Origin of the sequence: Sphingosinicella sp. YJ22, from assembly GCF_011320075.1 — a bacterium.
In the GTDB taxonomy this organism is placed as follows: domain Bacteria; phylum Pseudomonadota; class Alphaproteobacteria; order Sphingomonadales; family Sphingomonadaceae; genus Allosphingosinicella.
The window spans coordinates 1-109337 of sequence record NZ_JAANPA010000001.1 but is presented as its reverse complement, the minus strand read 5'-3'; the positions used below and the strand labels follow the sequence as shown (position 1 = coordinate 109337).

The following is a 109337-nucleotide window of genomic DNA, read 5'->3' as shown; positions in this document are numbered from 1 at the left end:
CGCTGCTCGACCAGGATTTCCGTGCCCGGAACGGCGGCGGCGGCGGGGACATAGGCCATGGCGATCGGCCGCTCGAGCGTCGGCGAGAAGCCGCCGCTCGTCACCTTGCCGACCTCGGAGCCTTCCGCGTCGACGACGAGCGCGCCTTCGCGGACCGGCTGGCGCCCCTCGACGAACAGGCCGACGCGCTTGCGGATCGGACCCTTGTCGAGCTCGGTGAGGATACGCTGGACGCCGGGAAATCCGCCGCTTTCGCGCCGGCGCTTGGACAGGGCGAAGGTAAGGTCGGCCTCGACCGGAGTCGTCGTCTCGTCGAGATCGTGGCCATAAAGCGGGAGCCCGGCCTCGAGCCGCAGCGAATCGCGCGCGCCGAGGCCGATCGGCTTCACTTCGGGCTGCGCGACGAGGAGTGCGGCGACATCCCCGACGTTGCGGGCCTCGACGGATATCTCGAAGCCGTCCTCGCCGGTATAGCCCGAGCGGCTGATCCAGGCGCGCACGCCGCCAATGTCGAAGCCGCCGCCGGTCATGAAGGTCAGTTCCTCGGCGCCCGGCGCGACCCGCGCCATGACGTCCACGGCTTTCGGTCCTTGGAGCGCGAGCAGCGCCTGCTGGGTCATATGGTCGAGCACCACCCCGCTGGGCAGAGTCGTGCGCATATGATCGATGTCGCCATGCTTGGTGGCGCCGTTGACCACCATGTAGAAATGGTCGCCGCGCCGCGTGACCATCAGATCGTCGATGATCCCGGCATCCTCGCGCAGCAGCAGCGAGTAGCGCAGGCGGCCGTCCTTGAGGATGGCGAGGTCGGCGGGGAGCAGGGCCTCGAGGCCCCATTCGGCGTCGCGGCCGGCGATGACCAGCTGGCCCATGTGGCTGACGTCGAACAGACCGGCCGATTCGCGCGTCCAGCGATGCTCGGCGATGATGCCCTCATATTGGATGGGCATCTCGTAGCGGGCGAAGGAGACCATGCGCGCGCCCTGGGCGCGGTGCCATGCGTCGAGGGGAAGCTTGAGGTCGGTTTCGCTCACACCAGGATCTCCGTGACGGCTTCAGGCATCGGGCCGGCTGCCTAGGACAGTCGCGGCCGGTTCGATACCCCCTCTGTCACCGGGACCTGAGAGCTTTCCCCGCCTTCGCCTTGGCGACGGCGGGTTACCCCTTCGGTGGCCCGCTTTCGCGAGCGCTTTCCAGAGCGTCCCGACTGTCCGCGCGGTCCCTTTGCCTGAGAGATTCCGGGGCGGTTGCTCCTTCGGCGCCCGCCATAGCCCCGAAAGGCGACAGCGGGTCTCTCCCGCGCGTCCAGCAGCGGCCAGGCCGCCGAGGACGCGGCTGCTCTGGGCGCAGCCGCCGGCCCTGTCAACGCCTAGCGCGTGGCGTTGTAGCGTAGCTGGTCGGCGGTCAGCTCGAAGCCGACGAGCAGCTCGTAGCGCGCCTGCTCGACGGCGGCGCGCACGGCTGGGTCCGACATCGGGTCGAGCGCGGCGTTCGGATCGCCGGCGCGGCGGCGGCGGGTGATCTGCTGCTGGATGTTCGCCGGCAGGGTCGCGGCCGCGGCCGACACCGACGACTGAGCGGTCGCCGCGGCGCTGGCGCGGTACTGGCCATCGGCGAAGCGGAGCAGAACGTTGCCGGTGCGCTTGGCGACGACATTCTGGCCGCCCTGCACCACCGTGGCGAAATAGGGCAGGACGACGTCGCGGGCGCCGCGATTGTCGCGCCGCTGGGCGAACACCTCGAAGCTGGCGTTGGTCACCAGGCGATCGCCCTGCGCGTTGCAGGAGGCGCGCACGTTGGAAATGGTCGCGACCACGTCGATCGCGGTGGAGTCGCGGCTGTCGGCGGGATTGAACAGGGTGATGTCGCCGGCGGGCGCCGGAATGGCGGCCGGCGGACAGGGCGAATAGGTGGTGAGGATTCCGCCTTCGAAGATGTCGCCGCTCCTCGCGCAGCCGGTCAGGACGAGGGGAAGAACGGCCGTGGCGGCGATTAGCAATCTGGACACAGGTGAAACTTCCTCAGGCAGTGCAAGCGGGCATGACGTCGGCGGGGGCCGAACGGGCCGGCGGACCATAGGAAGCGGCTGGCAAGGTGGCAAGCAATCGAATAGGGCCCATATCAGCCCAGCCAATGACCGACACGAAGCCCCCTCTCCACCTGCTCATCGCCGCGCCTCGCGGATTCTGCGCCGGCGTCGACCGCGCCATCCGAATCGTCGAGCTCGCTCTCGAACGGTGGGGAGCGCCGGTCTATGTCCGCCACGAGATCGTCCACAACAAGTTCGTCGTCGACAGCCTGAAGGCGAAGGGCGCGGTGTTCGTCACCGAGCTGGACGAGGTTCCGGACGACGTGCCGGTGGTGTTCTCCGCCCATGGCGTGCCCAAGGCGGTGCCGGCCAAGGCGGAGGAGCGCGGCCTCACCTATGTCGACGCGACCTGCCCCCTCGTCTCCAAGGTCCACCGCCAGGCCGAGCGGCTCGTCGAGCAGGGCAAGCACATCCTGTTCGTCGGCCATGCCGGCCACCCCGAGGTGATCGGGTCGTTCGGCCAGGTCCCGCAGGGCAGCATGACCCTGATCGAGACCGCCGCGGATGCCGAGGCAGTGGCGCCCGCCGATCCCGAGCGGCTCGCCTTCCTCACCCAGACCACTTTGTCGGTCGACGACACCGCCGAGATCCTCGGCGTTCTCAAGCGCCGCTTTCCGCTGATCCAGGCGCCGCGCAGCGAGGACATCTGCTACGCGACGTCCAACCGCCAGGCGGCGGTCAAGGCGATCGCCGGACAATGCGACGCGGTGATCGTGATCGGCGCCGGCAACAGCTCCAACTCGCTGCGCCTCGTCGAGGTCGCCGAGCGCTCCGGGGCGCGCGCGCGGCTCGTGGCGCGCGCCGCCGACCTCGATTTCGGCTGGCTAGAGGGCGTGCGCACGCTCGGCCTCACCGCCGGCGCGTCGGCGCCCGAGCTTCTGGTGCGCGAGATGGTCGACCGTCTCGCCGAGCATTTTGACGTGACTGAGGAGCAGACCGAAGGCGTCACCGAGCGCATGGTGTTCAAGCTTCCCGCCGGCCTGGCCGCCTGATCCATCCCCTTGTCGAAGGTCGAGATCTTCACGGACGGCGCGTGCAAGGGCAATCCCGGCCCGGGCGGCTGGGGCGCCGTGATCCGCTTCGGCCCGCACGAGAAGGAATTGTCCGGCGGCGAGGCGCTGACCACCAACAACCGCATGGAGCTGACCGCCGCGGTCCGCGCGCTCGAGGCGCTCACCCGCCCCTGCGAGGTGGTGCTCAGCACCGACAGCATCTATGTCCGCGACGGAATCACCAAGTGGGTCCATGGCTGGCAGCGCAACGGCTGGCGGACGGCCGGCAGGAAGCCGGTCAAGAACGAGGATCTGTGGCGCGAGCTGCTCGCCGCCGCGGCGCCGCACAAGATCAGCTGGGAATGGGTGAAGGGCCATGCCGGCCACCCGGAGAATGAGCGCGCCGACGAGCTCGCCTGCGCCGCCGCCGAGCAGTTCCGGGGCCGCTGATCAGCCGGCTTGGCGGCGCATCCGTTCCACCCGCCGGTCCCGGTACAGCTTCGCCAGGATCGGAAAGAAGCTGAGTAGCAGGAGCGCCGCGATCACCGCCGGCGACATGATGCTCGACAGCGACTGGAGGGTCGCAAGCTGAGTCCCGGCATGGGCGTAGATGACGAATGCCGGCATCAGGCCGATCATCGTCAGCGGGACGTAGGTGGACAGCCGCATGTGGGTCAGCCCCATTGACAGGTTGACCAGCCAGTAAGGAACGAACGGGTTGAGGCGCAGGGTCAGCAGATAGACCGCGCCCTGCTCCTCGAACGCGCGCTCGATGCGTTCGAAGCGCGGGCCGAGCTTCGCTTCCACCACCTCTCGGAAGAAGTGGCGGGATCCGAGAAAGGCCATCGTCGAGCCGACCGCCGCTCCGCCCCACGCCAGCAGCAGTCCCGGCCAGAAGCCGAACAGGGCGCCCGCCGAGATGCCGATCACCGGGCCTATTGGGAAGGACACACTGGTCGCCACCACGCAGGTGATGAAGAACAAGGCCGCCCATAGCGCCCACCTTTCCTGGACCGCCGCGTTGAGATCGGCGCAGGCCCGCTGCAGCCCTTCAACCGTCAGCAGGGTCTCGGCGGGCGTCGCGAAGGTGACGGCGAACGTGGCCGCGATAAGCAGCAGGAAAAAGGCAGCGCCGATCGATCGCTTGTTCATGTCAGGACGCGAACCGGTCGGGACGATATCGGCTCGGCTCGATATCCGGCGCCGACATGTCGGCGCGGCCGAGCAAGAGGCCGGCCGCGAGCCGCGCGGCGGCGGGCGCGGTCTGGATTCCGAAGCCGCCCTGGCCGGCGCACCAGAAGAAGCCTCGGCCGCTGTCGGAGAAGCCGTAGACCGGCAGGCGGTCGGGAGCGAAGCTGCGCAGCCCCGCCCAGCGCCGCTCGACGCGCACCACCCGCCAGTCGGTGGCGAGCTCGAGGCCGGCGATCGCGCGGGCCACGTCCAGCTCCTCGGGCGCGCAGTCGCACGGATCGCAGGCGGTCTCGTCATGCGGGCTGAGCCACAGCCGCCCGCCCGCCTCGGGCTTGAAGTAGAAGCGCTCCGCCGCATCGACGACCAACGGCAGGTCCCCCGGCGCGGGCGGATCCACCTCCACTTGCAGCAGGGTGCGGCGATAGGGCTGGATCCCGAGCGGCCGCTCGCCGGCCAGCGCGGCGACCTCGTCGGCCCAGGCGCCGGCCGCGTCGACCAGCACGGCCGCGGCGAAGGTGCCGGCGCGGGTCTCGAGGCGCCACTGCCCCGCTGCCCGCTCCGCCCGCTCGACCCGAGCGTCGGTGACCAGCTCGGCGCCGGCCCTTCGCGCCACGCGCAGATAGGCGGCATGGAGGCCGGCGACGTCGATGTCGGCGCAGCTCGGCTCGTAGACTCCGCGGTCCCAGCCCGGCCGGACCTGCGGCAGCGCCGCCTCCAGCTCGGCTCGGTCGCGCGGCTCGAGCACGACGTCGGACCCGTCGAAATCGGCGAGCAGGCGGTCGAGCGCCACCTCGCCCGAGGCGTCGGCGATGTGGAGGCAGCCACGATGGCTGAGGAACGAGCGGTCGGAGACATGCTCCGGCGGATTGGCGAGGAATTCGCGCGACGCGGTGGTGAGCGGCTGGATACCGGGGCCGCCATAAGTCTCCGACCAGAAAGCGGCCGATCGCCCGGTCGAATGATAGCCAGGATGGTCCTCCGCCTCGAGCAGCAGCACGCGCGCATGCGGCGCGACCTCGGCGGCGAGGCTCGCGCCCGCCATGCCGGCGCCGACGATGGCGACGTCGAAGGCCGTGCTCATCGCACTCGCGCGTCGAGGAAGGCGTCGATGCGGGCGAGCGCCTCGGCGCGGACATGGTCGCGCTCGCGCAGGATCTCGTGGGCGCAATCGTCGAACATGGCGAGCTCGCCGTTCGGCAGCAGTCCCGCGACCCGGCGGATCGCCGCCGGGCTGACCAGCTGGTCCTGGTCGGCGCCGAGCACCAGCACCGGCAGGTCGACCTTGGCCAGCGCCTCGGCGGTGAAGGCCCGCGCCGAATGGTAGGCGGCATTGAGCCAGCCGAAGCTCGGCGGCGCCGGCGACGCGTCGGGCTCGCGGTCCCACCAATAGAGCTCGTCCTCGTAACGGTCGGCGCAGCCGGTGAGGATCCGCTGCCTTACCGATCCCGCGGGCGCGCGTGAGAGCTGCACGCCCCAGATCGGCCAGCGCCCGAAGCCCGTCATCGTCGCCGCGGCGGCAAGCCCCGCCGCCGCCCATTCCGGAAATGCGCCGCTATTCACGACGATCATCGGGGCGACCAGCACCGCGGCCTCGATCTGCGGCCGCCGTGCGATGAGCAGGCGAAGCAGCATGTGCCCCCCCATCGAGTGGGCGACCACGACATGGGGCGCGGGAGTCGAGGCCGTCCAGTCGTCGATCAGGTGGCCAAGATCCTCGACGAGGACATCGAAGCTGTCGAAATGGCCGGCGGCATTGCTGCCCTTGGAGCGCCCCTGCCCGCGCCAGTCGAACGACGACACCGACCAGCCGCGCGCGTGCCAATCGCCCAGCGCCTCGAGATATTTCTCGACGAAGTCCCCGCGGCCGGCGGCGAACAGCAGGCTTCCGCGCGGCGCGACGCCGTGCGGCTGCGGCCAGTCCACCCGCCGGTGGAGCCAGCCGTCCGGCGCCCGCCAATTCCATTGCTTGAGACCGGCCGGATAAGCGCGCCGATCCATCACCGTGGTTCCCATCCCCGTCCGGTTACGGTTTCCTAAGCAACAGCGTCTAGTGACTCTTTTCCATGACGGAGGGGATTTCCTGGATTTTGCTCGCGGCGCTCGCGGCCTTGCTGGTCGCGGCGGCGGTGTGCGACCTCAGGAAACGCGAGATTCCGCACTGGATCGTGATCCCGGTGGCCCTGCTCGCTCCGGCCTTCTGGTGGAACACCGGGCTGGCGATCTGGCCCGATATGGCGATCCAGCTCGGCGTCGCCCTGTTGGTCTTCGGCCTGTTCGCCGGTGCGTTCGCGATGGGCTGGATGGGCGGCGGCGACGTCAAGCTGCTGACCGCCCTGGTCCTGTGGCTGCCGCCCGGCGCGGTTCTGCTCCTCGTCGTCATCATGTCTTTCGCCGGCGGCGTCCTGACGCTCGCCACCGTCGCCTCGCACCGCATCCGCAAGCTCAGCGGCGCGGTCGAGGTTCCTTATGGTGTTGCCATCGCATTCGCTGGAATTTGGCTGATTGGCCAACGGTTCCTTAACCACTTTGGGTGATTGGTAGCGCTGGTTTCGAGCTGCCCTTGGGGAGGCCTTTCGCGTGGACGTTCGCAAGATCATTTTGCTGGTAGGGGCGCTTGCCATCGCCGCTGTCACAGCCCTCCTCGCGAGGAACATGTTCATCGGCGCTTCCGCGCCCGAGGCTTCGGCCCAGGTGCAGGCGCCCCGCGGCCCTGAAGTCCTGGTCGCGACCAAGACGCTTCCGGTCGGCACCATCATCGATGCCGAGGCGCTGCGCTATCAGATGTGGCCGGAAGGTCTCGTCCAGCCGGCCTATTTCATCCGCGGCCAGGGTTCCGCCAACCCGCAGGACCTGATCGGCACCGTCGTGCGCACCGAGATCACGGCCGGCCAGCCGCTCACCCAAGACAGCGTCGTTCGTCCGGGCGACCGCGGCTTCCTCGCCGCCGCGCTCGGACCGGGCATGCGCGCCATCACCGTGGGCGTGTCCGCCACCAGCGGCGTCGCCGGCTTCGTCTTCCCGGGCGACCGCGTCGACCTCGTCCTGACCCACGAAGTCCGTCCCGAGGACGGCAGCCAGAATCCGCTGCGCGTGTCCGAGACGATCATCCGCAACATCCGCGTGCTCGCCACCGACCAGCGCATCAACGCCCGCGACGAGCAGGGCAACCAGGTCGCCGCTCCGATCGCCACCGTGACCCTCGAGGCCACGCCGCGCATCGCCGAGAAGATCGCGGTCGCCCAGACGATCGGGCAACTGTCGCTGTCGCTGCGGAGCCTCGCCGACAACGGCGCCGAGCTGGAGCGCGCCATCGCCTCCGGCGAGGTGCAGGTCCCCGAGAATGGCGATCCCAATGCCGAGCGTCGCATGCTGATCGCCATCGCCGGCCAGCCGGTGGACGTCCATTCGACCTTCACGGTCGGCGCCGACGTCTCGCGCTTCCAGCGCCGCACCGCGCCGACGCGCCCGGCGCCGCGCCCCACGGCGCCGGCGACGGTCTACCAGCCGTCGCGCGGGCCGCAGTCTGATCCTTCCGTGCCGATCGGCCCGACCGTCCGTGTCGCGCGCGGTAACAACGTGACCCTGGTTCCGGTCGGAGGCCGCTAAGATGCTGAAAGTGAAAGTTTCGCGCCGCCTCGGCCTGTCGGTTGCCGCCGCCCTGGCGGTGACCCTCGCCGCCCCGGCGACGCAGGTCGCCGCGCAGCCGACCGTGGCCCCGGCCGAGGACGTGACCCTGTCGGTCGGCGCCGGCCGCCTGGTCCAACTCAACGGCGTCATGGCCGACCTGTTCGTCGCCAACGACGCTGTCGCCGACGTCCAGGTCCGCTCCAACACCTCGATCTATATCTTCGGCAAGGCCGCCGGCCAGACCACCGTCTATGCCACCGACCGCAGCGGCCGGGTGATCTACTCGGCCTCGGTGCGGGTCGGCCAGAACCTCGCCTCGGTCGACGAGATGCTCGATCTCGCCATGCCCGAGGCGGAGATTCGCGCGACCCCGATGAGCGGCATGGTGCTGCTCACCGGCACCGTCTCCGCGCCGGAAGACGCCGAGGAGGCCCAGCGCCTCGTCCAGGCGTTCGTCGGCGAAGGCACCCAGGTGCTCAGCCGCCTGCGCACCGCGACCCCGCAGCAGGTCATGCTGCAGGTCCGCATCGCCGAGGTCAGCCGCTCGCTCGTCCGCGACATCAACGCCAACATCACCAGCCGCGACCAGAGCGGCGGCTTCCTGTTCGGCATCGGCCGCGGCGCCCAGGGTACGATCGAGCCGATCGTCAGCGACACGCTCATCAACCCGGTGACCGGCAATCCGGCGCAGGTCGGCACCAATTTCGCGTTTCCGGCTGCCGCCGGGACCTTGCTCGGCGCGGCCGGCCGCCTTTTCGGCGTCGACCTGATGGGCTCGCTCGACCTCAATGAGTCGAACGGCCTCGTGAACATCCTCGCCGAGCCGACCCTGACGGCGCTGTCGGGCGAGACCGCCAGCTTCCTCGCCGGCGGCGAGTTCCCGATCCCGATCTCGCAGTCGCTCGGCGCGGTCACCGTCGAATATAAGCAATATGGCGTCGGCCTCGCCTTCTCGCCGATCGTCCTCGACAACGGCCGCATCTCGATGCGCGTTCGTCCTGAAGTGTCTGAGCTTTCCAACGAAGGCTCGGTCCGCATCAACGGCTTCCAGGTGCCGGCACTGACCACCCGCCGCACCGAGACGACCGTCGAGCTCGGCTCGGGCCAGAGCATGATGATCAGCGGCCTGCTGCGCAACGTCAGCAACAGCACGATCAACCGGACGCCGTTCCTCGGCAGCCTGCCGATCATCGGCGCCCTGTTCCGCTCGAACGGCTTCCGCCGCGCCGAGACGGAACTTGTGATCGTCGTCACGCCCTACCTGGTCCAGCCGGTCTCTGCGAACCGGATCGCTCTGCCGACCGACGGCTACCGCTCGTCGGGCGACGTCGAGAACGTGCTCCTCGGCCAGGGCCATGCCGGCCGCAGCGGCGAGGCTCGTCCGATGCCGGCCGCAGGCCCGGCGCAGACCGTCCGCCCCGGAATCGTGACCGGCCAGGCCGCGCCGCTGCCCGCGCCGGCTGCCGCTTCCGCACCGGTCCAGACCGCCGCCAACTCAGCCCCCGCCCGCGCCGACAGCGGCGCTCGGCCGGGCTTCGACTTCTGATCATGAGAGGATTGACGATGCGCCGTCTGACCAGCCTCACCGCCATCGGCGTCCTCGCCCTCGGCCTCGGCGCCTGCACGAGCAACTCGCGCGGGCCGCTGACCGCAGCCAACAATCCGAGCCTTTACTCAGTCCATCAGCCGGTCGTTCAGCACACCAATTTCGTGCTCGACCTCGACGCGTCCGGGGACGGCCTGTCCGCCTCCGAGCGCTCGCGCCTAATCGGCTGGTTCGAGGGCATCGAGCTTCGCTACGGCGACCAGATCTTCGTCGAGGAGCCGCGTGACTATCCGTCGCCCGGCGCCCGCGCCGACGTCGGTCGCGTTCTCGGCGAATATGGCATGCTGATGCAGCCGGGCGCGCCGATCACCAACGGCAATGTCGCGCCTGGTACCGTCCGGGTGATCGCCAGCCGCGCCACGGCGTCGGTGCCGAACTGCCCGAACTGGAACGATCCGAGCCTCGCGCCGTCGACCAACACCTCGGCCAATTACGGCTGCGCGGTGAACTCGAACCTCGCCGCGATGGTCGCCGACCCCAACGACCTCGTCCGCGGCCGTCAGGGAAGTGTGGACGGCAGCGGCAGCACCGCCGCCCGCGCGGTCCGCGTCTATCGCGAGCGTCAGCCGACCGGCACCCAGCCGCTGCCGGCGACGTCGACCAGCTCTTCTTCGGGAGGAAGCAACTAAGATGAACGCGCCTTTCTCCGGTAGCCGCGCAGCGGCGCTTCGCGACCCCTTCGCCGCCTTCGTCTGCGACGACGAAACGGCCGAGCAGCTGCGCCCGATCGCGGTCGAGCACGGCTGGTCGCCCGAAAAGGTCAACAAGGGTGGCCTCCGCAACGCCATCCAGACCCTCTCGGTCTCGGCGAGCCCGACCATCCTGTTCGTCGACATGTCGGAATCGGGCGATCCGCTCAACGACATCAACGCCCTTGCCGAGGTGTGCGAGCCGGGCACGGTGGTGATCGCCGCCGGCCAGGTCAACGACGTCCGCCTCTACCGCGACCTCATCGCCAGCGGCATCCAGGAGTATCTCCTCAAGCCGTTCACGCCGGACCATCTGCGCGACGCCTTCGCCAATGCCCAGATGACCATTTCCGGTCCGCGCACGGCAGACGTCGCGACCGACAAGCCAAACGTCATGGCCGCCGTCGTCGGCGCCCGCGGCGGTGTCGGCGCGTCGACCATCGCGACCTCGCTCGCCTGGCTGATGGGCGACAAGGCGAGCCGCTCGACGGCTTTGCTCGACCTCGACGTCCATTTCGGCACCGGCGCGCTCAGCCTCGACCTCGAGCCTGGCCGCGGCCTCACCGACGCGATCGAGAATCCGGGCCGCATCGACGGCCTGTTCATCGAACGCGCCATGGTCCGCGCCAACGACCGGCTGTGCGTGCTGTCGGCCGAGGCGCCGATCAACCAGCCGATGCTCACCGACGGGTCGGCCTATTTTCAGCTTCAGGAAGAGATCCGCCACGCCTTCGAAGGCACGGTGATCGACTTCCCGCGCAACGTCATGGTGCAGTTCCCGCACCTGCTCACCGACGTGCAGGTCGTCGTGCTGGTCGTCGAGTTCACCCTCGCCGCCACCCGCGACACGATCCGCATTCTGTCGTGGCTCAAGGCGAACGCGCCGCAGGCCCGGGTGATCGTCGCCGCCAACCGGATCGTGTCGAACGTCCAGGAAGTCAGTCGCAAGGATTTCGAGCTGTCGATCGAGCGCAAGGTCGACGTGGTCCTGCCTTACGATCCGAAGCCGGCCGCGCAGGCCGCCAAGCTCGGTCAGCCGATGGTCAAGATCGCGAAGAGCTCGCGCCTCGCCCAGGCGATGAACCAGCTGCTCAAGCTCACGCTCGAGCAGGCCGAGGACGAAGGCGGTGAGGCGGCGGAAAGCCAGCCGACCTCGCTGCTCGGCAAGCTCGGCAAGTTCGGCCTTCAGTCGCTCGCCAAGAAAGACACGCAGAAGGTCGCTCTGGCCAAGTCGTGAGCCAAACGGGCGTGATGCGCCCAAGCCGTTTGCAAGCGGGCGCCAGGCGCACGCGTGGGAGTTGAGATGCCGGATACGACCATGCTGATGATCGGTGGCGGCGCGATCGGGCTGCTGCTGGTCCTGGCCAGCCTGTTCTCCGGGCCGTCGGCGACCAAGTCGCAGGGCCGGCGGCTGGAGAGCGTGCGCGAGCGGCACAGCCGCTCGTCCGACGTCGCGACCCAGGCGCAGCTCAAGAAGATCATGGCCAACCGGTCGCAGTCCACCCGCGCCGAAGGTCTCGCCTCCTCGCTCATCCCCAATCCGGAGCTGCTGCGCAAGCGGCTCGAGCAGACCGGCAAGGGCTGGACCCTCCCGCAATATGTCGGTGCGTCCGCCGGTTTGGCCGTGGTGACGTTCGCAGCCTTGTTCTTCCGCGGCGCTCCGGCGCTGCTCGCTTTGTTCGTCGGCCTGCTGCTCGGCGCCGGCCTCCCCCACTTCATCGTCGGCAAGCTCGTCAAGAAGCGCGGCACCCAGTTCACCCAGCGCTTCCCCGACGCGATCGAGCTGATGGTCCGCGGCCTTCGCTCGGGCCTGCCGATCTCCGAGACGGTCGCCGTCGTCGGCCAGGAGATCCAGGGGCCGGTCGGCCTCGAGTTCAAGGAAGTCGCCGACAAGATGCGCATCGGCAAGACCATGGAGGCCGCCCTCCAGGACACCGCCGACCGCCTCAAGACGCCGGAGTTCCAGTTCTTCGTGATCAGCCTCGCCATCCAGCGCGAGACCGGCGGCAACCTCGCCGAGACGCTCGGCAACCTCGCCGACGTGCTCCGCAAGCGCGCCCAGATGAAGCTCAAGATCAAGGCGATGTCGTCGGAAGCCAAGGCTTCGGCGTGGATCGTCGGCTCGCTGCCGTTCATCGTGTTCGGCCTCATCTACTATATGAACGCCGGCTACCTCGCGAACTTCTTCGTCGACGAGCGGCTGATCATGGCCGGCCTCGGCGGCCTCGTGTGGATGGGCATCGGCGTGTTCATCATGGCCAGAATGGTCAATTTCGAGATCTGATGGAGCCGCGCGACCAATGACCACGCCCACCGCCGGCCCCACCCTCCTCGGCATCGACCTGATCCTGGTCGCGACCTTGCTGTCGGCGGTCGCGACCTTCGCCGTGCTCGTCGCGATCTACGCGGTGACGACGGTGCGCGACCCGATGGCCAAGCGAGTGAAGGCGCTCAACGAGCGCCGCGAGCAATTGAAGGCCGGCATCGTCGCGTCGACCAACAAGCGCCGCAAGAGCATCACCAACCAGAACGAGATGGCGGACAAGGTCCGCGGCATCCTGTCGTCGCTGAAGGTGCTTCAGACCGACCAGGTGCTGAAGGCGCAGCAGAAGCTGATGCAGGCCGGCGTCCGTTCCAAGGACTATGCGTTCGTCGTCATCTTCGCCCGGCTGGTGCTTCCGGTGGTGTTCGGAATCGGCATCATCACCGCGGTCTACGGCTTCGGCTGGCTGTCCGACTGGACCCCGCTCAGGCGCTACGGGATCGTCGCAGGCACTCTGATCCTCGCCTACAAGGCGCCCGACCTGTGGCTGAAGAACCGTATCCAGAAGCGCAGCCATGCGATCCGCAAGGGTCTTCCCGACGCGCTCGACCTGCTGGTCATCTGCGCCGAGGCCGGCCTCACCGTCGACGCCTCGTTCGGCCGGGTCGCCCGCGAGCTGGGCAAGGCCTATCCCGAGCTCGGCGACGAGTTCGCTCTGACCTCGATCGAGCTGGGCTTCCTCACCGACCGCCGAATGGCGTTCGAGAATCTCGCGCAGCGCATCGACCTCGACGCGATCCGCGGCGTCGTCACGACCATGGTCCAGACCGAGAAATACGGCACTCCGCTGGCCTCGGCGCTGCGCGTGCTGTCGGCCGAGTTCCGCAACGAGCGCATGATGCGCGCGGAGGAGAAAGCCGCGCGCCTGCCCGCGATCATGACCGTGCCGCTGATCCTGTTCATCCTGCCGACGCTGTTCATCGTGATCCTCGGGCCGGCCGCCTGTTCGATCTCCGACTCGATGCTCACCAAATAGTCACGGCTGCGGAACAAAGTCGGCGCTCCTCCGATTGAGCCTTCAAAAGGCAGACCGGAGGAGTTGCAGATGGGGTTCACCTTCACGCCCAACGAATGGCTGGTGATCGGGCTGGCGATGCTGTTCGCATTGCTGCTCGGCATGGCGCTGGCCGCCGGCGGCGGGCGCAAGCACAAGCTGCGCTACCGCGAGGAGAACAAGCGCGCGACCGAGCTCGAGCGCGAAAACGTCAAGCTTCGCAAGGAGTTGAAGGAGGCGCACGCCCTCCCCGGCTCGACCGCCGCGACCCGCGACGAGCGGCGCCCCGCCTAGTCTTTCGCCCTCAACGCCGCCTGAGCCGCCGCGAGGCGGGCGATGGGCACGCGGTAGGGCGACGCGCTGACATAATCGAGCCCGGCTTCCTCGCAGAAGGCGATGGAGGCCGGGTCGCCGCCATGTTCGCCGCAGATGCCGAGCTTAAGATTTGAGCGGGTGGCCCGGCCACGCTCGGCGGCGATGCGGATCAGCTCGCCGACGCCCTCGACGTCGATGCTGACGAACGGGTCGCGGGCATAGAGGCCCTTCTCGACATAGTGGGTGAGAAAGCGACCGGCGTCGTCGCGACTGACCCCAAGCGTGGTTTGGGTCAGATCGTTGGTGCCGAAGCTGAAGAATTCGGCGTCCTCGGCGATCGCTCCGGCCTGGAGCGCGGCGCGGGGAAGCTCGATCATCGTGCCGATCATATAGTCGACGCGCATCCCCTGTTCCTCGAACACCGTATCAGCGGTGCGCTCGATGAGGTTGCGAATGATCGACAATTCAGGCCGCGTGCCGACCAGCGGCACCATCACTTCGGGGAGCGGCGGCGCTCCTTCCCGAGCCACCTCGACCGCGGCCTCGAAGATGGCGCGGGCCTGCATCTCGTAGATTTCGGGATAGGTGATGCCGAGGCGGCAGCCGCGGTGGCCAAGCATCGGATTGGCCTCGGCAAGCTCGCCGGCGCGGCGGCGAAGGGTCTCGACATCGACCGACGAGGCGCGGGCGACCTCGGCGAACTCCTCTTCCTCATGGGGAAGGAATTCGTGGAGCGGCGGGTCGAGCAGGCGGATCGTCACGGGGAGCCCGGTCATGATCCGGAAGATCTCGGCGAAGTCGCTGCGCTGCTCGGGGAGGAGCTTGTCGAGCGCGGCGCGGCGGCCGGCTTCGTCGTAGGCCAGGATCATCTGGCGGACGTTGGTGATCCGCTCGGGATCGAAGAACATATGCTCGGTTCGGCACAGGCCGATGCCTTCCGCGCCGAACTCGCGCGCGGCGCGGCAGTCGGCCGGGGTCTCGGCATTGGTGCGGACCATGAGGCGGCGGCCGGCGTCGGCCCATTCCATCAGCGTGCCGAAATCGCCGCTGAGCTCGGGCTGGATGGTCGGCACCTGACCGAGCATGACCTCGCCGGTGGTGCCGTCGAGGGTGATGACGTCGCCTTCCCGGATCTCGATTCCGCCGACGCGCATCAGCTTGTTCTTGTAGTCGATTGCGATCGCGCCGGCGCCGGAGACGCACGGCCGGCCCATGCCGCGCGCGACCACGGCGGCGTGGCTGGTCATGCCGCCGCGGGCGGTGAGGATACCCTTGGCGGCGTGCATGCCGTGGATGTCCTCGGGCGAGGTCTCGATGCGCACGAGGATGATCGCCTCGCCACCGGCGGCGCGCTGCTCGGCGGTGTCGGAGTCGAACACCGCCTTGCCGCAGGCGGCGCCCGGAGACGCGGGCAGGCCCTTGGCGATCACGTTGCGCTCGGCGCCGGGATCGAGGGTCGGGTGGAGAAGCTGGTCGAGCGCGGACGGATCGACGCGGAGGACGGCTTCCTCCTCAGAGATGACGCCTTCGCGGGCCATGTCGACGGCGATCTTGAGCGCGGCCTTGGCGGTGCGCTTGCCCGAGCGAGTCTGGAGCATCCACAGATGGCCGCGCTCCACCGTGAACTCGATGTCCTGCATGTCGCGGTAATGGGCTTCGAGCCGGTCGAAGACGGCGGCGAGCTGGCCGTAGACCTCGGGCAGGGTCTCTTCCATCGACGGCGCCTTGGCGCCTGCGCGTTCGCGGGCGGCCCTGGTCAGATATTGCGGAGTGCGGATTCCGGCGACGACGTCCTCGCCCTGGGCGTTGATCAGATATTCGCCGTAATAAGCGCGCTCGCCGGTCGAGGGATCGCGGGTGAAGGCGACCCCGGTGGCCGAGCTGTCGCCCATATTGCCGAATACCATCGCCTGGACGTTGACGGCGGTGCCCCAGTCGGCGGGGATCGAATGGAGTCGGCGATAGACCTTGGCGCGCTCCGACTGCCACGAGCCGAACACCGCGCCGACCGCGCCCCACAATTGCTCATGGACGTCCTGCGGGAACGGGCGGCCCCATTCCTCCTCGACCAGTTCCTTGTAGCGGGCGACGAGACGCTGCCAGTCGGCGGCCTCGAGATCGGTGTCGAGGTGGACGCCCTTGTCCTCCTTGGCGATCTCGAGCGCTTCCTCGAAGGAACCGTGATCGAGGCCGAGGACGACGTCGGAATACATCTGGATGAAGCGGCGGTAGCTGTCCCAGGCGAAGCGCGGGTCGCCCGAGCCGGCGGCGAGGCCCTCGACGGTCGCGTCGTTGAGGCCGAGATTGAGGACGGTGTCCATCATGCCCGGCATCGACACCCGGGCGCCGGAACGGACCGAGACGAGCAAGGGATTGGAGGCGTCGCCGAAGCTTCGGCCGGTGATGCCCTCGATGTGGGCGATGCCGTTCGCGACTTCCGCGCGCAGGCTGTCGGGGAAGCTCTCGCCTTCCTCGTAATAGCGCGCGCACATCTCGGTCGAGATGGTGAAGCCGGGCGGGACCGGAAGGCCGATCGACGCCATCTCGGCGAGATTGGCACCCTTGCCGCCGAGGAGATTGCGGTCACCCGCGCCGCCGTCCGAAACGCCGCCCCCGAAGCGATAGACGGTGCGGGCTTCAGGTTCGCCGTTCAATTCGGGACCCCTTCAAAAGTCACGACTGTCACGAAAGTCACATGGAATCGCGGGGGGCTTCCCACTCGATTCACCCCTCGATCCGCGAGAAATCGGCGACTCGGTGGACCGCGGCGCGCATCCGGGCGAGCAGGTCGAGGCGTGCTTCGCGTTTCGCGGGATCCGGGTCGTTCACGGTCACCTCGTTGAAAAACGCGTCCACGGGACGGCGGAGCGTGGCGAGGGCGCGCATGGCCCCCTCGAAATCCTCGCGCTCAACCGCGGCCGCCGCCTCCGGTTCCGCCGAATCGAGAGCGGCGATCAATACATCTTCCGCATTTTCGGGCGTGTAGGAAAGCGTTTTGTTCTCGTCCTGTTCCGCCGTCCAATTCTCTTTCTTGAGGATGTTGGCGGCGCGCTTGTAGCCGGCGAGGAGGTCGGTGCCGTCGGGCGTCTCGACGAAGGACTGAAGCGCGCGGACGCGGGCGAGCAGGCGGACGAGATCGTCCTCGCCGCCGAGCGCGAAGACCGCGTCGATCAGGTCGTGGCGGACGCCTGCCTCGCGCTGCTGGACCTTCAGGCGGTCAGCGAAGAAGTCGGGCAACGATTTAAACGTCGCCTGCATGGCTTTGCTGTGCGCCTCGAATGCCTGGTCTGGCATCTCCGGGAAAACGCGCAGATCAGTCATGCCCTTAAGACCGTGCGTTATCCCTTCCCACAGGCTCAGCCTCAAACTGTTGTGCGTAAGAAGTTCGAGCACACCCAACGCCGCCCGTCGCAACGCGAACGGATCCTTCGAGCCGGTCGGCGGCATGTCGGCGTAGAAGAATGACACCAACGTATCGAACTTGTCCGCCAGGCTCACCGCCACTGTCACCGGCGCGGTGGGCACTTCGTCCCCCTGCCCGACCGGCTTGTAGTGGTCGCGGATGGCTTCGGCGACTTGGGGGTCTTCGTCCTGGGCGGCGGCGATGTAGCCGCCGATGAGGCCCTGAAGCTCGGGGAACTCGCCGACCATCTGGGTGACGAGGTCGGCCTTGGCGAGGCGGGCGGCGCGTTCGGCGAGGTCGGCCAACTGCCCAACCTCGCTCGTCCCGAGCGTAGTCGAGGGGCGCGGTTCTAAGGCCGGTGCAGGCGCCCCTCGACTACGCTCGGGACGAGCGGTGAGGTTTGCGTCGGTACCGACGATGCCTTCTTCGACCAGCCAGCGGGCGAGCTTGGCGACTCGGTCGACCTTGTCGGCAACGGTGCCGAGCTTTTCGTGGAAGACGATCTGCGACAGCTTCTCCGCCTGCTGCCCCAGCGGCACGGCGAGATCGTGCTCCCAGAAGAATTTGGCGTCCGACAGGCGCGCGGCGAGCACCTTCTGGTTGCCGTGGACGATCGCCTGGCCGCCGTCGGCCGCGTCGATGTTGGCGACGCAGATGAAGGCGGGGGCGAGCGCGCCCTGCCCGTCCGTCGCCGCGAAGTACTTCTGGTTGGTGCGCATGGTGAGCTGGATCACCTCGCGCGGGACCTGGAGGAAGCTCGGGTCGAACTGGCCGAGCAGCGGCACCGGCCATTCGGTGAGGCCGGCATTTTCGAGCACCAGGCCTTCGTCCTCGACCAAAGTCAGGCCGGCGGCGGAGGCGGCCGCGGCGGCGCCGTCGCGGATGATGCGGGCGCGCTCGTCCTGGTCGACGATGACGTGGCAGGCCTTCAATTTCTCGAGATAGTCGGAGGCGCCGCCGAGGGTGATCGGGCCGGGGTGGCGGAAGCGGTGACCGATCGTGGCGGCGCCGGAGCGGACGTCGCCGATCTCGAAATCGACGACCTTCTCGTCGAGCATGGCGACGATGCCCTGCAAGGGGCGGACCCAGCGCAGGCTCTCGGTGGCGAGCGAGGCGGCGCCCCAGCGCATCGACTTGGGCCAGGGGAAGGCGCGGACGATGGCGGGGATCGCCTCGGCGAGCACTTCGACGGTGGCTCGGCCGGGCTTTTCGAGATTGGCGAACCAGATGCCGTCGCGCTCGCTGAGCTGGTCCTGGCTGAGGCCGGTCTTGCGCAGGAAGCCTTCGAGCGCCTGCGGCGGGGCGGAGGTGCGCGGGCCCTTCAGCTCCTCGCTGGTCGCGGCGGTTTCCTGCGGCAGGCCGCGGGCGATGAGGACGAGGCGGCGCGGGGTGACGTAGGTCTCGATCCCCTGCGCCGAGAGGCCGGCGGTGTTGAGCTCGGCTTCGAACAGGCGGGCGAGGTCGGCGCGCGCCTTGGCCTGCATCCGCGCGGGGATTTCCTCCGAGAGGATTTCGAGGAGGAAGTCACTCACGCGCGCGCTCCCTCAAACTCTCCGCTCGTCCTGAGCGGAGGCCGTAGGCCGTAGTCGAAGGGCGCTTGCACGAAGGTCGGTGCGGGCGCCCTTCGACTTCGCTCAGGACGAGCGGAGAGGTTGGCGTTTTGCACTGAATTTTCCCTCACGCCGCCCACCCGTTCTTTTGCATCCAGGCGGCGCAGGCGCCTTTGGCGAGGTCGCGGACCCGGCCGATATAGGCCTGGCGTTCGGCGACGCTGATCACGCCGCGGGCCTGGAGGAGGTTGAAGGTGTGGCTCGCCTTGATCGCCTGCTCATAAGCGGGGATCGGGAGATCGTTGGCGAGGCAGTTCTCGCACTCGGCCGCGGCCTTTCGGAACAGGTCGAACAAGGTCTCGGTGTCGGCGACCTCGAAATTCCACTTCGACATCTGCCGCTCATTCTCGAGGAAGACGTCGCCATAGGTCACGCCCCGGCCGTTGAAGTCGAGGTCGAACAGGCTGTCCTTGTTCTGGACGTACATGGCGAGGCGCTCGAGCCCGTAGGTGAGCTCGCCGGCGACAGGCTTGCAGTCGAAGCCGCCCATCTGCTGGAAATAGGTGAACTGGGTCACCTCCATGCCGTCGCACCACACTTCCCAGCCGAGGCCCCAGGCGCCGAGCGTCGGGCTTTCCCAATCGTCCTCGACGAAGCGGATGTCGTGCTTCTCGAAATCGATTCCGATGGCGGCGAGGCTGCCGAGGTAGAGGTCCTGGAGGTCGGGCGGGCTCGGCTTCAGGATGACCTGATATTGGTAATAATGCTGGAGCCGGTTGGGGTTCTCGCCATAGCGGCCGTCGGTCGGGCGGCGGCAGGGCTGGACGAAGGCGGCGTTCCACGGATCGGGGCCGAGCGCGCGGAGCGTGGTCGCGGTGTGAAAGGTCCCCGCCCCCATCTCCATGTCATAGGGCTGCAGGATGAGGCAGCCGCGGTCGCTCCAATAGTGGTGGAGCGTCAGGATCAGCTGCTGGAAGCTGAGCGAAGTGGGAGCGGAAGCCAAGGCGGCGCCCTTCGATAAGCTGAGAGAGACAAAAGGTGTCGCGAGCCTTTGGCGGATGGTGCACTATGGGTCAAGGAAGCGGCGGGAGCGGATGCGTGGCGGATGTGCGGGCCTTGCTGAAACGGTGCGCGCTGCTCGCCGCAGCCCTGCTCGGATGCTGGCAGCCCGCGGACGCGCTGGCCGAGACCGCGCCGGCCGGCGCGCCGGCACCGCGGCCGGCAATCTGGCTGATCGAGGACGAGGACACCAAGATCTACCTGTTCGGGACGATCCACGTCTTCCCGGCCAGCCTCGACTGGCGCTCGGCGCGGCTCGACGAGGTCATCGCCGAGGCCGACGAGCTGGTCATGGAGACGCCCGACGCCTCCAGCGCGGAAATGTTCTCCGAGGACCGGATGTTCGCGCCGATGATGATGGGCAAGACCGTGCCGATCCTGTCGCGGGTGTCGCCCGAGGCGCGGCCGGCGCTCGAGGCGGCGCTGGCGTCGACCGGGCTGCCGGTCGAGGCCTATGACGAGATGCACATCTGGGCGGTCGCGTTCATGCTCACCGGCTTCCAGATGACCCAGGCCTTCGGCGAGGAAGCTAGCGGCGCGCCGGTGGCGCTGAGCGGCGCCGAGGAAGTGCTCGGGCGGATCTTCCGCAAGTCGCGGCGGCCGATCTACGGAGTCGAGACGATCGAGGAGCAGATCCGCGTGTTCAGCACCATGCCGCTCGACGTGCAGCGCCGCTTCCTCGAGGCGACGGTGACCGGCAACGACTCGCCGCCCGCCGACTCGCCCGGCCCGAGCAGCGACGCGGACTGGGTGAGCGGCAATGTCGACGCGATCGCCGCCGAGATGCGGACGATGCCGGCGGAAATCTACGAACCGCTTCTGACCCGCCGCAACCGCAACTGGACTCAGTGGCTAGAGCGGCGGATGGCGCGGCCCGGGACGGTGCTGTTCGCGGTCGGCGCCGGCCACCTCGCCGGCCCCGATTCGGTGCAGCGCATGCTCGCCGAGCGCGGAATCATGGCGCGGCGGATCGACTGATCGGCGGCGCCCGCTTCAATAATTCCAGCGACTTGAGGGACGCGGCGTCAGCTTCTGGCGACTTTTTGTCATGGTCGCTTGACATGGTAATCCACACGTGACATTTAGTCATGGTCGCTTGACATTGTGTCAGGTGAAGAAGACCAGGAATCGGACCAATGGCGAGGCCGAGATGGTTGAACGGCGACGAAGCGGAGCTGCTCGGCGCGATGGCGCTGGTCGCCTCCGCGGTTGCCCTGCTCACCTGATGCGGGGCGAGCGGACATGGACATCGCGGACATGAAGAACCGGCTGAAGGTGCTGCGCGCCGAGCGGGACTGGAGCCAGGCCGAGCTGGCCGGCCGTCTCGACGTGTCGCGACAGGCAGTGAATGCAATCGAAACAGGCAAATACGACCCGTCGCTGCCGCTCGCCTTCAAGATCGGCCGGCTGTTCGGGATGAGGATCGAGGAGATTTTCGATGACGGCGAGACTGGCAATGGCTGAGCGCGAGGAGACTGTCGTTGCGGCGCGCTTCTGGCGCTGGCTGCGGATCGTCGGGCTGAGCCTGGTGGCGGTCTTCCTCGTCGGCGTCGCCGGCGGGTTCCTCGCGGCCCGGGCCGAGCGCGGCGCCGCCATCGATCTGTTCACGGTCGCCTTCCTCGCCGCGGATGCGCTGCTTCTCGCCGGATGCGTCTGGCTGATCCTTCGCGACGTTCGGCGTCCGACCGGCGAGGAGCCGCTGACCAGGAAGGAGCGGCTCAACCGCAACATCCTGATCGGGTCGGGCGCGCTGGGCGGGGCGATGGGCGTGCTGATGGTGCTGGCGGTGCTGGCGTCGGGCCAGGAGATCACCCCGGGCAGCGTCCTTTCGAGCGCGCCCCTCCCCACCGGCGTGGCCCTGCTGATGATGCTGGTGCTGGGCGTGGTGGTGCCGGCCCTGTCGATCTACTGGCACCGCAGCGCGGTCGATGAGCAGGAGGCGGACGCCTACAAGACCGGCGCGCTGTGGGGAATCTACGTCTTCATGATCGGCGCGCCCTTGTGGTGGTTCGCCTGGCGCGGTGGCTTCGCGCCCGAACCGAACGGCATCGCCATCTACTTCGCCACGGTCCTGACCGTCGGTGTGATCTGGATCTGGAAGAAATATCGTTGAGCCGGCCAAGGCTTGCTGTAACCACCGAATATATCTGGAGAAATGTGATGAAGAAGTTCCTGATCGGCCTGCTCGCCGCGACCACTCTCGCCACCACGGCCCAGGCCCAGGCCCAGCCGCAGGGCCCCGCCGCCGCCGCGCCCGCCGCGCCGACCTGCGCCCAGCGCCATGACGGCGACCCGGCGATGTGGGTGGCGCGCGACGACGACACCACCATCTACCTGTTCGGCACCTTTCACCTGCTCGACGGCTGCATCGACTGGTTCAACGACGAGGTCCGCGAGGCGTTCGACCGCTCCAACGAGCTGGTCATGGAGATCGTCCTCCCCGACAATCCGGCCGAGATCCAGCAGGCGATGATGCCGCTGGTCACCCGCTATGCGGTCGATCCGCAGGGCCGCAAATTGTCCGACCGCCTCAGCCCGGACCAGTATCGGGCGCTCAACGCGGCGCTCGCCTCGGTCGGCGCTCCGGCCGGCGCGTTCGACAATTTCGAGCCCTGGTTCGTCAACATGACCCTGGCCTCGGTGATGGCGCAGCGGCTCGGCATGACCGGCGAGCATGGCGCCGAAGCGGTGCTCAAGCGCGCCGCCGCCGGGCGCAACATGACGATCGGCGCGGTCGAGACGATCGAGGGCCAGATCCAGATGTTCGACGGCCTGTCGGACGAGGCGCAGCTCGCCATGCTCCGCGAGACGCTCGACGACATGGACGAGATGCAGCAGGTGCTGCCGCGGATGACCGCGGTGTGGCGGACCGGCGACGAGGCCGGCCTCGACCGGATGATGAACGAAGGCCTGAGCGGCAATGCCGACCTTCGCCGCGCCCTGCTCGGCGCGCGCAACGAGGCCTGGGCCGAGTGGATCGACGAGCGCATGGACCGGCCGGGCGTGGTGTTCATGGCGGTCGGCGCCGGCCACCTCAGCGGATCGGACAGCGTCCAGTCCTTCCTCGCCCGCCGCGACATCCGCACCGAGCGGGTGCCGAACCAGACGCCGAACCGGTAACACTTGGTTCCTCCCCGTGAGCGGCGCTCACGGGGAGGGGGACCGTCGCCGCGAGGCGATGGTGGAGGGGTAACCCTCACCCGAATACCCCTCCACCATCCACTAAGCGGATGGTCCCCCTCCCCACCGCTGCGCGGCGGGGAGGAACTTTCTTGCTCTCCGCACGCCTCTCCCTTATAGGCGCGCCCTTCCCTGCACATGGTCATCCCTGGAGGCGTGTGCGGGAGAATGATGAAACCCAAGATCTTGGAGACATGCATATGAGCGAGCAGCTTACGCTGTCGGCCGAGGCGCGCGATCGGGCTGGCAAGGGAGCCTCCCGTCACCTGCGCCGCGAAGGCCGCGTCCCCGCCGTCATCTACGGCAACAACGAGGAGCCGACGAGCATCCACCTCGAGGAGAAGGTGCTGGTCAAGCAGCTGCGCACCGGCCACTTCATGAACCAGGTCGTGATGATCGACGTTGGCGGCAAGGCCACCCGCACTCTTCCCAAGGACGTCCAGTTCCATCCGGTCACCGACCGGCCGCTGCATGTCGACTTCCTGCGCATCTCCGAGCACGCCACCGTCACGGTCGCGGTGCCGGTGCGCTTCGTCAACGAAGAGCAGTCCCCGGGTCTCAAGAAGGGCGGCGTGCTCAACGTCGTCCGTCATGACCTCGACCTGGTCGTCGATGCGGCCGAGATTCCGGAGGACGTCGTCATCGACCTGTCGGGCTATGACGTCGGCGACTCCATCCACATCTCCGCCGTGACCCTGCCCAAGGGCGCCAAGTCGGCGATCGAGGACCGCGACTTCACCGTCGCCACCCTGGTCGCGCCGTCGAGCCTCAAGGGCGAAGCTGCTGCCACCGGCGGCGGCGAAGCGGCCGAGGAAGGCGCCGAGGGCGAAGCCGAAGGCGAAGGCGAAGCTGCCGGCGAGACCGAAGGTCAGGCCGAAGGCGGCGAGGCCAGCGAGGGCTAAGGCCCTCCCCTTTCGTCATTGCGAGCATGAGCGAAGCAATCCATCTCACCAAGGTGGATTGCTTCGCCGTCTCCTTCCCCGCAATGACGCTCGCCAATGGCGAACAAATCCCCCTTCTCCTGGCTCACCTCCCTGTTCCTGCCCAGGCCGATCGAGCTTCTCGGGCAGACCGGCGAGGCGGGCGATTTCACTGGATTTGACGCGGTGCAGATCTGGGTCGGCCTCGGTAATCCGGGCGCGCAATATGCGATGCACCGGCACAATGTCGGCTTCATGGCTCTCGACGCCATCGCCAGCATCCACAATTTCGAGCCGCCCAAGAAGGCGTTCCACGGCTGGGCTCAGCAGGGCCGGATCGGCGGGGCGCGAATCCTGCTGCTGAAGCCCGCGACCTTCATGAACGACAGCGGCCGTGCGGTTCGCGCGGCGATGGACTTCTTCAAGCGCGAGCCGGCCGACGTCACCGCCTTCCATGACGAGCTCGACCTCGCTCCGTTCAAGGTCAAGGTGAAGACCGGCGGCGGCACCGCCGGCCATAACGGCCTGCGCTCGCTCGACTCCCATATCGGCAGCGATTTCCGCCGGGTGCGCATCGGCATCGGCCATCCCGGCCACAAGGACCGGGTCACCGGCCATGTTCTCGGCAACTACGCCAAGACGGAGACCGACGACCTCAGCGACATGCTCGCCGCGATCGCCGCGGAAGCCGACTGGCTCGCCAAGGGCGACGATGCGCGCTTCATGAGCGAAGTCGCCCTGCGCCTGCAGGACTGAGCGCCGCAAAAGACGCCACGCCGCTGGAAGGCCGCCGCCGGGACCCTCGAGACGGCGCGAGCTCATGAAGGTGGGACGTCCGCCGCCGAGGCGGAAGCGCTGCCGATGCGCCTGCGCAGATAGTAAGGCTCGCCGAGCGCGCCGCGCAGCGCCAGGGGATGAACGTCCCGCACCCGCAGCCCCGCCGGCAGGCAGACCGCGATCGGCCCGGAAAGCTGCGACAGGGTCCGTGCCGACGATCCGGTGCCGGGCCGGGTCGCCATCACCCTTTCCACTCCGTCCGGATCGCGCTCCATCACACAGCGCCCCATCAGCGCGAGCTGGGCCTGCACGCCTGCGGATTGCGGCACGGGCGGCAGTACGGGGGGCAATTGCCCGGCGCTCCGCCCCCGCTCCCCTTCCCAGCGCCCGAGGGATTCGGCGATCGCCCCGCGCAGGACGAGATTCTCCACCCGCATGCTGCGAAAGCGGGCGCAAACCGTTCGCCGGGTGAAACGGCGGCCGGTCAGCTGGTCGATGATCTCGGACTGCTCCGGCGAATTGAGCGGCGTCGCCAGCAGGGCGAGCGCGCGCGGCCGGTGGATCCGGACGATGCAGTTCGCCCATTCGCGAAGGTACATCGCGGCCAACGGATCCGCCGCGAAATCGTCGATCCGCCGCCCGATTCGCGAGCTGATCGGAACCTCTTCGTGCTCCTCCGACCCGCTCTCGACCACGGTGACCTCGGAGGGGTCGGGCGCCGGCTCCGATGCAGCCGGCGACGCGGGCTGCGCTCCCTGCAGGAGCAGAGCCGCCAGAGCGGCCGGGGCCATCAACTCAATTGTCCTCGTACCCGCAGCTGCTATTGCCGCAACGGCCCGAATTCTGGATATCGCGGCGAAGCTGCTCGCGGTCGGCGTCGAAGATGACCCATTCGGCGGCCGTCTTGCAGACGCGCTGGGTGCGCACGCGCGAGCCGAGGGCCAGCTCCTCGCGCCGGCAGATCGGCCGATCGGGATTGTCGGCGGCGATCGCGACCGCCTCGGCCCGGTTTCCCATCGCGAAGCCGAGCTCGCTGACATACCAGCGCTCGCCCTCGCGATGCTGCGGCCGGAAATCGCCGCGGCGAATCTGGGCGAGCACGATCTGGCCGACGAAGGTCTCGAGCGCCTCGCATCCCGCTTCGTGGACGACGACCGTCTCCGTCGTCCCGTCCGCATTCATCAGGAGCGCAAAGGGCACGACGATGTTGAAGCGGCGGTCGTTCGCGCCGGCGAGGGTGCAGCGGCCGTCCGAGAGCATCTCCTCGACCCTGCCGACCATGACCGCTTCCGGCATCCGCCGTTCGAGCCGGATCGGCTCGGGGAATTCCGAAGCATCGAAACGGCCGACGTCGACCGGGATTTCGGCTGCGGCCGGCGGACCGGGTTGAACGAGCGCAAGAATGAGCGCGGCGAGGATCGACATGGCTGCTCTCCTCCAAGCGGCGCATCGGCGCCTGCCAAGGCCGGCAGTTTAGGTATGAGTGGCGCACGCGGTCAATCGTCCCGGCTGGAATCCAGCGCCCGACATCTCTATCAGCCGCCTGTGCCGCTCCGCTCCCTCTTCGCCACCCGTTTCTATGAAGGCGACCTCGCCTCGCCCGGCCTGCTCGCTGGGCTGGAGCAGTCCTGCCGTGCGCTGGCCGAGGACGACCAGGCGGGGCGGCGGTGGAGCCGCGAGCATGGCTATCGCGGCTACACCTCCTACGCCTCGCTCGACGATTTGCCCCTGCGCGACCCCAATTTCGCCGATCTCGCCAAGGCGCTGAACCGCCATGTCGCGGCGTTCGCGGAGGAATGCGCCTTCGACCTGGGCGGGCGACGGCCGAAACTCGACAGCCTGTGGGTCAACGTCCTCAAGAGCGGCGGCGGGCATAGCGGCCATCTCCACCCGCACAGCGTCGTTTCCGGCACCGTTTATGTGACGGTGCCGCCGGGCGCCGGAGCGCTCAAGCTGGAGGACCCGCGGCTGCCGATGATGATGGCGGCGCCGACCCGGCGGGACGACGCGCCGGAGGATTTGAAGACATTCGTCTATGCCGAGCCCAAGCCCGGCACCGTGTTCCTGTGGGAAAGCTGGCTTCGCCACGAAGTCGTCCCCGGCAACGGCGCTAAACGCTCTGGGGGCGAGCGGATCAGCATCAGCTTCAACTACAGGCTCTGACGCGATGTCGGCGGCGATCCCGGCTCCCTGCGACAGCGCCCGCGCCGCCACCGTCCGAAGCCGTCCCTGCCCCAGCCCGCGGTTGACCCTGGCCGCGTCGATCCTCGCATCCAGCCTGGCCTTCGTCGACGGCTCGGTGGTCAACGTCGCGCTGCCGGCGATCGGCGCCGATCTCGGCGGGGGTGCGTCGGGCCTTCAGTGGATCGTCAACGCCTATCTGCTGCCGCTGTCCGCGCTGCTCCTGCTCGGCGGGGCGCTCGGCGACCGCTACGGGCGGCGACGGATGTTCCTGGTCGGCGTGGCGCTGTTCGGGACCGCTTCGATCCTGTGCTTCCTGGCGCCGTCGCTGCCGTTGCTGCTCGCCGGTCGGGCTTGCCAGGGGATCGCCGCGGCCATGCTCCTGCCCAACAGCCTCGCCTTGCTCGGAGCGGCGTTCGAGGGCGAGAAGCGCGGCCAGGCGATCGGAACCTGGGCCGCGGCGGGCGCGATCGCAGGCGCGGTCGGGCCGCTGCTCGGCGGCTGGCTGGTCGAGACGGTCGGCTGGCGGGCGATCTTCCTGATCAACCTGCCGCTCTCCCTCGGCGCCTTGTGGCTCGGCTGGCGGCACGTGACCGAGAGCAGCAGCGACAACGAGGCGCCGCTAGACTGGGCCGGCGTGGCGGCAGCCACTGTCGGGCTCGGGGCGATCACCTGGGGTCTCACCATCCTGTCCGGCGAGGCCGACGGGGCCGCCACGCAAGGCTGGATCGCGACGGTCGGGGGCGCGGCCGCGCTGATGCTGTTCCTCGTGATCGAAAAGCGCCGCCGCGATCGTGCGATCATGCCGCTCGCGATGTTCGGAACGGCGAGCTTCGTCGGGCTCAGCATCCTCACCTTCTTCCTCTATGCCGCGCTCGGGGCGCTGTTCGTGGTTCTGCCCTATCTGCTGATCGAGCTTCACGGATACGCGCCGGTCGAGGCGGGGGCGGCGCTGCTGCCTTTGCCGATCGTGCTGGGCCTGGGCTCGCGCTTCATGGGCGGGCTTGCGGCGCGGATCGGGCCGCGCCTCCCGCTGACCATCGGGCCGGTCGTCGTCGCGGTCGGCTTCGCGCTGCTGAGCCGCGCCGGTTCCGACCCGTCCTACTGGACCGGGGTCGCGCCGGGCCTGTTCCTGATGGCGATCGGAATGGCGGGCGCGGTCGCGCCGCTGACGACGGCGGTGATGGCGTCGGTCGACGAGTCGCATGTCGGCACCGCCAACGGCTTCAACAGCGCCATTGCGCGAACCGGCGGCCTGATCGCCACCGCCTTGCTCGGATCGGTGCTTGCGGCGCGCGGCGAGGGGCTGGCCGAGGCCTTCGCCATGGCGGCCTGGGTGATGGTTGGGGCGGCCGTGGTCAGCGCGCTGGCGGCTTTACTGCTGCTTCGCCCGCGCGAGATCGAGACCTAGCGCGCGCGGCGTCTCTGCGCTGCTGGGAGTGGCTGCATGACGTTCTGAAGGGCCATCCGTGCAACGCGGCGGCCGATCTCCTCGCCGGCCTCGTTCGAGAAGCGATAGTGGACGCCGCCGAGGGTACGCGACAAGTTCACCTCGCGCACCCAGTCATCCCAGCTCGGCAGGACCTGGACGGCGGCGCTGGGGATGGAGCGCGAGCTGACCCGGACTCCGTAGGCTGGGCGCGCGCCGACCTCGGCGGTCATGAACTCGGCGACGGCGCCGGCGGTGCTGCAGTGGGCGCAGGGATATTCGGGATGGTTGGGCGTGGCGATGAGCGGCTCCCAGGCGGGATCCGGGTGAGTGGCGGGATTGCCGTCCGCCTCGCCGTTGCGGATCGCGGTGACCGGGCGCCAGAAATTGTAGTGAAGCTTGGCCTCGCCGGTCGCCATCGAGGTGTCGTCGAGGACCATCCCCATCAGGGCGAACATGCGGGCATTCTCGACCGGGGCGCGGTCCGAGGCGTCGGCGGCGTAGCGAAGCGACGGCATCATGTCCGGAGTGATGCGGTAGCGCGCCATCAGGGTCTGGTGCGGAGTTCGGGCGGCGCTCTCGCGGCCGCCGAGCCGGCGGACCTCGTCATAATCGCGGGCCCAGCGCTCGCTGGTCAGCGCCGGCGGCGGACCGGGTCGCACCGAATCGGCGCGCGGCAGGATCCAGGGCCGGAAGGCGATTGTGTAGGGCTGGAAGATGGGGAGCTGGGTCGCGACCCATTCGCCGGGCGCGGTCCGCGGGCGATAGGGCGTCTGGGCGACGGCCGGGTCGATGCCGCCGGCGCTGATCGCGGCGCGCGCCGCCGCTTCGCCGATCAGCCGGCCCGCCTCGCGCCGGGCGGGATCGGTCACCGTCTCCATTGCGATCGCATAATTCTCGTCGAGCGCCGCGCGCTGGGCTGGGTAGAAATGGACGAGGACGTGATAGGCGGCCGTGACCGCGGCTGCGTCCTGGGATGCGCTGGCGTCGCCCTGCGGGAAATTGAGGTAGGAACGGTAGCGCCGGTCGATGGCGTTGAGCGCCTCGAACATGGCGAGGGCGACGCGGGTCTGGGCGCGCGAGAGTTCGGGGTTGGTCGGCGCCGGGGTCAGGCCACTGCCCGCGCCGCCTGCGGCGGGGCTTGCGGTCGCGAGGCGCTGGGCGAAATCGATGCACTCGCACACCGTGTCCGCCGAGGCCGGCTGAGCCACGCCAAGAGCCGCGACCGCGCAGGCCGCCGTCAGAAGCCGCTTCATGATCCCCTCCCGACTCGAAAGCCGGGGAGGAGAATATCATCAGTCGGGCTTGGCGGGGATGGTGAGGCCGCGCTGGACCGCGGGGCGGGTGAGGCCCTGTTCGAGCCAGCGGGGGACGTTGACCAGCTCGTCATAGGCGACCAGCTCGCCGGCATCGTAGAAGCCGATCAGGTTCCTCACCCAGCCGAGCGACGCGATGTCGGCGATCGAGAAATCGTCGCCGACCAGCCACTGTCGGTCGGCGAGGCGCGTCTCGAGGACGCGGATCAGCCGGTGGCTTTCCTTGGCGTAGCGGTCGCGCGGCCGCTTGTCCTCATAGTCGCGGCCGGCGAATTTGTGGAAGAATCCGAGCTGGCCGAACATCGGGCCGAGGCCGCCCATCTGCCACATCACCCACTGGATCGCCTCGTAGCGCCGGGCGGGGTCGCTCGGCAGAAGCTTGCCGCTCTTCTCGGCGAGATAGAGAAGGATCGCGCCCGATTCCCACAGAGCGAAGGGCTCGCCGCCGGGGCCGTCGGGATCGAGGATCGCGGGGATCTTGCCGTTGGGATTGAGCGACAGGAACTCGTCGTTCCAGGTCTCATTCTCCATGATGTTCACATAATGGGGCTCATAGGGGATGCCGGTCTCCTCGAGCATGATCGACGCCTTGACGCCGTTGGGCGTGGGCGCGGCGTAGAGCTGCAGCCGGTCGGGATGCTGCGCCGGCCAGCGGCGGGTGATCGGGAAAGCGGAAAGATCGGCCATCGGAAAGCCCTTCGTTTCGGTTGCGCAGTGAAACGCATCTGGGGGCGCCCGGTGCCGCTTTGAAGTTGCGAGACTGGCAATCCGGCGTTGCGGGCGTTAGTGGCGCCCATCCAAGAGCCTCGCTCTAAATCGAGGCAAGATTTCCAGGAGCAACAATGGGTTTCCGCTGCGGTATCGTCGGCCTGCCGAATGTCGGCAAGTCCACCCTGTTCAACGCGCTAACCGAGACGGCAGCAGCGCAGGCGGCGAACTATCCCTTCTGCACGATCGAGCCGAATGTCGGCCGGGTCGCGGTGCCCGATCCGCGCCTCGACAGACTCGCCGAGGTCGCCAAGTCGGCCAGCGAGATCGAGACCCAGCTCGAATTCGTCGACATCGCCGGCCTGGTGCGCGGCGCGTCCAAGGGCGAAGGGCTCGGCAACCAGTTCCTCGGCAACATCCGCGAGGTCGACGCGATCGTCCACGTGCTGCGCTGCTTCGAGGGCGGCGACGTCACCCATGTCGAGAACCGGGTCGATCCGGTCGCCGACGCCGAGACGGTCGAGACCGAGCTGATGCTCGCCGACCTCGAGAGCCTCGAGAAGCGCGTGCCCAACCTGGTGAAGAAGGCGCAGCAGGGCGACAAGGAAGCCAAGGTCCAGGCGAGCGTTCTCGGCCAGGCGCTCGAACTGCTGCGCGACTCCAAGCCCGCGCGGCTCACCGTGCCCAAGGACGCCGAGGAGAAATTGGCGCTGGAGCGGGCGCAGCTGCTGACCTCCAAGCCGGTCCTCTACGTGTGCAACGTCGACGAGGGCGACGCGGCGACCGGCAACGCCCACAGCGCGCGGGTGTTCGAGAAGGCCAAGGCGGAGGATGCGCGCGCGGTGATCATCTCGGCGGCCATCGAGGCCGAGATCGCCACCATGCCGGCTGAGGACCGTGCCGAGTTCCTCGGCGACCTCGGCCTCACCGAGACCGGGCTCAGCCAGATCATCCGCGCCGGCTACGACCTCCTCCACCTCATCACCTTCTTCACCGCCGGGCCGAAGGAAGCGCGCGCCTGGACCGTCGAGAAGGGATCGAAGGCGCCTCAGGCGGCGGGCGTGATCCACACCGATTTCGAGCGCGGCTTCATCCGTGCCGAGACGATCGCCTACGACGATTACATCGCCTGCGGCGGCGAAGCGGGCGCCAAGGAAGCCGGCAAGATGCGCGCCGAGGGCAAGGAATATGTCGTCCAGGACGGCGACGTCCTGCTGTTCCGCTTCAACGTCTGAGGCGGCTCGCCAGCGTCCACCAGTTCGGGTGGGCAGCGCAGATGCGCGCCTGAGCCTCGTCCCGCTCGGCTTCGCTGTCGTAGAGGGCGAAGCAGGTGGCGCCGGAGCCGGACATCTGTGCGAAACGAGCGCCGGCGAGCGCTTCGAGCACGTCGCCGATCACCGGGGCGATGGTGCGGGCCGGCGTTTCGAGGTCGTTGCGGCCGATCAGGTCCGCGTCGAGCGGGCCGCGGTCGACGCCGGCCCACGCCTTGAACACCGGACCGGTCGGGACGGGAACGCCCGGATTGACCAGCAGGACCGGCGTTCCGGCAAGCGCGCTGCCGTCGACGGGAACGAGGTCGTCGCCCCTGCCCTCGCCGCGCACGGTGCGGCTGGCGAGGCAGGCGGGCACGTCGGCGCCGAGGGTGCGGGCGATGGCGTGGAGCACTTCGGGTTCGTTCGGAAGGTTCCAGAAGGGGGTGAGAAGGCGCAGAGCCGCGGCCGCATCGGCTGAGCCACCGCCAATACCGGCGGCGACGGGGAGCCGCTTGTCGAGCGTGAGACGGGCGCCTTTCGTGACGCCGTAATGCTCCCGGAGCGCCTCGGCGGCGCGAATGACGAGGTTATCCGAAAGCCCTCTCTCTCCGGCGGGGAGACGGCTGGGATGAGGGGGATCGATGTCGGTGGTTAGCCTCGCAGTTCGAGCCCCCTCACCCGACCCTCCCCCCGCTGTAAAGAGGGCTTTGGCGAAGGGGCCGGTCACGACCAGTTCGAGTTCTCCGGCGCGCTCCGATTCGGCGACCTCCAGCTCGTCGCCCTCCTCCGCGAAGGCGAAGACGGTCTCCAAGCGGTGGTAGCCATCCGGCTCGCGCCCTCGCACATGAAGCGCGAGGTTGATTTTGGCGAACGCAGTTTCGCGCATCAGCGCTGGACGAGGCGCGGGGGCCCTCGCTCGATCTTGGCGCGCAGGCGCTCGGCAGCGTCGCCTTCGGCATAGACGAGCGCGGCGGTCCAGGCGAAGCGGGCCTCGAAGCGGCGGCCGGCGGCGTAATAGGCGTCGCCGAGATGCTCGTTGATCTCGACGTCGCCCGGCTCGCCGCGAGCGGCCCGCTCCAAGAGGGGAATGGCCTCGTCGACTCGGCCGGTCTTGTAGAGCGCCCAGCCGAGGGAATCGGTGATCGCGGCACTGTCCGGCGCGAGGCGAAGCGCCTCGCGGATCATGCGTTCGGATTCCTCCGGAGACTCGCCGCGGTCGATCTGGGCATAGCCTAGATAGTTGAGGACGACCGGCTCGGCGGGGGCGAGGCGGTAGGCCTCGCGAAGCGCCGCGCGCGCCTCGGGCCAGCGGCCGCCCTGCTCCAGGGCGCCGCCGCGCGCGACGAGCAAGGTCCATTCGGGGATCGCCGGATAGGAGCCCGCCCGCCACAGCTCGTGGGCGCGGGCATAAGCCGCCGCAGCCTCGTCGAAGTTGCGCGCGTCGACGAGCAGGTCGCCGAGCTGGACATGGTCGGTCGGGTCGCGCGAGCCGCGGGCGATGCGCTGGCGGACCTCGGTCATCGCCGTCGCGCGCTGGCCGCTGGACGCGAGCAGGCGCAGGCGAAGCGACGCCGCGGCATCGGCGAAGGGGTCGTCGGCCGGGACCTGGGCGAGCAGGCGCACGGCTTCTGCGGCGCGCGCCTCGCCCATGACCTCGGCGGCGAGGAAGGTCGCCTCGCTGTTGTCGGGGGCGAGGTAGCGCGCGACCTGGGCGAGCATCACCGCCTCGCTGTCCAGCTCCTGCTGGTTGAAGTCGATCGCGACGCGGGCGAACAATTCGGAGACGCCGTCGGCGGCGGTGTCGATGCGGCCCGGGATCGGACGGCCTGCTTCGATCAGCCGGCGCGCGGCGGCAAAGGCGGGCTGGTCGCCGGCGACGAGGCCCAGCGCCTGGTCGCGCTGGCGGCGCGCGGCGAACTCCGCCGCGGCGGCGATGCGCAGGCGCTGGAGGCGAAGGCCCGCGCCGGGATCCAATGCAGCGAAGATTTCGGGCGAGCCCCTGCCCTGCGCCAGCTCGATCAGCGCGCGATGCTCCACCGCATAGCCGGCGCCAGCGCCGCTGCCGAGCGGCGCGAGCAAGGCGATGGGATCGCCTCGGCGCGAGCCGAACGCGATCCAGGCGCGAATGATCGGCGCGAGCGACTCGAACAGCCGGTCCTGCTCGATCCGCGCGGCCTGGCGCTCGGCGGCCGCCCAGTCGCGGCGCTTGAGCGCCTCGGCGAGGAGCAGCGGGCGACGTAGCGCGGGCAGCGCATTCTGGGCCTCGAGCCGGCGCGCCGCGTCGAGCGCCAGCGGCCAGTCGCCTGCGGACAGGCCATGGTCGAGCGCGCGGCGCGCGACGAGCTGGCTGGCCGGGTTCTCCGCGAGCAGCGAACGGAAGCTGCGGCCGGCGCGGTCCGCCGCGCCCTGGTCGGCGGCGACCCGCGCCTGGATATAGGTCGCCGGGTCGGCGGCCGCGGGACTGGCCCAGGCGATCAGGGCGATGCCGGCGAGCAGGCTACATGTTCGGGTAATTGGGGCCTCCACCGCCTTCGGGGGTGACCCAGTTGATGTTCTGGGTCGGGTCCTTGATGTCGCAGGTCTTGCAGTGGACGCAATTCTGCGCGTTGATCTGCAGGCGCGGAGCGCCGCCTTCCTCGACGAATTCGTAGACGCCCGCCGGGCAGTAGCGCGCCTCGGGGCCGGCATAGTCGGGAAGGTTGACCGCGGTCGGGACCGCCGCGTCCTTCAGGGTCAGGTGGATCGGCTGGTCCTCCTCGTGATTGGTGTTCGACAGGAACACCGAGGAGAGGCGGTCGAAGCTAATCACGCCGTCGGGCTTGGGATAGTCGATCGGCTTGGCCTGGTCCTTGCGGAGCAGCATCGTGTTGTCCGGATGGTGCTTCATCGTGAACGGCAGGCCGATGTGAAGCGTGCGCATCCACATGTCGATTCCGGCGAGCAGAGTGCCGAGCGTGCCGCCGAACCTGGCGACCATCGGCTCGACGTTGCGCACCATCTTCAGCTCCTTCGCCACCCAGGAGGCGTGGAGCGCGGTATCGTAATCCTCGAGCGCGTCGTTGCTGCGGTCAGCGGCGATCGCCTCGAAGGCGGCCTCGGCGGCGAGCATTCCGCTCTTCATCGCGGTGTGGGTGCCCTTGATGCGCGGCACGTTCACGAAGCCGGCCGAGCAGCCGATCAGGGCGCCGCCGGGGAAAGCGAGCTTGGGGATGGACTGGTAGCCGCCCTCGTTGATCGCGCGGGCGCCGTAGGAAACGCGCTTGCCGCCCTCCAGGATCGCGCGGATCGAGGGATGCTGCTTCCAGCGCTGGAATTCTTCGAACGGCGACAGGTACGGGTTGCAGTAGGACAGAGCGACGACGAAGCCGAGCGCGACCTGATTGTTGTCCTGGTGGTAGAGGAAGCCGCCGCCCCAGCTGTCGTCGGTGAGCGGCCAGCCCTGGGTGTGGATGACGTGGCCCGGCTTGTGCTTGGCCGGAGCGATGTCCCACAGTTCCTTGATGCCGAGGCCGTAGATCTGCGGCTGGCTGTCCTTTTCCAGCTCGAAGATCCGCTTCACCTCCTTGGTGAGGTGGCCGCGCGCGCCCTCCGCGAAGAAGGTGTAGCGGCCGTGAAGCTCCATTCCGGGCTGGTAGTCGGGCTTGTGGGTGCCGTCGCGGGCAACGCCCATGTCGCCCGTGGCGACGCCCTTCACGCTGCCGTCGTCGTTGAACAGCACTTCGGCGGCGGGGAAGCCCGGGAAGATCTCGACCCCGAGCTCCTCGGCCTTGCCCGCGAGCCAGCGGCAGAGATTGCCGAGGCTGCCGGTGTAGGTGCCCTTGTTGTGCATCCAGGACGGAGTCATCAGGTGCGGCATCGACCTTTTCTTGGTCTTCGACAGCACCCAATGCTCGTTGCGCGTCACCGGCACGGCGCCGAGCGGGCAGTCCTGCTCCTTCCAGTCCGGAATGAGCTCGTCGAGCGCCTTGGGATCGATGACCGCGCCGGACAGGATGTGGGCGCCGACCTCGGACCCCTTCTCGAGGATGCAGACGGACAGCTCGCGCCCGGCCTCGATGGCGAGCTGCTTGAGGCGGATCGCGGCGGAAAGGCCGGCAGGTCCCGCGCCGACGATGACGACGTCGTACTGCATGGACTCGCGTTCGCTCATTGCCTCTCCTCGTCGCGTGACTGACTCATGTGGTCGCAAAGTCGCGACGCGGCGGCAATAAGCAAGTGGTCCACGGTTGACCAGCGCCGCGCCGATAGGCCCTATGGCGCAATGGATCGGGGCGGGAATGATTTTCTTGGGGAGGCGGAGAGCCTGCTCGGCTGGTGGCGCGACGCGGGCGTCGACTGCGCCGTGCAGGAGGAGCCGCGCGACTGGCTGAAGCCGGCACCGGCGCCGGCGCCGACTGACGCCGCGGAATCCGGGGCTGGCGCGCCTCGGGGTCGTTCGGGACGAGCGGAACCTGTGCGCGAGCCGCTGCCCGACCAGCTGCCGCTGTTCCACGATTGGCTGAAGGCGAGCGACGCCCTGCCTTATGCGGCGCCGCATGCGCCGCGGGTCTGTCCGTCCGGCGACCCGGCGTCCGGCCTGATGATCATGGCCGCGATGCCGTCGGTGGAGGATTGCGCGGCGGGGACGATGCTGTCGGGCGACGTCGGTCGCCTGTTCGACCGCATGCTCGCGGCGATCGGGCGGAGCCGCGACACCAGCTACATCGCCGGACTGTCCTGCCTTCGGCCGGCCGGCGGACGCCTCGACCAGGCCGGCGCGACGCGCTGCGGCGAGATCGCGCGCCATCATCTCGGCCTCGTCGCGCCCAAGGCGGTGCTACTGCTCGGCGACGCCTGCTCCAAGGCGCTGCTCGGGATCGGCGCCGCCCAGGCGCGCGGCACGGTCCACCGAATCGCGACACCGGCCGGCGAGGTCGCCGCCATCGTCACGCTGCCGCCCGATTACCTGCTCGGTCAGCCGGCCGCCAAGGCCCTTGCCTGGGCAGACCTCCAGCTGCTGCAGGAGACGCTCGCATGATCCGCAAGCTCGCTCTCGCCGTCGCTCTGGCCGCGCTGTCCGCCCCGGCGCTGGCCGACGACCTCGACACCGTCAGCCAAGCCCGGCGCGCCCGCTCCGCGGCGGTGCCGCCGCAGCTGACGCCCGCCCAGCGCGACGCCTATGCCGCGCTGTTCGCCGATCTCGCCGCGCAGAATTGGGCCGGCGCGCTCGGTCGGCTCGACGCGCTGCCGGAAGGGCCGCTGCACAATGCCGCGCGCGCCATCCTCTACACCGCGCCCGGCTCGCCGCGGGTCGAACTGGAACCCTTGCTCGCGCTGCTGCGCCGCGGCCCCGAGCTGCCGCAGGCCGCCGACCTCGCCCGCCTCGCCCAGCTGCGCGGCGCCGTCCAGCCGCCTTATGTTGCGCCGACTCAGCGCCTGATCGGCCAGCGCGGCCAGCCGCGCCGCCAGCGCCCGCGCACCACCAGCGGCGACCCCGTGGCGCGCGAGCTCGAGCCGCTGATCCAGCCCTTGATCGTCGACGACCAGCCGGCCGCCGCCGAGGCCATCCTGCTGGCGAGCGGCGGCGAGCTGTCGATCGAGAGCCGAACCGAGTTCGAGCAGCGCATCGCCTGGTCCTATTACCTCGTCCGCCAGGACCGCGAGGCGCTGCGCCTCGCCCGGCAGGCGGCGCGCGGCGTCGGCGACTGGGCGGTCCACGCCGAATGGGTCGCCGGGCTCGCCGCGTGGCGGCTCGGCGATTGCGGCGCCGAGCAGAGCTTCCAGACCGTCGCCCGCCGCACCGGCGATCCCGAGATGACCGCCGCGGGCCATTATTGGGCGTCGCGCGCGGCGTTGCGCTGCGGCCATCCCGAGCGGGTCCAGCCGCAGCTGCGCGCCGCCGCCGGTCAGGAGGAGACCTTCTACGGCCTGCTCGCGGAGAGCGCGCTCGGCCTGCGCCGGCTGCCAGGCGGCGAAGCCGAGGTGCTGACCGCGTCCGAATGGGCGTCGATCGCCGGGCGGCCCAACGTCCGCGCTGCCGTCGCCCTCGCCGAGATCGGCCAGGCCGAGTTCGCCGACACCTTCCTTCGCCACCAGGCACGGATCGGCGATCCGCGCGAGCATGAGGCGCTGACCCATCTCGCGGCACGGCTCAACCTCACCGGAACGCAGATGTACCTGGCGCACAATCTGCCGAGCGGCGTGCGGCTCGGCCGCCACGACCGCTATCCCGCGCCCGACATCGCGCCGCGCGGCGGCTGGCGCGTCGACCAGGCGCTCGCCTACGCCCACGCGCTCCAGGAATCGGGCTTCCGCGCCAATGCGGTGAGCAGCGCCGGAGCGCGCGGGCTGATGCAGGTACGCCCCGGGACCGCCGGCGACCTCGTGCGCTGGGGACGCGCCAATGCCGACCCCAATCGCCTCAACGACCCGGCGACCAACGTCGCCTTCGGCCAGGCCTATATGCAATATCTGCGCGATCAGGGCGGCACCGACGCTCTGTTGCCGCGAGTCATCGCCGCCTACAATGCCGGCCCGGCGCCGATCGCGCGGTGGACCGCGGAAGGCCGCGGCGACGGCGATCCCCTGCTCTACATCGAGACGGTGCCCTATTGGGAAACCCGCGGCTACGTGCCGATCGTGCTTCGCAACTATTGGATGTACGAGGAGCGGCCGGCCGACCAGTCGTCCAGCCGCCGCGCGCTCGCACAGGGCCTGTGGCCGCGCTTCCCCGGCACGCCGGGTCCGGAAGCGGTCCGCCTCAACCCCTCGGCCCGAATCGCCGAAGGGAGCGACTGAGCCTCCCCGTCAGCCGCAGCGGACCTGCTCGACGATCTCGGTCTGCTCGTTGAAGAAGATGTTCAGGCGCCGCTCGCTATAGTCCATCGTCACCGGGCAGGTCGTGCAGGTGACCCGCCACGTCTCGCCGGCCGGCTTGGGCGGGATGGTCGAGCGGTGACGGCCGACGAGATATTGATAGTCGCTCGCGCGGCACTGGTCGCCGGACCGGTCCGGCGCGCGCGGCCTCGGCGCAGCGGGCGCCGAGGCGTTGGTCGCGGCGCTGTCGTTGCGGCTCGTGCCGTTCTTGTCGGCCGGCGCTTCACCGTCCGGCCGCCCCTCGGACGGGACCTCGCTGTCCGCGGTCGCCGCCGGCTCGGCGCCATTGGCGTCGACCGATCCGTTGGCCACGTCGTTGCCGCCGTCATTGGCCGCGCCAGGATCGGAGCACGCCGCCAACGCGACGACCAGGCACACCGCATAACCCTTCATGGCCGAAGCCTCCACGCAGCCGATCAAGCTGAGGGAACCCCCGAGGCGACCGATTTCTCCAATCGGGAGCTTCGGCTAGCGCGCCGATCCGAACGGGCTGCCCTGGTTCCAGCGCGGCCGATCGGGCGCATTGGCGACGCGCATCGCCAGCGCGGCGATGAAGTCGTGGAGGCGGATCTCGTCGTCGCGGAAGATCGGCGACGACATGTCGTCCGACGGCGCGTGGTAGCGGACGGCGCGGAAGGCGCGCTCCAGCTCCGCCTCGGGCGTGCCGGCGGCGAAGCCGAACTTGAAGGCGACCGCCGGGATGCCCTGCTCGATGAAGCCGTACTGGTCCGAGCGGATGAACGAGTTGCGGTTCGGGAACGGGTCCGGCGCGAGCGGCAGGCCCATCGTCTCGCCGACCGCGCGGGCATCGTCGCCGATGCTGCTTTCCTCGGCGCCGAGCACCGTCACGCTGCGCAGCGGGAACAGCGGCAGCGCCATGTCGTAGTTGAGGTTGGCGACGATGGAGTCGCGCGCAACGGTCGGACGCCGTGCGAAATAGCGCGAGCCGAGCAGGCCCCGCTCCTCCGCGGTGACGAACACGAACAGGATCGAACGCCTGGGCCGTTGCCGCCGCAGCTCGGCGGCGATGTCGATAAGGGCGGCGACGCCCGCCGCATTGTCGAGCGCGCCACTGTAGATCCTGTCCCCGTTGACGGGATTGCCGACTCCGAGGCCGTCGAGGTGGGCGGTCATCACGACATGCTCGCCGGCCAGGGCCGGGTCGCTGCCGGGAAGCCGCGCGACGACGTTGGGCGAGGCGACGGCGCGGCTGGTCGCGGCGAGGCGGCCGCTGAGCCGAGTCGCCATCGGGAAGCTGCGCAACGGCCGCGACGCGTCGGCATCGGCCGCGACCTGGGCGAAGGTGCGCGGGGCGCCCGCGAACAGCCGCTCGGCCTCGGCCGGGCTCCAGCTCAGCGCAGCGAAGGCCGGCTCGTCGCGAATGCCCGAGTCGGCGAACAGCATGCCGGGCTGAGTCGCGTTGCGCACCGCCGACTCCCACGGCGATTCGGTCTGGCCCGGCGTGGTCAGCGAGATTGCGCCGACCGCGCCCCGCTGGGCGAGCCACCTGTTACGCTGGGCACGGGCATGGGCCTTAAGCGTGCCCGAGACTTCGGCCGGGCCGCCGCTGACGAACACCGCGATCTTGCCGGCGAGGTCGACCCCGGCGAGGTCGTCATGGCCGGCCGACGGCATGTGCAGGCCGTAGCCGATGAACACGAGCGGCGCGTCCAGGCTGGCCGGCAGCTCGTAGCGCGGGCTGACGATCGCGGTGGCGGGCAGAGTGACCGGCGCGCCCGACAGGCTCAGGCTCGAGGCGGCATAATCGGTGCGCTGCTCGGTGAAGGCGATCGGCTGGAGATAGCCCTGGGTGCCGGCAGGCCCGAGGCCGAGGCGCTGCATCTCGTCGGCGACATAGGCGGCGGCGCGCTCATGGCCGGGCGTGCCGGCGGCGCGGCCCTCCATCGCATCGCTCGCCAGCACCGAGACCTGACCGTGCCAGCGCACGGCGCGATCGGCGACACTCGGGGCCGGAGCTGGGACCGGCGCCACCGTGGGCGCGCAGGCGGCGAGAGCGAGGGGAAGCAACCAGGCGCAACGCATCGGACAAAAACTCCTCACACCCACCCGCGCCTGCCCATGGCAGCGACACCGCCGAGGGGCAACATCTCAACGCTTGTTCTTCTTCTGTTCCGATCGTACACTGGCCGCATGTCCGCCCATGTCCCCCGCCCCGACTTGCGCGCCGGCCGCGGCGCACCGGAGAACCGGACGCCGACGCGGTTCAACCTCAACGCGCGCGAGGCCGACGGCGACTGGCTCGACGCGCGCGAGGAGCTGGACGGCGGGCCGCCGCCGCTGCGCACGACGGTGACGGTCGAGCACCCGCGCACCATCATTGCACGCAACCAGTCGCCCGACATCGGCTTCGACCGCTCGATCAACCCGTATCGCGGCTGCGAGCATGGCTGCATCTATTGCTTCGCGCGGCCGACCCACGCCTTCCACGATTTGTCGCCGGGGCTCGATTTCGAGACGAAGCTCTACGCCAAGCCCAACGCCGCGGCGCTTCTGCGCAACGAGCTCGGCAAGCCCGGCTATGTGTGCCGGCCGATGGCGCTCGGAACCAACACCGATCCCTATCAGCCGATCGAAGGCAAGTGGCGGATCACGCGGTCGGTGCTCGAAGTGCTTGCAGAGACTCGCCACGCCTTCACCATCACCACCAAGTCGGACCGGGTGCTTCGCGACGTCGACATCATCTCAGCCATGGCGAAGCAGCGCATGGCGAACGTGGCGCTGTCGGTGACCTCGCTGAGTCCGGACATCTCGCGGACTCTGGAACCCCGCGCCCCCGCGGCGCGCAAGCGGCTGGCGGCGGTCCGCAAGCTGGTCGACGCGGGCGTGCCGTGCACCGTCGCGATCGCTCCGGTGGTGCCGCAGGTCACCGACCATGAGCTCGAGGCCATCGTCGAGGCCGCCGCCGAGGCCGGAGCGAGCGGGGTTTTCTACCTGCCGGTGCGCCTGCCGCATGAAGTCGCGCCGCTGTTCCGCGCCTGGCTCGACGAACATTATCCCGACCGCGCCCGCAAGGTGATGGCGACGATCCAGGCGATGCGCGGCGGCAAGGACAACGATCCCAACTGGTTCAGCCGAATGCGCGGCCAGGGCGCCTGGGCCGAGCTTCTCCGAACCCGCTTCGAGATCGCCGCGAAGAAGCACGGCTTTCCCAAGGACAAGCGCCCCCTGCGCACCGACCTGTTCGAGCCGCCCCAGGGGCCTCAGCTGCGGTTGCTCTAGAAGTTCCTCCCCATGCCGACGGCATGGGGAGGGGGACCATCCGCAGGATGGTGGAGGGGTAAAAGGGAGGAAGATGATGAAAAGGACCGGTAATCCGACGATCATCAAAGCCCGTGAGCTGCGCCGGACCATGAGCCTGCCGGAAGGCCTGCTCTGGGAGGAGTTGCGGAAGCGACCCGGCGGCTACAAATTCCGGCGCCAGCACCCGATCCTGGGCTTCATCGCCGATTTCTACTGTCCCGCCGCCAAGCTGGTCATCGAGGTGGACGGCGAGGCGCATGATCGCGGCGAGCGCGCGACGCGGGATGAGCGGCGCGACTGGCAGGTAGCGCAGCTCGGGCTTCGGACCATGCGCGTGCCTGCAGCAGCGGTGCTTTCGGATCCGGCAGAGGCGATCGCCGGAATCGTGGAGGCGTGTTCGGGCTAACTACCCCTCCACCATCCGCTTTGCGGATGGTCCCCCTCCCCAAGCGCATGCGCTTGGGGAGGCACTATCTCAGTTCGACCCGCACCGTTCGGCAGAGGTTGATCAACGGCCAGGTGCGGCGGTCGCCGTTGGCGTAGGTGGCCCGGACGTCCCAGCGGCACAGCTCGATGTCGCGGGTGTAGGAGACGGCGGCGCGCTCGCCCGACGGCACCACGCGCTGGACGAGGATGTCGGCGCTCCACGGCGAGTCCTCGCCCGAAGGCCTGATGCTGACCGCGGTGATCGTCTCGCCGGTGCGGTTGACCAGGATGAAGTCGAGATTGGCGGCGCCTTCGGGAAGCTCGCTGCCATAGCCGTCGTCGCTCGGAAGCTCGCGCGGCGGCTGAGCGGCGGCGACGCCGGCGAAGCTCGCGGCGACAAGCGCCAGGACCGTCTTGCGCATGACCCCCTCCTCCTTTTCGGAGGAGCAGCCTAGGCCAACAGTCGAAGCGGCGCTTCCAGAATCTTCTTCAGCTCCTGCATGAAGCTCGCCGCGTCCCAGCCGTCGACGACGCGGTGGTCGCAGCTGATCGACAGGTTCATCATCTTGGCGACCTTGATCTGGCCGGATTCGACGATCGGAGTCTCCTTGACCTTGTTGACCGCGATGATCGCGACCTCAGGCCGGTTGATCACCGGGGTCGAGACCACGCCGCCCATCGGGCCGAGGCTCGAGATGGTGATGGTCGAGCCGGACAATTCCTCGCGCGTCGCCTTGCCGGTGCGGGTGGCTTCAGCCAGACGCACGATCTCTGCGGCGAGGCCCCAGACGTCGCGGCCTTCCGCGTTGCGGATCACTGCAACCGAGAGGCCGCTGTCGGTCTGGGTCGCCATGCCCATATGGACGGCGCCGGAGCGATGGATGACGTTGGCGTCGTCGTCGTAGCGGGCGTTGATCATCGGGAAGTCCGGAAGGGTCCGACACATCGCGGTGATCAGGAAGGGCAGCATGGTGAGCTTCGGGTTGGAGCCGCGGTCCTGGTTCATCATCGCGCGGGTCTGCTCCAGCGCGGTGACGTTCACTTCCTCGACATAAGTGAAGTGCGGGATGCGGCGCTTGGCCTCCTGCATGTTCTCGGCGATGCGACGGCGCAGGCCGACGACCTTGACGTCCTCATCCTTGGCCGGGCGGCGCGCGCCGCCCGAGCGGACTCCGCCGCCATTGTACATGAGGTAGGCGTCGAGATCGGCGTGGCGGATGCGGTCGCCGGAGAACTGAACCTGCGAAAGGTCGATTCCGAGATCGCGGGCGCGGGCACGCACCGCGGGGGAGGCCTGAACCTTCCCGGGCGCCTTGGCCTCAGCGGCTTTCGGCTCGGCCTTGGCGGGCGGCTCGGCGCGCCATTCGCCCTGGCGGCGGTCTTCCTGACCACGATCCTCCTCGCGGCGTTCGTCGGCGCCCGTGCGGCGCTCGCCGGTGGTGCGGCGGTCTTCCGGCTCGACATCCGCACTCGGCACGGCCTCGGCCAGCTCCGGCGAGATCTCGGTCGCGCCGTCGCCCATCGGCATCTCTTCCGCCGGGGCCTCGGCCGCGGCGACGCCCTCGGCGGTCTCGAGCACGACCAGGGTCGAGCCGATCGGGATCTGGTCGCCGACCTCGCCGGCTAGCTCGACGACGCGGCCGGAGACGGGGCTCTCTAGCTCCACTGTCGCCTTGTCGGTCATCATGTCGGCAAGCTGCTGGTCTTCCTTGACCTCGTCGCCGATCGCGACGTGCCAGGCGACGATCTCGGCCTCGGCAATGCCCTCGCCAATGTCGGGCAGCCTGAATTCGTAGCGCGCCATGTTGCGGTCAGTCCTCCAGAGCTTTCTTGAATGCGTTGCCGAGCCGGATCGGGCCGGGGAAATAGGCCCATTCGAGGCTGTGCGGATAAGGCGTGTCCCAGCCGGTCGCGCGGACCACCGGAGCCTCGAGATGGTAGAAGCAGCGCTCCTGGACGAGAGCCGCAAGCTCCGCGCCGAAGCCGCTGGTCCGGGTCGCCTCGTGGACGACGACGCAGCGGCCGGTCTTCTTCACCGATTCCTCGATCGTCTCGATGTCGACCGGAACGATGGTTCGAAGGTCGATGACCTCCGCGTCGATGCCGGCCGCCTCGGCCGCGGCGAGCGCGACATGGACCATGGTGCCGTAGGCGAGGATGGTGAGCTCGGGCCCTTCCTTGACCACCCGCGCCTTGCCGATCGGGACGGTGTAATAGCCGTCCGGAACCTCGGCGTCGGGATGCTTGGCCCAAGGCGTCACCGGCCGGTCGAAGAAGCCGTCGAACGGGCCGTTGTAGATGCGCTTGGGCTCGAAGAAGACGACGGGATCGTCATCCTCGATCGCCGAGATGAGCAGGCCCTTGGCGTCATAGGGGTTGGAAGGGATCACCACCTTGAGGCCCGCGACATGGGCGAACAGCGCCTCGGGCGACTGGCTGTGGGTCTGGCCGCCGAAGATGCCTCCGCCATAGGGGCTACGGATCACCATCGGCACGAACCATTCGCCGGCCGTGCGGTAGCGGATCTTGGCCGCTTCCGAGACGATCTGGTCGAAGCCCGGATAGATGTAGTCGGCGAACTGGATCTCGGCGACCGGGCGCAGGCCATAGGTCGCCATTCCGATCGCGGTCGCCATGATGCCGTTCTCGCTGATCGGCGCGTCGAACACGCGGCTGGTGCCGAACTTCTTCTGGAGATGCTCGGTCACCCGGAACACGCCGCCGAAATAGCCGGCGTCCTCGCCCAACACGACGACATTGTCGTCGCGCTCCATCATGACGTGGTGGGCATCGTTCAATGCCTGGATCATGTTGCGGACGGTCATGCCTTCTTGGCCTCCAGCTCGGCGACCATCTCGGCCTGCTGCTCCTTCAGATGCCAGGGAAGCTCGGCATAGACGTCCTCGAACATGGTGCGGACGTCCTGCGGGAAGTCGAGCGAGGCGGCGCGCAGAACGCCGTTGGCTTCCGCTTCCTTCTGGGCGCCGCGGACCTCGCCGTCGATCTCCGCATCGAGCGCGGCCTGGCGGTCATCATCCCACTCGCCGAGCACGGTCAAATGCTGGCGGAGTCGCTCGATGGGATCGCCGAGCGGCCAATTGTCGGGCTCGTCCTTGGGCCGGTAGCCGGTCGGGTCGTCCGACGTCGAATGGCCTTCCTTGCGGTAGGTGAACATCTCAATGAGGGTCGGCCCGAGATTGGCGCGGGCGCGGTCGGCCGCCCATTGCGTCGCGGCATAGACAGCGAGCGGATCGTTGCCGTCGACCCGCAGGCCCGGGATCCCGTAGCCGATCGCGCGCGCCGCGAAGGTGGTGAGCTGGCCGCCGGCGATCCCCGAGAAGCTCGAGATCGCCCACTGGTTGTTGACCACGTTGAGGATCACCGGGGCGCGATAGACTCCTGCGAAGGTGCAGGCGGCGTGGAAGTCGCCCTCGGCGGTCGAGCCGTCGCCGATCCAGGCCGCGGCGATGCGGCTGTCGCCCTTGATCGCGCTGGCCATCGCCCAGCCCACCGCCTGCGGGACCTGCGTCGCGAGGTTGCCGGAGATCGAGAAGAAGCCGTGCTTGCGGTCCGAATACATGATCGGAAGCTGGCGGCCCTGAAGCTTGTCGCCCTTGTTGGAGTAGATCTGGTTCATCATCTCCACGAGCGGATAGCCGCGCGCGACGAGCAGCCCCTGCTGGCGGTAGGTGGGGAAGCACATGTCGTCGAAATCGAGCGCCGCAGCCGCGGCCACCGCGATCGCCTCCTCGCCCTTCGACTTCATGTAGAAGCTGGTCTTGCCCTGGCGCTGGGCGCGGAACATGCGCTCGTCGAACTGGCGGACGACGTTCATGTCGCGGAGCATCTTGCGAAGCAGGTCGGGCGACAGGCGCGGGTCCCACGGGCCGACCGCCTGGCCGGCCTCGTCGATGACCCGGACCAGCGAATAGCAATGCTCGTGGGTCTCCTGCGCGGGCGCGGTGACGTCGGGCCGGCGGATGCTGCCCGCCGCCGGCACCTGGACCCAGCTGAAGTCCGGCTTCTCGCCCGGCCGCGCCGGAGGCTCGGGAACGTGAAGGGAGAGCGCCGGCCGGTTGGGGCGCTCGGAATCGTTCGACATCCTCATCCCTGTTGCTTCGAATGTTGGGGCGCCCCTAATCCATTTTTCAGGACGTTGCACCCCCATCACGTCCGTCGCCGACACGCTTGACGCGGCGGCGCGCGTGCACCGACAAGCGCGGCAAAGGAGTAATGCCGATGCGCCTGTTGCTGATGTCGCTTGTCTTGGCCGTGACCGGCTGCATGACCCCGGCCGCCCCATCCCCGCCGGAGCCGGTCTATCATGTGGTGCGCCACCTCCACACGCCGGAGGGGCAGCGCGATCCGGACTTGCTGCCTGAGGGCCAGGCGGCGGCGCAGCGGCTCGCGGCGATGCTCGCTTCCGAGCCGCCGGCGATCATCTATGTCAGCGACTATAAGCGCACCCGCCAGACCGCGGCGCCGATCGCCGCGCGGCTCGGGTTGACGCCGGTCGTCTACGACCCCGCCGACACCCCTGCCCTCGTCGCCCGAGTCCGCCAGGGACCGTGGCCGGTGCTGATCGTCGGCCACAGCAACACCGTCCCCGACATCGTCGCCGCGCTGGGCGGCACCCGCCCCGCCCCGCTCACCCATCCCGATTTCGGCGACGTCTGGCGGATCGCCGCGGACGGCGCCACGACGCGGACACGCATCCCATAAGAAAACCCCTCCCGCGTGCGGGAGGGGTTGGGGATGGGGTGACCTGGAAGCTTCACCGGGGGCTGTGACTGTTCACCGGCCTCCCCACCCCCGGCCCCTCCCGCGAGCGGGAGGGGAGTTCGTTAGAGATCGACGCAGGCGGCGATGGCCTCAAGCTGCTTCACCCGGGCGCGGAGCTCGGCGATCTCGACGCGCTCCTCGCCCTGGGGCGGCGCGCGGCGGTCGAGCTCGGCGCGCTTGAGGTCGAGCCAGCCCTGCCACATCCGCAACGTCACCATCAAAGTCGCTGCGACCGCGGCGAACCCGAACCCCGCCATGAAGACCGCCGGCGCCATGCTCTCGACCATCGTCCTGCCTCCCTGCTTCTACCGCGGCGTCAGCGCAGCTCGTCAATTTCCTTGGCCAGCATCACGTTCGAGCTGGTCACATGGGTCTCGATCGCCTGCATGCGGGCATCGATGTCGCGCATCCGGGCGCGGGTCTCGGCGACCGACTGGGCGCTGAGCCGCGGCGCGCGACCGTCCTCATCGAAGCGGGCCGAGTATCCGCCGCGGTCGGCGACGAGGCCCATGACCAGATAGGCGAAGCCCGCCACCGGGAATGTGAGGATCAGCGCCAGCACCATGGCCACCCGCACCAGCGTCACGTCGATGTCGAAATGGTCCGACAGGCCGGCGCACACGCCCATGATCTTGCCGTCGTGCCGGTTCAGCCTGAATTTCCCGCGAGACATTTGCATTGCTCCCTCTTGGTCCCTGTTTCCCTATGTCTTCCGTCAGGCGGCCTTACGCGCCGCCTTCATCGCCTCGAGCTCCGCGTCGACCCGTTCGGCGACGCGCAGTTCGGCAATCTCTTCCTCCAGGCTGCGCGGGGCGGCGAGCGCGAGCGCTTCGGCCTGGCCTTCCGCGAAATCAGCCTGCCGCTCGAGCAGGTCGAAGCTGGCGAAAGCCGCTTCGGTGCGCTGCCCGGCATACATTTCCCGCATCCGCACGCGGTGCTGGGCACTCTCCATCCGGCTGGCGATTGCCGCCTGGCGGCTGCGCGCCTCGCGGAGCTTCGCCTCGAGCTTGGCAATGTCCGTTTCCGCCGCCTTCAGGGTTGCGGTGATCGCCGCCATCTCCTCGTTCAGCTCATCGGCCATGCCGGCGAGCTTCTCCTTCTCGACCAGAGCGGCGCGCGCGAGGTCCTCGCGGTCCTTCTCCAGCGCGAGCTCGGCGCGGTCGGTCCAGCTCGCCTGCAAATTGCCGATGACCGCGACCTGGCGCTGCTTCTCCTTGCTGTCGGCAATGGAGCGCGCGGCAGCGGCGCGAACTTCGACGAGCGTCTCTTCCATTTCCATGATGATCACCCGGATCGTCTTCGCCGGGTCGTCGGCACGATCGATGAGATCGGTGACGTTGGCGGCGATGATGTCGCGGGCCCTGGAAAAGATGCTCATTCGTACAAACTCCTGGGTGGTCTGGATGGTCGGCGCCGCCGTTACGCGGCGCGAACCACCGACTGGGTCGACGCGGTCTGGATGGTGGAGGTCGAGATCGCCGGACCGACCGCGGCGCTGATGAAGAAGGCCGAAACGACCAGGGCGGCGGCCGCGGAAGCGGACTTGCGCCGGATGTTCTCAGAGCGGATGTTCACGTTCATTCTCCCAAATTCCTGTCGCACCATTGCGACGCCAGGAACTTTGCAGGAGGCGTGCCAAACGCGGAGGGCCGCGGAAAATCGCGGTTTTTGACTGTGAGGCTGGAATTGGCGGCTCGACGCGTCGCCACCTGTTGGGAATTTACACCAACTTATGGAAGGCGCCCGTCATTCCCGCGGAAGCGGGATGTCGCGGGGATGACTTAAAGGGAGGTGAGCTGCGCCGTGCGGCGCGCTCAGCGAGCGCGGATCGCCGTTCCGAACTGGTCGAAATCTTCCTTGCGGCGACGGTGGCCGGCGTCGGGGCGGGTCGCCTCCATCAGCTTGGCGCCGGCCATGAACACCACGCCAACGGCCGCGGCGACGAACAGGTAGCCGGGCAGTCCGGGATAGATTTCGAGATATTGCATGCCGCGGGTCATCGCCCCGACCGCGAGCGCGTAGATGACCGCGCAGGCCTCGAAGCGGGTCTTGATGACGAACAGGCGGCCGATCTTCTTCAACATGCCCGCACCAGAGCAAGAGCCGGGCCAATGGCGGATTTCCGCGGTTTTCTGGAATCCCTCGTTAGGGTTTTGTAAACCATGCCGACAGGTGGCATGGGATCAGGCGGGTTGCTCCAGCGCGAGCAGGGCGAAGGTGGCCAGCCAATGCTCGCCCATATAATCGCCGGTGACATAGGGCAGGCTCGCCTCGAGATGCGCCTCGGCCGTCGCGCGCGCACGGTCGGCGAGATGCGGCTCGAGCCGGTCGGCGATTCCGCGCCAGCACCAGGCGCGGGTCAGGTTGAAGCCGTCGAGATGGGCGATCTTGCCGTCGCTTCGGTCGGAGACGAAGGCCGGCGTGAACAGGCTCGCCGGCTCGCCCTCCGCGAGCCGCGGAAGGAAGGCATCGAACCAGCCGGCGAACTCGGCCTCGCCGAGGACCTGGCGCATCAGCAGAGCCTCGACCATCGCCGCCGAGAGGAATTCGTCGCCCCCCGGCTCCCAGCCGGAGCAGTCGCGGTCGCCTGAATAATAATCGGAGGCGCGGGCGCGGACCAAAGCGGCGAGATCGGCATCGTTCGTCTCCGCCCAAGCCAGCGCGAGGATCAGTGCGAAGGCGGTGTTGTAATGGGCGCCGACGCGGATCGGGTAGGTCAGCTTGGGCAGATAGGTGAGGAAGCGGTCGGCGAAGGCGCGGGCGAGCGGTTGCAGGATGTCCGCATAAGGCATGTCCGGCCGCTCCTGCGCCTCGCGGTGAAGCGCGATCAGCCACGCCCAGCCATAGGGCCGCTCGAAGCCGCCGGAATAAGCGCGGTCGAGATAGGCGAGCTCGCCGGCGACATTGTCCTCGGTCAGCATCTCCTCGAACAGGCCGTCGATGCGGCGCGCCTGGGCCATGTCGGGGAACAGCCGGCGAAGACGCATCAGCAGCCAGTAGCCGTGGACGCAGCTGTGCCAGTCGAAGCTTCCGAAGAAGATCGGGTGGAGATCGCGCGGCCCGCGCACGTCCTCCGGGCCGTCCATGACATGGTCGAGCTTGTGCGGATATTCGCGGGTGACGTGGCCGAGCGCTGCCTCGGCGAACCGCTCTGCGGCGGCGAGGGTGAGTTCGTGGGTCATGGTGTGCGCCTATCAAATCCTCCCCGGCACGGGGAGGGGGACCGCCGCCGAGGGCGGTGGTGGAGGGGCTGGCACGAACGTCAGCGTAGCCCCTCCGTCAGGCCTTCGGCCTGCCACCTCCCCGTTCCGGGGAGGACTTAGAAGGCAAACCACCAGATGAAGAGGATGTTGACGGCGAGAAGCGGAAGCGCGGTGCCGATCTGCGCCTTGATCACCCCGTTGCGGTCCTTGAGCTCCAGAAGCGCCGCCGGCACGATGTTGAAGTTGGCCGCCATCGGGGTCATCAGCGTCCCGCAGAAGCCGGCGAGCATGCCGATCGCGCCGACCACCGCGGCATCGCCGCCATAGGTCTGGATGAGCAAGGGCACGCCGATCGCCGCCACCATCACCGGGAAGGCGGCGAAGGCGTTGCCCATGATCATCGTGAACAGGGCCATGCCGATGCCGAACACCGCGACGGTAAGGAAGATGCTGCCTTCCGGGATCGCCGCGCGGGTGGCGCCGCCGATGATCTCGCCGACGCCGGCCGCCGCGAACACCACGCCGAGCGCGGCCAGCATCTGCGGCAGCACCGCCGCCCAGCCGATCGCGTCGATGAGGCGCCTGCCTTCCTGCAAAGGCGCCGAGGCGGGCGGCCTCAGCCAGGCGAAAATGACGGCAAGCGCGAGGAGGACGCCGATGACCAGGAACATGTAGGTCTCGCGCTTGGCCTCGAAGTGGCCGGCGTCCTTCAGCGGCGTATAGGTGTAGAGCAAGGTCCCGACGATGGCGGTCACCGGGATGATCAGCGCCGGCAGGAACAGCTTGTTGCCGAGCCGATCGGACCAGGCGGCGCGCTCCTCGTCGCTGGTGGTCGGCGGGTTGGAGCGGCCGATGAAGCCGAAGCCGGCGAGACCCGCGAGGCCGAGCACGAGCAGGCCGTTGGCGAAGTCGCCGAGCCATGAGCCGGCGAGCAGGCTCAGCGCCATCAGCCCCCAGAAAGCGGCGTTGCCGAAGCGCTTGCCGTTGCTGCGGTCGAGGGCGCTCAGCAGCGCGAACGCCGCGAACATGACGCCGACCAGGGTGTAGATCCACTGCATGGTGATCATTTGGGATCCTCCCTGTGAGCCGAAGGCTCATGGGGAGGGGGACCGCCGAAGGCGGTGGAGGGGCTCGGCGCGGGGATGGCCCCTCCACCATGCTTCGCATGGTCCCCCTCCCCATCGCTCCGCGACGGGGAGAATTTGAACCGCCGATCCAGCCACAGCAGCCGGGAACCATGGATGACGAACGCCGCCACCGCGGTCGGGATCGCCCACAAGGCCAGCTGAAGCGGGGTCAGCTCGATCCCGTAGGTCGCCAGGGTCGCCTGGATAAGCACGATCGAGCCGATCGCGAAGAAGATGTCCTCGCCGAAGAACAGGCCGACATTGTCGGTCGCGGCGGCATAGGCCTTGACCTTCTCCTCGCGGGCCTCGTCGACCGGCCCCTGCTTCTCCGCGGCGGCCAGCGCCATCGGCGCGACCAAAGGCCGCACCGTCTGCGGGTGGCCGGCGGTCGAATGGAGGCCGATCGCCGCGGTGATCTGGCGGTAGATGAGGTAGAGGATCAGCAGCCGCCCGACGGTGGCGTTGCGGAAGCCGGCGATCAGTGCCCGTGCCCTTTGCTGGAGGCCATAGCGCTCGAGCAGCCCGATCACCGGCAGCACGATCCACACGATCGCGATGATTCGGTTGTCGTTGAACGCCTTGCCGAGCGTCTCGATGACCTCGCGCAGGTCCATGCCGGCGAGCAGCCCGGTCGCGAGCGCCGACACCGTCACCACGATCATCGGATTGAGCTTCAGAGCGAAGCCGACGACGACGATCAGAATGCCGAGGAGCGGGAAATATTCCAGCATTAAGTTCCTCCCTGTGCAGCGAAGCTGCATGGGGAGGGGGACCGCCGCAGGCGGTGGAGGGGCTTCGGCGCGAGGCTCGAACAGCCCCTCCACCATGCTTCGCATGGTCCCCCTCCCCACCGCTTCGCGGCAGGGAGGATCTTACCCCTCACCATATCCCCCTCCCCCTGGCGTCAGGATGACGAAAGCGTCGCCCTCGGCCATTTCGGCGGAGGCGGTCGCAGTCAGCATTTCCTCGCTTCCGTCCGCCCGCACCACCTTGTTGATCCCGGCCGCGGCGTCGCTTCCGCCCATCAGCCCCTTCGGCGCGACGCGGCGGCGGTTGGACAATATGTTCGCCGTCATGGGCTCCAGGAAGCGCACCACGCGCTCGACCCCGTCGCCGCCGCGGCTCGCGCCCGCGCCCCCCGACCCGCGCCGGATCGCGAATTTCTCGAGAAGCACCGGCAGCCTCGTCTCCAATATCTCGGGGTCGGTGAGGCGGCTGTTGGTCATGTGGGTCTGCACCGCGCTCGCACCGTCGAAGCCCGGGCCGGCGCCGGAACCGCCGGCGATCGTCTCGTAATATTGGTGGGCCGCGTTGCCGAAGGTGAAGTTGTTCATCGTCCCCTGGCTCGGCGCCAGCGCTCCGACCGCGGCGAACAGGCAGTCGGTGACGACTTGGCTGGTCTCGACATTCCCCGCCACCACCGCGGCCGGATAATGCGGGTTGAGCATCGAGCCTTCCGGGACGCGAAGCTCGATCGGCCGCATGCACCCGTCGTTCATGGGGATCGAGTCGTCGACGAGGGTTCGGAACACGTAGAGCGTCGCGGCGCGGCAGATCGAATAAGGCGCGTTGAAATTGTCCGGCAGCTGGCCGCTCGTCCCGGCGAAATCGACCACCGCCGAGCGCGCCTCGCGGTCCACGGTGACCGTCACGGAAACCACCGCGCCGTTGTCCATCTCGTAAGCAAAGCGGCCGTCCTTCAGAGTGCCGATCAGCCGCCGCACCGCCTCCTCGGCATTGGCCATGACGTGGCCCATATAGGCGTCGACGAACGCCCGCCCCTTCTCCGCGGCGATGCGCCTCAGCTCGCTCGCGCCGCGCGCGCAGGCGGCGATCTGGGCCTTGAGGTCGGAGATGTTGCGGTCGGGGTTGCGCGCCGGCCAGCGGCCTTCCGCGAGCAAGGCCCGCATCTCTGCTTCGAGGAATCGGCCGGCATCCACCAGCAGCATATTGTCGATCAGCACGCCTTCTTCGTGCACGTCGCGGCTGTTCGGCGGCATCGACCCCGGCTTGATCCCGCCGATATCGGCATGATGGCCGCGCGCGGCGACGAACCAGGCGGGCTCCGCGTCGCCCTCGTCGGCGAACACCGGCATGATCACGGTGATGTCGGGCAAATGCGTGCCGCCGCGATAGGGCGCGTTGAGGACATAGACGTCGCCCGGCTTCATGCCGCGCCCGTCGCGCCGATCACCGCGCGCCTCGATGATCGTCCGGATGCTGTCGCCCATCGATCCGAGATGGACCGGGATGTGCGGCGCGTTGGCGATCAGGGCGCCGCCGCGGTCGAAGATCGCGCAGGAGAAATCGAGCCGCTCCTTGATGTTCACCGACGAGGCGGTGTTCATCAGCGCGACGCCCATCTCCTCGGCGATCGCCATGAAGAGGTTGCCCATCACCTCGAGGGTGACGGGGTCGACCTCCGTCCCCATCGCCGGCGCGCTCTCGCGCGGCACCGCGCGGGTGAGGATGAGGTTGGCGTGCGCATCGACCTCGGCCTGCCAGCCGGGCTCGATCACGGTGGTCGCGGCCTGATCGATGATGATTGCGGGGCCGGAGATGACGGCGCCGGGGGAGAGCGCATCCCGCTGCAGCACTTCATCCTCCCTGTGAGGCGAAGCCTCATGGGGAGGGGGACCGCCGAAGGCGGTGGAGGGGCGTTGGCGCGGGTCTCGAACAGCCCCTCCACCATGCTGCGCATGGTCCCCCTCCCCATCGCTTCGCGACAGGGAGGATGAGTGCTCACCCTTCCCAACGACTTCGACGATCGCCGTCTCGACCACCACCGGAGCGTCGGAGACGAAACCGAAGCGGGTGCGGTGCGCCTCAACGAAATCCGCTTCCATGCCCTCCCCGACCGGCACCTCCAGCGCGGTGTCGCTGCCCTCGTAGCGAAGCGCGGCGCGGCGCCGGACCTCGGGCGCCTCGACACCTTGCGCCTGGAGCGCCGCCACGGCCTCGCTTTCCAACTCGCCGAGCACGGTCTCCAGCGCCGCGCCGGCGACGGTGCGCTGCCTCAGCTCGACCATGTCCGCCAGACCCATGCCGTAGGCGCTGAGCACTCCGGCGAGCGGATGGATCATCACCCGCTCTATCCCGAGCGCGTCCGCGACGAGGCAGGCATGCTGGCCGCCCGCGCCGCCGAAGCATTGCAGGGTGTAGCGGGTGACGTCGTGACCGCGGGCGATCGAGATCTGCTTGATCGCATTGGCCATGTTGTCGACCGCGATTCGCACGAAGCCCTCCGCCACCGCGCGCGGCTCCATCCCGGCGGGCCCGGCGATCTCGTTCACCCGCGCCAGCGAAGCCTCCGCGTCGATCAGCGCGTCGCCGCCCGGTCCGAACACCGCGGGGAAATGCTCCGGCCGGATCTTGCCGAGCACGACGTTGCAGTCGGTGATGGTGAGCGGCCCGCCGCGCCGGTAGCAGGCCGGGCCCGGCACCGCTCCGGCGCTGTCCGGTCCGACCCGGAAGCGGCTGCCGTCATAGTGGCAGACCGAGCCGCCGCCCGCCGCGACGGTGTGGATCTCGAGCATCGGCGCGCGCACCCGGACGCCCGCCACCGCCCGCTCGCTGGTCCGCTCGTAGGTGCCGGCGAAATGCGACACGTCGGTCGAGGTGCCGCCCATGTCGAAGCCGATGACATGGCCGAAGCCCGCTTCCTCGGCTGTCCGCGCCATTCCGACGATGCCGCCTGCCGGCCCCGACAGGATCGCATCCTTGCCGCGGAAGGCGGCGGCGTCGGTGAGGCCGCCATTCGACTGCATGAAGAACAGGCGCGGTCCCGAACCGATGCCGGCCACCACGCGATCGACATAGCGGCGCAGCACCGGCGACAGATAGGCGTCGACCACGCTGGTGTCGCCGCGACCGACCAGCTTGATCAGCGGCTCGACCTCGTGGCTCGCCGAGACCTGGGTGAAGCCGATCCGCCGCGCCGCCTCGGCCAGCGCCGCCTCGTGAGCGGTCCAGCGCCAGCCATGCACCAGCACGATCGCCAGGGCGCGATAGCCCTCGTCGACGGCCGCCTGCAGCCCTGCCTCCGCCGCCGCGAGATCGAGCGGGCGAAGCACTTCGCCGTCCGCCGTTACGCGCTCGTCGACCTCGATCACATGGCTGTAGAGCGGCTCCGGAAGCACGATCTTACGCGCGAAGATGTCGGGCCGCGACTGGTAGCCGATGCGCAGAGCGTCGCCGAAGCCGGCGGTGATCGCCAGCGCAACCCGCTCGCCCTTGCGCTCGAGCAGCGCGTTCGTCGCGACCGTCGTGCCCATCTTCACCGTCGCGGCGCGGCCGCCGCAATGCTCCGCGAGAATCGCCCGGATGCCCGCGGTGGCGGCGTCGTCATATTGGCCGGGATTGTCCGACAGCAGCTTGCGCACGTGCCGCCGTCCGTCCGGGCCGAGCGCGACGATGTCGGTGAAGGTGCCGCCGCGGTCGATCGAAAAGGTCCAGTCCGCGCCGGTCATTTCGTCAAGCTAACCCCTCTGTCATCCCCGCGGAAGCGGGGATCCAGCTTCTTCTCCGGCGCCGCAAGGGCAGCTGGATTCCCGCTTTCGCGGGAATGACAGGAGATGGGAACCCCTCGCCTTCCTTACGCTTATCGCTCCGGCAGCAGCGAGGAGCGAGCATGGCGCATCGGGCGCGAAAACCGACCGACATCCCAGCGCAAGGCTGGTGGCAGGTGCTGAAGCGCGCCTGGACGGAATCGGGCAAGGATCATCTCGAGATGCTCGGCGCGGCGGTCGCCTTCTACGCGTTCGCGGCGCTGGTGCCGCTGCTCACCGCCCTTGTGCTCACCTACGGCCTCGTCGCCGAGCCGTCGTCGGTCGTTCAGCATATGACCACGCTGACCAGCGTCATGCCGCGCGACAGCGCCGCGATCATCGGCGACCAGCTCCAGAACATGACCGAGAGCGCCGGAACCAAGACCGGCTTCGCGCTGGTCCTCGCCCTCGCCATCGCCCTCTACGGCGCAAGCAAGGGCGCGACCTCGGTGATGACGGCGCTCAACATCGCCTATGACACGGAGGAGACGCGCGGCTTCGTGACCCGCACGCTGATGGCGATCGCGATGGTCGCCGGCGCGGTGGTTGTGATGCTGCTCGCCATCCTCGCTTTCTCGGCGATGGCGCTGGTTGAGGAGCTGCTCCCCGACATGGGCGGCGTCGGCCAATTCCTGGTCCAGGCACTGAGCTTCGCGCTGGCGGCGGCCACGGTGATCGGCCTGCTCGCGGTGGTCTACCGCTACGGCCCCGACCGGCCGAACGCCAAGTGGCGCTGGATCACACCCGGCTCGATCCTGGCGACGATCGTGTGGCTGGCCGCGACCCTGGGCTTCGGCTTCTACGTGTCCAATTTCGGCAATTACAACGCGACCTACGGCTCGCTCGGCGCGGTGATCGTGTTCCTCACCTGGCTCTATCTCAGCGCCTATATCGTGCTTCTGGGCGCCGAGCTGAACGCGGTGCTGGAGCAGGACGTCGCCGCCGCTCCCGCAGCGGCCGATCCCGAGCCCGCGCCGGACGCCGCGGCGCCTTCCGACCTGGCCAAGCGCGGGCCTGAGCCGGCTTCCGCCGGGTCGCTCGCCGCCCGCTTCGCGGCGGCGTCCGTTGTCGTCACATTGCTTGGCGCGCGGCGCGGCGGCAAGCGCGCCGCTTGACCTCGCCCGCCGCGCGGGCCAGCGAGATGCGATGGACGACCAGCCGCCGCCTTATACCAGCTCGAACTTCCACGATGACGTGCAGCACCACCTCGTCACGGCGGCGGTCGAGGCGCTGTCGCAGACCAAGCTCGAATGGCACCAGGTCGCGCCGCTGCTCAAGGCCGCGCGTGCCATGTGCGGCGATGACATCCGGGCTGCCCGCGTGGCGCTGCACGGCCTCGAATATGAAGGCGCCGAACTGGTCCCGGCCGACGAGGCCTATCTGTCCATGAATGTGCGCGACCGCGAGGACGGCAGCGAATGGCTGTCGCAGACCTGGTGGCTGTCCGACATCGCGCTCGCCGACGAGGACCCCGAGCGAATCCGCTGCGTCATCTCGGCGATGGAGCGCAGCATCGACAAGCTCAAGGAATGGCTGTCCGCCAAGGACGAAGCCGCCGACAAGGCCGAAACCCCGCCGACGCCTTCGGACTAGGCTAGCGCCTCAGCTGCCCTGCTGGCAGCGGTCGTCGCTGCGGCTGCGGCAGCGCGGATAGTCGCGGACCTCCTCGAGCGGGCCGCCGACGCCGGTATGGGTCTCGTCGACCTTTCCGTAGACAGACGCGTTCTGCATCTCCTCGGCGGTGCGCGTGTCGCTGACCATATTGGCATGGTCCATCGCCATATCCGCCTTGGCGACACGGACGCCGGTCGGCTCGGTCGTCGGCTCGGCGCCGACTGCAGCCTTGTCGGACGTCACCGGCTCATAGGGTCCGCCCATCGCCATGCGCTCGCGGCCCGCGGACCATTGCGCATAGGCGCCGCGCACGCCCGGCTCGTAGAGCTGGATGCAGCGGTCGTCGCCCGGGCCCGGATCGCAGGCCGGCCACGAGCTCATGTTGGCGTTGGCCACCGGCTCATATGGGCCGCCCTGGCCGTCGGCGCTCTCCATTGGCTTGTTGTCCAGCTTGGCCGCGACATCGGTTGACGCCGCCATCGGATTGGCGGCGACCCACGCCTCCTTCTCCGCGATCTGGGCGTCGGTCAGCGCCATCGGCTTGTCCGCCGTCCACGCCGCCGCCTCGTCATAAGTCATCGCGCCGGTCCACGCCGCCTGGGCGAGCTGCGGCGCGGCCGTCCAGGAATAGGTGCCCATATTGTAAGTCGCGACGGTGGGAGCCGACGCGGCCATCGCCGAGCCGCTGAGAAGCAGCGCAGTCGCGCCGAAAAGAATCGATTTCACAATGGCCTCCGTTTCATCCCGGCCTCCTTTCGGAATGCCGGCGAAAGCCCGCCCGCTCGCACAGCAGTGTATATGTGGGCCGGTTAACGCAGATCAGCCGCTAATGATCCTTCGTCAGAGCTCGCCGCCGACGGTCAGCGCATATCCGGCAGGAGTCACCGCAAATCCGGCGGCGGCGAAGCGCGGCGCGAGCGTCGGATCGGCCCCGCGCATGACTATCTGCGCCTCGTAGCGGCCGTCGCCGAACAGCCTGAGGTTGAGCGTCTCGCTCCCCGCCTGGCTGACCAGGGGCAGCAGCAGCGCGCCGGCGTCGCAGCGCGCAATACCGGTGAGCCCTCCTGGCAGCGAGATCCCGGCGATGTCGCCGGCGACCGCGGCGCGCACGGTTCCCGACGCGCGCTGGCACTGGCCGTCGGCGAAATGCACGCTGACGTCGCCGAGATCGACCTGGGTCAGCGGCAACGGCCCGAGCGCGCCGGCGAGCTGGAGGCGGCCGTCGACATCGTCGAAGCCGAAGCCGCGCCGGGTCACGGTCGCCGCCCCGTCGAAGGCGTCGGCGGGCGTGCCGGAGTCGCGCTCCATCGCCACCCGTGCGCGGCCGAGCAGCAGGGGCAGGCCACGCAGCCCGGCATGGACGTCGCCTATGCCGACGCTGCCATATTGCGCCTCCTTCAGCGACCCGAACCAGATACTCCCGGCGACCTCGCGCGCCGCGAGGCCGCGGGTTGAGAGCCCGAGCCAGTCGATTCCGAGGCGCATCGGCAGCAGCGCGAGCAAGGCCACCAGGAAGGCGGCGAGGAAGAACAGGGTGCGCCCAATGGGAAGTCGAAAGCGCATTCAGCTGTCCCCCGCGCGAAGCACCGCCTCGACGGCGATGGTCTGGTCGGCATTCACCCGCGCGCTCATGCTCTCGACAACCACTCCGCGCCGCTCGAGCTGCGAAAGCCAGCCGAAGAACGCCTGGGGCCGAGCGCTCGCCACGCTAATCGTCGCCCGCGCGGCGCCGTCGGCGATGACGTTCAAGTTGCCGAACCCCGCCTCGCCGCCCGCCTGCATGAGGAAGCCGTCGAGCGGCCTCGGCACCGGCTGGGCGCCGGCCGGTCGTGCGCCGAGCTGACGCAGCGCCGCCGCGTCCGCGCGCGCCTTGCCGAGCTCCGCCACCGCCGCGTCGAGCCTTTGCTCTGCATTGGCGCGGGCGTCGTTCAATGGCCTGATGATGAGCAGCCAGACCAGCAGCAATGCGAGCAGCGCCGCCATGACCAACAGCAGCCTTTTCTCGCGGGCGCTTCGCGCCTCCCACCAGGCCGGCCGCGTCGGGATCGCCACTTTCGCCATTCAGGGCCGCCTTATCGTCAGCTGGAGCGCGGCTCGCCCGCCGAGATCGGTCGGCAGCGCTCCGACCGCGGAAAGGCCGCGTGCCTCGACCCGCCCGCGCACCAGATCGATCGTGGCGGGCGTGTCGGCGAGCAGGCTCGCGCGCAACGACCCATCGGGCTGGTAGACGACTTGGGTCAGGGTCACGTTCGGCGTGTCGCGCACCGCCTCGAACAGCACGCCGGCGACCGGCGCATAGTCCAGCCGTGCCGTCCCCCGAGTCGCCCGGCGAAGCTCCGTCGCCTCGGCCTGGACCCGGTCGGCGGCGAAGGTCGTGCGCATGATCGTGACGAGCTGGATGGCGAGGCTGAGGAGCAGCAGCACCGCGGCGAGCGCCGCCATCCGGCGCACCCGCGGCCAGTCGATCGCCCAATCGCGGCGCCTGGCGAACACCCCCTGTCGAAGGTTGATCGGCGGCGAGGCGAGGGCCGGGCCGAATCCCGCCTCGCGCGCCGCATCGTCGATCTCGGCCACCGGGGTGTCGCCGACCAGCACCGACGCGAGCTCGTCCTCCAGGCTGAACGCGCGGGCGACGCCGCGATAGTCCGGAACCGGGCCGCCGGCATAGCGCACCAGCCCCTCGCCCGGCGCCATCAGCAGCAGCGGCGCGGGCAGGACGATGTCCGGCTCGACCCGGAGCGCCTTTGCCGCCGCGATCCACCCGCTCATCCGGTCGGCCGGCACGACCGCGACGCAGGTCAGGCCGCGCTCGGCCCGTCCCGCGGCGACATGGAGGTCGCCCACCGGCTCGGGCGCGTCCTCGGCGATGCGCAGCCGCGCCGCCGCCGCGGCCTGCACCGCCGTCAGATTCTCGGTCAGCTCCAGCCAGTGCAGCGTGACGTCGGTGCCCGGCACCGCGAGCACCACCCGCACCCACGGCCGCGCCTCGGGCAGCTCGGCGACCTCGTCGCCGCGCCCGACGACGGCGCCGCCGGACAGAAGCCGCCAGCGCCGCGGCACTCCGGCCGCATCGGCAAAGACCAGAAGGCTGTCCTCGACGCTCACGATTGCTTTGTCCGCCCCCTCACGCGCCGATCAGTTGGTGATGTCGGCATTCTCGCCGCTGCCGCCTTCGCGCTTGTCGGCGCCCAGTGAGGCGATCTGGAACGGCGCCCCGTTCGCCCCGGGCGCGACGTAGACGTAGGGCGAATTCCACGGATCGTTGGGCAGCCGCCTGATGTAGTTCGGCGTCAGCGCGGCCAGCCCCTCCTCGGTCGTCGGATAGCGCATGTTCTCCAGGCGATACATCTCGATCCCCTGCTCCAGCGTCGACAGGTCCGCCTGGACCCGGGTCCGCGCCGCCCGGTCGGTCGCCGGCATCACGTTGATGATCACCACCGTGGCGAGAAGCCCGATGATCACCAGCACCACCATCATCTCGACGAGGGTGAAACCCTCCTCGCGCTTCCTACGGTCGGAGTTCTTGCGGCGAAGCATCTTCAGGATCGCTTTCATACTTGGCCCATTCCGCTGGCGAGGGTGTCGAGCTGGAGGATCGGCAGCAGGATCGACAGGACGATCACAGCCACGACCACGCCCATGACGATGATGATGGCGGGTTCGAGCAGCGCCAGCGCGGTGGCGGTGAAGCTGTCGAACTCGCGTTCCAGATAGTCCGCGGCCCGCTCCAGCATTACGTCGAGCCGGCCCGACGCCTCGCCCGAGGCAGCGAGATAGACGAGCAACGGCGGAAACACCCCGGCGCGCTTCAAAGCGCCCGAAAGGCTGCCGCCGGTGCGCACCGCTTCGGCGATGTCGGCCGAGGCCTGGCGAAGCACGCGGTTGTGAACCGTCTGGGTGGTGAGCCTGAGGCCTTCGAGCAAAGGCAAGCGGCTCGCGATCATCGTCGACAGGGTCCGTGCGAGCCGAGCCGCGTGGAGGTCGCGCTGAAGCCGGCCGAGCAGCGGCAGGCGCAGCAGGAAACGGTCGAAGGTCAGCCGGATATTCTCTTCGCGAAGCGCCCGGCCCGACAGGAAGATGGAAAGCGCGAGGCCGATCAGCAGCAGCCACCAATAGCTCGCAAGGAAATTCGACACCCCGATCACCGCCCGGGTCAGCCAGGGCAGCTCCTGTCCCACGTCCTGGAACTGCTCGACCACCTTGGGGACGACATAGATCATCAGAGCGAACACGACGAAAACCGCGACGAAGCTCAGCACCACGGGATAGGCGAGCGCCGAGATGATCTTGCCGCGCACCTGCGCCTGCCGCTCGAGCAGGGACGCGAGCCGCTCGAGGATCGGCGGCAGCGTACCCGAGCTTTCGCCCGCGGCGACCATCGCCCGATAGAGCGGCGGGAAGCTCTTCGGCTCGCGCGCCATCGCGTGGGCGAGCCGCCGGCCCTCGAGCACGCCCGAATGGACGTTGCCGAGGATCGTGCGCACTTCCTCCCGCTCCGACTGGCGCGACACGGTGCGCAGCGCCTCCTCGAGCGGCGACACCTGGATGAGCGTCGCCAGTTGGCGGGTGAACAGGGTGAGCTGCTTGTTGGTCAGCTTCTTGCGCTGGATGAGCCCGCGCGACAGCAAGGGCGGCGCAGCGTCGCCGGTCGCCGCCGGCTCGACCTTGACCACATAGAGCCGGCGCGCGGCAAGCTGCGCCTTGGCGAGCTCCGGGCTGTCGGCATGGACCCGCCCGCGCCGCTCGCGCCCGGCCGGGTCCACCCCGAGATAGGCGTAATCAGGCATTGCCGCCCTCGTGACGCGACACGCGCACCGCTTCCTCAGCGGTGGTCGCACCGTCGAGCACCAGCCGTCGCGCCGCGGCGCTCAAATTCGGCGTGCTCCGGAAGGCATGCGCCGCGATCTCGGCCTCGTCGCCGCCCGCGTTGACCAGACGCCGGATCGTCTCGTCCACCTTCACCGCCTCGAACAGGCCGATCCGCCCCTTATAGCCGGTCTGGCCGCACTCCGCGCAGCCCTTCGCCTCATGGATCGGCGTGCCCGCCGGAATGCCGAGGGAATCCGCCAGCGATCCCGCCGCCTGCGCCGGCTGCCGGCACGCCGGGCACAGCCGCCGCACCAGCCGCTGGGCGATCACCATCCGCACCGTCGAGGCGATCAGGAACGGCTCGACCCGCATGTCGCGAAGCCGCGTGATCGCTCCGACCGCGTCATTGGTGTGGACGGTCGACAGCACCAGGTGGCCGGTCAGCGCCGCCTGCACCGCGATCTCCGCGGTTTCGCGGTCGCGGATCTCGCCGACCATCACCGTGTCCGGGTCCTGGCGAAGGATCGCTCGAAGCCCGGTCGCGAAGGACAGGCCGACCTGCGGGTTGATCTGGGTCTGCCCGACCCCGTCCATCGCATATTCAACCGGGTCCTCGACTGTGAGGATGTTGCGGCTTCCGTCGTTGAGCAGCTTCAACCCCGCATAGAGCGTCGTCGTCTTGCCCGAACCCGTCGGGCCGGTGACCAGGACGATTCCGTTCGGCTCGCCGAGCGCCTCGCGATAGGACGCCTCGATATTCGGGGTCATGCCGAGCATCTCGAGGTCGATCCCGGCATTGTCCTTGTCGAGAATGCGCAGGACCACCCGCTCGCCCGCCCGGCTCGGAAGCGTCGACACGCGGACGTCGATGAGCTTGCCGCCGAGCGTCAGCCCGATGCGCCCGTCCTGCGGAAGCCGCCGCTCGGCGATGTCGAGCCGCGCCATCACCTTGATGCGGCTCACCACCACCGGAGCCACGTGGGCCGGCATGCGCAGCACCTCGCGAAGCACGCCGTCCATGCGCATGCGCACGACCATGCCGGTCTCGTAGGGCTCGATATGGATGTCGCTCGCCCCCTGCCGAGCCGCGTCGGCGAGGAGGCCGTTGATCAGCCGGATGGCGGGCGCGTCGTCCGAGGTGTCGAGCAGATCCTCGGCGGAAATGTCGCTGGCGAGATGGCCGAGATCCTCGCCGATGCCGAGATCGCCGGCATTGGCCGCGGCCGCCTCGCCGCTCATCGCATAGTGGTCGGAAAGCAGCCGGTCGAAGGCGTCGGCCGCGACGAACTCCAGAGCGAACGGCCGCGCCAGCCAGCGGCGAAGCTCGACCAGCGCCTGCGGGTCGGCGCCCTCGCGCATCGCGACGGTCGGCTTGCTGTTATCGCCGCCGGCGAGGACGACGCCATGACGCCGCGCGAAGGCGTAGGGAATGCGCGCCGGCGCGAGGACGGCATCCTCTTCGGGCGCGGTCACCGCCGCGGCTCCCGCCTCCGCGGCGCGTCGGTCGGCATGGGGACTTCGGCCTGGACCGGCGTGGGCTGCGCTGCCGGCGCGGACTCCGGTCCGCCGACATTGGGCAGAAGCCGCGGATCGACGACGATGTCGGTCGGCGTCAGCTCGGGCGGAGCGGTCGGCGGGACGGTGCCGAGATAGTCGCGCACCAGCTCGTCGATGGTCGGCTCGCGGGTCGGGTTGATCGCGAGCTGCTGGTCGCGGACATAATCGTAGCGCCGCGCCGCGATCGCCCGAGCGTCCGCCGCCGAGCGAAGGATGGTCGGGCGGATGAAGATCATCAGGTTGGTCTTCTGCCGCGCCCGCCCGCGTGAGCGGAACAGCTCGCCGATGATCGGGATGTCGCCGAGCAGCGGAATGCGCTCGATCGTGCGCCGCTCATTGTCGTCGAGAAGGCCGCCGATGCCGACGATCTCGCCCTCGTCGACGGTGATCGTGTTCTCGATCTCGCGCTTGTTGAGGATGAGGTCCTGGAAGCTCGACGACACCGGCCCGGCGATCGAGCTCACCTCGACGCGCAGGTCCATCTTGATCGATCCGCCCGCATTGATCTGCGGCCGAACCTGGAGCGTGATTCCGACATTCTGGCGCTGCACGGTGCGGAAGGCGTTGTCGAAATTGGGGCTAAGCGCCTCGCCGGTGGTGATCGGGATTTCCTGGCCGACCAAGATTCGCGCTTCCTGGTTGTCCAAGGTCATGATCGACGGGGTCGACAGGATATTGGAGCGGTTGTCCGAGCGCACCGCGTTGAGGATGGAGCCGAACAGCACGTCGCCGGCGCGCAGCCCGATGCCGACGAGGCCGCCCTGGATCCCCGAGAGGGCGTTTGCAGCATCGCGGACAAGCTGATCGCTGACCGGCGGGGAATCGTCATTGTCGATGTCGCCGTCGCCGTCGGTGTCGGTGCGCTGGCCGAGCCCCAGTTCGATCGCCGCCGCGGTGCCGGCGAGGGTGCCGAGATTGGGTTGCAGGCTGGAATAATTGGTTATTCCGAACGGCACCGCGGAGCCGTTGAGGCCGGCGAGGAACAGGCGCACGCCGATCTGCTGCGCGGCCTGGTCGGAAATCTCGACGATGATCGCCTCGACCAGCACCTGCTCGCGGCGCACATCGAGCTGACGCACCACCTCGCTCAGCATGCGCTGGACGTCCTGCGTCGCCGAGATGACGATGGCGTTGGCGCCCTCGAAGCGGGTCACCACCGCGTTGCGATAGGCGGGCGGCAGATCGGCCTGCGACGCCGGCGCTCCCCCGGCCGCTGATTGCTGCTGAGGCGCGGTCTGGACCCGCGTATTGGCTTGCAGCGTGCCGCCGCCCATTCGGCCCGCGGCGTCGGCCCCGCCGGTGCCGCTGTTGGCGAACCGGCTGTTCTGGAGCGGCTGCGAATAGGTCGGAGTCTGGCCGAGCAGCGTCTGAAGCACCGGCAGCAGCTGAGCGGCGTCGGCATGTTCCAGGAACACCACCCGCACGTCGGTGCCGCGCGCCGCGCGCTGGTCGAGCTCGGCGGCGACGCCCGCCAGCCGCGCCAGGGTCTGAGCGTCGCCGCGCAGCGCGATCGAATTGGCACTGTCGATCGGCACCACCGACACGCCTTCGCCCGCCAGCGCGCTCAGCGCCGCTGCGAGCTCGCGCGGGCCGATATTCTCGACTCCGATCACTCGGGTCGAGCTTCGGTCGACTCCGACGTCGATCTGCGCCAGCACCTGGCGCACGCGCCGGACATTGTCGGCGAAGTCGGACACGACGATCGAGCTTCGGCTCGCGGTGATCGAGCCGTTGGCGCTGACCAGCGGCCGAAGAGTCTCCACCGCCGAGGACGGCTCGATGTTGCGCACCCGGAAGATCTCGGTGACGAAGCCGCTCGCCGAGCGCCGTGCCGAGCCGCCGACCGGGGCCGACGAGGCCGCGCCCGCCGCGGGCTGGATGCGCAGCGCCCCGCCCGCCGCCGGCACCGCGACGAAGCCGTTGGCGCGAAGGGTCGACAGGAACAGCTCGAAATATTCGGATCGCGACAGCGGCCGCTCGGTCACCACCGACACCCGGCCCTGCACCAGCGGGTCGATGATGAACGTCCGGCCCGTGACCCGCGCCGCGTCCTGGATGAAGGCACGGATGTCGGCGTCGCGCAGGTTGAGGACATATTGGGCATGGGCCGGAGCCGTAAAGGCGATCGGCGCGCCGGCCAGCATGAGGGCGATAAGGATACGCTTCACTGATTCACTCTCATCGGCTGCGTCGTGTTTGAAGGCTGCATGGGTTGCGGTGTCGCCTGCGGCGGCGGAGCGCGCACCACCGGGACCTGCTGCGGCGGAGTCATCATTGCCGGGTTCTGAGGGGCTGACGGAACACCAGGCCTGGCGGGGCCGGTCGGCGCCGGCGACTGGTCGAGGAACAATTGCTCGGCGACTCCGCCTCGAGTCACCGTGACATGGTCGAAGGCTACGGCTGTCAGAACCACGCCCGGCAGGATCTCCTCGCCGACCATGAAGCTGGTCTGACGGCCGTCCGGAGTGCCGATGATCGCGCTTCCGCGGCCCGTGGCGCGGTCCTCGCGGGTGCCATAGAGGCGGATGTCGAGCGCGGTCACCACTACCGGCGCGGCGCCGGCGACTTGGCGGAAGAAGGGATCGAAGCTGGCGAGCGTTCCGACGCTCTGCTGGAGCGGGATGGCGGTGTTGAGCGCGCGATACTCCCCGACCGGCCCCAGCGGTGTCAGCAACGCCCAGAACAAGCGCGCCGCCTGCACCGCGACGAGCACGAGCAGCAGCAGCTCGCCGGCCGAATAGACGGTCAGGCGCGGCAGGCGGGCGAGGAGTCGCTCCGCGCGCGGGTTCAGTGCCACCGCCATGGAACCTGCTTCGAATCCCCTCCCGGCCATCCCGTGCCAGCTATGCGCGGCATGTGACGCTATTGCGACAGAGAGTGGAGAGCTGAGTGACGACCGTCCCGGCACGGGGCGGCTGCAGCGCCCCCAAGCGCCCGCCTCCATCGCCTTGAGGTGTCACAGGTTATGCGCGGACTCGCAAGCCGGAAAGCGGCGGCCGGATCGCGATGTCGGGAAGGGTCGGGCGGCGCCTCTAGGGAAAACGCCGCCCTTGGAAATTCTATAACGGATAAAGATGGATGGCAGCTGAATTGTTCCCCGCCGACAGGATCCACAGCGGCCATGCGGCGACCGCCATCAGCGCCCCCAGCGGCAGCCGCGTGGTGGCGCTGACCTCCTTGCCTCGCGCCGCCAGTGCGAGCGCTGCGGCGAGCCCGACCAGTCCGGCACCAAGCAATACGAACGGCAATTGCAGCACGCCGAGCCAGGCGCCGATACCGGCAAGCAACTTGGGATCGCCTCCGCCCACCCCTTCCCGACCGCGAAGGACGCGGTAGAACCAGGCGAGCAGGGCCAGCCCAAGACCACCGACGACCGCGCCGATTGCCCGGTCGAGCAGAGGCGGCCCGAACCCGGCCCAGGCGGCGAGTAGTCCCAAAGGCACGAGCGGGAGAGTCAACGCATCAGGGAGCCAATGCTCCTCGGCATCGATCGTCGCCGTTGCCAGCAGCCACCAGCCCAGCGCCGCAGTGACCAGCGCCAGCGGCAGGGGATGCGCGAGGACGCCCACGACACCGATCAGCGCCCCCGCCAGCTCCACCGCGGGATGCCTCGGATCGATCCGAGCGCCGCACCGCCTGCATCGTCCGCGCTGGAGAAGGTACGACATCAGCGGCACCAGCTCCGAAGCCCGAAGCGTCTCACTGCAGGCGTCGCACCGCGACCGCCCACCGACGACGCTCTCCCCCCGCGGCCAGCGGATCACCAGCGCCGCGACGAAGCTCCCGACGATGGCACCGAGGACCGCTCCGGCGATGGCCACCAACGGGACGGGCATGGAAGCGAACAAGGGTGCCACGGGCTTATCGCCCGGCGGAGTCCAGGATTCGGCGGGCCTGCACGAGGTGGGGCCGGTCGATCATCTTGCCGTCGAGCGACAGCGCCCCCGCCCCCGGCTGCGCATCGAACGCGGCCACCACCGCCCGGGCGTGGGCGATCTCCGTCTCGCTCGGCGAGAAGGCTTCGTTGATCACCGCGACCTGCGCCGGATGGATGGCCATCATCCCGGTAAAACCGTCGCGCCGCGCCCGCGCCGCATAGGTCGCGAGTCCGTCCACGTCCTTGAAGTTCGGATAGACCGTTTCGATCGGCGCGACGCCGGCCGCTGCAGCGCCGAACAGGCACAGCGAGCGGGCGATCTCGTAGGGCGCGGTGAAGCTTCCGTCCTCCTCGCGGCTCGTCGCGGCGCCGATCGCCGCGGGCAGGTCCTCCGCGCCCCAGGTGAGGCCGGCGAGCCGCTTGGCGCCGCCATAGGAGCCGAGCCCGAAGATCGCCGCCGGGGTCTCGGTCGCGATGGCGAGGATCTGCGCGGTGGCGTTGCCGCGCTCGGTCAGCCGCCGCGCCAGCTCGTCGACGTCGCGGCCGCCTTCCGCCTTGGGCAGCACCAGCCCGTGCGGATGCGCGGCGAGCACGCCGTCGAGGTCGCGCTGATTCTCCCCGCTGTCGAGCGGGTTGACTCGCACCCAGATCTGGTTGCCGCCGACCGCGCGGAGGAAGTCCGCGACGTGCCGCCGCGCCTCGGCCTTGCGCTCGAGCGCAACCGCGTCCTCGAGGTCGAGGATCAGCGCATCCGCCCCCGCCGCGAACGCCTTCTGCATCCGGTCCGGCCGGTCCCCCGGCACGAACAGCAAGCTGCGCAGTTTCATGAAGCCCCCTCCCCGCCGCGAAGCGGCATTCCCCTTCTTCGCGCCTTCGCGCCTTCGCGTGAACAAGAAAATGATTTCACGCGGAGGCGCGGAGAAGAAGGAGAGGCGCGGAGAAGGAAACCGCAACGAGCCCTCCGCGTCTCCCTTTCTTCCTCCGCGCCTCCGCGTGAAAATATAGGTGGCGAAGCCGCCTTAGGGCCGGCGCCGCATCAGCGCGGTGCGCTCCATCTCGCAGACCAGTTCGCCGCGCTGGTTGTGCATCAGGTGCTTGAAGGTGACGATGCCCGCGTCGGGGCGCGACTTGCTGTCCTTCAACGCGATCACCTCGGTCGACGCGCGAAGCGTGTCGCCGACGAACACCGGCTTGGGCATCCGCACCTTGTCGTAGCCGAGGTTGGCGACCAGCGTTCCCAGGGTGGTGTCACCGACACTGAGCCCCACGAGCAGAGCGAACGTGAAAGTCCCGTTGACGACGATCCGCCCGAACTCGGTCGCGGCGGCATAGTCCGCGTCGAGGTGAAGCGGCTGCGGATTGTGGGTCAGTGTGGAGATGAGGAGATTGTCCGTCTCCGTCACCGTCCGGTGCGGCTGATGGTCGACCGTGTCGCCCACTGTCCATTCGTCGAAATATCTGCCTGGCATAACTGGCCCCGTTCCGGCTTGGCTGAGCTTGTCGAAGCCCTCTCCTTCACTTTGCCGAGCGCGAAGAAGAAGGAAAGGCCTTCGACAAGCTCAGGCAAGCCGCTTGCCGGCTATTCCCCCTTCTCGATCCGAGCCAGCAGGGTGCCTTCACTCACCTGCCCGCCCTCGGCCGCGTTCAGCTCCGCGACCACGCCATCGAACGGCGCGACGAGGCTGTGCTCCATCTTCATCGCCTCGAGAGTCACCAGCTTCTGCCCCTTGGCCACGCTGTCCCCTTGTCGCACTTCGACTGCGATGATCTTCCCCGGCATCGGCGAAATCAGCGCGCCGTCGGCTTCTGTTCCACCTGCAGCCCCGCCCGCTCGCGCTTCGGTCAGGATGAAGTTGCTGCCGTTGTCCTTGACCAGATATCCTTCGTCGACGCGCTCGACCCACCGCGACGAATTGATTTCTTGATGGTTGAATTCGAATTCGAAAACTGTGCGCCCATCCGTCAGACGTACCACCGCCGGAGCGGGATCGCGATTGAGTCGGGTGCCCCATTGCTGCGCCCAAGGGCCTGGTTCCTGGCTCAGGTAGGTGTCGCGAATGGTTTCGGATCGCCCGCCCTTCAAACGGTCGGTCACCATATGCGCGACGGACTGAAGTGCATTCTGTGTCGGTTCGTCGGGCTGAACCAGTTCATCGAGCTTGCGCGCGATCAGACCGGTATCGACATTGCCGGAAACGAAATCAGGATCTTCGAGCGCCGCGACTAGGAACCGCGCATTGGTCTTCACCGGCCAACTGTCGACGAAGCTACAATCAAGCGCGAGGCTGCGCGCAGCCTGTTCTCGGTCCTTCGCGAGCACGATGATCTTTGCGATCATAGGATCGTAGAAGCTCGAGATCTCGTCTCCTTCACAAACCCCGGTCTCGACGCGCAAGCTCCGCCCATCCCGGCTCTTGCGGGACGGCAATCCGAAATACTTCAGCGGCCCGGTGCTCGGCAGGAAGCCGGCAGCGGGATTCTCCGCATAAAGCCGGGCCTCCATCGCCCAGCCGTTGATGCTGAGCTCCTCTTGCCTCAACGGCAGAGGCTCGCCGCTCGCGACGCGCAACTGCCACTCGACCAAATCCTGGCCGGTAATCTCCTCGGTCACCGGATGCTCGACCTGGAGACGCGTGTTCATCTCCATGAACCAGATGCGGTCGGCGCGGAGGCCTTCGCTGGCGTCGGCGATGAACTCGATCGTCCCCGCGCCGACATAGTCGACCGCGCGCGCCGCCTTGACCGCCGCCTCGCACACCGCGGCGCGGGTCGCCTCGTCCATTCCCGGCGCCGGCGCTTCCTCGATCACCTTCTGGTGGCGGCGCTGGAGCGAGCAGTCGCGCTCGAACAGATGGACGACGTTGCCATGGGTGTCGCCGAACACCTGAACCTCGATGTGTCGCGGCCGCTCGACATATTTCTCGATGAGCACGCGGTCGTCGCCGAACGAGGACGCCGCCTCGCGCTTGCACGACAGCAGCATCTCCGCGAACTCGCCGGCCGCGTTGACCTTGCGCATGCCCTTGCCGCCGCCGCCCGCGACGGCCTTGATCAGCACCGGATAGCCGATCCCGTCCGCCTCGGCCTGGAGCCGCTCCGGCGCCTGGCCCTCGCCGAGATAGCCCGGCGTGGTCGGAACCCCCGCCTCCTGCATCAGCTTCTTGGCGGCGTCCTTGAGCCCCATCGCCCGGATCGACGCCGCCTTCGGCCCAACCCACACCAGCCCCGCCGCCTCGACCGCCTCGGCGAACTCGGCATTCTCGGACAGGAAGCCATAACCCGGATGGATCGCCTCCGCCCCGGTCGCCTTGGCCGCCGCGATGATCTTCTCGCCGACGAGATAGCTCTCCCGCGCCGGGCTCGGCCCGATATGCACCGCCTCGTCCGCCTCGCGCACATGCAGCGCCTTGGCGTCCGCGTCCGAATAGACGGCGACCGTCCTGATCCCGAGCCGACGCGCCGTCCGAATGATCCGGCACGCAATCTCGCCCCGGTTGGCAATGAGAAGGGAAGCAATCACCGCAAATCCTCCCCGGAACGGGGAGGGGGACCGCCGGCCGCAGGCCGGTGGTGGAGGGGGCCCAGCTCCGAGCAACGCGCGGCAATTCCCATGATCACACCGTCTAAATCAGAAAGCACTTCGCGAGCGGGAATGCGGAGCATCGCGAAGCCAGCCGAGGCAAGCCGCTCGTCCCTCACCGCATCTCGCAACGGATTGTCGCCGCAGTCGTGCGACGCGCCGTCCACTTCGATCCCGAGCCTCGCTTCGAGGCAGGCAAAGTCGAGGGAATAGCCCGCCTGCGGAAACTGTCGCCGGAATTTGTAGCCACCCGGCCGCTTGCGGAGCTCCCTCCACAGCAGAACCTCCGGCAGGCTCATTTCCTTGCGGAGCCTGCGGGCGCGCTTCACCACCTTGATCGGGGACGCGAGGACCTTGGGGCCCCCTCCACCGCTCGCCTGCGGCGAGCGGTCCCCCTCCCCGTTCCGGGGAGGATTTGAAGGCGCGATCCCCATCGTCACATCCTGAACACGCCGAACTGCGGCCGCTCGGGGATGGGCGCGTTCAGCGTGGCGGCAAAGGCGAGGCCGAGGACGTCGCGGGTCTGCGCGGGGTCGATGATCCCGTCGTCCCACAGCCGCGCGGTCGCGTGATAGGGATTGCCCTCGTCCTCATAGCGCTGGCGGACCGGCGCCTTGAACGCCTCGGCTTCCTCAGCTGTCCACTTGTCGGCGTCGCGGTGGACAGTGGCCAGCACCGACGCCGCCTGCTCGCCGCCCATCACGCTGATTCGGCTGTTGGGCCAGGTGAACAGGAAGCGCGGCGAATAGGCCCGCCCGCACATGCCGTAATTGCCCGCGCCGAAGCTTCCGCCGATCAGCACGGTGATCTTCGGAACGCTCGCAGTCGCCACTGCGGTGACGAGCTTGGCGCCGTTCTTGGCGATCCCCTCGGCCTCATATTTGCCGCCAACCATGAAGCCGGAGATGTTCTGGAGGAACAGCAGCGGCACGCGCCGCTGGCAGGCCAGCTCGATGAAATGCGCGCCTTTGAGGGCGCTCTCGCTGAACAGGATGCCGTTGTTCGCCAGGATCGCGACCGGGATGCCCCAGATGCGCGCGAAGCCGCACACCAGGGTCGAGCCGTAGAGCGGCTTGAACTCGTGAAGCTCCGACCCGTCGACGATGCGGGCGATCACCTCGTGAACGTCGTAGGGCGTGCGCACGTCGTCCGGGATGACTCCGTAAAGCTCCTCGGGATCGAACTTCGGCGGACGCGGCTCGGCGAGGTCGATGTCGACGTTCTTCACCGTGTTGAGCCGGTCGACGATGTCGCGGACGATGGTCAGCGCATGCTCGTCATTCTCGGCGAGATGGTCGACCACGCCGGACTTGCGCGCATGGAGATCGCCGCCGCCGAGATCCTCGGCCGAGATCACCTCGCCCGTCGCCGCTTTCACCAGCGGCGGGCCGCCAAGGAAGATCGTGCCCTGGTTCCTTACGATGACGCTTTCGTCCGACATCGCCGGGACGTAAGCGCCGCCCGCGGTGCAGCTTCCCATCACGCAGGCGATCTGCGCGATCCCTTCGGACGACATCTGCGCCTGGTTGTAGAAGATCCGCCCGAAATGCTCGCGATCGGGGAACACCTCCGCCTGATGCGGCAGGTTCGCGCCGCCGCTGTCGACCAGGTAGACGCAGGGAAGCCGGTTCTCACGCGCGATCTCCTGGGCGCGGAGATGCTTCTTCACCGTCATCGGATAGTAGGTGCCGCCTTTGACCGTGGCGTCGTTGCACAGGATCATCGCCTCTCGGCCCGACACCCGGCCGATGCCGGCGATCATGCCCGCGCCGGGCACCTCGCCATGATAGAGGTCGCAGGCGGCGAGCTGGCCGATCTCGAGGAAGGGCGAACCCGGATCGAGCAGCCGCTCGACGCGGTCGCGCGGAAGCAATTTGCCGCGCGCCGTGTGGCGTTCACGCGACTTCTCGTTGCCGCCGAGCGCCGCCTTGGCAACCCGCTCGCGAAGCTCCTCGGCGAGGCCTTTATTGTGCGCAGCATAAGCGCGGTAAGTATCTGAAGACGTGTCGATCTTGCTGGTGAGCTGAGTCACGCTGCAGCTCCCCTGAACGTCAGTCCGCCGCGAGCACCGGCTTCTTGCGGATCAGGTAGCGATAGACGCCGACGCAGTTGATCGCGAACAGAATCATGTTCTGGTAGCCGATCCCCTCGCTCTCCTGCCCGAGCAGGCCCCAGGCGATCAGAGCGATTGAGCTGGTCACGAAGATCACGAACGCGAATCCGGTCGCCCGCCGCCCGAGATCCAGCGAGACGATCAGGGCCGCCAGAGCGCCGGCCGCGGCGCCATACCATTCGAGCGCTTCGATCAAGGTCATCCGCCACCTTCGGGATCAGCCCGGCGGACGCCGGGCGCATTGAGGACCCGGCTTCAAACATGCAGGCGGACGCTTGTTCCATAGGCGAAATCGATCTCCCTCGAGCGCCCCCCGCCTAGCCATGTCGGGCGTTGATGAAAAGCATGGGGTCGTTCGCCGAAAGGTGCGCGCGGTTTGTCGAAAGCCGCCGCGCCGTGCTAGCGCGCCACCACACCAGACAGCTGAACCCACGGAGCTCCCCGCATGAAACTCCCCCGCTTGCTGTTCTTCGCGTCGGCGCTCGCCCTTTCCGCCTGCAACGCCGCGGTCGACAATCAGACGAATGAGCAGGCGCAGGGCACGCAGGCCGGAATCGTCGCGGCGTCGATGGACACCTCGGTGCGTCCGGGGGACGACTTCTTCCGCTACGCGAACGGCCGCTGGGTCGCGAACACCGAGATCCCGGCCGACCGCTCGTCGATCGGCGGCTTCTTCATCGCCGACCAGCAGCGCGAGCAGCAGACCCGCGAGCTTCTCAACGGGATCCTCGAGTCGAGCCCAGCGGAGGGCAGCAACGAGGCGAGGATCGCCAATTACTACCGCGCCTATCTCGACACCGCGGCGATCGACCGCGCCGGAATGGCACCCGCCCAGGGCGACATTCGCGCCATCGCCGGAATCGGCGACGTCCGCCAGCTGAGCGAGGCGATCGGCCGGACTCTGCGGGCCGACACCGACCCGCTCAACGCCACCAATTTCCAGACCGAGAATTTGTTCGGCATCTTCGTCACCCAGGGCCTCAACACGCCCGGCGAGACCCTGCCCTATCTGATGCAGGGCGGAATCGGCCTTCCGGAGCGCGAATATTACATCTCCGGCGACGCCCAAATGTCGGGCATCCGCGACCAGTATCGCGCCTACATCACCACGGTTCTCCAGAACGCGGGCATCTCCGACCCGCAGGGCGCGGCCGGCCGCATCATGGACCTCGAGACCAAGATCGCCCGCGCCCACGCCACCCGCGAGGAGAGCGAGGACTTCGCCCGCGGCGCAACGGTGTGGACCCGGGCCGAGCTCGAGCAGCGCGCTCCGGGCATCGACTGGGGCGCCCTGCTCGGCGCCGCCGGCCTCGCAAATGCGCCGCGCTTTCAAGCCTATCACGCCGGCGCCATCCCGCAGCTGTCGGCTCTGGTCGCCTCCGAGCCGCTGCAGGCGTGGAAGGAATGGCTCGTCTTCCACACCCTCAACCAGCAGGCCAACGTCCTGCCGGCGCCGATCCGCAACGCCAACTTCGCCTTCTACGGCACAGCGCTCAGCGGCACCCCGCAGCAGCGCCCGCGCGACCAGCTCGCCCTGAACGCGGTCAGCTCCGCGCTCCAGGACGCGGTCGGCCAGGCCTATGTGGAGCGCTACTTCCCGGCCTCGGCCCGCACCGAGGTCCAGGGGATGGTCGAGAACATCAAGGCCGCCTTCGCCCGCCGGGTCGAGGCGATCGACTGGATGGCGCCGTCGACCAAGGAAGAGGCGCTGCGCAAGGTCCGCTCGATCGTCGTCGGAGTCGGCTATCCCGACAGCTGGCGCGATTACTCGAACGTGCAGATCACCGCCGACAATCCCTACGCCAACCAGCGCAACGCCGGCCTCGCCGAATATCGCCACCAGATCGCCAAGATCGGCCGGCCGATGGACCGCAACGAATGGTGGATGCCGCCGCAACTGGTCAACGCGGTCAACCTGCCGGTGCAGAACGCCCTGAACTTCCCCGCGGCGATTCTGCAGCGGCCTTTCTTCGACCCCGCCGCCGACGCCGCCTTCAACTATGGCGCGATCGGCTCGGTGATCGGGCACGAGATCAGCCACAGCTTCGACAATAACGGGGCGCTGTTCGACTCCACCGGCCGCCTCAGAAACTGGTGGACGCCGCAGGATTTCGAGCGGTTCCAGCAGGCCGGCAACGCCCTCGCCGCCCAATATGACGCATACGAGGCGCTTCCCGGCCTCAACGTCAACGGCCGCCTGACTCTGGGCGAGAACATCGCCGACGTCGCCGGACTCGCCGCCGCCTATGACGCCTACCGAGCGTCGCTGAACGGCCGCGAGGCGCCGGTGATCGACGGCATGACCGGCGACCAGCGCTTCTTCATCGCCTTCGCCCAGGCCTGGGCGACCAAGATGCGCGACGAGGCGCTCCGCCAGCGCATCGCCACCGGAGTCCACGCCCCGGGCCAGTTCCGCGCCCTGACGGTGCGCAACCTCGACCCCTGGTACAGCGCGTTCAACGTCCAGCAGGGCCAGCGCCTGTTCCTGCCGCCGGAGCAGAGGGTTCGGATCTGGTAGCCGAGCCGCAGCTCAGCGGTGGGGACAGCCCGGCCAGCAACATGGCCGGCGCTTCCCCTCGCTGAGGCTCGATCGGCCCCAGTCGAGACGCTTGCGCCGTGTCTCTTCCTTCTTCGCGGACGTCATCCAGCAGATCCATTCGTTGCGGGCGATCGGGCTGATGTCCTGCCATGTCGCGAGCGCTTTCGGATCGCCGCGCAGGGCCGTTTCAAGTTCGTCCGGCAGATCGTGCACGATACCGCCGGGAATGGCCGATGCGCCGCTCATCCTAAGCCGCTCCGATCAGCTCCCGCCCGATCAGCATCCGGCGGATCTCGTTCGTGCCCGCGCCGATGTCGAGGAGCTTGGCGTCGCGCATGTAGCGCTCGACCGGCCAGTCCTTGGTGTAGCCGGCGCCGCCCAAGGCCTGGATCGCCTCGAGGCTGACTTTCACGGCGCTTTCGGACGCCAGCAAGATCGCCCCAGCGGCGTCGAAACGGGTGGTCTTGCCCGCATCGCAGTTCCTGGCGACGGTGTAGACGTAGGCCCGCGCCGAATTGAGCGCGACATACATGTCGGCGACCTTGGCCTGGATGAGCTGGAAGGCGCCGATCGGCTTGCCGAACTGCTTCCTCTCGCGGACGTAGGGCAGGACCACGTCGAGGCAGGCCTGCATGATTCCGAGCTGGATCCCGGCGAGCACGGTGCGCTCGTAATCGAGCCCGCTCATCAGCACGCCGACGCCGCCGTTGACCGGGCCCATCACGTTCTCGTCGGGAACGAAGCAGTCGTTGAACACCAGCTCCGCGGTCGGCGAGCCGCGCATGCCCATCTTGTCGAGCTTCTGGCCGATGGCGAAGCCCGGCATGTCCTTCTCGATGATGAAGGTGGTGATCCCGCGGCTGCCCTCGCCGGTCTTGGCGTAGACCACGAGCGTATCGGCATAGGCCGCGTTGGTGATCCAGAATTTGGTGCCGTTGAGGACGTAGCCGCCATCGGCCTTGTCGGCCTTCAATTTCATCGAGACGACGTCCGAGCCCGCCCCCGCCTCGGACATGGCGAGCGAGCCGACATGCTCGCCCGAAATCAGCTTGGGCAGATATTTCGCCTTCTGCTCCGGGTTCGCCCAGCGGCGGATCTGGTTGACGCAGAGGTTCGAGTGAGCGCCGTAGCTGAGGCCGATCGAGGCCGAAGCCCGAGCCACTTCCTCCTGCGCCACGACATGCTCGAGATAGCCGAGGCCGAGCCCGCCATCCTCCTCGGCGACGGTGATGCCATGGAGGCCGAGCACGCCCATCTCGGGCCACAGCTCGGTCGGGAACCAGTCCTCCTCGTCGATCTTCGCGGCGAGCGGCGCGATCCGCTCCTCGGCGAAGCGGCGGGTGGTGTCGCGGATCGTGTCGGCCATCTCGCCGAGCGCGAAGTCGAGCCCGTAGTCGGACATGTCTATCTCCCTTTGGCGCGCCCCTAGCAGAGCCGGAAACGCGCCGACAAGGAGAGCCTAGCCGCGCTCTCCGCTATGGGTATGGGGCGCCGCTGGCGGAGCGCCGGGCGCCGTCGCCGGCTGCGCCTCGCCGCGGTGGCAGGTGAAGCAGCTCACGCGCGGCTCGCCGAGCCCCTGGATCTCGGGCAAAAGCTCGCGGTTCAGCCGCTGGGTCAGGCGCAGCATCCCGCGCGCGATGTTCTTGTGGCCGTTGGCGTCCGACGCGAAATTGCCCGCGACGTGGCAATAGCTGCACTCCACGCCGAGCGCGCGGTTGAACGACTGCATGATGTTGATCAGGTCGCGCTGGGCGATGTCGCGCGGAAGCACTTGCAGGTTGCGCTCGGGCGGCGGCGGCGTGGCCGCGGGCTGGGCGAAAGCGACGGAACCGGCCAAAGCGATGGCCGCGGCGGAGAGAGCGAGACGGCTGATCATGCGGCCAGCGTAACAAGCCCGGATGCGTTTGAATACGCCCCCGGAAGGACTTATGTGCGCCCCAGAAAATCCTCCCCGGTACGGGGAGGGGGACCATGCGAAGCATGGTGGAGGGGCTGGCGCCGAGCGCGGAGCAGCCCCTCCGTCAGCGCTTCGCGCTGCCACCTCCCCGTGCCGGGGAGGACAAGAAGGATTTACCCATGGCCACCGCCCCCGCCGACCCGATCGTCATCCTCTCCTACGCCCGCACCCCGATGGGTTCGTTCCAGGGCAGCCTCGCCGGCCTCAGCGCCACCGAGCTCGGCGCCGCCGCGGTCAAGGGCGCCATCGACCGCGCCGGGATCGAGGGCGACCAGGTCGACAAGATCTTCATGGGCTGCGTCCTCCCCGCCGGCCTCGGCCAGGCCCCTGCACGCCAGGCGGCGCTCGGCGCCGGCCTGCCCAAGTCGGTCGAGGCGACGACGGTCAACAAGGTCTGCGGCTCTGGCATGCAGGCGGCGATGTTCGCCCACGACATGATCGCCGCGGGAAGCGCCGACCTGATCGTCGCCGGCGGCATGGAGTCGATGTCCAACGCCCCCTATCTCATGAAGAAGCACCGCTCCGGCGCCCGAATCGGCCACGACACGGTCTACGACCACATGATGCTCGACGGCCTCGAGGATGCCTATGACAGCGGCCGCGCGATGGGCACCTTCGCGGAGGACAGCGCCCGCGAATATCAGTTCACCCGCCCCGCCCAGGACGATTACGCGATCGAGTCCCTGCGCCGCGCCAACGCCGCCATCACCTCCGGCGCCTTCGACCGCGAGGTCGTCCCGGTCACCGTGACGAGCCGCAAGGGCGAGGTCACCGTCGCCGTCGACGAGCAGCCCGGCAAGGCCAATCCCGAGAAGATCCCGCAGCTGAAGCCCGCCTTCGCCAAGGACGGCACCATCACCGCCGCCAACGCGAGCAGCATCAGCGACGGCGCCGCGGCCCTGGTCATCACCCGCGCCAGCGTCGCCGAGCGCATGGGCGTGAAGCCGGTCGCCCGCATCGTCGCCCATGCCGCCCATGCCGCCGAGCCGAGCCAGTTCACCACCGCCCCCGTCCCCGCCGTCCGCAAGGCGCTCGACCGCGCCGGCTGGAGCGTCGACGATGTCGATCTCTACGAGGTCAACGAGGCGTTCGCCTGCGTCGCCATGATCGCCATGCGCGACCTCGGAATCCCCCACGACAAATTGAACATCCACGGCGGCGCCACCGCCCTCGGCCACCCGATCGGCGCCAGCGGCGCGCGAATCCTGTGCACCCTCCTCTCGGCTCTGGAGACCACCGGCGGCAAGCGCGGCCTTGCCACCCTGTGCATTGGCGGCGGCGAAGCGACCGCGATGGCGGTGGAGCTGCTCGACTGACGCCTCAGCGCGAGGCGATCGCCAGCCCGGCGAACACCGCGCCGACCGAGACGATGACCGACGCCAGGCTGTAGGCCAGCGCCGCGCCATATTCGCCGCGCTGCCACATCAGGGCGACTTCCAGGCTGAAGGCGGAGAAGGTGGTGAAGCCGCCGAGAATGCCGACGGTGAGGAACAGGCGCAGCTCATACGAGCCGGTGATCTTCTCCGCCAGCAGGCCGGCAACCGCGCCGATCAGCAGCCCGCCGGCGAGGTTCACGAACAGCGTCCCCCACGGAAATCCCGGCCCGAGCCAGGCCAACGACAGGTGGTTGACGCCATGGCGAAGCGCACCGCCGATGCCGGCGCCGATGAAAACCAGAAAATAGCTCAACGCAATCCGCTCACGCCCCGACATTGGCTCCGTAGCGCGCCGTCGGTCCGAATGTCGCCGCGCTCCTGAACCCCTGCCGCGGATCGCGGCTCATTGCCAGCGTCTGCGCGCGCCTGTTGTCGGCGAACACAGTGTCGCGGTCCAGGCTCACGCGCCCGCAAGGCTCGACAGCCGACGTTTGAACTCAGCGGCAACTCGGTAAGGCGCGTCACCAGTCGACGATCATCCGGTGCCAGCGTGCCGTATAGCCGAGCCGCTCCATCTCCGCGCGGCGCCGCGTCGACTCGAACGTGTCATATTCTGTGTGGCCGTCGGAGAAGGTGATCGCCCACTCCGTATAGGTCTGGATGTTGCACTCGTCGTCGGTTCGACTGGGATGGTCGACCCAGCACACCTCGTAGCGCCGCTCGCGCCGGCCGGTCTCGTAGACGTCGCCGCGCCCGCCGCAATTGCGGCCGCGCCCGCCGGGATCGGTGGGGTCGCGGTCGCTGCAGCCGGTCTGCGGCCGATCGGCGCAGGTGCGGCCGCGCCCGACCGGGTCGGTCGGGTCGGTGTCGCTGCACCCGGTCTGCGGACGGTTCTGGCAGTTGCGGCCGCGTCCGCCGGGATCGGTGGGATCGCTGTCGCTGCAGCCCGTCTGGGGCTGGTTCTGGCAGCGGACGCCGCGCCCGCCGGGGTCGCCGCCGCGCGACAGCGGGTCGGTGTCCGAGCAGCCCTGCGCGCCCGACGCGCTGCCGCTGACGAGGCCGAGCGACCCCGCCGCGGCGCCTCCGGCGACCAGAGAGAAGAAGGAACGGCGAGTGACGGGACGTTGTGGCTTCATTACCTGCTCCCCATCGCGGTCTTGACGACCTGCTCCGTATCGGGGCGTGCGGCGCGCACGCCTCCCGAGCCAGAAGTGAGGGGAAAGGTCGGGGGCCGGCGACCTGGATGCCCGGCACCCAACGCTGGCAGCCGATCCTTGGCCCCCGCGCCGTGGTCCGAAAAGGTTAACGCAAAACGGCGCGCGCGTCCATCGACCGCGACCGCTGCTCGCCCCGCTGCAACTCCGACGCGCAAAGGAGTCGTTTCGTCGCCGTTCCCTTCCCTGCGCTCGGCGCCCCGTGCCACGGCGTAACGACCCGTTTCTCACCGGGAGGGAAGCCATTGAGGACGCATCTGATCGCCCTGGCGCTCGCCGCCGCAACCACCGTTGTCGCCGTTCCGGCCGAGGCCCAGACCCGCGCCGACGAGCAGCGCTGGGAGGAGGCGCAGCGCCGCTTCGACCAGGAGCGCGCCATCTACGAGCGCGAGCGCGACCGCTATGAGGAAGCACGCCGCCGCTATCCGTCCAGCGGCCGGCGCTACGGCGACTATGACGACCGTTACGCCACCGACTATGACGCGGCCCGCTATTATCGCGACGACCCGCGCTACCGCGAGCGCGTGCTGGGGGCCAACGACCAGGTCTATCGCGGCTCCGACGGGCGCTATTATTGCCGGCGCAGCGACGGCACGACCGGCCTCATCATCGGCGGCGCCGCCGGCGGCCTGCTCGGCAACGTCATCGACGGCGGCCGCAACCGCACCGCGGGCACGCTGATCGGCGGAGCGCTCGGCGCCCTGCTCGGCCGCGAGGTCGAGCGCCAGGAGGTCAGGTGCCGGTAAAGCCGCAGCCTCGCGGAAACGAAGCCTGGCGGCGATACGCGACGCGCCGCCAGGCTTCCGCAGCCGCCTCGCCCGGTCCCTTCCCGACCGGGCATCGACTGAACCGGGCTCTCAACGCCTCGAAAACCGAGACTGTTCCGGAGCCGAAAAGATCTTTGGGGGCCAGACAACTCCTGTCTCGCTCCGAGGCGCCAAATGGAGTATATTTCCATTTGACGCTCAATGCCTTGGTGCCGCCCGGTCGCTCTGGGGAGGGGGACGATGGATATTTCCAGCGTACGCGTCGAAACGGGGATCGGCCTGATCGCCATCCTCGTCCTGGCCTTGTTGCTGCTTGCGGTACGCGCCTATCGCAGGCGCCGCGAGGAGACCCGCCCGATGCGCATGATCTTCCGGCCGCGCGACGGTATCCGCGACAGGAAAGACGCGGCGCCGCGATGATTCCGGCGCAATCCGCGCCAGTCTCACCGTTCTTCACAGCGACAGGATCGCGACATTGCCCCACATGACGAAGGCGGCGACCAGCATCAGCAGGCCACGGCGGCGATCCTTCCGCTTCGCGATCAGGTAAACGCCGCCGGCGGCGAGCGCGAAGCCCGCGAGCATCAGCAGCGACATGATCAGGGAGGACGGGCCGGTCATGCCGGCTCTTTACGGCCGCTTAACCCTCCAAGCCTAGCCTTTCCTTCCACCGCAACATGAGGGGGCGGGCATGATACATCAGGATTTCCGGCAGATCGCCGTCGACGCCGCGTTCGAGGCCATCGAAAGCACGGTGCTTCCCTCGCTCACCCGAATGATCGACACCGCGGCGTCGGCCAATCCCGGCGTCGATGCGGAGACGAAGGCGGCGGAGCTGCGCGAGCTGGCCCGCCAGCTGTCCAGCCTCACTGCGATGGTCGAGGCGACGATGCCCGTGAGCTACGCCGCCGAGCCGTTCAGAACCGAGGCGTAAAACCCCGGATCGACATTGCCTCCGGACAGCACGACGACGCTGCCCTCGGGCACGTCGGCGACCTTGTCCGCGAGCACCGCCGCCAGCGCCGCCGCGCCGCCCGGCTCAACCACCAGCCGCAAGCTGTCGAAAGCGAAGCGCATCGCCGCGAATGCTTCCACGTCGCTGACCGCGAGGCCGCGCACGCCGCGGGCGTGGAGCACGCCGAACGTATAAGGCGAGACGACCGGGGTCTGCAGCGCGTCCAGCCTGGTCGGCGGGGCGTCCGCGCCGACCGGGACGATCTCGCCGCGCTCCAGCGACCGGGCCATGTCGTCCCAGGCGGCCGGCTCCACCGGGACGACCCTCGATCCGGGCAGCGCCAGGGCGATGCCCGAGGACAGGCCGCCGCCGCCGCACGGCACGACCACCAACGGCGGCTCGCGACCGAGCTGCTCGCCGATCTCGATGCCGACCGTCCCCTGCCCTTCGACGATGTCGACGTCGTCGAACGACGGCACCACGATCGCGCCCGTTTCCTGCGAGATGCGCCCGGCGATGGCGATGCGGTCCTCATTCATCCGGTCGTACAGGACGATGGCCGCGCCCTCGGCCGCGGTCGCCTCGCGCTTCACCACAGGCGCGTCGGACGGCATGACGATGGTGGCAGCGATTCCGAGCCGGCGCGCGGCGATGGCGACGCCGCGGGCGTGATTGCCCGACGAGAAGGCGACGACCCCGTGCCTTTTCTCTGCGTCGGTAAGCTGGAGCAGACGGTTGGTCGCCCCGCGCAGCTTGAACGCGCCGCCTTGCTGCAGGCATTCCGCCTTCGCCCACAGCCGTCGCCCGCGCCATTCAAACGGCAGCAGCGGCGTTCTTGTAACCCATCCGGCGATGCGGCGCGCGGCGGCTTCGACTCCCTCGCGCGTGGGGGCTTCCCGATTCTCTGTCATTGGCCGTCATTGCGGGGAGCGGGGCGACGAAGCAATCCGCGACGCCACCTCGCTTCGCTTCGACGCATTTTCGATTGTATCGAGAGCCGCAATTCGTCCCATTGAACCAACACTTTAGCGGCGTTGCTTCGTTCGCCGCCGGATCGCTTCGGTTCACCGCGATTCCGGGACTTTACATGGGGGGACCCCCCTCATATATCGCGCCTCCGCAGCCCCAAGGGGACTTCCAATAACCGCAAGGCTGCACTTTCCGCCGAACTACCCACTTGGAGGTCCCTTGAATTGCACAAGCATCATAGCGCGCTGGGGCTAGCGACCGCCCTGCGACCGGACGCACCGGTCACGCTCATTCGTCCGCACGCCGCCGCTCGTGCCGCCCGCTTCTTTGCCGAGAAGTTTCCGGGCCGGTCGATGTATGCGGTCAAGGCGAATCCCGATCCGGCCCTGCTCCAGGTGCTGTGGGACAGCGGAATCACGCATTACGACGTCGCCTCGCTCGCCGAGGTGCGGCTGGTCGCGACCACGCTTCCGGAAGCGACCTTGTGCTTCATGCACCCGGTGAAGGCCGAGGAGGCCATCGCCGAGGCGTATTTCCAGCACAATGTCCGCACCTTCTCCCTCGACACGATGGAGGAGCTCGAGAAGATCGTCCGCGCCACCAAGGGCGCGACCGACCTCAACCTGTGCGTCCGCATCCGCGTCAGCTCCGACCATTCGAAGCTCAGCCTCGCCTCGAAGTTCGGCGCCGCGCCGGACGAGGTGAAGGAGCTTCTGATCGCCACCCGTCAGGCGTCCGACGCGCTCGGCATCTGCTTCCATGTCGGCAGCCAGGCGATGACCCCGGCCGCTTATGGCGAGGCGATGGAGCGGGTTCGCGCGGCGATCGTCAGCGCTGCGGTGACGGTCGACATCGTCGATGTCGGCGGCGGCTTCCCGTCCTGGTATCCGGGCATGGAGCCCCCGCCCCTCGAGACCTATTTCGAGGTGATCGTTCGCGCCTTCGAGGACCTGCCGGTGTCCTACTCGGCGGAGCTGTGGTGCGAGCCCGGCCGGGCGCTGTGCGCCGAATATGCCAGCGTCCTTGTGCGCGTCGAGAAGCGCCGCGGCGACCAACTCTACATCAATGAGGGCGCCTATGGCGCGCTGTTCGATGCGGCGCATGTCGGCTGGCGCTTCCCGGTCGAGCTGGTCCGCGACAAGGCGTCGAACGCCAGGGACATGGCGTTCAGCTTCTACGGTCCGACCTGCGACGACCTCGACCATATGGCGGGGCCGTTCATGCTCCCGGCCGACGTCGATGCCGGCGACTATATCGAGATCGGCATGCTCGGCGCCTACGGCACCGCGATGCGGACCCGCTTCAACGGGTTCGGCGCCGGCCTCACCGTCGAGGCGACCGACGAGCCGATGGCGACGCTCTACGGCGTGCCGGCGGAACGCGCCGTCCCGTCGAACGTCGTCACGCTGTAACGAGCGATTGTTATTCCTCCCCCGGCATGCTGGGGGAGGACCTCCTCACCAGGCCATGCCTGGCTCCCCGCTCCGGCACGCCCGGGGCGGATATGAACGGGTTTCCGCGTCCCCATGAACGACGGCGGTTCATAGTGGAAGTGATGGACAGACGATGACCGACACCCTGATCAACGACAAGCGCAAGGCCGAGCTGCTCTCGAACGAGGTCGAGCATATCGACATCAAGAGCTTCGACGCCCGCCCCATCGTCGATGCGATGAAGAAGATGAGCTTCTCCTCGCGCGACACCGGCCGCGCGACCGAGATCTACAACATGATGCTCGCCGACAAGGATTGCTCGATCGCGCTCGTCGTCGCGGGCTCGACCTCGGCCGGCGGCTGCATGGACCTCTATGCCGATCTGGTGCGCAACAACATGGTCGACATGATCGTCGCCACCGGCGCGACCATCGTCGACATGGATTTCTTCGAGGCGCTCGGCCACAAGCACTATCAGGCGCTCGAGATCCCCGACGACGACACCCTTCGCTCGCTCTACATCGACCGGATCTACGACACCTATATCGACGAAGAGAAGCTTCAGCAGACCGATCACACGATCGGCGACATCGCCAACGGCCTCGAGCCCAAGGCCTATTCGTCGCGCGCCTTCATCCGCGAGATGGGCAAGTGGCTGGTCGAGAACGGCAAGAAGGAGAACAGCCTGGTCAAGCTCGCCTACGAGCATGACGTGCCGATCTTCTGCCCGGCCTTCACCGACAGCTCGGCCGGCTTCGGCCTCGTCAAGCACCAGGTCGACCGGATGAAGGAGGGCAAGGCCTACCTCACCATCGACAGCATCGCGGACTTCCGCGAGCTCACCGACATCAAGATCAAGGCCGGCACCACCGGCCTGCTGATGATCGGCGGCGGCGTTCCCAAGAACTTCATCCAGGACACCGTCGTGTGCGCCGAGATCCTCGGCCATGACGATGTCGAGGTTCATAAGTACGCGGTGCAGATCACCGTCGCCGACGTGCGCGACGGCGCCTGCTCCTCCTCGACCCTCCAGGAGGCGGCGAGCTGGGGCAAGGTGTCGACCGCGATGGAGCAGATGGTGTTCGCCGAGGCGACCACCGTGCTGCCGCTGCTCGCCAGCGACGCCTACCACCGTGGCCACTGGCGCGACCGCGAGGCCAAGCGCTACGGCGCGATGTTCGACTAAGACGCGAAACCCCCGCCCTCACCGGCGGGGGTTTTTCTTTGCCCTCCAGCCAGGCCTCCGGAGGAGGCCCGAACCTCAGGCTTATTGCGGGCCGCCGACGCTGGCCGCGGTGTCGCCAGGCGACACGAACCCGTCCGTCTGGAACTCGCGCGTGCTGTCCTGCTGCGCTTGACGATCGGCCTCGCGGTCCGCCTGCGAGCGGCAGACGCGCCGCGCGAAGCGGGAGCCGGTGGGCCGCTCGGTCGTGCAGATCTGGCGGTTCGAGCCCGGCGCGGTCACCCGGATCGTGCTGGTCGGCTGCTGCTGCAGCAGGGCGCCAGCGGCGTTGAGCGGCGTCGACACCAGCATCGCCGGGCCGGCCGTGACAGCGAAGATGAGAATCAACCGCATCGGGCGCGCGCGCATCATGTCCTCCCTCGGTCGCAAAGCCGCAAAGACAGGGGCTGAAGCACCATAGCCCGCTTCCACGCTCGAAACCAGCGCGCTTCCGCAATGCGCGCCGATGTCCTAGGCTGCCCCTTCGAGGCTTGGGAGGCAGGCAATGCCGAAGGGGGACCGTCGCCGCCGGCTGACGATCGCACTCGCGCTCTGGCTCGGAACCGCCCCCGCGCCAGCCCTGGCGTCGGAGCTGGTGCTGGGCCCCGAGGGCGGCCATGTCGTCGAAGGGCGGGTCAACCACCATCCCGTGCGGCTTCGAGTCGACCCGGAAACGCCGGGTCATGTCATCCTGAACGGCGATGCGGCCTTTCGCTTGCGCCTGTTCCCGACCACGCGTGCCGCCGCAGCCATCATCGGCCCGGTGCGGGTCGAAGGCGCCAGCCGTCCCACGCCGGTGACGGTCGGCGGAATCAGCGGGATCCGCCGGGTGGTGTGGACCGATCGCACCGTCGTCGACGGCGCCGACGGAGTGATCAGCCCGGCCGACCTGCCGTACGACCGCGTGACCTTGCGGTTCCGAGCCCCCGCCGCGGACGAGCAGGAGTTCGAATTCCCCATGCGCTTCGGCCGGGACCTTGGCCTGTTCCACTCCCTTCGGCTTCGATCCGGCATGGTCCACGTCCGGGTCTCGACAAGCCGGAGTGCCAGTCTCGCCACCGCCGCGGCGGGCGCCTTGCTGGTGCAGGAGTTCGGCGGCGGATGGGATGGGGAAGCGCGCAGTATGACGATCAAATATGGCGTCGACCGCCCGGTCCGGCCCATCAGGCTTGATCTGCCTGCCTTGCTAGCGGGGCAGCCGATCACCGACCTGCTCGTCCGGACCCGCGACCATCGTGGCATGCTCAGCCTGCCCGCCGACGCACCGGCGGACCCTGACGAGGTGGTGGTGACGGCGCAGATCCAGCGCCAGCCGGCGCGCTTCCTGGTCTCGCTCGGTCTCGACTGGCTGAGCAGCTGCAGCAGCTTGACGTGGGACAATAACGAGCGCCGAATGACCCTGCGCTGCGCGGCCCCCGCATGAACTGCTTAGGTTGAAGATCGGATCGGCAGGAGAGGAGACGACGATGCTGAAGCTTGCGGCCCTGGCAATCATCGCTTTCGGAACGGCAACGGTCCAGGCTCAGGGCCCGACTGTCGACGTCGGCACCGGCAATTGGAGCGCACTCCCCGAGGCGCGAGTGATCGGCAACGTCCATGTCGGAAGCGCAGTCGCCGAGGAGGTGGCGCGGATCGGCCGCGAACGCTCCTGCCAGGTCTCCGGGCTGGGCCGCGACAGCGTCGACCTGACGGTGCCGTTCGTCCTGGAGTTCGATGACGCGGAGCGAGTCCAGCGTATCGTCCTTCGCGACATCGGCTGCCCCGAGCTCGAGACATTGTTGGGCCGCGCCGTCCAGCGGTTGGCCGACCTGCGCGAATATCGTCCGAGCGGCGGTCCGGGCTGGTACCGCAGCGCGCTTGAGCTGTCGGTCGACTGACGTCGATCAAAGCAGTCGGGAGTCGACGCGCTGCGGCCCCTTCCCTACTGCTGGGCACCTATGGATGGAGCCGAGCTGCCGCGGGTCAGCCTGATCCTGCTGACCTTCAATCAGCAGCTTTACGTCGCCGAAGCGGCGCGCTCGGCGTTCGCCCAGGATTATCCGAACCTCGAACTGGTCTTCAGCGACCATGGTTCGAGCGACGGGACACTGGCCATCCTCGAGGAACTCGTGGCGGGATATTCGGGGCCGCATCGGGTCATCCTCAACCGCAGCGACGCGCCGGGCGGCGTGCTCGGCCACGTCTATGACGCGCTGGCGCGAAGCTCGGGCGGGCTGATCGTCGGCGCCTCGGGCGACGACGTCTCCCGCCCCGACCGGGTGTCGCGGCTCGCCGCGCGCTGGCGCTCGACCGGCGCCGCCATCCTGTGCTCCGCAAGCGAGACCATCGACTCCGACGGGCGGGTCCTGGCCACGCGCGGCCGGCGCGACATGGTGCATGACGTCGCGCGCTATTTCCCCGACAGCCACGCCTTCCATGTCCACGGCGCGGCCGCGGCCTATGACCGGCGCGCCCTGGAAGCCTTGGCGCCGCCGGATTTCGATGTGATGAGCGAGGACATGTTCTTCGGGCTGATGCTGGGTCTGCGCGGTGCGCGCTTCGAATATCTCGACGAGCCGCTCGTCCGCTATCGCCTCCACGACAAGGCGCTCAGCAACCCCGTCGCCGCCGCCGCGACCCTGGCCGCCGCCGAATACGCGATCGAGCGCCATTCCGCGCGGGCGGCGCGGCTCCTTCGCCACGCCGAGGACGCCGCGACGAACGGGCGGCATTGCGACCCCGGTCATGGCCGGCCCATCCGGGTCGACCTGCGCCGGCTGCGCGCCGATGCGGCGTTCCACGAGGCGCGCGCCGGCTGGTCCCGCTTGAGCCCGGCGCGGCGGCTCGGCGCCTTGCGCTGGGCGCGCTCGCCGGCACAGCTTCGCTGGATGTTGCCGCGCCTGTTCGGCCAGCGCTTCCTCGCGCTCCAGAAGCAGCTGACGGGACGCGCATGACGACAGCCTCACGACTCCCGCGCCTGATCGCGACCGATCGCCTGCGCCTGCGCGCCGCAACCACCGACGACGCCGCCTTCATCCTGTCGCTGCGCCTCGACCCGGAGCGCAACCGGCATCTCGCGCCGACCGGTCCGGACCTCGACGCCCAGGTCGCCTGGATGAAGGCGGACTCGACCCGGCCCAACCGAAGCTACTATGTCATCGAGGATCCCCAGGGCGCGCCGCTCGGCGCGATCCGCCTGGTCGTCGAGGACGACGCGCGCTTCGGCGCCCATTCGCTGATCGTCGCCACCGACGCGCCGCCCGGAACCGCGGTTGAGGTCGCCGTGCTCGTCTATGGTTTCGCGTTGCACTCGAACCTGGTCGGCGGCCGCTTCTTCACGCGCCAGGCCAACGAGAGGGCCTGGCGCTTCTTCGAGAAGATCGGCGCGGTCCATGTCGGCAACGACGGCGACGAGCGCCACTATGAGGTCACGGTCGACATCATGCGCGACTTCATCGGCGATCCGGGCCGCGTGACGATCGAAGCGTGAGTCGCGAAGAGTCGATCTGACGGTCGGGCGGACGATGTCTATCAGCGCGCCTGCCACTGCTCCCGGCTCTGGCCCCAGATCTCGACCGGATAATGTTCGAACGGCGCGGGGAGCTTGCCGGGGCCGCGATGGACGGAACCGAGCCGCTCGGCGAGACGGATCGAGGGCGCGTTGTCCGGATCGATGGAGTGGATGACCTCGCTCCAGCCGAGATGGTCGAACGCCCAGTCGATGCTCGCGACGGCAGCCTCATAGGCATAGCCCTTGCCGCTCGCCGCCTTGATCAGCCCCCAGCCGACCTCGGTTCCGGGCCAGCCCTCGGGCGTCCACGGCCCGATGCGGCCGATCCAGCGGCCGCTGTCCTTCTCGATCACCGAGAACATCGCGAAGCCGTAGCAGGCCCAGGACCCGGCCATCGCCATCATGCCGCGCCAGCAGGCGGCGCGCGGCTGGACGCCTCCGATGAAGCGCGCGGTTTCGGGATCGCCCATCAGCTCGGCCCAGCCATCGAGATCCTCCGCCGCGGTCGGGCGGAGCAGCAGGCGCTCGGTCTCGAGCGTCGGTCCCATTCTGTACATATCCTGTCACCTTCGTTCATGTTCGCTTGTCGCAACATTCGTTACGCTCGCGTACGGATGGGAAGGGAGTCGCGCAGATGAAGCCGCGTCGCAAGGTCAGCCGTCGTTCGTTCCTCGCCACCGTCGCCGGCGCCGGCGCGGCGGCCTTCGCCTCCGGCTCGGCCCACGCCGCCCAGGTCAGCGACAGCGATCCCTACGATCCCGCCGGACAGGGACGCGGCGGCGCCACCGACAACGATCCTACCGATCCGGTCGGCCAGGGACGCGGCAGCTGGGGCCGCAGCGGAGTCACCGACAACGACCCCACCGACCCGTCGGGCAACGGCCGCGGCGGCTGGGGGCAAAGCGGTCGCACCGACAACGACCCGTCCGATCCGGTCGGCCAGGGACGCGGCGGTCGCGGGCAGAACGGCGTCACCGACCGCGACCCGACCGACCCGGCAGGCAACGGCCGCGGGCGCTACACCGGCGTCACCGACAGCGATAGGGGGCGCTATGCCGATCCGGCCAATGGCGGGCGCGGCCGCCGCGGGGGAGTGACCGACAATGATCGCGGTCGCAACGCCGATCCTCCCGGCCACGGACGCGGCGGGGTCACCGACAGCGACACCGGGCGCTTCGCCGACCCGATCGGTCGCGGTCGCGGGCGCAGGACCTGCTCCGACAGCGACAGTGGCCGCAACGCGGACCCGGGCGGATTGGGGCGGCGCTGCTGACCGCGGGCACGACTCGCTCATAAGTCGCGGCAGGCGCGGCACAAATTTCTGTCAAGTGCGTTTATCGGTCAAAACCCAGGAAGGGCAAGAGCACGGCGCGATGTCGCGGCCACTCGCTCGAGTCCGGCCTGACAGGGACAGGATAAACCACAATGTTGCGTTCGGCTTACCGCCTGGCGCGCGGGACGGGTATTGCTCTTTTGCTTGCCGCCGCGCCCATTTCTTCCGCTTATGCCATGGATTCCGCCGGGATCGAGCAAAGGTCGACTTCGCTCGATCCCGGCGAGTACGTGTGGAATCCGGCAGGAGCTCCGGAGGGTCCGATCGAGATCGTCGTGTCGATCCCGATGCAGCTCGCCTACGTCTATCGCGGCGGCCAGCTGATCGGGGCCTCGACCGTGTCCACCGGCATGCCCGGGCACGACACGCCGACCGGCACCTTCACCATCCTCCAGAAGCGGCGCACCCACTTCTCCAACCTCTACGACAACGCGCCGATGCCGTTCATGCAGCGGCTGACCTGGGACGGAATCGCGCTCCATGCCGGCCAGATCCCCGGCACCCCGGCCTCGCACGGCTGCGTCCGCCTTCCGATGGCGTTCGCGCGGACGTTGTTCGGCGCGACCGGCCTCGGCACGCGCGTCCATATCGTTGATGCGTCTTTCGCCTCGGCGGAGCAGGCGCTGGCGATCGGGCGCACCATGGCCCCCGACGAGCATGCCGAGCTTGCCTCCAACGGCTAGCGGCTGAACCCCGCGACCAGCTCGACATGGGTCGACCAGCGGAACTGGCCGACCGGTTGCACCCAGTCGAGCCGGAAGCCGCCCTCCACGAGCGCTTTGGCGTCGCGGGCGAAGGTCGCGGGGTTGCAGCTCGCATAGGCGACCCGGCCGACCTTCGCAGCGGCGAGCTGCTCGACCTGTTCTTTGGCCCCGGCGCGCGGCGGATCGAGGACGATCGCGTCGAAGCGGTCGAGCTCGGCCGTGGTGAGCGGCCGCCGGAACAGGTCGCGGTGATCGACGAAAACCTGGCGCTGGGCGCGGTTGGCCGCAGCCTTCAGTGAAGCGGCGCCGCCGCGCGCGCCCTCGGCGACATAGACCCGGCCCGGGAGCGCCAAGGCGAACGTGCCGAGACCGGCAAACAGGTCGGCGACCATCGCCGCATCACCGACCGCCGCTTGGACCCCGGCGACCAGCGCCGCCTCTCCGTCCGCGGTCGCCTGAAGGAAGGCGCCGTGCGGCAGCGGCACGGCGATGCCGCTCAGCGTCACCGTGACCGGGTCCGGCTCCCATAAAGTTTGGGGGCCGTAGCCGTCGTCGAGGCTGAGACGGGCAAGCCCATGCTGTTGGGCGAAGGCGGTGACCGCCTCGCTGGCATCCAGCGTGTCGGCACGGCCGCCCTCGACCAGAACGTCCGCGCCCTGGTCCGTCAGCGCCAGGCGCACGCCGCCGCTCGAGCGCGGCCCGAGCAGTCGGCGAAGCAGGCCGCGCAGCGGCGCCACCAGCGCGAACAATTCCGGCCTCAGGATATGGCATTCGCGCATGTCGATGATGCGGTGGCTCGCTTCCTGGTGGAAGCCGAGAAGCACCGTCTCACCGCGCCGCTCGACCTTGAGCGCGGCACGGCGCCGGCTGTTCGGCGGCGAGATGTGTGGCGCACGGATGTCCGCCGCGGCCAGCCCCTGCGCCGCGAGGGCGGAGGCGACGCGGTCCTGGATGAACACGGCAAAGGCCGCGTCATCGACATGCTGCAGCTGGCAGCCGCCGCACTCGGGGAAATGGCGGCACGGCGGGGTCGCGTGATGCGGGCCGGGTGTGACAGCGCCGGCGTCGTCGACGAGATCCCCCGGTGCTGCGAACGGCACGAAGCGCCCGTTCTCGGTCACTCCATCGCCGCGCGCGGCCAGTCGGACAATCTTCTCGCTCATCGGCAGCTCAAACGCATTCGGAATAGGACTGACGCAAGTGAGCGACGAGATCGTCGGCGATGAAGGCCGGCCCGGCGAGCTCGGCGGCACGGCCCTGGAGCCAGACGCCGGCCTGGGCGGCTTCGAACGCCGGAAGCCCGGCGGCGCGCACCGCGGCGATGATGCCGGCGAGGACGTCGCCGGTGCCGGCGCTGGCCAGCCAGTTCGACATGTCGCGGCAGATCGCGGCGCGGCCGTCGGGGTGGGCGATCACGGTGTCGGCGCCCTTGTAGACCACCACGGCGTCGATCGCCGCCGCCGCGGCTCGGGCGCGCTCGACCTTGCTCCCGGCGCCTTCGCCGAACAGCTTGGCGAACTCGCCGTCATGGGGAGTCAGGATCGGCCGGCGAGGCTGGTCGGCGAGCCGCTCCAGCCCGCCGTCGGCGAGAATCTGCAGGGCCCCCGCATCGAGCACCAGCGGCCGCCCGGTGGCGAGCGCGGCGTCGAGCAGCCGCCGTCCCCCTTTGTCGGCTGGAAGGCCGCAGCCGGCGAGCAGAGCGCCGATGCGCGGGTCGTCGAGCCGGTCGAGCGGGCCTTTGCCGTTCTGGACGATCGCAGCGGGCACGCCGGGCACCACCGTTTCCGCCTGCAGCCGCACCGCCCCCGCCCCTGCCCGAGCCGCCGCCGTCGCCGCCAGAATCGAAGCGCCCGGCATCGCGCCGGCGATGATCGTCACCAGCCCACGGGTATATTTGTGGTCGTCCGGGCCTGGGCTGCGCAGGCGCGGGCGCGCGACCTCGATCAGCCGGCTCGCCGCCTCGATGCCGATGTCGGCGACGACGACGCGCCCCATGTGCCGCGCCGCCGGCTGGAGCAGATGGGAAGGCTTCATTGCCCCGAACGTCACGGTGAGCTCGCAGTCCGGCACCGGCGACAGGACCCTGCCGTCGTCGGTCGCGACGCCGCTCGGCAGGTCGATCGCCGCGCGAATCTGCGCCGCGCTCGCGAGGCGGGTCAGGGCGCCGTGGACCTCGGCGTCCAGGCCGCGCGTCAGGCCGGTCCCGAACAGGGCGTCGATCAGCAGCGGCGCCGGGTGCGCGTCGGCGAGCGCCACGACCGGTCCATCCCACGCCGCTCGAGCGGTGTGGGCGTCGTCGCTCCTCGGCTCGGCCAGCGCCGCCACGGTCACCTGGAGCCCGCGCGCGCGCAACAGCCGAGCAATGACATAGCCGTCGCCGCCATTGTTGCCGGGCCCGCACAGGACGAGCGCCGGCATCGGCCCGGCGAAGCGCCAGATCGCCTCCGCCGCCCCTGCCCCGGCACGTTCCATCAGCGTGTAGGCAGGGGTGCCGGCGGCGATCGCTGCGGCCTCGGCGGCGCGCATCTCGTCGGCGGTCAGGATGAAGCGGGTCACTGGCCTGCGGCGGATGCCGCCGAGCTGGAATCCTGGGGGACCGGCCCGACCTGCGCGGGCAGCCGGAAATGGTCGCCGGCGATGGCGACCTCGATCAAATTCTCGCCGATGATGGTGACCTCGGCCGGCTCGGCGCCGTCGGCGGCGACGACGCCGCGGCCGTCGCGGGTGGCGATCAGGCGCCGGAAGCCGCCGTCCGGCTTGCGCACGGTGAGCAGTAGGCCCTGATCGGTGCGCTCGCGCTCGACCGAGCAGAAACGCTGATACTGGTCGTCATTGCCGATCCGGCAGTCGATACGGCCGTCCGCCTCGAGCGTCGCATTCTGCGGGTCCGCCGGCTGGCAGGCGGCGAGCGGCACGAGGAGCGTGAGGAACAGGGCTGCGCGCATCGGCCGGCTTGTGGATCAAGCTTCCGAGGGTGGCAAGCGCCGGGCGGCGCGGGCGCGGGACAACAGCTCCACCGCCGCCGGCGAATGGAGCAGGTCCTCGAACGCGCGGTCCTGCTCGTCGTCGCTGCGCACGCCGGCGGCGGCGAGGCCGATTCCGCGCTTGAGCATGGCGATGCTTCCGGGGTCGCACGCGAGCAAGGCGTCCATCGAAGCGAGCAGCTCCTGCGGCCCGCCGATCGTCTCGACGAGACCGATCCGAAGCGCCTCCTCGGCCTCGATCGCCATGCCGGTGTAGAGCAGCCGCGCCGCATGGCCGGGGCCGACCAGCGCGACCAGCCGATGCACGTCCTCCTGGGGATAGCCGATGCCGATCTTGGCGGGCGTGATCGCGAAGCGCGCGTCCGGAGCGGCGAAGCGGATGTCGGCCGCCATGGCGAGTGCAACGCCGGCGCCGAAGCAGGCGCCCTCGACATAAGCCAGCACCGGGATCGGCAGGCGCGCGAAGCCGTCCAGAGCGGCGCGGATGGCGGTGCGGAAGCGGCGCCGCGCCGCCTCGCTCGCCTGAAGCTCGGCGAATTCGGCGAGGTCGGCGCCCGCGCAGAAATGGCTGCCCTCGCCGGCGACGATCAGCAGCCGCGCATCGGAGCCGGCGAGCGAGTCCAGCCGCCGCGCCATCTCCTCGAAGGCGTCCATGGTGAGCGCATTGCGGGCCTGCGCCCGGTCGAGCCGAAGCCAGGCGGTGGGTCCGTCGATGTCGATCCTGATCATGGTCGACGCAATGCCGCGCATAGGGCCAAAAAGGAAGGAGCCGGGCGCACTCTACGCGGCGCCCGGCCCCTGGATCGCGGTGCCCAACCCCCACGACATGGCGGGAAGCCGCAGGCGAATGTCTGCGCGGGAGATCGCGCTTCGACTCGTCGAGGGTCTATGCAGGCAAGAAGCGGGCCATGACGGAATCCTGCGGGATCAAATGGTTAACGAGGCCTCCGTGCCGTTCCAACGCGGCACAGCCGGGGCAGCCGACGCCCCGCCGCGGCACGATCCTATTCGGCCGGAGGACGGACGATCCTGACGCTGCCATCGGCATCGGCGTCGGCGTCCTCCCGTTCCTCGCGGCCCGCTGGACGCGCGTTCAGCGCGTCGGAATTGACGTGAAAGCCGAGCAATCGTGCGACACCGTCGTCGACCCGATAAACGAACCGCTCCGTCCCCCGCCCCCGCTCGAACTGGGTGTCGTAAGTGAGCGTGACGACCGTGCCGGCATTCGTATAGTTGACGTGCCATCCCTGGCGGTTGGTCCGCCGCACGTCGCCGAGGCGCTCGTCGATCACGTCCAGGAGCGCACGAAACTGCTCCGGCGTCGCGGCGCGTTTGAACTCGTCGGTGGACTGGTCGTACAGGCGGTCGACTTCCCGGTCGGCAGCCATTTCGTGGAAGCGCTCGACCTCGCGTTCGACCGTCGCGATATCGCTGCCCGCCGAGCATCCCGCGCTCGCCAGGGCCAGCGCGCCGATCAATGCTTTCCTCATCGCTCCCCTCCGCAATGAACGATGAAGACTAGGCACCTGCGGCACGCGCGACAAGCACGGGCGAATGCGTCTTCAATCCGTCCGCGTCGCCCTCTAGACCCGCTGGCATGATCAGCCGCCGCCATTTCGTCGCCGGCAGCGCCGCGAGCCTGTTCGCCGCGCCTGCCATCCTCAAGGCCCAGTCGCTGTGGCGCACCTATCCGTTCAGCCTCGGCGTCGCCTCGGGCGACCCGGCGCCCGACGGCTTCGTCATCTGGACCCGGCTCGCGCCCGAGCCGATGGCATCCGACGGCGGCATGGGCATCGGCAACGCGCCGGTGAAATGGGAGGTGGCTTCGGACGACCGCTTCCGCGAGGTCGTCGCGCGCGGCGAGGCGCTGGCGCGGCCCGAGCTCGCCCACTCGGTCCATGTCGAGGTCACCGGCCTGCAGCCCGACCGGCCCTATTGGTACCGCTTCGAGATCCTCGGCGAGCGCTCGCTGCGCGGCCGCGCGCGCACCCTGCCCGCGGCCGGCGCCACGCCCGCCTCGCTGCGTTTTGGGGTCGCCGGCTGCCAGCATTATGAGGACGGCTATTTCACTGCCTTCCGACACCTCGCGCGCGAGGACGTCGCCTTCGTCTATCACTATGGCGACTATATCTACGAATATGGCGGCGACTTCCCGCGGGTGAACCGCAGCGGCGACCTGTTCGAGCCGGTCCGCCTCCATTCCGGCCGCCGCGACCTCTACAACATCACCGACTATCGGCAGCGCTACGCCCAGTACAAGATGGATGCCGACCTGCAGCGCGCTCATGCCGCCCATCCCTTCCTGATGGCGCTCGACGATCATGAGGTTCAGAACAACTGGGTTGGCGACCTATCCGAGGAGGACGTGCCGCCGGAGGTCTTCGCTCTGAAGCGCGCCCACGCCTTCCAGGCCTGGTACGAGCATATGCCGGTGCGCCGCTCGTCGCTTCCGCGCGGCGGCGCGATGGCGCTCCACCGCTCGCTGAAATGGGGCAATCTCGCCGAGATCGACCTTCTCGACACCCGCCAGTTCCGCACCGACCAGCCGTGCGACGACGGCTTCAAGCCGGCCTGCCTCGAGGTGAACGCGCCGAATGCGCAGGTGCTCGGCGCCGAGCAGGAAGCGTGGCTCGGCCGCAACCTCGCCAGCCGCGACACCCGCTGGAACGTCATCGCCCAGCAGGTGATGATGATGTCTCTGGACCGCCGCCGCACGCCGGACGAGGCGCCGTCCAAGGTCATCAACCTCGACAGCTGGGCCGGCTATGAAGTGCCGCGCCAGCGGCTGCTCGCGCGCATGCGCGGGCTCGACAATGTCGTCGTGCTGACCGGCGACGAGCACCAGAATTGGGCGGGCCTGCTCCTCGACGACCGCGACCGGCCGGTGGCCGCGGAGCTCGTCGTCACCTCGGCCTCGAGCGGCGGCGACGGCCAGGATTTGCGCCGCGGAAGCGACACCATCCTCGCCAACAACCCGCAGCTGAAATGGGTCAACGACCAGCGCGGCTATGCGGTGATGGACGTCAATGCCGAGAGGGTGAGCGCCGACTTCATGGTCCTCGACCGGGTCCGAACGCCGGACGGCGCGATCAGCAAGCGGGCGAGCTGGACCGTGCCGCACGGCCGGCCGGATTTGGTTCAGGGGTGAATGGTATGAAGTTCTGGGAAGACCTGAAGGTCGGCGAGAAGAAGCGCTTCGGCGCCTACCAAGTGACCCGCGAGGAGGTGATCGCGTTCGCGACGAGCTACGATCCGCAGCCTTTCCACCTGTCCGACGAGGCAGCGGCCAAGACCCATTTCGGCCGGCTCGCCGCGAGCGGCTGGCACACCTGCGCGATGACCATGTCGATGCTCGTCGAGGAAGGACGCCGCGATCCCTTTGCCGGCCTCGGCTCGCCGGGGGTCGACGAGCTTCGCTGGCTAAAGCCTGTCTTCCCGGGCGACACCCTGTCGGTCGAGACAGAGATCATTGAGGTGCGGCCGTCGAACAGCCGCCCGGAATTCGGCTCGTTCACGTCGAACGTCACCGTGTTCAACCAGCATGACGAACCGGTCGCCCGCTTCACCTCGATCGTGCTCGTCGCGCGGCGCCCGAACTAACGTCCTCCCCGAGCACTCTCGGGGAGGAACGCCTCAATTCCGCCGGTCCCGCCTGCGCCGCTCGCGGCGATCCTCGCGGCGATCCTGGCGATAGTCGCGCCTGAGGTCGCGGCGCCGGTCGCGGAACTGCTCGCGCGTCAGGTCGCCGTCACGGAAGTCGCGGCGCAGCTCGCGCCGGTCGCGCCGGAACTCGCGGCGGTCGTCGCGCCGCTCGCGCCGGAAATCGTTCCAATTGTCGCGCCAGTCGCGGCGGTCGCCGCGCCAGCGGTCGCGGCGGCCCTCCCAGAAGCGGCGGTGGTTGTCGTTCCAGCGGTGCGGCCGGCGCCACTGGTCGTAGATGTAGAAGCCGGTGCCGGGATAATAGAAGCCGTCATACCAGCCCCAATAGGGGTCGCCATAATAGCCGCCATAGCCACCATAGCCCCCGCCATAGGGGTTGCCGTAATAGCCGCCATAATAGGGCCGGCCGTAACCGACGGACACGCCGCCATAGCCGTAGCCATAGCCGTCACCATAATAATCGGAGCAGCCCGCCAGCCCGAGCAGGGACAGCGGCAGGAGCAGCGTCAGGACGCGACGTCGAGCCATCGGTAAGTCTCCCCTGGAGAGAGACGCCCGCCCGCCCCACCAAAGTGGGCAAGCGTCGGTGTTAACCGTTGGTAAACCAACGGGTTGAAGGTTTCCCTTGCGGAATGAACCGCCGGTGAACGCGCGCCTCAAAGCAGGACATTTGAGACAAAAAAGGGACCCCGGCACGTGGCCGAGGTCCCCGTTTTTGACTGCGATGGACTGGTCAGACCGCGACCGACGTCTTGCCCTTCTTGACCTTCCGGTCGGCCCAGACGTTGCGGTAAGCGAAATAGGCCAGAACCGTCGCGAACAGCAGGAAGATCACCACCGCGAGGCCCATCTGGTGGCGCTTCTCGAGGTTCGGCTCGGCGGTCCACATCAGGAAGGCCGCGACGTCCTGCGCCATCTGGTCGCGGGTCGCCTGGGTGCCGTCGGCATAGCTGACCTGGCCGTCCGCGGTGATCGGCGCCGGCATCGCGATGTCGAGGTTCGGGAAGTAGGCGTTGTAGTGAAGCCCCTCCGGGGTCTCATGGCCGTGCGGCGCCTCGCGATAGCCGGTGAGCAGCGAGGCGATATAAGCGGCGCCGTCGGGACGCGCCTTCGCCATCAGCGACAGGTCGGGCGGGTTGGAGTTGTTGTTGGCCGCGCGCGCCGCCGTCTCGTTGGCATAGGGGCTCGGGAAACGGTCGGCCGGCACGGCCTTGCGGGTCGCCGCCTCGCCGGTGTCGGGGTTCACCGAGGGGACCTGGATCGGCCACTGGTCGGCGATCGCGCGGACCTCCGCCTCGCTGTAGCCGAGCTCGGCGAGGTTGCGGAACGCGACCAGGTTCAGGCTGTGACAGCCCGCGCAGACTTCCTTGTAGACCTGGAAGCCGCGCTGCAGCTGGCGTTCGTCATAGCTGCCGAACGGGCCGTTGAAGGTGAAGCCGATCGACCGCGGATGCTCGTAGGCGGCGTGGCTGCTCGCTCCTTCCTCGGCCGTGAACCAGGTGAACAGGCCGGTGATGAACGAGACTCCGGCGACGAAGACGAAGCCGAGGCCGATCAGGATGGCGATGAGACGTGCCATGGGTGCTTTCCCTTATTCGGCAGGCTGCGGCTGGGCGTCGCCGGCCCCGGGCTTGGACCCGGTCGGCATCCCCGCGGGTGAGGCTTCCTGAGCTTCGCCATGGAGCACGCTCTCCGAGATGGAGTTCGGCAGCGGCTTGGTCCGTTCGACCTTGGCGAGGATGGGGATGATGATCAGGAAGAAGGCGAAATAGTACATCGTGGCGAGCTGGCTGATGAGCACATAGGGCTCCTCCGCCGGCAGGCCGCCGCAATAGCCGAGCACCACCACAACCGCGAGCCAGATGAAGAAGAAGATCCGGAACAGCGGGCGGTAATTGGCCGAGCGGGTCGGCGACGTGTCGAGCCAGGGCAGGAAGAACATGACCAGGATCGACGCGAACATCGCGATCACGCCCCACAGCTTGGCGGGCAGGATGAAGTCCACCGTGAAGGCGCGAAGGATCGCGTAGAACGGCCAGAAATACCATTCCGGAGTGATGTGCGCCGGAGTCGAGAGCGGGTTCGCCTGGATGTAGTTGTCCGGGTGGCCGAGATAGTTCGGCAGGAAGAACACCATGATCGAGAAGATCACCAGGAACACGCCGAGGCCGAAGCCGTCCTTGGCGGTGTAATAGGGGTGGAACGGCACCGTGTCCTGCGGAGCCTTGACGTCCACGCCGGTCGGGTTGCCCGATCCCGGGATGTGAAGCGCCCAGATGTGCAGGATGACCACGCCGAAGATCACGAACGGCAGCAGATAGTGGAGCGAGAAGAAGCGGTTCAGCGACGCCGTGTCGGGCGCGTAGCCGCCGAGCAGCCAGATCTGCAGAGGCTCGCCGACCAGCGGGATCGCTCCGAACAGGCCGGTGATGACCTTGGCGCCCCAGAAGCTCATCTGGCCCCACGGAAGGACGTAGCCCATGAACGCGGTCGCCATCGCCAGAAGGAAGATGACCAGGCCGAGCATGAACACCATCTCGCGCGGCGCCTTGTAGGAGCCGTAATAGAGATTGCGTCCCATGTGGACGTAGATGGCGATGAAGAAGAAGCTCGCGCCGTTGGCGTGGGCATAGCGCAGGAACCACCCCTGGTTCACGTTGCGCATGATGTGCTCGACCGACTGGAACGCGATCGCGGCGTCGGCACGATAGTGCATCGCCAGGATGATTCCGGTGACGATCTGGATCGCCAGCGCGACCCCGGCGAGAACGCCGAAGTTCCAGAAATAGTTGAGGTTGCTCGGAACCGGATAGCCCGGGCCGACGGCGCCGTGGATGAGGCGCGGAAGCGGCAGACGCTCGTCGAGCCACTTCATGACGGGGTGCTTGGGCTCGTAATGCTGTGCCCAGGGGAAGCTCATCTTACTGGTCTCCCTCAGCCGATCCGGACGGCGGTATCGGAAGTGAATTCATATTCCGGCACCTCGAGATTGATCGGGGCCGGACCTTTGCGGATTCGGCCCGCGGTGTCGTAGTGCGAGCCGTGGCAGGGGCAGAAATAGCCGCCATACTCGCCCTTGTTCTCGCCTTCCGCGGCGCCGAGCGGCACGCAGCCCAAGTGGGTGCACACGCCCATCGTGATCAGCCACTGAGGGCGACCTTCCGAGGTTCGCTCGGCGAGCGTCTGCGGGTCGCGAAGCGAGCCGGGGTCGACGGCGTTGGCCGCCTGGATCTCGGCCGGGGTGAGGTGACGGATGAACACCGGCTGCTTGCGCCACTCGGTCTTGACCGCCTGGCCGGCCTCGATGCCCGACACGTCGACGTCGATCGACGCGAGCGCGAGCACGTCCGCGGACGGGTTCATCTGGTTGATCAACGGGTAGAGAACCGCCACCGCGCCGGCGCCTGCGAAGCTCACCGCCGCGACGTTGATGAAGTCCCGCCGCCGAACGCCGTCATGCGGCGCGTCCTCCGGCCCGGGTCCGGTCTTATCGAGAGTCGCCATATTCTACCTTCAGCGCCCACCCCAGAAGGGAGTTTGTACTGGATGCACGAAACCGCCCCCATGCCGGAACTTCCGGTGGGAGCGACGCCACGCGAACAAGGCCGCAACCCTGCGGCTCGCCGGCCTGATAGCCGCGAGCGCGGCGCTTTGCCAACATGGATTTTGACCGAAGGGATGACGAAGCGCGCCCGTCACAATCCCCACTGGCGCGCCCACCGTTGCGGGATCAGCCCGAGGCAGGCGATCAGGAGACCGACCGCCGCGAGGATATAGATGGCCGTGCGATCGCTCGTCACGGACAAGGCGGCCCGCTGCGGGTTGGCGGGATCGTAATGGACGCTGACCTGGCTTCCGACCGGATAGGCCGCGGCATAGGCCTCCGCCTCGCTCGCCGCGTCGAAATTGGGGTGGTCGGTCAGCAGGATCTTGCTGTTGCGGTAGATCGTCCCGTTGACCTCGAAGCGGTAGCGGACGACCGGCGCATAGGCGGTGGTGCGGCCCGACACCGTCGCGACGCTGGTTTCCACCACCTGGCCGGCCGTCGTTGGCCAGTCCCGCGCCGCGCCTTCGGTCCAGGCGGCCCAGACGTACCAGACCAGGGCGGCGATCATGAACGGCGCGCCGATCATCAGGAAGACGATCCGTCGAGCCCTGGCTGAGTCCGCGGGCCGTTCATCGGCTTTCCTGGCCATGGCTCCCCTTCCTCCCCTGCCCTGCCCCCAGGAAACACAGACTGGGCAGCACGGCAATCGCCGCTGCAACTTATCCTCCCCGCGTTTTCGCGGGGAGGGGACCGGTGAAGCCGGTGGAGGGGCCGCGCCGGAGGCGTGGAATTCTCGACGGAGAAGAACGCCGCCTGAGGCGGCGCCCCTCCACCATGCTGCGCATGGTCCCCCTCCCCGGCAAATGCCGGGGAGGATAAGGCCTGCCCATGCGCCTCGCCCTCTATCAGCCCGACCAGGCCGGCAATGTCGGCACCATCCTTCGCCTCGCCGCCTGCCTCGGAGTGCCGGTCGACATCATCGAGCCGTGCGGCTTCCCGTGGAGCGACAAGGCGCTGAGGCGCGCCGGAATGGACTATGCCGAGATCGCCCAGGTCACCCGCCATGCGGACTGGGATGCGTTCGCGGCGGCGCGCGCCGGCGCTCGCATCGTGCTGTTGACGACGAAGGGCGCGACTCCGCTGCCCAAAGCCCGGTTCGGGGCGGGCGACATCCTGCTGATGGGCTCGGAGAGCTCGGGGGTTTCCGAGCTGGTCCATGCGGCCGCCGCGTTGCGGGTGCGAATCCCCCAGGCCGCGGGAACGCGCTCGCTCAACATCGCGGTCGCGGCGGGGATCGCACTGGCCGAGGCGATCAGGCAGACCGGCGGGTGGCCCGGCGATCAGGGTTCGATCTCCGCTGCCTGAACGGCGCGTTGCGCCCATCTCGGCTCTGGGCCGCACTCGCTGGGCTGAATCCGAACGTTCGCTCAGCCAGCTTGGCTATGTCCGCTTTCGACCCATTGCGGACATTGGAGACCTCGTTACTTTCGCGTGATGCACCAGATTACGAACGACAATCACGCGGAGGCACTCGATGCCCTTCGAGACATCCTCCTGATGTATTACGAAATGACGACTGACTATGGCGGGTTCGGCCATGCGGTAAATATGAACGTGCGCTTCGACCCCCTGAAATTCATAGACGCCGAGAGGGACCCAAAAGCCTACTATATAGACATAGACCTACTCCGCGCCGGCAGCGCAATTGCTATCGTTTGTGAGTTCTATGACGTTTGGTGCAACGAGTTCTACCTACCCGCCGACTCTTGCACGCGCTATCAAGATGCACTTGAAGTCGGGCGGCTACGATTTTTCCCCGACATCGAAGAATTCCTTCGGGCAGCCACCGCACGCTACGTCGTGCCTGTGGAGGACGGCTGGTTCGCAGAGGCGGTCGTGCCAATCTACAAGAGGTATGTGCTAGGACTTTTTGCACAGCTCGCGGCGCCACAGCGCTCGGCATAGCGTCCGCTTTCCACCCTTAACGAGGGTTCGCCTGGATCTCGCGGGCGCCCGCCCGGAATGTCCGCTTGGGGTGGAAAGCGGACATTTGGTCACTCGGCACGTTACGGCTTGTTTTCGAGATGCTCGCGGTTAGCCAGCACTTCCTTCAGATCTGTATAGGCGGCTCGCCAGGCCGCATCTTCCTTGAAGAGGATCGAGCCTGCCGCGGAGCGGACTTCTTCGTCGGAGAGATCGCTTTCCGCTCGGCTGTCCTCACACCAACGCAAACGCTGCAACCGGGCAAGTAGGGCGCCAATGGACAAGGCTTCAAGCTCTTGCTGAGCCATGGGCAGGACTGCCCGCGCCAAGCCATGCCGTTTCTTCATGCAACAGTCCTAAGGGCCGATGCGCAATGTCCGCAATGGGTCGAAAGCAGACAAGCCGAAGCGCCCCTCGCTACCAAGGAAAGAACGCGGCGGTCACCTTGATGATAGTTCGGACGAAAAAGTACGTGAGCAAGGTCCCGGCGAGAACGATCAAGGCTTCATCAATCGCATCGGCAGAAAAGCCGACGCTGATCCCAACGTAGCGATCAAGCAGTGCGCTTGTGATTGCCCAAACCGACAGAGCGGCTACCGCGATCGTAATGCGCTTAGCGTGTCTGATCCGGGTTTCGTAATACCGATTCATCTGGCCCCATTACTAAGCGCTGCTCCTGTTCGCGAGTGCCATGCGTGCCTGACAGTCTCCAGCAATGTCCGCAATGGGTCGAAAGCGGACATTCGCCACGCTTGCGCAATGGTGCTCCTTCGGTTCTACTCCGTGTGTGAGAATGGCGGCTGCCACATTCCTGGCGCTTCTGGCGGCGCCCATGCCTGCTTGGGGGCAAGACTTCTCCTGCACCAACAAGGCTGCGGAAATCCAATGCGACGGCACTTCCTGCCTTGTGGAGACGGATAACTTCACCCCCATGCGGCTCACACGCGTCGGCGCCTCACTCTCCCTGTGCGCATATTCGGCGTGCTGGGAAGGCCGGATCGACTTCGACCACGAGCGCTCGGGGGTGCGATTCCTGCAAAGCCTGATGCAGCGGGAGGGCCCGGCCAATGAAGCGGAGACCTCCACGCTCTCCATCATGGTCAGCCGCCGCAGCGAGACGGCGCAGATACACTGGAACGGGGTTGTCAGCGTCCTCGAGTGCGGTTCGACACCCGCAGGGTAACCGTTCCGAGCCCGTTTCACCGATGTCCGCCCTACTCCCCCTCCGCCGGCGTGCTTCGCAGGCCGAGGGCGCGCATGCGCTTGTCGAGCAGGGTCATCGCCTCCTCGAAGGTCCAGCGCTGGCGGCGGCCGCCGGGGGCGAAGCGGCTGTCGACTCGGCGGGGCCTGCGGTCCCAGCGGGCGAGGAGCTTCATGACATGGTGGAATTCGGCGTCGCGGTCGGCGCTTCGGCCGCAGGTTGGGCAGCGGGCGCCCGCCACCCCCTCCCCGTCGTCGGCCGCCTCGACCGCGGCGCGGAACCGGCGCTGCGCGGCGAGAGCGAGGCGGACCGCCTCGGCCTCGAGCCGGACATAGCCTTCGGCGAGCGCCTCGCGATAGGCCGCGGCGAAGGCGCGGTCGGTGCGGCGATGGAGGTGGACCGTGGAATGCGAGACTCCGACGGAAGCGGCCGCCGCCTTGGTGTCGCAGGTCGCGGCGAAGGCGGTGAGGAACGCCGCCTGGCGCTCCGCGTCGAAGCGGACGTGGCGGCGGCGGCGCTGGCAGAGGCGGCGGTTGGCCGAAGCGAGGCGGACCTCCCCGCGCTCCGAATAAGCGCGCGTTCGCCGGTCGGCGGCGGGGGACGAAGCGAGCGCCTCGGTCCAGGCGGCGGCGAAGACGGGATCGCGGCGGCGCGCGCCGTAGAAGCCCATCAGGCTGAAGCCGGCCTCGGCCGCGGCATCCTCGCGCCGAGCGCCGCGCCGCAGGGCGGCGAGGAACGCCGCCCTGGCGGAATCGCCGATGCGGCGCGGCTCGTATTCCCTGTTCATCGCCGAGTGTAGAACATAGAAAGAACGAATAGGAAAGCGGGCGGGGCTTTCCCCACCCGGTCCTTGAATATCGCCGTCGCGGGAGGCATCGCGCTCGTCGAGGCGTTGCGGCAAACAAGGATGGCCCGGATGAGCGACACGATCGAGCAGGACAGCCCGCTGGCCCTCGACGACCAGCAGCAGGCGGCGCGCGACTGGTTCGAATCGCTGCGCGACCGGATCTGCGCCGAGTTCGAGGCGATCGAGCGCGAGGCCGGAAGCGACGCCCGCTTCGAGTTCGTCGAATGGGACCGGCTCGATCCCGACGGAGCGCCCGGCGGCGGCGGAGTCCGCGGCGTGATGAAGGGCAATGTGTTCGAGAAGGTCGGGGTCAACGTGTCGACCGTCGGCGGCCGCTTCAGCGAGGAGTTCGCGCGCACCATCCACGGCGCCGAGGACGACCCGCGCTTCTTCGCCACCGGGATCAGCCTGGTCGCTCACATGGCCAATCCGCACGTGCCGGCGGTACACATGAACACCCGCTTCCTGGTGACGACGCGGCGCTGGTTCGGCGGCGGCGCGGACCTCAACCCGCCGATCCCCTATGAGGATGACACGGCCGATTTCCACGCGCGGCTGCGCGCCGCCTGCGCCGGCCACGACCAGACCTATTATGAGCGGTTCAAGCGCTGGGCCGACGACTATTTCTACATCCCCCACCGCGGCGTTCACCGCGGCGTCGGGGGGATCTTCTACGACCATCTCGAATGCGTGGGGCCGGGCGAAGGCGCGACCTTCGAGGAGAATTTCGCCTTCACCCGCGACGTCGGCGAGGCGTTCCTCGACGTCTATCCGCGCCTGGTGCGGCGACGCATGGGCGCCAAGTTCACGCCGCAGGACAAGCAGCGCCAGCTCGAATGGCGCGGCCGCTACGCCGAGTTCAACCTGATCTACGACCGCGGCACCCTGTTCGGCCTCAAGACCGGCGGCAATGTCGACGCCATATTGATGAGCCTTCCGCCCGAGGCGACGTGGAGCTGAAGCGGGAGCGGCGGTGACCGTCCAATCGCTCCCGCCCGGCCATGTCGGCACGGTGGTGACCGCGCTGAGGATGGCGCGGCGCCCCACGCCGGGCCCGCTGCCCGCCTCCGAGCTGCGAATCGAGCCCTGGGCGGAGCCCGACCTGGACCGCTACCGGGCGCTGTTCCGCCGGATCGGCGCGCGCTGGCTGTGGTATTCGCGGCTGGTGATGAGCGATGCCGAGCTTCGCGCGGCGATCGGCGAGGTCCATGTCGTTCGCGACTCCGGCAGCGGCGAGGTCGGCATGATCGAGCTGGAGCGGGGGCCCGGCGCCTGCCGGATCCGCTTCCTCGGGCTGGTTCCGGAGCTGACCGGGCGCGGCCACGGCCGCTGGCTGGTCGGCGCGGCGCTGGCGCTGGCGTGGCGCGACGGGGTCGACCAGGTCGAGCTCTACACCTGCTCGCTCGACCATCCCGCGGCGATGCCGGCCTATCTCAGCGCCGGCTTCACCGCGGTGTCGCGCGCGTTCGAGAGCTTCCCCGACCCGCGCCTCGCCGGCCTGCTGCCGAGCGACTGCGCCCCGCAGGTGCCGCTGGTCGAGCTTAGCTGAAGCGCTTGGCGAGGTCCGGGCGCGAAGTCGTCAGCGCTCGGTAGATGGCGGCGAGCAGAACCGTCGCCACCAGGGTGGTGGCGGCGCTCAGGATCGCCCCGACGATGGCGAGAAGAAGCCCGCCGACGCCTTCGTTGCCGAGCAGAAGCACGATAACGATGCCAAGCGCCGAGCTCACCGCGACGTTGATGATCAAAGCGGCGATGTAGACGAGCAGGACGAGCAGCGCGATCTGCCAGCCGAGGCCGCGGCTCAGCGCCCACGACCGCTCGAGCGCCGCGAAGGGCGCCCGCCTTTTCTCCGCGACCAGCACCGGGCTGGCCAGCGACAGGCGGCCGAGCAGGTAGATGAAGGGGATGACGAAGAGCAGGAAGCCGATCGCCAGAGTCAGGTTCAGAACCACGGTCAGCAGCAGGTAGAAAGGCAGGATCGGCAGCGCCGCGGCCACCGCGCCGCCCACCGTCATGCGCGGCTCGGCGAGCAGCAGCAGGTAGATGGCGATGAGGCCGACCATGTTGACCACCGCCGACAGCAGCATCCAGTGGGCATTGCCCTGCCACCAGGCGACCATCAGCTCGATCATCTCGGCCGGGGTCGTGCCGCCTTCCGGCGGCGGCACGAAATGCGCGACCAGGACAGCGGGCAGGAACAGGAACACGCCCGCGATCGCGGTCAGCAGCCCCGCATTGGCGCCCAGCATCTTCAGCGTGTCGTCCCACACGCGGCTGAAGGAGAAGTCGGTCTTGGTCGATGCGTTCATGGCCCGGCTTTGCCGCGCCTGCGAACGGCTGGCAAGAAAGGCTTGGAGCGGACGCGCTTTTTCGGCACGGGGCGCGGCGTGACCATGGATGTTGCCGAGAATGTCGAGTGGTGGCTGACGGACGGGCTGGTGCCCTATCCGGACGCCCTCGCCGAGATGGACGCGCGCAGCGCGGCGATCCGCGCCGGGACCGCGCGCGAGCTCGTCTGGCTGCTCGAGCACCCGCCCTTGTTCACCGCGGGGACGAGCGCCGACCCGGCCGAGCTGTTCAACCCGCAGGGCTTCCCGGTCTACGACGCCGGCCGCGGCGGCCGCTACACCTATCACGGCCCCGGCCAGCGCGTCGGCTATGTCCTGCTCGACCTCGACAGGCGCGGCCGCGACGTGCGCCGCTTCGTCCATTCGCTCGAGACCTGGCTGATCGCTTCGCTCGCCGACGTCGGAGTCGAGGCGTGGGCGGTGCCGGAGCGAATCGGCATCTGGACGACCGACGCGCAGGGACGCGAGGCCAAGATCGGCGCGATCGGCGTGCGCGTTCGGCGCTGGGTGACCACCCACGGCTTCGCGATCAATGTGGCCCCGAAACTTTCCGACTTCTCAGGGATCGTCCCCTGCGGTATTTCCGAATTTCCGGTCACGAGCCTCGAAGACGTCGGGCTCGCGAGCAAGGGGGGGAAGCTGGACCTGGCGCTCAGGAACAATTTTGCCGCTTTTCTCGGCATGCTCGCCGCGTAACGAGCGGGCTTGAGAGCGGTTTCCTTTCCGTATAAGTGTGCAAACCGATTTGGGCAGAAACGGGCCAACCCGACCAAATCTTCTATCTAGGGAGCAATTCGAATGCGTGACATCATCATCAAGGCGTCCATGATCGCTGGTGCGGCTCTGCTCGTCACCGCCTGCGGCGAGACGGCCACCAACAACACCGCCGCCAACACCATGGGTGGCGAGTACAACACCACCGACACCATGGGCAACATGGGCGACATGAACACCATGGGCACCACCATGGACGCGAACACCACGATGGACGCGAACATGTCGGGCAACATCTCGGTCAACACCACGACCGGCAACGTGTCGGGCAACGTGTCGACCAACGGCATGTAAGCTTTCGCTTTTCAGCGAATGTTTCGAAAGGGCTGTCGGGCAACCGGCAGCCCTTTCTCGTTGGGGCAAGCGGCGGTAAGGCGACGCGAGATTTCAAGGGCAAGATGGGAGCCAAGCCGATGAAGAGACTGCTGTTCGCGGGCGCCGCGGCCGGGCTCCTCCTGCTCTCCGCCTGCGGCTCCGACACGACCGCCAACAATGACGCGGGCGCCGACCTCAACGCCGCCGGCGGCGTGCCGCTGGGCAACGACGCCAGCGCGATGGAGGTGGTCGGCAGCCAGGGCGCCGGCACGGCGTCGATGCCGGCCGCCGCTGAAGGCAATGCTGCCGCGCCGTCGCCCGACCGCAGCGGCACCGCCCCGCGCGCCCGCGACCGCGCCGACGAGA

At 68.7% G+C, this 109337-nt stretch carries 118 protein-coding genes and 1 riboswitch (1 of these 119 running past the window's edge); of the genes, 49 read left to right on the top strand and 69 right to left on the bottom strand.

Annotated features, from left to right (window positions below):
- Together gcvT and G7B71_RS00585 are read right to left on the bottom strand one after the other, a co-directional pair.
- Window positions 1–1034 carry the 5' portion of a glycine cleavage system aminomethyltransferase GcvT gene (gcvT, locus tag G7B71_RS00590; protein ID WP_279338385.1) on the bottom strand. Its footprint begins 79 nt before the window's first position, so the window shows 1034 of its 1113 coding nt (coding positions 1–1034); the start codon lies at window positions 1032–1034; its stop codon lies off the left edge, out of view.
- Window positions 1035–1206: 172 nt separating this feature from the next.
- A riboswitch (glycine riboswitch) is annotated at window positions 1207–1310 on the bottom strand.
- Between the two features lie 59 nt (window positions 1311–1369).
- A complete protein-coding gene (locus tag G7B71_RS00585) occupies window positions 1370–2008 on the bottom strand; it encodes a hypothetical protein (protein ID WP_166036776.1) in 639 nt (212 codons plus the stop codon).
- Between the two features lie 125 nt (window positions 2009–2133).
- Between G7B71_RS00585 and ispH the strand changes: the two genes are divergently transcribed.
- Together ispH and rnhA are read left to right on the top strand one after the other, a co-directional pair.
- Window positions 2134–3081, top strand: coding sequence for a 4-hydroxy-3-methylbut-2-enyl diphosphate reductase (gene ispH / locus G7B71_RS00580; RefSeq protein WP_166036774.1), 948 nt, complete (start codon window positions 2134–2136; stop codon window positions 3079–3081).
- A 9-nt stretch (window positions 3082–3090) separates the two neighbouring features.
- Complete coding sequence (gene rnhA, locus G7B71_RS00575) at window positions 3091–3531, top strand: ribonuclease HI (RefSeq protein ID WP_166036772.1); 441 nt, start codon at window positions 3091–3093, stop codon at window positions 3529–3531.
- Here the strand turns inward: rnhA and G7B71_RS00570 are convergent, their stop codons facing one another.
- Genes G7B71_RS00570 through G7B71_RS00560 form a run of 3 tightly spaced genes read right to left on the bottom strand, consistent with a single transcriptional unit; the run spans window position 3532 to window position 6270 of the window.
- Complete coding sequence (locus tag G7B71_RS00570) at window positions 3532–4233, bottom strand: VTT domain-containing protein (protein WP_166036770.1); 702 nt, start codon at window positions 4231–4233, stop codon at window positions 3532–3534. It abuts the gene before it with no gap.
- A gap of 1 nt (window position 4234) precedes the next feature.
- Entirely contained in the window at window positions 4235–5353 is a 1119-nt protein-coding gene (locus G7B71_RS00565) for an FAD-binding oxidoreductase (protein WP_166036768.1), read from the bottom strand.
- Window positions 5350–6270: an alpha/beta hydrolase gene (locus tag G7B71_RS00560; protein ID WP_243406029.1), complete on the bottom strand. Its 921-nt coding sequence runs from the start codon at window positions 6268–6270 to the stop codon at window positions 5350–5352. The genes G7B71_RS00565 and G7B71_RS00560 overlap by 4 nt, the downstream gene beginning before the upstream one ends.
- A gap of 65 nt (window positions 6271–6335) precedes the next feature.
- On the opposite strand from G7B71_RS00560, the gene G7B71_RS00555 reads away from it, so the two are divergent.
- From G7B71_RS00555 to G7B71_RS00520, 8 genes are all read left to right on the top strand, one after another.
- Window positions 6336–6806, top strand: a complete 471-nt coding sequence (locus tag G7B71_RS00555; protein WP_166036765.1) for a prepilin peptidase — start codon at window positions 6336–6338, stop codon at window positions 6804–6806.
- Between the two features lie 43 nt (window positions 6807–6849).
- Complete coding sequence (gene cpaB / locus G7B71_RS00550; protein ID WP_166036763.1) at window positions 6850–7878, top strand: Flp pilus assembly protein CpaB; 1029 nt, start codon at window positions 6850–6852, stop codon at window positions 7876–7878.
- A 1-nt stretch (window position 7879) separates the two neighbouring features.
- Complete coding sequence (locus tag G7B71_RS00545; protein WP_166036761.1) at window positions 7880–9445, top strand: type II and III secretion system protein family protein; 1566 nt, start codon at window positions 7880–7882, stop codon at window positions 9443–9445.
- A 17-nt stretch (window positions 9446–9462) separates the two neighbouring features.
- Entirely contained in the window at window positions 9463–10134 is a 672-nt protein-coding gene (locus G7B71_RS00540) for a CpaD family pilus assembly protein (protein WP_166036758.1), read from the top strand.
- Window position 10135: 1 nt separating this feature from the next.
- Entirely contained in the window at window positions 10136–11431 is a 1296-nt protein-coding gene (locus G7B71_RS00535; protein ID WP_166036756.1) for a pilus assembly protein CpaE, read from the top strand.
- 66 nt (window positions 11432–11497) lie between these two features.
- Complete coding sequence (locus tag G7B71_RS00530) at window positions 11498–12478, top strand: type II secretion system F family protein (protein WP_166036754.1); 981 nt, start codon at window positions 11498–11500, stop codon at window positions 12476–12478.
- A gap of 16 nt (window positions 12479–12494) precedes the next feature.
- Window positions 12495–13493, top strand: a complete 999-nt coding sequence (locus G7B71_RS00525) for a type II secretion system F family protein (protein ID WP_166036752.1) — start codon at window positions 12495–12497, stop codon at window positions 13491–13493.
- Between the two features lie 69 nt (window positions 13494–13562).
- A complete protein-coding gene (locus tag G7B71_RS00520) occupies window positions 13563–13805 on the top strand; it encodes a hypothetical protein (RefSeq protein WP_166036750.1) in 243 nt (80 codons plus the stop codon).
- Here G7B71_RS00520 and ppdK read toward each other — a convergent pair.
- The 3 genes from ppdK to G7B71_RS00505 all read right to left on the bottom strand — a co-directional run bounded on the left by ppdK (window position 13802) and on the right by G7B71_RS00505 (window position 19782).
- Entirely contained in the window at window positions 13802–16480 is a 2679-nt protein-coding gene (gene ppdK, locus G7B71_RS00515) for a pyruvate, phosphate dikinase (RefSeq protein WP_166036748.1), read from the bottom strand. The two genes, G7B71_RS00520 and ppdK, sit on opposite strands and share 4 nt — an antisense overlap.
- 70 nt (window positions 16481–16550) lie before the next feature.
- On the bottom strand, window positions 16551–18761 hold the full coding sequence (glyS, locus tag G7B71_RS00510) for a glycine--tRNA ligase subunit beta (RefSeq protein WP_166036746.1): 2211 nt from the start codon (window positions 18759–18761) through the stop codon (window positions 16551–16553).
- A gap of 145 nt (window positions 18762–18906) precedes the next feature.
- Complete coding sequence (locus tag G7B71_RS00505; RefSeq protein WP_243406028.1) at window positions 18907–19782, bottom strand: glycine--tRNA ligase subunit alpha; 876 nt, start codon at window positions 19780–19782, stop codon at window positions 18907–18909.
- 95 nt (window positions 19783–19877) lie between these two features.
- On the opposite strand from G7B71_RS00505, the gene G7B71_RS00500 reads away from it, so the two are divergent.
- The 6 genes from G7B71_RS00500 to pth all read left to right on the top strand — a co-directional run bounded on the left by G7B71_RS00500 (window position 19878) and on the right by pth (window position 24694).
- Window positions 19878–20816, top strand: a complete 939-nt coding sequence (locus G7B71_RS00500) for a TraB/GumN family protein (RefSeq protein ID WP_166036744.1) — start codon at window positions 19878–19880, stop codon at window positions 20814–20816.
- A gap of 279 nt (window positions 20817–21095) precedes the next feature.
- A complete protein-coding gene (locus G7B71_RS00495; protein WP_166037032.1) occupies window positions 21096–21302 on the top strand; it encodes a helix-turn-helix transcriptional regulator in 207 nt (68 codons plus the stop codon).
- Window positions 21277–21951 (top strand): hypothetical protein, encoded by a 675-nt coding sequence (locus G7B71_RS00490; protein WP_166036743.1) that lies wholly within the window; start codon window positions 21277–21279, stop codon window positions 21949–21951. The genes G7B71_RS00495 and G7B71_RS00490 overlap by 26 nt, the downstream gene beginning before the upstream one ends.
- A 47-nt stretch (window positions 21952–21998) precedes the next feature.
- Window positions 21999–22958, top strand: coding sequence for a TraB/GumN family protein (locus tag G7B71_RS00485; RefSeq protein ID WP_166036741.1), 960 nt, complete (start codon window positions 21999–22001; stop codon window positions 22956–22958).
- A 260-nt stretch (window positions 22959–23218) separates the two neighbouring features.
- A complete protein-coding gene (locus G7B71_RS00480; protein ID WP_166036739.1) occupies window positions 23219–23920 on the top strand; it encodes a 50S ribosomal protein L25/general stress protein Ctc in 702 nt (233 codons plus the stop codon).
- Between the two features lie 204 nt (window positions 23921–24124).
- A complete protein-coding gene (gene pth, locus G7B71_RS00475; protein WP_166037030.1) occupies window positions 24125–24694 on the top strand; it encodes an aminoacyl-tRNA hydrolase in 570 nt (189 codons plus the stop codon).
- A 62-nt stretch (window positions 24695–24756) separates the two neighbouring features.
- Here pth and G7B71_RS00470 read toward each other — a convergent pair whose 3' ends face one another.
- Both G7B71_RS00470 and G7B71_RS00465 read right to left on the bottom strand, forming a co-directional pair.
- Window positions 24757–25506 carry a hypothetical protein gene (locus G7B71_RS00470; RefSeq protein ID WP_166036737.1) on the bottom strand — a complete coding sequence of 250 codons (750 nt, stop codon included), beginning with the start codon at window positions 25504–25506 and terminating at the stop codon, window positions 24757–24759.
- Between the two features lie 4 nt (window positions 25507–25510).
- On the bottom strand, window positions 25511–26140 hold the full coding sequence (locus tag G7B71_RS00465) for a hypothetical protein (RefSeq protein WP_166036736.1): 630 nt from the start codon (window positions 26138–26140) through the stop codon (window positions 25511–25513).
- Between the two features lie 120 nt (window positions 26141–26260).
- Here G7B71_RS00465 and G7B71_RS00460 point away from each other — a divergent pair, with 120 nt between their 5' ends.
- Together G7B71_RS00460 and G7B71_RS00455 are read left to right on the top strand one after the other, a co-directional pair.
- Complete coding sequence (locus G7B71_RS00460) at window positions 26261–26878, top strand: TIGR02466 family protein (protein WP_207774677.1); 618 nt, start codon at window positions 26261–26263, stop codon at window positions 26876–26878.
- 4 nt (window positions 26879–26882) lie between these two features.
- Window positions 26883–28307, top strand: coding sequence for an MFS transporter (locus tag G7B71_RS00455; protein ID WP_166036732.1), 1425 nt, complete (start codon window positions 26883–26885; stop codon window positions 28305–28307).
- On the opposite strand, the gene G7B71_RS00450 is transcribed toward G7B71_RS00455, so the two are convergent.
- Window positions 28304–29581, bottom strand: a complete 1278-nt coding sequence (locus G7B71_RS00450; RefSeq protein ID WP_166036730.1) for a vanadium-dependent haloperoxidase — start codon at window positions 29579–29581, stop codon at window positions 28304–28306. The genes G7B71_RS00455 and G7B71_RS00450 overlap by 4 nt on opposite strands.
- Window positions 29582–29620: 39 nt before the next feature.
- Entirely contained in the window at window positions 29621–30328 is a 708-nt protein-coding gene (locus G7B71_RS00445; protein WP_166036728.1) for a glutathione S-transferase N-terminal domain-containing protein, read from the bottom strand.
- Between the two features lie 155 nt (window positions 30329–30483).
- Between G7B71_RS00445 and ychF the strand changes: the two genes are divergently transcribed.
- Complete coding sequence (ychF, locus tag G7B71_RS00440; RefSeq protein WP_166036726.1) at window positions 30484–31584, top strand: redox-regulated ATPase YchF; 1101 nt, start codon at window positions 30484–30486, stop codon at window positions 31582–31584.
- On the opposite strand, the gene G7B71_RS00435 is transcribed toward ychF, so the two are convergent.
- The 3 genes from G7B71_RS00435 to G7B71_RS00425 are packed head-to-tail and all read right to left on the bottom strand — an operon-like array spanning window position 31574 to window position 35752.
- Window positions 31574–32488 carry a 4-(cytidine 5'-diphospho)-2-C-methyl-D-erythritol kinase gene (locus G7B71_RS00435; RefSeq protein WP_243406027.1) on the bottom strand — a complete coding sequence of 305 codons (915 nt, stop codon included), beginning with the start codon at window positions 32486–32488 and terminating at the stop codon, window positions 31574–31576. The two genes, ychF and G7B71_RS00435, sit on opposite strands and share 11 nt — an antisense overlap.
- Window positions 32488–34128, bottom strand: a complete 1641-nt coding sequence (locus tag G7B71_RS15590; protein ID WP_166036724.1) for a tetratricopeptide repeat protein — start codon at window positions 34126–34128, stop codon at window positions 32488–32490. The genes G7B71_RS00435 and G7B71_RS15590 overlap by 1 nt, the downstream gene beginning before the upstream one ends.
- Entirely contained in the window at window positions 34100–35752 is a 1653-nt protein-coding gene (locus tag G7B71_RS00425) for an electron transfer flavoprotein-ubiquinone oxidoreductase (protein WP_166036722.1), read from the bottom strand. Before G7B71_RS00425 ends, G7B71_RS15590 begins: the two co-directional genes overlap by 29 nt.
- A 111-nt stretch (window positions 35753–35863) precedes the next feature.
- Between G7B71_RS00425 and G7B71_RS00420 the strand changes: the two genes are divergently transcribed.
- Together G7B71_RS00420 and G7B71_RS00415 are read left to right on the top strand one after the other, a co-directional pair.
- Entirely contained in the window at window positions 35864–36619 is a 756-nt protein-coding gene (locus G7B71_RS00420) for a uracil-DNA glycosylase family protein (protein WP_166036720.1), read from the top strand.
- Complete coding sequence (locus G7B71_RS00415; RefSeq protein WP_166036718.1) at window positions 36616–38379, top strand: lytic transglycosylase domain-containing protein; 1764 nt, start codon at window positions 36616–36618, stop codon at window positions 38377–38379. The genes G7B71_RS00420 and G7B71_RS00415 overlap by 4 nt, the downstream gene beginning before the upstream one ends.
- Window positions 38380–38388: 9 nt before the next feature.
- Here G7B71_RS00415 and G7B71_RS00410 read toward each other — a convergent pair whose 3' ends face one another.
- On the bottom strand, window positions 38389–38850 hold the full coding sequence (locus G7B71_RS00410) for an I78 family peptidase inhibitor (protein WP_166036716.1): 462 nt from the start codon (window positions 38848–38850) through the stop codon (window positions 38389–38391).
- Window positions 38851–38925: 75 nt separating this feature from the next.
- Window positions 38926–40500, bottom strand: coding sequence for a M28 family metallopeptidase (locus G7B71_RS00405; RefSeq protein WP_166036714.1), 1575 nt, complete (start codon window positions 40498–40500; stop codon window positions 38926–38928).
- Between the two features lie 108 nt (window positions 40501–40608).
- Here G7B71_RS00405 and G7B71_RS00400 point away from each other — a divergent pair, with 108 nt between their 5' ends.
- Both G7B71_RS00400 and G7B71_RS00395 read left to right on the top strand, forming a co-directional pair.
- Window positions 40609–41697, top strand: a complete 1089-nt coding sequence (locus tag G7B71_RS00400) for a PA0069 family radical SAM protein (RefSeq protein ID WP_166036712.1) — start codon at window positions 40609–40611, stop codon at window positions 41695–41697.
- Between the two features lie 73 nt (window positions 41698–41770).
- Window positions 41771–42124, top strand: coding sequence for an endonuclease domain-containing protein (locus tag G7B71_RS00395; RefSeq protein ID WP_166036710.1), 354 nt, complete (start codon window positions 41771–41773; stop codon window positions 42122–42124).
- 64 nt (window positions 42125–42188) lie between these two features.
- Here the strand turns inward: G7B71_RS00395 and G7B71_RS00390 are convergent, their stop codons facing one another.
- Genes G7B71_RS00390 through G7B71_RS00375 form a run of 4 tightly spaced genes read right to left on the bottom strand, consistent with a single transcriptional unit; the run spans window position 42189 to window position 46246 of the window.
- On the bottom strand, window positions 42189–42566 hold the full coding sequence (locus G7B71_RS00390) for a hypothetical protein (RefSeq protein ID WP_166036708.1): 378 nt from the start codon (window positions 42564–42566) through the stop codon (window positions 42189–42191).
- A 29-nt stretch (window positions 42567–42595) separates the two neighbouring features.
- Window positions 42596–43948 carry a dihydrolipoamide acetyltransferase family protein gene (locus G7B71_RS00385; RefSeq protein ID WP_166036706.1) on the bottom strand — a complete coding sequence of 451 codons (1353 nt, stop codon included), beginning with the start codon at window positions 43946–43948 and terminating at the stop codon, window positions 42596–42598.
- Window positions 43949–43955: 7 nt separating this feature from the next.
- Window positions 43956–44969, bottom strand: a complete 1014-nt coding sequence (locus G7B71_RS00380; RefSeq protein WP_166036704.1) for an alpha-ketoacid dehydrogenase subunit beta — start codon at window positions 44967–44969, stop codon at window positions 43956–43958.
- Window positions 44966–46246, bottom strand: a complete 1281-nt coding sequence (locus tag G7B71_RS00375; RefSeq protein WP_166036702.1) for a thiamine pyrophosphate-dependent enzyme — start codon at window positions 46244–46246, stop codon at window positions 44966–44968. Before G7B71_RS00375 ends, G7B71_RS00380 begins: the two co-directional genes overlap by 4 nt.
- Before the next feature lie 137 nt (window positions 46247–46383).
- Here G7B71_RS00375 and G7B71_RS00370 point away from each other — a divergent pair, with 137 nt between their 5' ends.
- Window positions 46384–46866 carry a phosphoglycerate mutase family protein gene (locus G7B71_RS00370; protein WP_166036700.1) on the top strand — a complete coding sequence of 161 codons (483 nt, stop codon included), beginning with the start codon at window positions 46384–46386 and terminating at the stop codon, window positions 46864–46866.
- A 122-nt stretch (window positions 46867–46988) separates the two neighbouring features.
- Here G7B71_RS00370 and G7B71_RS00365 read toward each other — a convergent pair whose 3' ends face one another.
- From G7B71_RS00365 to G7B71_RS00325, 9 genes are all read right to left on the bottom strand, one after another.
- Window positions 46989–47183, bottom strand: a complete 195-nt coding sequence (locus G7B71_RS00365) for a hypothetical protein (protein WP_347708434.1) — start codon at window positions 47181–47183, stop codon at window positions 46989–46991.
- 59 nt (window positions 47184–47242) lie between these two features.
- Entirely contained in the window at window positions 47243–47599 is a 357-nt protein-coding gene (locus G7B71_RS00360) for a PspC domain-containing protein (RefSeq protein ID WP_166036698.1), read from the bottom strand.
- Window positions 47600–47641: 42 nt separating this feature from the next.
- Window positions 47642–48304 carry a PspA/IM30 family protein gene (locus G7B71_RS00355; protein WP_166036696.1) on the bottom strand — a complete coding sequence of 221 codons (663 nt, stop codon included), beginning with the start codon at window positions 48302–48304 and terminating at the stop codon, window positions 47642–47644.
- A gap of 41 nt (window positions 48305–48345) precedes the next feature.
- Window positions 48346–48501, bottom strand: a complete 156-nt coding sequence (locus G7B71_RS00350) for a hypothetical protein (protein WP_166036688.1) — start codon at window positions 48499–48501, stop codon at window positions 48346–48348.
- A gap of 239 nt (window positions 48502–48740) precedes the next feature.
- The gene (locus G7B71_RS00345) at window positions 48741–49010 is read right to left on the bottom strand and encodes a hypothetical protein (RefSeq protein ID WP_166036686.1); all 270 of its coding nucleotides are present in this window, start codon (window positions 49008–49010) and stop codon (window positions 48741–48743) included.
- Between the two features lie 99 nt (window positions 49011–49109).
- Complete coding sequence (locus G7B71_RS00340) at window positions 49110–50108, bottom strand: DUF2891 domain-containing protein (protein ID WP_166036684.1); 999 nt, start codon at window positions 50106–50108, stop codon at window positions 49110–49112.
- 137 nt (window positions 50109–50245) lie between these two features.
- Window positions 50246–51196, bottom strand: a complete 951-nt coding sequence (locus G7B71_RS00335) for a DUF979 domain-containing protein (protein WP_166036682.1) — start codon at window positions 51194–51196, stop codon at window positions 50246–50248.
- On the bottom strand, window positions 51193–51987 hold the full coding sequence (locus G7B71_RS00330) for a DUF969 domain-containing protein (protein ID WP_166036680.1): 795 nt from the start codon (window positions 51985–51987) through the stop codon (window positions 51193–51195). Before G7B71_RS00330 ends, G7B71_RS00335 begins: the two co-directional genes overlap by 4 nt.
- Window positions 51988–52128: 141 nt before the next feature.
- Window positions 52129–55725, bottom strand: coding sequence for a hydantoinase B/oxoprolinase family protein (locus tag G7B71_RS00325; protein WP_166036679.1), 3597 nt, complete (start codon window positions 55723–55725; stop codon window positions 52129–52131).
- Window positions 55726–55886: 161 nt separating this feature from the next.
- Between G7B71_RS00325 and G7B71_RS00320 the strand changes: the two genes are divergently transcribed.
- Both G7B71_RS00320 and G7B71_RS00315 read left to right on the top strand, forming a co-directional pair.
- Window positions 55887–56918, top strand: coding sequence for a YihY/virulence factor BrkB family protein (locus G7B71_RS00320; protein WP_166036677.1), 1032 nt, complete (start codon window positions 55887–55889; stop codon window positions 56916–56918).
- Between the two features lie 31 nt (window positions 56919–56949).
- A complete protein-coding gene (locus G7B71_RS00315; RefSeq protein WP_166036675.1) occupies window positions 56950–57396 on the top strand; it encodes a hypothetical protein in 447 nt (148 codons plus the stop codon).
- 9 nt (window positions 57397–57405) lie between these two features.
- Here G7B71_RS00315 and G7B71_RS00310 read toward each other — a convergent pair whose 3' ends face one another.
- From G7B71_RS00310 to G7B71_RS00235, 16 genes are all read right to left on the bottom strand, one after another.
- Entirely contained in the window at window positions 57406–58143 is a 738-nt protein-coding gene (locus tag G7B71_RS00310) for a hypothetical protein (RefSeq protein WP_166036674.1), read from the bottom strand.
- A gap of 114 nt (window positions 58144–58257) precedes the next feature.
- Window positions 58258–58980: a type II secretion system protein N gene (gspN, locus tag G7B71_RS00305; RefSeq protein WP_166036672.1), complete on the bottom strand. Its 723-nt coding sequence runs from the start codon at window positions 58978–58980 to the stop codon at window positions 58258–58260.
- The gene (gspM, locus tag G7B71_RS00300; RefSeq protein WP_166036670.1) at window positions 58981–59478 is read right to left on the bottom strand and encodes a type II secretion system protein GspM; all 498 of its coding nucleotides are present in this window, start codon (window positions 59476–59478) and stop codon (window positions 58981–58983) included.
- Window positions 59479–60522, bottom strand: a complete 1044-nt coding sequence (gspL, locus tag G7B71_RS00295; protein ID WP_166036668.1) for a type II secretion system protein GspL — start codon at window positions 60520–60522, stop codon at window positions 59479–59481.
- A gap of 30 nt (window positions 60523–60552) precedes the next feature.
- A complete protein-coding gene (gspG, locus tag G7B71_RS00290; RefSeq protein ID WP_207774676.1) occupies window positions 60553–60972 on the bottom strand; it encodes a type II secretion system major pseudopilin GspG in 420 nt (139 codons plus the stop codon).
- The gene (gene gspF / locus G7B71_RS00285; RefSeq protein WP_166036666.1) at window positions 60969–62204 is read right to left on the bottom strand and encodes a type II secretion system inner membrane protein GspF; all 1236 of its coding nucleotides are present in this window, start codon (window positions 62202–62204) and stop codon (window positions 60969–60971) included. The genes gspG and gspF overlap by 4 nt, the downstream gene beginning before the upstream one ends.
- Window positions 62197–63699: an ATPase, T2SS/T4P/T4SS family gene (locus tag G7B71_RS00280; protein ID WP_166036664.1), complete on the bottom strand. Its 1503-nt coding sequence runs from the start codon at window positions 63697–63699 to the stop codon at window positions 62197–62199. The genes gspF and G7B71_RS00280 overlap by 8 nt, the downstream gene beginning before the upstream one ends.
- Window positions 63696–65951 (bottom strand): type II secretion system secretin GspD, encoded by a 2256-nt coding sequence (gene gspD / locus G7B71_RS00275; protein WP_347708433.1) that lies wholly within the window; start codon window positions 65949–65951, stop codon window positions 63696–63698. Before gspD ends, G7B71_RS00280 begins: the two co-directional genes overlap by 4 nt.
- A complete protein-coding gene (locus G7B71_RS00270; protein WP_166036663.1) occupies window positions 65948–66586 on the bottom strand; it encodes a type II secretion system protein N in 639 nt (212 codons plus the stop codon). The genes gspD and G7B71_RS00270 overlap by 4 nt, the downstream gene beginning before the upstream one ends.
- Window positions 66587–66842: 256 nt before the next feature.
- A complete protein-coding gene (locus G7B71_RS00265; RefSeq protein ID WP_243406025.1) occupies window positions 66843–67640 on the bottom strand; it encodes an A24 family peptidase in 798 nt (265 codons plus the stop codon).
- 4 nt (window positions 67641–67644) lie between these two features.
- Window positions 67645–68487 (bottom strand): CoA ester lyase, encoded by an 843-nt coding sequence (locus tag G7B71_RS00260; protein ID WP_166036662.1) that lies wholly within the window; start codon window positions 68485–68487, stop codon window positions 67645–67647.
- 192 nt (window positions 68488–68679) lie between these two features.
- Window positions 68680–69129: a MaoC family dehydratase gene (locus G7B71_RS00255; RefSeq protein WP_166036661.1), complete on the bottom strand. Its 450-nt coding sequence runs from the start codon at window positions 69127–69129 to the stop codon at window positions 68680–68682.
- Window positions 69130–69239: 110 nt separating this feature from the next.
- Complete coding sequence (locus G7B71_RS00250; RefSeq protein WP_166036660.1) at window positions 69240–71180, bottom strand: acetyl/propionyl/methylcrotonyl-CoA carboxylase subunit alpha; 1941 nt, start codon at window positions 71178–71180, stop codon at window positions 69240–69242.
- Window positions 71177–71539 carry an endonuclease domain-containing protein gene (locus G7B71_RS00245; protein WP_243406024.1) on the bottom strand — a complete coding sequence of 121 codons (363 nt, stop codon included), beginning with the start codon at window positions 71537–71539 and terminating at the stop codon, window positions 71177–71179. Before G7B71_RS00245 ends, G7B71_RS00250 begins: the two co-directional genes overlap by 4 nt.
- Window positions 71540–71676: 137 nt before the next feature.
- Window positions 71677–73272: a carboxyl transferase domain-containing protein gene (locus tag G7B71_RS00240; RefSeq protein WP_166036658.1), complete on the bottom strand. Its 1596-nt coding sequence runs from the start codon at window positions 73270–73272 to the stop codon at window positions 71677–71679.
- A 19-nt stretch (window positions 73273–73291) separates the two neighbouring features.
- Window positions 73292–73555: a hypothetical protein gene (locus tag G7B71_RS00235; RefSeq protein WP_166036657.1), complete on the bottom strand. Its 264-nt coding sequence runs from the start codon at window positions 73553–73555 to the stop codon at window positions 73292–73294.
- Between the two features lie 243 nt (window positions 73556–73798).
- On the opposite strand from G7B71_RS00235, the gene G7B71_RS00230 reads away from it, so the two are divergent.
- Window positions 73799–75871: a M13 family metallopeptidase gene (locus tag G7B71_RS00230; protein WP_166036656.1), complete on the top strand. Its 2073-nt coding sequence runs from the start codon at window positions 73799–73801 to the stop codon at window positions 75869–75871.
- Window positions 75872–75883: 12 nt separating this feature from the next.
- On the opposite strand, the gene G7B71_RS00225 is transcribed toward G7B71_RS00230, so the two are convergent.
- From G7B71_RS00225 to G7B71_RS00215, 3 genes are read right to left on the bottom strand one after another with little or no spacing between them, the layout of a single operon-like run.
- Window positions 75884–76138, bottom strand: a complete 255-nt coding sequence (locus G7B71_RS00225; protein ID WP_166036655.1) for a YdeI/OmpD-associated family protein — start codon at window positions 76136–76138, stop codon at window positions 75884–75886.
- Between the two features lies 1 nt (window position 76139).
- Entirely contained in the window at window positions 76140–77294 is a 1155-nt protein-coding gene (locus G7B71_RS00220) for an isovaleryl-CoA dehydrogenase (RefSeq protein ID WP_166036654.1), read from the bottom strand.
- 57 nt (window positions 77295–77351) lie between these two features.
- The gene (locus G7B71_RS00215) at window positions 77352–77768 is read right to left on the bottom strand and encodes a c-type cytochrome (protein ID WP_166036653.1); all 417 of its coding nucleotides are present in this window, start codon (window positions 77766–77768) and stop codon (window positions 77352–77354) included.
- Window positions 77769–77968: 200 nt separating this feature from the next.
- Here G7B71_RS00215 and G7B71_RS00210 point away from each other — a divergent pair, with 200 nt between their 5' ends.
- Window positions 77969–79165 (top strand): acetyl-CoA C-acyltransferase, encoded by a 1197-nt coding sequence (locus tag G7B71_RS00210; protein WP_166036652.1) that lies wholly within the window; start codon window positions 77969–77971, stop codon window positions 79163–79165.
- Between the two features lie 4 nt (window positions 79166–79169).
- On the opposite strand, the gene crcB is transcribed toward G7B71_RS00210, so the two are convergent.
- Both crcB and G7B71_RS00200 read right to left on the bottom strand, forming a co-directional pair.
- Window positions 79170–79538 (bottom strand): fluoride efflux transporter CrcB, encoded by a 369-nt coding sequence (crcB, locus tag G7B71_RS00205; RefSeq protein ID WP_243406023.1) that lies wholly within the window; start codon window positions 79536–79538, stop codon window positions 79170–79172.
- Between the two features lie 208 nt (window positions 79539–79746).
- A complete protein-coding gene (locus G7B71_RS00200; protein ID WP_166036650.1) occupies window positions 79747–80361 on the bottom strand; it encodes a hypothetical protein in 615 nt (204 codons plus the stop codon).
- Window positions 80362–80684: 323 nt separating this feature from the next.
- Between G7B71_RS00200 and G7B71_RS00195 the strand changes: the two genes are divergently transcribed.
- Together G7B71_RS00195 and G7B71_RS00190 are read left to right on the top strand one after the other, a co-directional pair.
- Entirely contained in the window at window positions 80685–81185 is a 501-nt protein-coding gene (locus G7B71_RS00195; RefSeq protein WP_243406022.1) for a glycine zipper 2TM domain-containing protein, read from the top strand.
- 261 nt (window positions 81186–81446) lie between these two features.
- Complete coding sequence (locus tag G7B71_RS00190; RefSeq protein WP_166036649.1) at window positions 81447–81626, top strand: hypothetical protein; 180 nt, start codon at window positions 81447–81449, stop codon at window positions 81624–81626.
- Window positions 81627–81659: 33 nt separating this feature from the next.
- On the opposite strand, the gene G7B71_RS00185 is transcribed toward G7B71_RS00190, so the two are convergent.
- Window positions 81660–81827 carry an LPXTG cell wall anchor domain-containing protein gene (locus tag G7B71_RS00185; RefSeq protein WP_166036648.1) on the bottom strand — a complete coding sequence of 56 codons (168 nt, stop codon included), beginning with the start codon at window positions 81825–81827 and terminating at the stop codon, window positions 81660–81662.
- Window positions 81828–81897: 70 nt separating this feature from the next.
- Between G7B71_RS00185 and G7B71_RS00180 the strand changes: the two genes are divergently transcribed.
- Complete coding sequence (locus tag G7B71_RS00180; RefSeq protein ID WP_166036647.1) at window positions 81898–82140, top strand: hypothetical protein; 243 nt, start codon at window positions 81898–81900, stop codon at window positions 82138–82140.
- On the opposite strand, the gene G7B71_RS00175 is transcribed toward G7B71_RS00180, so the two are convergent.
- The gene (locus G7B71_RS00175) at window positions 82107–83072 is read right to left on the bottom strand and encodes a threonine/serine dehydratase (RefSeq protein ID WP_166036645.1); all 966 of its coding nucleotides are present in this window, start codon (window positions 83070–83072) and stop codon (window positions 82107–82109) included. The genes G7B71_RS00180 and G7B71_RS00175 overlap by 34 nt on opposite strands.
- Before the next feature lie 282 nt (window positions 83073–83354).
- Here G7B71_RS00175 and G7B71_RS00170 point away from each other — a divergent pair, with 282 nt between their 5' ends.
- Window positions 83355–84542 (top strand): type III PLP-dependent enzyme, encoded by a 1188-nt coding sequence (locus tag G7B71_RS00170; protein ID WP_166036643.1) that lies wholly within the window; start codon window positions 83355–83357, stop codon window positions 84540–84542.
- 154 nt (window positions 84543–84696) lie between these two features.
- Entirely contained in the window at window positions 84697–85749 is a 1053-nt protein-coding gene (locus G7B71_RS00165; protein ID WP_166036641.1) for a deoxyhypusine synthase, read from the top strand.
- Window positions 85750–85830: 81 nt separating this feature from the next.
- Here the strand turns inward: G7B71_RS00165 and G7B71_RS00160 are convergent, their stop codons facing one another.
- Window positions 85831–86157: a hypothetical protein gene (locus G7B71_RS00160; RefSeq protein WP_166036640.1), complete on the bottom strand. Its 327-nt coding sequence runs from the start codon at window positions 86155–86157 to the stop codon at window positions 85831–85833.
- Window positions 86158–86290: 133 nt separating this feature from the next.
- Between G7B71_RS00160 and G7B71_RS00155 the strand changes: the two genes are divergently transcribed.
- From G7B71_RS00155 to G7B71_RS00140, 4 genes are read left to right on the top strand one after another with little or no spacing between them, the layout of a single operon-like run.
- Complete coding sequence (locus tag G7B71_RS00155; protein WP_166036639.1) at window positions 86291–87208, top strand: hypothetical protein; 918 nt, start codon at window positions 86291–86293, stop codon at window positions 87206–87208.
- A gap of 43 nt (window positions 87209–87251) precedes the next feature.
- Window positions 87252–87662, top strand: coding sequence for a hypothetical protein (locus G7B71_RS00150; protein WP_166036637.1), 411 nt, complete (start codon window positions 87252–87254; stop codon window positions 87660–87662).
- A gap of 60 nt (window positions 87663–87722) precedes the next feature.
- Window positions 87723–88718, top strand: coding sequence for a glycosyltransferase (locus tag G7B71_RS00145; protein ID WP_166036635.1), 996 nt, complete (start codon window positions 87723–87725; stop codon window positions 88716–88718).
- Window positions 88715–89254 carry a GNAT family N-acetyltransferase gene (locus tag G7B71_RS00140; RefSeq protein ID WP_166036632.1) on the top strand — a complete coding sequence of 180 codons (540 nt, stop codon included), beginning with the start codon at window positions 88715–88717 and terminating at the stop codon, window positions 89252–89254. The genes G7B71_RS00145 and G7B71_RS00140 overlap by 4 nt, the downstream gene beginning before the upstream one ends.
- 41 nt (window positions 89255–89295) lie before the next feature.
- Here G7B71_RS00140 and G7B71_RS00135 read toward each other — a convergent pair whose 3' ends face one another.
- Window positions 89296–89832, bottom strand: coding sequence for a GNAT family N-acetyltransferase (locus G7B71_RS00135; protein WP_166036630.1), 537 nt, complete (start codon window positions 89830–89832; stop codon window positions 89296–89298).
- Between the two features lie 77 nt (window positions 89833–89909).
- Between G7B71_RS00135 and G7B71_RS00130 the strand changes: the two genes are divergently transcribed.
- Window positions 89910–90548, top strand: a complete 639-nt coding sequence (locus G7B71_RS00130; RefSeq protein ID WP_166036628.1) for a twin-arginine translocation signal domain-containing protein — start codon at window positions 89910–89912, stop codon at window positions 90546–90548.
- Window positions 90549–90700: 152 nt separating this feature from the next.
- Window positions 90701–91291 carry a L,D-transpeptidase family protein gene (locus G7B71_RS00125; RefSeq protein WP_166036626.1) on the top strand — a complete coding sequence of 197 codons (591 nt, stop codon included), beginning with the start codon at window positions 90701–90703 and terminating at the stop codon, window positions 91289–91291.
- On the opposite strand, the gene G7B71_RS00120 is transcribed toward G7B71_RS00125, so the two are convergent.
- The 5 genes from G7B71_RS00120 to G7B71_RS00100 form a co-directional block, all read right to left on the bottom strand.
- The gene (locus tag G7B71_RS00120) at window positions 91288–92475 is read right to left on the bottom strand and encodes a class I SAM-dependent RNA methyltransferase (RefSeq protein WP_166036625.1); all 1188 of its coding nucleotides are present in this window, start codon (window positions 92473–92475) and stop codon (window positions 91288–91290) included. The two genes, G7B71_RS00125 and G7B71_RS00120, sit on opposite strands and share 4 nt — an antisense overlap.
- A 7-nt stretch (window positions 92476–92482) precedes the next feature.
- Window positions 92483–93868 carry an NAD(P)H-hydrate dehydratase gene (locus tag G7B71_RS00115; protein ID WP_279338384.1) on the bottom strand — a complete coding sequence of 462 codons (1386 nt, stop codon included), beginning with the start codon at window positions 93866–93868 and terminating at the stop codon, window positions 92483–92485.
- Complete coding sequence (locus G7B71_RS00110; protein ID WP_166036623.1) at window positions 93865–94257, bottom strand: hypothetical protein; 393 nt, start codon at window positions 94255–94257, stop codon at window positions 93865–93867. The genes G7B71_RS00115 and G7B71_RS00110 overlap by 4 nt, the downstream gene beginning before the upstream one ends.
- A 15-nt stretch (window positions 94258–94272) precedes the next feature.
- On the bottom strand, window positions 94273–95025 hold the full coding sequence (locus tag G7B71_RS00105) for an enoyl-CoA hydratase/isomerase family protein (protein WP_166036621.1): 753 nt from the start codon (window positions 95023–95025) through the stop codon (window positions 94273–94275).
- 275 nt (window positions 95026–95300) lie between these two features.
- A complete protein-coding gene (locus tag G7B71_RS00100; RefSeq protein ID WP_166036619.1) occupies window positions 95301–95774 on the bottom strand; it encodes a hypothetical protein in 474 nt (157 codons plus the stop codon).
- A gap of 119 nt (window positions 95775–95893) precedes the next feature.
- Here G7B71_RS00100 and G7B71_RS00095 point away from each other — a divergent pair, with 119 nt between their 5' ends.
- Both G7B71_RS00095 and G7B71_RS00090 read left to right on the top strand, forming a co-directional pair.
- Window positions 95894–97444: an alkaline phosphatase D family protein gene (locus G7B71_RS00095; RefSeq protein ID WP_166036617.1), complete on the top strand. Its 1551-nt coding sequence runs from the start codon at window positions 95894–95896 to the stop codon at window positions 97442–97444.
- Between the two features lie 5 nt (window positions 97445–97449).
- The gene (locus G7B71_RS00090) at window positions 97450–97896 is read left to right on the top strand and encodes a MaoC family dehydratase (protein WP_166036615.1); all 447 of its coding nucleotides are present in this window, start codon (window positions 97450–97452) and stop codon (window positions 97894–97896) included.
- A 33-nt stretch (window positions 97897–97929) separates the two neighbouring features.
- Here G7B71_RS00090 and G7B71_RS00085 read toward each other — a convergent pair whose 3' ends face one another.
- The 5 genes from G7B71_RS00085 to G7B71_RS00065 form a co-directional block, all read right to left on the bottom strand.
- Complete coding sequence (locus G7B71_RS00085; RefSeq protein WP_207774675.1) at window positions 97930–98484, bottom strand: hypothetical protein; 555 nt, start codon at window positions 98482–98484, stop codon at window positions 97930–97932.
- 205 nt (window positions 98485–98689) lie between these two features.
- Window positions 98690–99535 (bottom strand): cytochrome c1, encoded by an 846-nt coding sequence (locus G7B71_RS00080; RefSeq protein WP_166036613.1) that lies wholly within the window; start codon window positions 99533–99535, stop codon window positions 98690–98692.
- 12 nt (window positions 99536–99547) lie between these two features.
- Entirely contained in the window at window positions 99548–100876 is a 1329-nt protein-coding gene (locus G7B71_RS00075; RefSeq protein WP_166036611.1) for a cytochrome b/b6, read from the bottom strand.
- Between the two features lie 14 nt (window positions 100877–100890).
- Window positions 100891–101460, bottom strand: coding sequence for a ubiquinol-cytochrome c reductase iron-sulfur subunit (gene petA, locus G7B71_RS00070; RefSeq protein ID WP_166036609.1), 570 nt, complete (start codon window positions 101458–101460; stop codon window positions 100891–100893).
- A 191-nt stretch (window positions 101461–101651) separates the two neighbouring features.
- The gene (locus G7B71_RS00065; protein ID WP_166036607.1) at window positions 101652–102152 is read right to left on the bottom strand and encodes a DUF3592 domain-containing protein; all 501 of its coding nucleotides are present in this window, start codon (window positions 102150–102152) and stop codon (window positions 101652–101654) included.
- A gap of 239 nt (window positions 102153–102391) precedes the next feature.
- Here G7B71_RS00065 and G7B71_RS00060 point away from each other — a divergent pair, with 239 nt between their 5' ends.
- Together G7B71_RS00060 and G7B71_RS00055 are read left to right on the top strand one after the other, a co-directional pair.
- The gene (locus G7B71_RS00060) at window positions 102392–102868 is read left to right on the top strand and encodes a tRNA (cytidine(34)-2'-O)-methyltransferase (RefSeq protein ID WP_166036605.1); all 477 of its coding nucleotides are present in this window, start codon (window positions 102392–102394) and stop codon (window positions 102866–102868) included.
- Between the two features lie 204 nt (window positions 102869–103072).
- Complete coding sequence (locus tag G7B71_RS00055) at window positions 103073–103468, top strand: hypothetical protein (protein ID WP_166036603.1); 396 nt, start codon at window positions 103073–103075, stop codon at window positions 103466–103468.
- A gap of 101 nt (window positions 103469–103569) precedes the next feature.
- Here the strand turns inward: G7B71_RS00055 and G7B71_RS00050 are convergent, their stop codons facing one another.
- Window positions 103570–103833, bottom strand: a complete 264-nt coding sequence (locus G7B71_RS00050; protein WP_166036601.1) for a hypothetical protein — start codon at window positions 103831–103833, stop codon at window positions 103570–103572.
- Window positions 103834–103903: 70 nt separating this feature from the next.
- Window positions 103904–104137, bottom strand: a complete 234-nt coding sequence (locus G7B71_RS00045; protein WP_166036599.1) for a hypothetical protein — start codon at window positions 104135–104137, stop codon at window positions 103904–103906.
- 142 nt (window positions 104138–104279) lie between these two features.
- On the opposite strand from G7B71_RS00045, the gene G7B71_RS00040 reads away from it, so the two are divergent.
- Window positions 104280–104669 (top strand): hypothetical protein, encoded by a 390-nt coding sequence (locus tag G7B71_RS00040; protein WP_166036598.1) that lies wholly within the window; start codon window positions 104280–104282, stop codon window positions 104667–104669.
- Window positions 104670–104700: 31 nt separating this feature from the next.
- On the opposite strand, the gene G7B71_RS00035 is transcribed toward G7B71_RS00040, so the two are convergent.
- Window positions 104701–105474 (bottom strand): hypothetical protein, encoded by a 774-nt coding sequence (locus G7B71_RS00035; RefSeq protein WP_166036596.1) that lies wholly within the window; start codon window positions 105472–105474, stop codon window positions 104701–104703.
- A 129-nt stretch (window positions 105475–105603) separates the two neighbouring features.
- Here G7B71_RS00035 and hemF point away from each other — a divergent pair, with 129 nt between their 5' ends.
- Window positions 105604–106494, top strand: a complete 891-nt coding sequence (gene hemF / locus G7B71_RS00030; protein ID WP_166036594.1) for an oxygen-dependent coproporphyrinogen oxidase — start codon at window positions 105604–105606, stop codon at window positions 106492–106494.
- A 13-nt stretch (window positions 106495–106507) separates the two neighbouring features.
- Window positions 106508–107083: a GNAT family N-acetyltransferase gene (locus G7B71_RS00025; protein ID WP_243406021.1), complete on the top strand. Its 576-nt coding sequence runs from the start codon at window positions 106508–106510 to the stop codon at window positions 107081–107083.
- On the opposite strand, the gene G7B71_RS00020 is transcribed toward G7B71_RS00025, so the two are convergent.
- Window positions 107076–107843 carry a hypothetical protein gene (locus G7B71_RS00020; RefSeq protein WP_166036592.1) on the bottom strand — a complete coding sequence of 256 codons (768 nt, stop codon included), beginning with the start codon at window positions 107841–107843 and terminating at the stop codon, window positions 107076–107078. The two genes, G7B71_RS00025 and G7B71_RS00020, sit on opposite strands and share 8 nt — an antisense overlap.
- A gap of 84 nt (window positions 107844–107927) precedes the next feature.
- Between G7B71_RS00020 and lipB the strand changes: the two genes are divergently transcribed.
- From lipB to G7B71_RS00005, 3 genes are all read left to right on the top strand, one after another.
- Entirely contained in the window at window positions 107928–108578 is a 651-nt protein-coding gene (lipB, locus tag G7B71_RS00015) for a lipoyl(octanoyl) transferase LipB (RefSeq protein WP_166037011.1), read from the top strand.
- 102 nt (window positions 108579–108680) lie between these two features.
- Entirely contained in the window at window positions 108681–108950 is a 270-nt protein-coding gene (locus G7B71_RS00010) for a hypothetical protein (protein ID WP_166036590.1), read from the top strand.
- Window positions 108951–109069: 119 nt separating this feature from the next.
- Window positions 109070–109337 (top strand): hypothetical protein (locus G7B71_RS00005; protein ID WP_207774674.1); only part of this gene is annotated, 268 nt, incomplete at its 3' end.

Coding starts and splice junctions, on each gene's coding strand:
- G7B71_RS00320 (WP_166036677.1), top strand. CDS start 55,887: ATGGCGCATCGGGCGCGAAAACCGACCGACATCCCAGCGCAAGGCTGG.
- G7B71_RS00045 (WP_166036599.1), bottom strand. CDS start 104,137: ATGAATCGGTATTACGAAACCCGGATCAGACACGCTAAGCGCATTACG.
- G7B71_RS00085 (WP_207774675.1), bottom strand. CDS start 98,484: ATGGCTCGACGTCGCGTCCTGACGCTGCTCCTGCCGCTGTCCCTGCTC.
- G7B71_RS00010 (WP_166036590.1), top strand. CDS start 108,681: ATGCGTGACATCATCATCAAGGCGTCCATGATCGCTGGTGCGGCTCTG.
- G7B71_RS00185 (WP_166036648.1), bottom strand. CDS start 81,827: ATGACCGGCCCGTCCTCCCTGATCATGTCGCTGCTGATGCTCGCGGGC.
- G7B71_RS00530 (WP_166036754.1), top strand. CDS start 11,498: ATGCCGGATACGACCATGCTGATGATCGGTGGCGGCGCGATCGGGCTG.
- G7B71_RS00255 (WP_166036661.1), bottom strand. CDS start 69,129: ATGCCAGGCAGATATTTCGACGAATGGACAGTGGGCGACACGGTCGAC.
- G7B71_RS00570 (WP_166036770.1), bottom strand. CDS start 4,233: ATGAACAAGCGATCGATCGGCGCTGCCTTTTTCCTGCTGCTTATCGCG.
- G7B71_RS00260 (WP_166036662.1), bottom strand. CDS start 68,487: ATGAAACTGCGCAGCTTGCTGTTCGTGCCGGGGGACCGGCCGGACCGG.
- G7B71_RS00105 (WP_166036621.1), bottom strand. CDS start 95,025: ATGATCAGGATCGACATCGACGGACCCACCGCCTGGCTTCGGCTCGAC.
- G7B71_RS00470 (WP_166036737.1), bottom strand. CDS start 25,506: ATGGCCCCGGCCGCTCTGGCGGCTCTGCTCCTGCAGGGAGCGCAGCCC.
- G7B71_RS00560 (WP_243406029.1), bottom strand. CDS start 6,270: ATGGATCGGCGCGCTTATCCGGCCGGTCTCAAGCAATGGAATTGGCGG.
- G7B71_RS00095 (WP_166036617.1), top strand. CDS start 95,894: ATGATCAGCCGCCGCCATTTCGTCGCCGGCAGCGCCGCGAGCCTGTTC.
- G7B71_RS00535 (WP_166036756.1), top strand. CDS start 10,136: ATGAACGCGCCTTTCTCCGGTAGCCGCGCAGCGGCGCTTCGCGACCCC.
- ispH (WP_166036774.1), top strand. CDS start 2,134: ATGACCGACACGAAGCCCCCTCTCCACCTGCTCATCGCCGCGCCTCGC.
- G7B71_RS00400 (WP_166036712.1), top strand. CDS start 40,609: ATGTCCGCCCATGTCCCCCGCCCCGACTTGCGCGCCGGCCGCGGCGCA.
- G7B71_RS00040 (WP_166036598.1), top strand. CDS start 104,280: ATGGCGGCTGCCACATTCCTGGCGCTTCTGGCGGCGCCCATGCCTGCT.
- G7B71_RS00130 (WP_166036628.1), top strand. CDS start 89,910: ATGAAGCCGCGTCGCAAGGTCAGCCGTCGTTCGTTCCTCGCCACCGTC.
- G7B71_RS00225 (WP_166036655.1), bottom strand. CDS start 76,138: ATGAGCGGCGCATCGGCCATTCCCGGCGGTATCGTGCACGATCTGCCG.
- G7B71_RS00425 (WP_166036722.1), bottom strand. CDS start 35,752: ATGAGCGAACGCGAGTCCATGCAGTACGACGTCGTCATCGTCGGCGCG.
- G7B71_RS00395 (WP_166036710.1), top strand. CDS start 41,771: ATGATGAAAAGGACCGGTAATCCGACGATCATCAAAGCCCGTGAGCTG.
- G7B71_RS00110 (WP_166036623.1), bottom strand. CDS start 94,257: ATGCGCGCAGCCCTGTTCCTCACGCTCCTCGTGCCGCTCGCCGCCTGC.
- gspF (WP_166036666.1), bottom strand. CDS start 62,204: ATGCCTGATTACGCCTATCTCGGGGTGGACCCGGCCGGGCGCGAGCGG.
- G7B71_RS00065 (WP_166036607.1), bottom strand. CDS start 102,152: ATGGCCAGGAAAGCCGATGAACGGCCCGCGGACTCAGCCAGGGCTCGA.
- G7B71_RS00160 (WP_166036640.1), bottom strand. CDS start 86,157: ATGATGCGCGCGCGCCCGATGCGGTTGATTCTCATCTTCGCTGTCACG.
- gspM (WP_166036670.1), bottom strand. CDS start 59,478: ATGGCGAAAGTGGCGATCCCGACGCGGCCGGCCTGGTGGGAGGCGCGA.
- G7B71_RS00080 (WP_166036613.1), bottom strand. CDS start 99,535: ATGGCACGTCTCATCGCCATCCTGATCGGCCTCGGCTTCGTCTTCGTC.
- G7B71_RS00375 (WP_166036702.1), bottom strand. CDS start 46,246: ATGTCGAACGATTCCGAGCGCCCCAACCGGCCGGCGCTCTCCCTTCAC.
- G7B71_RS00485 (WP_166036741.1), top strand. CDS start 21,999: ATGAAGAAGTTCCTGATCGGCCTGCTCGCCGCGACCACTCTCGCCACC.
- G7B71_RS00235 (WP_166036657.1), bottom strand. CDS start 73,555: ATGACCTTGATCGAAGCGCTCGAATGGTATGGCGCCGCGGCCGGCGCT.
- G7B71_RS00090 (WP_166036615.1), top strand. CDS start 97,450: ATGAAGTTCTGGGAAGACCTGAAGGTCGGCGAGAAGAAGCGCTTCGGC.
- G7B71_RS00420 (WP_166036720.1), top strand. CDS start 35,864: ATGGATCGGGGCGGGAATGATTTTCTTGGGGAGGCGGAGAGCCTGCTC.
- G7B71_RS00315 (WP_166036675.1), top strand. CDS start 56,950: ATGGACGACCAGCCGCCGCCTTATACCAGCTCGAACTTCCACGATGAC.
- G7B71_RS00270 (WP_166036663.1), bottom strand. CDS start 66,586: ATGGCGGTGGCACTGAACCCGCGCGCGGAGCGACTCCTCGCCCGCCTG.
- G7B71_RS00125 (WP_166036626.1), top strand. CDS start 90,701: ATGTTGCGTTCGGCTTACCGCCTGGCGCGCGGGACGGGTATTGCTCTT.
- G7B71_RS00435 (WP_243406027.1), bottom strand. CDS start 32,488: ATGCGCGAAACTGCGTTCGCCAAAATCAACCTCGCGCTTCATGTGCGA.
- G7B71_RS00050 (WP_166036601.1), bottom strand. CDS start 103,833: ATGAAGAAACGGCATGGCTTGGCGCGGGCAGTCCTGCCCATGGCTCAG.
- G7B71_RS00140 (WP_166036632.1), top strand. CDS start 88,715: ATGACGACAGCCTCACGACTCCCGCGCCTGATCGCGACCGATCGCCTG.
- G7B71_RS00075 (WP_166036611.1), bottom strand. CDS start 100,876: ATGAGCTTCCCCTGGGCACAGCATTACGAGCCCAAGCACCCCGTCATG.
- G7B71_RS00230 (WP_166036656.1), top strand. CDS start 73,799: ATGAAACTCCCCCGCTTGCTGTTCTTCGCGTCGGCGCTCGCCCTTTCC.
- G7B71_RS00495 (WP_166037032.1), top strand. CDS start 21,096: ATGAAGAACCGGCTGAAGGTGCTGCGCGCCGAGCGGGACTGGAGCCAG.
- G7B71_RS00200 (WP_166036650.1), bottom strand. CDS start 80,361: ATGAAGCCACAACGTCCCGTCACTCGCCGTTCCTTCTTCTCTCTGGTC.
- G7B71_RS00155 (WP_166036639.1), top strand. CDS start 86,291: ATGCCGAAGGGGGACCGTCGCCGCCGGCTGACGATCGCACTCGCGCTC.
- G7B71_RS00540 (WP_166036758.1), top strand. CDS start 9,463: ATGCGCCGTCTGACCAGCCTCACCGCCATCGGCGTCCTCGCCCTCGGC.
- G7B71_RS00150 (WP_166036637.1), top strand. CDS start 87,252: ATGCTGAAGCTTGCGGCCCTGGCAATCATCGCTTTCGGAACGGCAACG.
- G7B71_RS00410 (WP_166036716.1), bottom strand. CDS start 38,850: ATGAAGGGTTATGCGGTGTGCCTGGTCGTCGCGTTGGCGGCGTGCTCC.
- gspN (WP_166036672.1), bottom strand. CDS start 58,980: ATGCGCTTTCGACTTCCCATTGGGCGCACCCTGTTCTTCCTCGCCGCC.
- petA (WP_166036609.1), bottom strand. CDS start 101,460: ATGGCGACTCTCGATAAGACCGGACCCGGGCCGGAGGACGCGCCGCAT.
- gspG (WP_207774676.1), bottom strand. CDS start 60,972: ATGAAAGCGATCCTGAAGATGCTTCGCCGCAAGAACTCCGACCGTAGG.
- G7B71_RS00175 (WP_166036645.1), bottom strand. CDS start 83,072: ATGACAGAGAATCGGGAAGCCCCCACGCGCGAGGGAGTCGAAGCCGCC.
- G7B71_RS00490 (WP_166036743.1), top strand. CDS start 21,277: ATGACGGCGAGACTGGCAATGGCTGAGCGCGAGGAGACTGTCGTTGCG.
- G7B71_RS00165 (WP_166036641.1), top strand. CDS start 84,697: ATGACCGACACCCTGATCAACGACAAGCGCAAGGCCGAGCTGCTCTCG.
- G7B71_RS00480 (WP_166036739.1), top strand. CDS start 23,219: ATGAGCGAGCAGCTTACGCTGTCGGCCGAGGCGCGCGATCGGGCTGGC.
- G7B71_RS00555 (WP_166036765.1), top strand. CDS start 6,336: ATGACGGAGGGGATTTCCTGGATTTTGCTCGCGGCGCTCGCGGCCTTG.
- ychF (WP_166036726.1), top strand. CDS start 30,484: ATGGGTTTCCGCTGCGGTATCGTCGGCCTGCCGAATGTCGGCAAGTCC.
- G7B71_RS00450 (WP_166036730.1), bottom strand. CDS start 29,581: ATGAAGCGGCTTCTGACGGCGGCCTGCGCGGTCGCGGCTCTTGGCGTG.
- G7B71_RS00020 (WP_166036592.1), bottom strand. CDS start 107,843: ATGAACGCATCGACCAAGACCGACTTCTCCTTCAGCCGCGTGTGGGAC.
- G7B71_RS00330 (WP_166036680.1), bottom strand. CDS start 51,987: ATGCTGGAATATTTCCCGCTCCTCGGCATTCTGATCGTCGTCGTCGGC.
- G7B71_RS00190 (WP_166036649.1), top strand. CDS start 81,447: ATGGATATTTCCAGCGTACGCGTCGAAACGGGGATCGGCCTGATCGCC.
- G7B71_RS00390 (WP_166036708.1), bottom strand. CDS start 42,566: ATGCGCAAGACGGTCCTGGCGCTTGTCGCCGCGAGCTTCGCCGGCGTC.
- G7B71_RS00545 (WP_166036761.1), top strand. CDS start 7,880: ATGCTGAAAGTGAAAGTTTCGCGCCGCCTCGGCCTGTCGGTTGCCGCC.
- G7B71_RS00325 (WP_166036679.1), bottom strand. CDS start 55,725: ATGACCGGCGCGGACTGGACCTTTTCGATCGACCGCGGCGGCACCTTC.
- hemF (WP_166036594.1), top strand. CDS start 105,604: ATGAGCGACACGATCGAGCAGGACAGCCCGCTGGCCCTCGACGACCAG.
- G7B71_RS00055 (WP_166036603.1), top strand. CDS start 103,073: ATGACGACTGACTATGGCGGGTTCGGCCATGCGGTAAATATGAACGTG.
- G7B71_RS00415 (WP_166036718.1), top strand. CDS start 36,616: ATGATCCGCAAGCTCGCTCTCGCCGTCGCTCTGGCCGCGCTGTCCGCC.
- G7B71_RS00465 (WP_166036736.1), bottom strand. CDS start 26,140: ATGTCGATCCTCGCCGCGCTCATTCTTGCGCTCGTTCAACCCGGTCCG.
- G7B71_RS00060 (WP_166036605.1), top strand. CDS start 102,392: ATGCGCCTCGCCCTCTATCAGCCCGACCAGGCCGGCAATGTCGGCACC.
- G7B71_RS00145 (WP_166036635.1), top strand. CDS start 87,723: ATGGATGGAGCCGAGCTGCCGCGGGTCAGCCTGATCCTGCTGACCTTC.
- G7B71_RS00365 (WP_347708434.1), bottom strand. CDS start 47,183: ATGGCGGGGTTCGGGTTCGCCGCGGTCGCAGCGACTTTGATGGTGACG.
- G7B71_RS00380 (WP_166036704.1), bottom strand. CDS start 44,969: ATGACCGTCCGCAACATGATCCAGGCATTGAACGATGCCCACCACGTC.
- lipB (WP_166037011.1), top strand. CDS start 107,928: ATGGATGTTGCCGAGAATGTCGAGTGGTGGCTGACGGACGGGCTGGTG.
- G7B71_RS00360 (WP_166036698.1), bottom strand. CDS start 47,599: ATGTCTCGCGGGAAATTCAGGCTGAACCGGCACGACGGCAAGATCATG.
- G7B71_RS00520 (WP_166036750.1), top strand. CDS start 13,563: ATGGGGTTCACCTTCACGCCCAACGAATGGCTGGTGATCGGGCTGGCG.
- G7B71_RS00370 (WP_166036700.1), top strand. CDS start 46,384: ATGCGCCTGTTGCTGATGTCGCTTGTCTTGGCCGTGACCGGCTGCATG.
- G7B71_RS00135 (WP_166036630.1), bottom strand. CDS start 89,832: ATGTACAGAATGGGACCGACGCTCGAGACCGAGCGCCTGCTGCTCCGC.
- G7B71_RS00525 (WP_166036752.1), top strand. CDS start 12,495: ATGACCACGCCCACCGCCGGCCCCACCCTCCTCGGCATCGACCTGATC.
- G7B71_RS00355 (WP_166036696.1), bottom strand. CDS start 48,304: ATGAGCATCTTTTCCAGGGCCCGCGACATCATCGCCGCCAACGTCACC.
- G7B71_RS00385 (WP_166036706.1), bottom strand. CDS start 43,948: ATGGCGCGCTACGAATTCAGGCTGCCCGACATTGGCGAGGGCATTGCC.
- G7B71_RS00210 (WP_166036652.1), top strand. CDS start 77,969: ATGGCCACCGCCCCCGCCGACCCGATCGTCATCCTCTCCTACGCCCGC.
- G7B71_RS00215 (WP_166036653.1), bottom strand. CDS start 77,768: ATGATCAGCCGTCTCGCTCTCTCCGCCGCGGCCATCGCTTTGGCCGGT.
- G7B71_RS00345 (WP_166036686.1), bottom strand. CDS start 49,010: ATGTTGAAGAAGATCGGCCGCCTGTTCGTCATCAAGACCCGCTTCGAG.
- G7B71_RS00220 (WP_166036654.1), bottom strand. CDS start 77,294: ATGTCCGACTACGGGCTCGACTTCGCGCTCGGCGAGATGGCCGACACG.
- G7B71_RS00035 (WP_166036596.1), bottom strand. CDS start 105,474: ATGAACAGGGAATACGAGCCGCGCCGCATCGGCGATTCCGCCAGGGCG.
- G7B71_RS00445 (WP_166036728.1), bottom strand. CDS start 30,328: ATGGCCGATCTTTCCGCTTTCCCGATCACCCGCCGCTGGCCGGCGCAG.
- G7B71_RS00405 (WP_166036714.1), bottom strand. CDS start 40,500: ATGCGTTGCGCCTGGTTGCTTCCCCTCGCTCTCGCCGCCTGCGCGCCC.
- G7B71_RS00565 (WP_166036768.1), bottom strand. CDS start 5,353: ATGAGCACGGCCTTCGACGTCGCCATCGTCGGCGCCGGCATGGCGGGC.
- G7B71_RS00245 (WP_243406024.1), bottom strand. CDS start 71,539: ATGAGCCTGCCGGAGGTTCTGCTGTGGAGGGAGCTCCGCAAGCGGCCG.
- G7B71_RS00340 (WP_166036684.1), bottom strand. CDS start 50,108: ATGACCCACGAACTCACCCTCGCCGCCGCAGAGCGGTTCGCCGAGGCA.
- G7B71_RS00335 (WP_166036682.1), bottom strand. CDS start 51,196: ATGATCACCATGCAGTGGATCTACACCCTGGTCGGCGTCATGTTCGCG.
- G7B71_RS00455 (WP_166036732.1), top strand. CDS start 26,883: ATGTCGGCGGCGATCCCGGCTCCCTGCGACAGCGCCCGCGCCGCCACC.
- G7B71_RS00180 (WP_166036647.1), top strand. CDS start 81,898: ATGATACATCAGGATTTCCGGCAGATCGCCGTCGACGCCGCGTTCGAG.
- G7B71_RS00120 (WP_166036625.1), bottom strand. CDS start 92,475: ATGAGCGAGAAGATTGTCCGACTGGCCGCGCGCGGCGATGGAGTGACC.